Source organism: Colwellia maritima, from assembly GCF_022669015.1.
GTDB lineage: Bacteria > Pseudomonadota > Gammaproteobacteria > Enterobacterales > Alteromonadaceae > Colwellia > Colwellia maritima.
This window is the reverse complement of sequence record NZ_JAKKSL010000001.1, coordinates 1-115343: the sequence shown is the minus strand read 5'-3', so window position 1 is coordinate 115343 and position 115343 is coordinate 1. Positions and strand designations below refer to the sequence as shown.

108 protein-coding genes, 1 tRNA gene, 16 pseudogenes and 2 riboswitches (1 of these 127 running past the window's edge) are annotated in these 115343 nt (G+C 37.4%); of the genes and pseudogenes, 53 read left to right on the top strand and 72 right to left on the bottom strand.

Annotated features, from left to right (window positions below; all coding sequences use genetic code 11):
• On the top strand, positions 1–101 hold the 3' end of the coding sequence (locus L3081_RS00585; protein WP_242282741.1) for a hypothetical protein. Its footprint begins 1177 nt before the window's first position; only the last 101 of its 1278 coding nucleotides appear in the window; its start codon lies off the left edge, out of view; the stop codon is at positions 99–101.
• Between the two features lie 636 nt (positions 102–737).
• On the opposite strand, the pseudogene yihA reads toward L3081_RS00585, so the two are convergent.
• Positions 738–1354 (bottom strand): annotated as a pseudogene (gene yihA / locus L3081_RS00580) (ribosome biogenesis GTP-binding protein YihA/YsxC).
• 237 nt (positions 1355–1591) lie between these two features.
• On the opposite strand from yihA, the gene L3081_RS27800 reads away from it, so the two are divergent.
• The 7 genes from L3081_RS27800 to L3081_RS00550 all read left to right on the top strand — a co-directional run bounded on the left by L3081_RS27800 (position 1592) and on the right by L3081_RS00550 (position 6752).
• Complete coding sequence (locus L3081_RS27800; protein WP_338027048.1) at positions 1592–1780, top strand: c-type cytochrome; 189 nt, start codon at positions 1592–1594, stop codon at positions 1778–1780.
• A 4-nt stretch (positions 1781–1784) separates the two neighbouring features.
• Positions 1785–2015 (top strand): c-type cytochrome, encoded by a 231-nt coding sequence (locus L3081_RS27795; protein ID WP_338027047.1) that lies wholly within the window; start codon positions 1785–1787, stop codon positions 2013–2015.
• A gap of 1 nt (position 2016) precedes the next feature.
• Complete coding sequence (locus tag L3081_RS00570; protein WP_242282740.1) at positions 2017–2199, top strand: c-type cytochrome; 183 nt, start codon at positions 2017–2019, stop codon at positions 2197–2199.
• Positions 2200–2210: 11 nt separating this feature from the next.
• The gene (locus L3081_RS00565) at positions 2211–2543 is read left to right on the top strand and encodes a c-type cytochrome (protein WP_242282739.1); all 333 of its coding nucleotides are present in this window, start codon (positions 2211–2213) and stop codon (positions 2541–2543) included.
• 103 nt (positions 2544–2646) lie between these two features.
• Positions 2647–3273: a paraquat-inducible protein A gene (locus L3081_RS00560; RefSeq protein WP_242282738.1), complete on the top strand. Its 627-nt coding sequence runs from the start codon at positions 2647–2649 to the stop codon at positions 3271–3273.
• A complete protein-coding gene (locus tag L3081_RS00555; RefSeq protein ID WP_242282737.1) occupies positions 3266–3919 on the top strand; it encodes a paraquat-inducible protein A in 654 nt (217 codons plus the stop codon). The genes L3081_RS00560 and L3081_RS00555 overlap by 8 nt, the downstream gene beginning before the upstream one ends.
• Positions 3909–6752: a PqiB family protein gene (locus L3081_RS00550; RefSeq protein WP_242282736.1), complete on the top strand. Its 2844-nt coding sequence runs from the start codon at positions 3909–3911 to the stop codon at positions 6750–6752. Before L3081_RS00555 ends, L3081_RS00550 begins: the two co-directional genes overlap by 11 nt.
• Before the next feature lie 313 nt (positions 6753–7065).
• Here the strand turns inward: L3081_RS00550 and thiE are convergent, their stop codons facing one another.
• The 6 genes and pseudogenes from thiE to thiC form a co-directional block, all read right to left on the bottom strand.
• Positions 7066–8592, bottom strand: a complete 1527-nt coding sequence (gene thiE, locus L3081_RS27790) for a thiamine phosphate synthase (RefSeq protein ID WP_242282735.1) — start codon at positions 8590–8592, stop codon at positions 7066–7068.
• A 68-nt stretch (positions 8593–8660) separates the two neighbouring features.
• Complete coding sequence (locus L3081_RS00540; RefSeq protein WP_242282734.1) at positions 8661–9455, bottom strand: thiazole synthase; 795 nt, start codon at positions 9453–9455, stop codon at positions 8661–8663.
• A 5-nt stretch (positions 9456–9460) separates the two neighbouring features.
• Positions 9461–9673, bottom strand: coding sequence for a sulfur carrier protein ThiS (thiS, locus tag L3081_RS00535; protein ID WP_242282733.1), 213 nt, complete (start codon positions 9671–9673; stop codon positions 9461–9463).
• A complete protein-coding gene (locus tag L3081_RS00530; RefSeq protein ID WP_274620257.1) occupies positions 9657–10562 on the bottom strand; it encodes an FAD-dependent oxidoreductase in 906 nt (301 codons plus the stop codon). The genes thiS and L3081_RS00530 overlap by 17 nt, the downstream gene beginning before the upstream one ends.
• On the bottom strand, positions 10508–10840 hold the full coding sequence (locus L3081_RS26035; protein WP_274620256.1) for an FAD-dependent oxidoreductase: 333 nt from the start codon (positions 10838–10840) through the stop codon (positions 10508–10510). The genes L3081_RS00530 and L3081_RS26035 overlap by 55 nt, the downstream gene beginning before the upstream one ends.
• Positions 10840–12821, bottom strand: a pseudogene (thiC, locus tag L3081_RS00525) (phosphomethylpyrimidine synthase ThiC). The gene L3081_RS26035 and the pseudogene thiC overlap by 1 nt, the downstream one beginning before the upstream one ends.
• An 84-nt stretch (positions 12822–12905) precedes the next feature.
• Positions 12906–13003: riboswitch (TPP riboswitch) on the bottom strand.
• Between the two features lie 191 nt (positions 13004–13194).
• On the opposite strand from thiC, the gene L3081_RS00520 reads away from it, so the two are divergent.
• Positions 13195–13842 carry a lysoplasmalogenase gene (locus L3081_RS00520; protein ID WP_242282732.1) on the top strand — a complete coding sequence of 216 codons (648 nt, stop codon included), beginning with the start codon at positions 13195–13197 and terminating at the stop codon, positions 13840–13842.
• 310 nt (positions 13843–14152) lie between these two features.
• On the opposite strand, the gene L3081_RS00515 is transcribed toward L3081_RS00520, so the two are convergent.
• Complete coding sequence (locus L3081_RS00515) at positions 14153–14572, bottom strand: VOC family protein (protein WP_242282731.1); 420 nt, start codon at positions 14570–14572, stop codon at positions 14153–14155.
• On the bottom strand, positions 14569–14958 hold the full coding sequence (locus tag L3081_RS00510; RefSeq protein ID WP_242282730.1) for a VOC family protein: 390 nt from the start codon (positions 14956–14958) through the stop codon (positions 14569–14571). Before L3081_RS00510 ends, L3081_RS00515 begins: the two co-directional genes overlap by 4 nt.
• 165 nt (positions 14959–15123) lie before the next feature.
• On the opposite strand from L3081_RS00510, the gene L3081_RS00505 reads away from it, so the two are divergent.
• Positions 15124–15741 carry a helix-turn-helix transcriptional regulator gene (locus tag L3081_RS00505; RefSeq protein ID WP_242282729.1) on the top strand — a complete coding sequence of 206 codons (618 nt, stop codon included), beginning with the start codon at positions 15124–15126 and terminating at the stop codon, positions 15739–15741.
• 50 nt (positions 15742–15791) lie between these two features.
• Positions 15792–17372, top strand: a complete 1581-nt coding sequence (locus tag L3081_RS00500; protein WP_242282728.1) for an FG-GAP repeat domain-containing protein — start codon at positions 15792–15794, stop codon at positions 17370–17372.
• A gap of 37 nt (positions 17373–17409) precedes the next feature.
• Here the strand turns inward: L3081_RS00500 and nrdD are convergent.
• The 12 genes and pseudogenes from nrdD to ilvG form a co-directional block, all read right to left on the bottom strand.
• Positions 17410–19217 (bottom strand): annotated as a pseudogene (gene nrdD, locus L3081_RS00495) (anaerobic ribonucleoside-triphosphate reductase).
• Positions 19204–19716 (bottom strand): anaerobic ribonucleoside-triphosphate reductase activating protein, encoded by a 513-nt coding sequence (gene nrdG, locus L3081_RS00490; protein ID WP_242282727.1) that lies wholly within the window; start codon positions 19714–19716, stop codon positions 19204–19206. The pseudogene nrdD and the gene nrdG overlap by 14 nt, the downstream one beginning before the upstream one ends.
• A gap of 284 nt (positions 19717–20000) precedes the next feature.
• Entirely contained in the window at positions 20001–20696 is a 696-nt protein-coding gene (locus L3081_RS00485; RefSeq protein WP_242282726.1) for a hypothetical protein, read from the bottom strand.
• Positions 20697–20827: 131 nt separating this feature from the next.
• Positions 20828–21652 carry a hypothetical protein gene (locus tag L3081_RS00480; RefSeq protein WP_242282725.1) on the bottom strand — a complete coding sequence of 275 codons (825 nt, stop codon included), beginning with the start codon at positions 21650–21652 and terminating at the stop codon, positions 20828–20830.
• Between the two features lie 5 nt (positions 21653–21657).
• Positions 21658–22146, bottom strand: a complete 489-nt coding sequence (locus L3081_RS26030) for a hypothetical protein (protein ID WP_274620255.1) — start codon at positions 22144–22146, stop codon at positions 21658–21660.
• A gap of 2 nt (positions 22147–22148) precedes the next feature.
• Positions 22149–22634 (bottom strand): annotated as a pseudogene (locus tag L3081_RS26025) (hypothetical protein); the annotation flags it as partial.
• Positions 22635–22645: 11 nt separating this feature from the next.
• On the bottom strand, positions 22646–22798 hold the full coding sequence (locus tag L3081_RS00470; RefSeq protein ID WP_242282724.1) for a hypothetical protein: 153 nt from the start codon (positions 22796–22798) through the stop codon (positions 22646–22648).
• Positions 22798–23049, bottom strand: coding sequence for a hypothetical protein (locus L3081_RS00465; protein ID WP_242282723.1), 252 nt, complete (start codon positions 23047–23049; stop codon positions 22798–22800). The genes L3081_RS00470 and L3081_RS00465 overlap by 1 nt, the downstream gene beginning before the upstream one ends.
• A 393-nt stretch (positions 23050–23442) precedes the next feature.
• A pseudogene (gene ilvA / locus L3081_RS00460) lies at positions 23443–24995 on the bottom strand (threonine ammonia-lyase, biosynthetic).
• Positions 24995–26856: pseudogene (gene ilvD, locus L3081_RS00455) on the bottom strand (dihydroxy-acid dehydratase). The pseudogenes ilvA and ilvD overlap by 1 nt, the downstream one beginning before the upstream one ends.
• 268 nt (positions 26857–27124) lie before the next feature.
• Positions 27125–27412 (bottom strand): acetolactate synthase 2 small subunit, encoded by a 288-nt coding sequence (gene ilvM, locus L3081_RS00450; protein WP_242282722.1) that lies wholly within the window; start codon positions 27410–27412, stop codon positions 27125–27127.
• Between the two features lies 1 nt (position 27413).
• A complete protein-coding gene (gene ilvG, locus L3081_RS00445) occupies positions 27414–29075 on the bottom strand; it encodes an acetolactate synthase 2 catalytic subunit (RefSeq protein ID WP_242282721.1) in 1662 nt (553 codons plus the stop codon).
• Between the two features lie 480 nt (positions 29076–29555).
• Between ilvG and L3081_RS00440 the strand changes: the two are divergent.
• Positions 29556–31083, top strand: a pseudogene (locus L3081_RS00440) (YifB family Mg chelatase-like AAA ATPase).
• Positions 31084–31097: 14 nt separating this feature from the next.
• Here L3081_RS00440 and ilvY read toward each other — a convergent pair.
• Entirely contained in the window at positions 31098–31991 is an 894-nt protein-coding gene (gene ilvY, locus L3081_RS00435; protein WP_242282720.1) for an HTH-type transcriptional activator IlvY, read from the bottom strand.
• Between the two features lie 189 nt (positions 31992–32180).
• Between ilvY and ilvC the strand changes: the two genes are divergently transcribed.
• From ilvC to L3081_RS00420, 3 genes are all read left to right on the top strand, one after another.
• Positions 32181–33662, top strand: coding sequence for a ketol-acid reductoisomerase (gene ilvC / locus L3081_RS00430; protein ID WP_242282719.1), 1482 nt, complete (start codon positions 32181–32183; stop codon positions 33660–33662).
• Positions 33663–33766: 104 nt separating this feature from the next.
• Complete coding sequence (gene ppnP, locus L3081_RS00425; protein ID WP_242282718.1) at positions 33767–34084, top strand: pyrimidine/purine nucleoside phosphorylase; 318 nt, start codon at positions 33767–33769, stop codon at positions 34082–34084.
• 142 nt (positions 34085–34226) lie between these two features.
• Positions 34227–34874: a sulfite exporter TauE/SafE family protein gene (locus L3081_RS00420; protein WP_242282717.1), complete on the top strand. Its 648-nt coding sequence runs from the start codon at positions 34227–34229 to the stop codon at positions 34872–34874.
• A 141-nt stretch (positions 34875–35015) separates the two neighbouring features.
• Here L3081_RS00420 and L3081_RS00415 read toward each other — a convergent pair whose 3' ends face one another.
• Complete coding sequence (locus L3081_RS00415) at positions 35016–35417, bottom strand: CBS domain-containing protein (RefSeq protein ID WP_242282716.1); 402 nt, start codon at positions 35415–35417, stop codon at positions 35016–35018.
• Positions 35418–35633: 216 nt separating this feature from the next.
• Positions 35634–36989 (bottom strand): molecular chaperone, encoded by a 1356-nt coding sequence (gene yegD / locus L3081_RS00410; protein ID WP_242282715.1) that lies wholly within the window; start codon positions 36987–36989, stop codon positions 35634–35636.
• A gap of 302 nt (positions 36990–37291) precedes the next feature.
• Between yegD and L3081_RS00405 the strand changes: the two are divergent.
• The 3 genes and pseudogenes from L3081_RS00405 (at position 37292) to L3081_RS27785 (ending at position 40049) form a co-directional block, all read left to right on the top strand.
• Positions 37292–38714, top strand: a pseudogene (locus L3081_RS00405) (sigma-54 interaction domain-containing protein).
• 160 nt (positions 38715–38874) lie between these two features.
• Positions 38875–39861, top strand: coding sequence for a cytochrome c oxidase accessory protein CcoG (ccoG, locus tag L3081_RS00400; RefSeq protein WP_242282714.1), 987 nt, complete (start codon positions 38875–38877; stop codon positions 39859–39861).
• Positions 39862–39881: 20 nt separating this feature from the next.
• Positions 39882–40049, top strand: coding sequence for a FixG Ig-like domain-containing protein (locus L3081_RS27785; RefSeq protein WP_338027226.1), 168 nt, complete (start codon positions 39882–39884; stop codon positions 40047–40049).
• 502 nt (positions 40050–40551) lie between these two features.
• Here the strand turns inward: L3081_RS27785 and L3081_RS00390 are convergent.
• Both L3081_RS00390 and proB read right to left on the bottom strand, forming a co-directional pair.
• Positions 40552–41808, bottom strand: a complete 1257-nt coding sequence (locus L3081_RS00390) for a glutamate-5-semialdehyde dehydrogenase (RefSeq protein ID WP_242282713.1) — start codon at positions 41806–41808, stop codon at positions 40552–40554.
• 1 nt (position 41809) lies between these two features.
• Positions 41810–42972: pseudogene (gene proB, locus L3081_RS00385) on the bottom strand (glutamate 5-kinase).
• Positions 42973–43195: 223 nt separating this feature from the next.
• On the opposite strand from proB, the gene L3081_RS00380 reads away from it, so the two are divergent.
• Both L3081_RS00380 and L3081_RS00375 read left to right on the top strand, forming a co-directional pair.
• A complete protein-coding gene (locus L3081_RS00380) occupies positions 43196–44107 on the top strand; it encodes an acyltransferase (protein WP_242282712.1) in 912 nt (303 codons plus the stop codon).
• 9 nt (positions 44108–44116) lie between these two features.
• Positions 44117–45364 (top strand): mechanosensitive ion channel family protein, encoded by a 1248-nt coding sequence (locus tag L3081_RS00375; protein ID WP_242282711.1) that lies wholly within the window; start codon positions 44117–44119, stop codon positions 45362–45364.
• 28 nt (positions 45365–45392) lie between these two features.
• Here the strand turns inward: L3081_RS00375 and tesB are convergent, their stop codons facing one another.
• A complete protein-coding gene (tesB, locus tag L3081_RS00370) occupies positions 45393–46250 on the bottom strand; it encodes an acyl-CoA thioesterase II (RefSeq protein WP_242282710.1) in 858 nt (285 codons plus the stop codon).
• A 174-nt stretch (positions 46251–46424) separates the two neighbouring features.
• On the opposite strand from tesB, the gene L3081_RS00365 reads away from it, so the two are divergent.
• Positions 46425–46682, top strand: a complete 258-nt coding sequence (locus L3081_RS00365; RefSeq protein ID WP_242282709.1) for a hypothetical protein — start codon at positions 46425–46427, stop codon at positions 46680–46682.
• A 34-nt stretch (positions 46683–46716) separates the two neighbouring features.
• On the opposite strand, the gene L3081_RS00360 is transcribed toward L3081_RS00365, so the two are convergent.
• From L3081_RS00360 to L3081_RS00345, 4 genes and pseudogenes are all read right to left on the bottom strand, one after another.
• Positions 46717–47214, bottom strand: a complete 498-nt coding sequence (locus L3081_RS00360) for a hypothetical protein (RefSeq protein ID WP_242282708.1) — start codon at positions 47212–47214, stop codon at positions 46717–46719.
• Between the two features lie 13 nt (positions 47215–47227).
• On the bottom strand, positions 47228–47443 hold the full coding sequence (locus L3081_RS00355) for a hypothetical protein (protein ID WP_242282707.1): 216 nt from the start codon (positions 47441–47443) through the stop codon (positions 47228–47230).
• Entirely contained in the window at positions 47403–49115 is a 1713-nt protein-coding gene (locus L3081_RS00350; RefSeq protein ID WP_242282706.1) for a tetratricopeptide repeat protein, read from the bottom strand. Before L3081_RS00350 ends, L3081_RS00355 begins: the two co-directional genes overlap by 41 nt.
• 127 nt (positions 49116–49242) lie before the next feature.
• Positions 49243–49325, top strand: a riboswitch (cyclic di-GMP riboswitch).
• A gap of 93 nt (positions 49326–49418) precedes the next feature.
• Positions 49419–51205, bottom strand: a pseudogene (locus L3081_RS00345) (DUF885 domain-containing protein).
• A gap of 193 nt (positions 51206–51398) precedes the next feature.
• Between L3081_RS00345 and L3081_RS00340 the strand changes: the two are divergent.
• On the top strand, positions 51399–52328 hold the full coding sequence (locus L3081_RS00340; protein ID WP_242282705.1) for a GGDEF domain-containing protein: 930 nt from the start codon (positions 51399–51401) through the stop codon (positions 52326–52328).
• A gap of 15 nt (positions 52329–52343) precedes the next feature.
• On the opposite strand, the gene L3081_RS00335 is transcribed toward L3081_RS00340, so the two are convergent.
• Complete coding sequence (locus tag L3081_RS00335; protein ID WP_242282704.1) at positions 52344–52814, bottom strand: 2-thiouracil desulfurase family protein; 471 nt, start codon at positions 52812–52814, stop codon at positions 52344–52346.
• Position 52815: 1 nt separating this feature from the next.
• Positions 52816–53118: a DUF3630 family protein gene (locus tag L3081_RS00330; RefSeq protein ID WP_242282703.1), complete on the bottom strand. Its 303-nt coding sequence runs from the start codon at positions 53116–53118 to the stop codon at positions 52816–52818.
• Between the two features lie 190 nt (positions 53119–53308).
• Here L3081_RS00330 and L3081_RS00325 point away from each other — a divergent pair, with 190 nt between their 5' ends.
• Complete coding sequence (locus tag L3081_RS00325) at positions 53309–53608, top strand: c-type cytochrome (protein ID WP_242282702.1); 300 nt, start codon at positions 53309–53311, stop codon at positions 53606–53608.
• Between the two features lie 96 nt (positions 53609–53704).
• Here L3081_RS00325 and recQ read toward each other — a convergent pair whose 3' ends face one another.
• On the bottom strand, positions 53705–55546 hold the full coding sequence (gene recQ, locus L3081_RS00320; protein ID WP_420839684.1) for a DNA helicase RecQ: 1842 nt from the start codon (positions 55544–55546) through the stop codon (positions 53705–53707).
• Positions 55547–55661: 115 nt separating this feature from the next.
• Here recQ and L3081_RS28825 point away from each other — a divergent pair.
• The 6 genes and pseudogenes from L3081_RS28825 (at position 55662) to L3081_RS00295 (ending at position 60323) form a co-directional block, all read left to right on the top strand.
• Positions 55662–56118 (top strand): annotated as a pseudogene (locus L3081_RS28825) (thioesterase family protein).
• Between the two features lie 123 nt (positions 56119–56241).
• Positions 56242–56805, top strand: a complete 564-nt coding sequence (rarD, locus tag L3081_RS27770; RefSeq protein WP_338027040.1) for an EamA family transporter RarD — start codon at positions 56242–56244, stop codon at positions 56803–56805.
• Complete coding sequence (locus L3081_RS27765) at positions 56763–57161, top strand: EamA family transporter (RefSeq protein WP_338027291.1); 399 nt, start codon at positions 56763–56765, stop codon at positions 57159–57161. Before rarD ends, L3081_RS27765 begins: the two co-directional genes overlap by 43 nt.
• Positions 57162–57370: 209 nt before the next feature.
• Positions 57371–58030 (top strand): single-stranded DNA-binding protein, encoded by a 660-nt coding sequence (locus L3081_RS00305; RefSeq protein WP_242282700.1) that lies wholly within the window; start codon positions 57371–57373, stop codon positions 58028–58030.
• A gap of 123 nt (positions 58031–58153) precedes the next feature.
• A complete protein-coding gene (locus L3081_RS00300) occupies positions 58154–58357 on the top strand; it encodes a hypothetical protein (protein ID WP_242282699.1) in 204 nt (67 codons plus the stop codon).
• Positions 58350–60323 carry an SHOCT domain-containing protein gene (locus tag L3081_RS00295; protein WP_242282698.1) on the top strand — a complete coding sequence of 658 codons (1974 nt, stop codon included), beginning with the start codon at positions 58350–58352 and terminating at the stop codon, positions 60321–60323. Before L3081_RS00300 ends, L3081_RS00295 begins: the two co-directional genes overlap by 8 nt.
• A gap of 104 nt (positions 60324–60427) precedes the next feature.
• On the opposite strand, the gene L3081_RS00290 is transcribed toward L3081_RS00295, so the two are convergent.
• The 3 genes and pseudogenes from L3081_RS00290 to ccoG (L3081_RS00280) all read right to left on the bottom strand — a co-directional run bounded on the left by L3081_RS00290 (position 60428) and on the right by ccoG (L3081_RS00280) (position 63618).
• The gene (locus L3081_RS00290) at positions 60428–61075 is read right to left on the bottom strand and encodes a thiol:disulfide interchange protein DsbA/DsbL (RefSeq protein WP_242282697.1); all 648 of its coding nucleotides are present in this window, start codon (positions 61073–61075) and stop codon (positions 60428–60430) included.
• An 86-nt stretch (positions 61076–61161) separates the two neighbouring features.
• Positions 61162–62133: a serine/threonine protein kinase gene (locus tag L3081_RS00285; RefSeq protein WP_242282696.1), complete on the bottom strand. Its 972-nt coding sequence runs from the start codon at positions 62131–62133 to the stop codon at positions 61162–61164.
• 44 nt (positions 62134–62177) lie between these two features.
• Positions 62178–63618 (bottom strand): annotated as a pseudogene (gene ccoG / locus L3081_RS00280) (cytochrome c oxidase accessory protein CcoG).
• 101 nt (positions 63619–63719) lie between these two features.
• Between ccoG (L3081_RS00280) and L3081_RS00275 the strand changes: the two are divergent.
• The gene (locus L3081_RS00275; RefSeq protein ID WP_242282695.1) at positions 63720–64076 is read left to right on the top strand and encodes a hypothetical protein; all 357 of its coding nucleotides are present in this window, start codon (positions 63720–63722) and stop codon (positions 64074–64076) included.
• 9 nt (positions 64077–64085) lie between these two features.
• On the opposite strand, the gene L3081_RS00270 is transcribed toward L3081_RS00275, so the two are convergent.
• Complete coding sequence (locus L3081_RS00270) at positions 64086–65450, bottom strand: formimidoylglutamate deiminase (RefSeq protein WP_242282694.1); 1365 nt, start codon at positions 65448–65450, stop codon at positions 64086–64088.
• Positions 65451–65629: 179 nt separating this feature from the next.
• Entirely contained in the window at positions 65630–66418 is a 789-nt protein-coding gene (hutG, locus tag L3081_RS00265; protein WP_242282693.1) for an N-formylglutamate deformylase, read from the bottom strand.
• Positions 66419–66747: 329 nt separating this feature from the next.
• Between hutG and L3081_RS00260 the strand changes: the two genes are divergently transcribed.
• The 7 genes from L3081_RS00260 (at position 66748) to hemN (ending at position 72083) form a co-directional block, all read left to right on the top strand.
• Positions 66748–67494 (top strand): glutathione peroxidase, encoded by a 747-nt coding sequence (locus L3081_RS00260; RefSeq protein ID WP_242282692.1) that lies wholly within the window; start codon positions 66748–66750, stop codon positions 67492–67494.
• Between the two features lie 144 nt (positions 67495–67638).
• Complete coding sequence (locus L3081_RS00255; RefSeq protein ID WP_242282691.1) at positions 67639–67860, top strand: VF530 family protein; 222 nt, start codon at positions 67639–67641, stop codon at positions 67858–67860.
• A 199-nt stretch (positions 67861–68059) separates the two neighbouring features.
• Complete coding sequence (gene purU / locus L3081_RS00250) at positions 68060–68830, top strand: formyltetrahydrofolate deformylase (protein WP_242282690.1); 771 nt, start codon at positions 68060–68062, stop codon at positions 68828–68830.
• A 215-nt stretch (positions 68831–69045) separates the two neighbouring features.
• On the top strand, positions 69046–69642 hold the full coding sequence (yihI, locus tag L3081_RS00245) for a Der GTPase-activating protein YihI (protein ID WP_242282689.1): 597 nt from the start codon (positions 69046–69048) through the stop codon (positions 69640–69642).
• Between the two features lie 11 nt (positions 69643–69653).
• Positions 69654–70142 carry a DUF2489 domain-containing protein gene (locus tag L3081_RS00240; protein WP_242282688.1) on the top strand — a complete coding sequence of 163 codons (489 nt, stop codon included), beginning with the start codon at positions 69654–69656 and terminating at the stop codon, positions 70140–70142.
• 42 nt (positions 70143–70184) lie between these two features.
• Positions 70185–70496 (top strand): TraR/DksA family transcriptional regulator, encoded by a 312-nt coding sequence (locus L3081_RS00235; RefSeq protein WP_242282687.1) that lies wholly within the window; start codon positions 70185–70187, stop codon positions 70494–70496.
• 216 nt (positions 70497–70712) lie between these two features.
• Entirely contained in the window at positions 70713–72083 is a 1371-nt protein-coding gene (gene hemN, locus L3081_RS00230) for an oxygen-independent coproporphyrinogen III oxidase (protein ID WP_242282686.1), read from the top strand.
• Between the two features lie 59 nt (positions 72084–72142).
• Here the strand turns inward: hemN and L3081_RS00225 are convergent, their stop codons facing one another.
• A complete protein-coding gene (locus L3081_RS00225; RefSeq protein ID WP_242282685.1) occupies positions 72143–72673 on the bottom strand; it encodes a DUF1285 domain-containing protein in 531 nt (176 codons plus the stop codon).
• A gap of 196 nt (positions 72674–72869) precedes the next feature.
• On the opposite strand from L3081_RS00225, the gene L3081_RS00220 reads away from it, so the two are divergent.
• Both L3081_RS00220 and L3081_RS00215 read left to right on the top strand, forming a co-directional pair.
• Positions 72870–73964, top strand: a complete 1095-nt coding sequence (locus tag L3081_RS00220) for a GGDEF domain-containing protein (protein ID WP_242282684.1) — start codon at positions 72870–72872, stop codon at positions 73962–73964.
• Between the two features lie 177 nt (positions 73965–74141).
• A tRNA-His gene (locus L3081_RS00215) sits at positions 74142–74217 on the top strand.
• A 99-nt stretch (positions 74218–74316) separates the two neighbouring features.
• Here the strand turns inward: L3081_RS00215 and L3081_RS00210 are convergent.
• Entirely contained in the window at positions 74317–75177 is an 861-nt protein-coding gene (locus L3081_RS00210; RefSeq protein ID WP_242282683.1) for an EamA family transporter, read from the bottom strand.
• 164 nt (positions 75178–75341) lie between these two features.
• Positions 75342–77224, bottom strand: a pseudogene (locus L3081_RS00205) (TonB-dependent receptor plug domain-containing protein).
• 344 nt (positions 77225–77568) lie between these two features.
• Between L3081_RS00205 and L3081_RS00200 the strand changes: the two are divergent.
• Positions 77569–78078, top strand: a complete 510-nt coding sequence (locus L3081_RS00200) for a peptide-methionine (S)-S-oxide reductase (RefSeq protein WP_242282682.1) — start codon at positions 77569–77571, stop codon at positions 78076–78078.
• Between the two features lie 80 nt (positions 78079–78158).
• On the opposite strand, the gene L3081_RS28820 is transcribed toward L3081_RS00200, so the two are convergent.
• The 4 genes from L3081_RS28820 to L3081_RS00185 are packed head-to-tail and all read right to left on the bottom strand — an operon-like array spanning position 78159 to position 82306.
• Complete coding sequence (locus L3081_RS28820) at positions 78159–78305, bottom strand: helix-turn-helix domain-containing protein (protein WP_420839683.1); 147 nt, start codon at positions 78303–78305, stop codon at positions 78159–78161.
• Positions 78299–79519 carry an ATP-binding response regulator gene (locus tag L3081_RS00195; RefSeq protein ID WP_242282681.1) on the bottom strand — a complete coding sequence of 407 codons (1221 nt, stop codon included), beginning with the start codon at positions 79517–79519 and terminating at the stop codon, positions 78299–78301. Before L3081_RS00195 ends, L3081_RS28820 begins: the two co-directional genes overlap by 7 nt.
• Complete coding sequence (locus tag L3081_RS00190; protein ID WP_242282680.1) at positions 79503–81422, bottom strand: ligand-binding sensor domain-containing protein; 1920 nt, start codon at positions 81420–81422, stop codon at positions 79503–79505. The genes L3081_RS00195 and L3081_RS00190 overlap by 17 nt, the downstream gene beginning before the upstream one ends.
• Entirely contained in the window at positions 81326–82306 is a 981-nt protein-coding gene (locus tag L3081_RS00185; protein WP_242282679.1) for a ligand-binding sensor domain-containing protein, read from the bottom strand. Before L3081_RS00185 ends, L3081_RS00190 begins: the two co-directional genes overlap by 97 nt.
• Before the next feature lie 409 nt (positions 82307–82715).
• On the opposite strand from L3081_RS00185, the gene L3081_RS00180 reads away from it, so the two are divergent.
• The 3 genes from L3081_RS00180 (at position 82716) to L3081_RS00170 (ending at position 86158) form a co-directional block, all read left to right on the top strand.
• Positions 82716–83570 (top strand): delta-class carbonic anhydrase, encoded by an 855-nt coding sequence (locus L3081_RS00180; protein WP_420839682.1) that lies wholly within the window; start codon positions 82716–82718, stop codon positions 83568–83570.
• Between the two features lie 74 nt (positions 83571–83644).
• Positions 83645–84535 carry a delta-class carbonic anhydrase gene (locus L3081_RS00175; protein ID WP_242282678.1) on the top strand — a complete coding sequence of 297 codons (891 nt, stop codon included), beginning with the start codon at positions 83645–83647 and terminating at the stop codon, positions 84533–84535.
• Between the two features lie 216 nt (positions 84536–84751).
• Positions 84752–86158, top strand: a complete 1407-nt coding sequence (locus L3081_RS00170) for a DUF11 domain-containing protein (RefSeq protein WP_242282677.1) — start codon at positions 84752–84754, stop codon at positions 86156–86158.
• Here L3081_RS00170 and L3081_RS00165 read toward each other — a convergent pair.
• Positions 86145–86324, bottom strand: coding sequence for a hypothetical protein (locus L3081_RS00165; RefSeq protein WP_242282676.1), 180 nt, complete (start codon positions 86322–86324; stop codon positions 86145–86147). The two genes, L3081_RS00170 and L3081_RS00165, sit on opposite strands and share 14 nt — an antisense overlap.
• Here L3081_RS00165 and L3081_RS00160 point away from each other — a divergent pair.
• Genes L3081_RS00160 through L3081_RS00140 form a run of 5 tightly spaced genes read left to right on the top strand, consistent with a single transcriptional unit; the run spans position 86324 to position 93556 of the window.
• Positions 86324–87937 carry a DUF11 domain-containing protein gene (locus L3081_RS00160; RefSeq protein ID WP_242282675.1) on the top strand — a complete coding sequence of 538 codons (1614 nt, stop codon included), beginning with the start codon at positions 86324–86326 and terminating at the stop codon, positions 87935–87937. The two genes, L3081_RS00165 and L3081_RS00160, sit on opposite strands and share 1 nt — an antisense overlap.
• Positions 87892–91389: a beta strand repeat-containing protein gene (locus L3081_RS00155; RefSeq protein WP_242282674.1), complete on the top strand. Its 3498-nt coding sequence runs from the start codon at positions 87892–87894 to the stop codon at positions 91387–91389. The genes L3081_RS00160 and L3081_RS00155 overlap by 46 nt, the downstream gene beginning before the upstream one ends.
• Positions 91376–91915 (top strand): MSCRAMM family protein, encoded by a 540-nt coding sequence (locus tag L3081_RS00150; protein WP_242282673.1) that lies wholly within the window; start codon positions 91376–91378, stop codon positions 91913–91915. Before L3081_RS00155 ends, L3081_RS00150 begins: the two co-directional genes overlap by 14 nt.
• Entirely contained in the window at positions 91912–93135 is a 1224-nt protein-coding gene (locus L3081_RS00145) for a DUF11 domain-containing protein (protein WP_242282672.1), read from the top strand. The genes L3081_RS00150 and L3081_RS00145 overlap by 4 nt, the downstream gene beginning before the upstream one ends.
• The gene (locus L3081_RS00140; RefSeq protein ID WP_242282671.1) at positions 93128–93556 is read left to right on the top strand and encodes a hypothetical protein; all 429 of its coding nucleotides are present in this window, start codon (positions 93128–93130) and stop codon (positions 93554–93556) included. The genes L3081_RS00145 and L3081_RS00140 overlap by 8 nt, the downstream gene beginning before the upstream one ends.
• A gap of 13 nt (positions 93557–93569) precedes the next feature.
• Here the strand turns inward: L3081_RS00140 and L3081_RS00135 are convergent, their stop codons facing one another.
• The 4 genes and pseudogenes from L3081_RS00135 to L3081_RS00120 all read right to left on the bottom strand — a co-directional run bounded on the left by L3081_RS00135 (position 93570) and on the right by L3081_RS00120 (position 97274).
• Positions 93570–93926: a transposase gene (locus tag L3081_RS00135; protein WP_242282670.1), complete on the bottom strand. Its 357-nt coding sequence runs from the start codon at positions 93924–93926 to the stop codon at positions 93570–93572.
• Positions 93883–94994, bottom strand: a pseudogene (locus L3081_RS28815) (Tn3 family transposase). The gene L3081_RS00135 and the pseudogene L3081_RS28815 overlap by 44 nt, the downstream one beginning before the upstream one ends.
• A gap of 830 nt (positions 94995–95824) precedes the next feature.
• Positions 95825–96649: a DUF4158 domain-containing protein gene (locus L3081_RS00125; RefSeq protein WP_242282668.1), complete on the bottom strand. Its 825-nt coding sequence runs from the start codon at positions 96647–96649 to the stop codon at positions 95825–95827.
• A 13-nt stretch (positions 96650–96662) separates the two neighbouring features.
• Positions 96663–97274, bottom strand: coding sequence for a recombinase family protein (locus L3081_RS00120; protein WP_242282667.1), 612 nt, complete (start codon positions 97272–97274; stop codon positions 96663–96665).
• Between the two features lie 233 nt (positions 97275–97507).
• Here L3081_RS00120 and L3081_RS00115 point away from each other — a divergent pair, with 233 nt between their 5' ends.
• The 3 genes from L3081_RS00115 to L3081_RS00105 all read left to right on the top strand — a co-directional run bounded on the left by L3081_RS00115 (position 97508) and on the right by L3081_RS00105 (position 98617).
• The gene (locus L3081_RS00115; protein ID WP_242282666.1) at positions 97508–97852 is read left to right on the top strand and encodes a toxin-antitoxin system TumE family protein; all 345 of its coding nucleotides are present in this window, start codon (positions 97508–97510) and stop codon (positions 97850–97852) included.
• Positions 97849–98205, top strand: a complete 357-nt coding sequence (locus L3081_RS00110) for an HVO_A0114 family putative DNA-binding protein (protein WP_182253893.1) — start codon at positions 97849–97851, stop codon at positions 98203–98205. The genes L3081_RS00115 and L3081_RS00110 overlap by 4 nt, the downstream gene beginning before the upstream one ends.
• A gap of 82 nt (positions 98206–98287) precedes the next feature.
• Positions 98288–98617 carry a hypothetical protein gene (locus L3081_RS00105; protein WP_182253895.1) on the top strand — a complete coding sequence of 110 codons (330 nt, stop codon included), beginning with the start codon at positions 98288–98290 and terminating at the stop codon, positions 98615–98617.
• A gap of 252 nt (positions 98618–98869) precedes the next feature.
• On the opposite strand, the gene L3081_RS00100 is transcribed toward L3081_RS00105, so the two are convergent.
• Complete coding sequence (locus tag L3081_RS00100) at positions 98870–99328, bottom strand: hypothetical protein (protein WP_242282665.1); 459 nt, start codon at positions 99326–99328, stop codon at positions 98870–98872.
• The gene (locus L3081_RS00095; RefSeq protein ID WP_242282664.1) at positions 99291–99503 is read right to left on the bottom strand and encodes a hypothetical protein; all 213 of its coding nucleotides are present in this window, start codon (positions 99501–99503) and stop codon (positions 99291–99293) included. The genes L3081_RS00100 and L3081_RS00095 overlap by 38 nt, the downstream gene beginning before the upstream one ends.
• 534 nt (positions 99504–100037) lie before the next feature.
• On the opposite strand from L3081_RS00095, the gene L3081_RS00090 reads away from it, so the two are divergent.
• Positions 100038–100862, top strand: coding sequence for a TIGR04219 family outer membrane beta-barrel protein (locus L3081_RS00090; protein ID WP_182253899.1), 825 nt, complete (start codon positions 100038–100040; stop codon positions 100860–100862).
• Positions 100863–101035: 173 nt separating this feature from the next.
• Here the strand turns inward: L3081_RS00090 and L3081_RS00085 are convergent, their stop codons facing one another.
• The 19 genes and pseudogenes from L3081_RS00085 to L3081_RS00010 form a co-directional block, all read right to left on the bottom strand.
• Positions 101036–101647, bottom strand: a complete 612-nt coding sequence (locus L3081_RS00085) for a cytochrome c family protein (RefSeq protein ID WP_242282663.1) — start codon at positions 101645–101647, stop codon at positions 101036–101038.
• Between the two features lie 102 nt (positions 101648–101749).
• Positions 101750–102787: an MBL fold metallo-hydrolase gene (locus tag L3081_RS00080; RefSeq protein WP_242282662.1), complete on the bottom strand. Its 1038-nt coding sequence runs from the start codon at positions 102785–102787 to the stop codon at positions 101750–101752.
• A 180-nt stretch (positions 102788–102967) separates the two neighbouring features.
• On the bottom strand, positions 102968–104488 hold the full coding sequence (locus tag L3081_RS00075) for an arylsulfatase (protein WP_420839681.1): 1521 nt from the start codon (positions 104486–104488) through the stop codon (positions 102968–102970).
• Positions 104489–104575: 87 nt separating this feature from the next.
• Complete coding sequence (locus tag L3081_RS00070) at positions 104576–106129, bottom strand: class I adenylate-forming enzyme family protein (RefSeq protein ID WP_242282661.1); 1554 nt, start codon at positions 106127–106129, stop codon at positions 104576–104578.
• A gap of 24 nt (positions 106130–106153) precedes the next feature.
• The gene (locus L3081_RS00065) at positions 106154–107188 is read right to left on the bottom strand and encodes an iron-containing alcohol dehydrogenase (RefSeq protein WP_242282660.1); all 1035 of its coding nucleotides are present in this window, start codon (positions 107186–107188) and stop codon (positions 106154–106156) included.
• A gap of 8 nt (positions 107189–107196) precedes the next feature.
• Positions 107197–107346 (bottom strand): hypothetical protein, encoded by a 150-nt coding sequence (locus L3081_RS00060; RefSeq protein WP_242282659.1) that lies wholly within the window; start codon positions 107344–107346, stop codon positions 107197–107199.
• 23 nt (positions 107347–107369) lie between these two features.
• Positions 107370–107866: pseudogene (locus L3081_RS26020) on the bottom strand (aldehyde dehydrogenase family protein).
• 19 nt (positions 107867–107885) lie between these two features.
• Positions 107886–108119, bottom strand: coding sequence for an aldehyde dehydrogenase family protein (locus tag L3081_RS26015; RefSeq protein WP_338027222.1), 234 nt, complete (start codon positions 108117–108119; stop codon positions 107886–107888).
• Positions 108037–108330 carry an aldehyde dehydrogenase family protein gene (locus tag L3081_RS28810; RefSeq protein ID WP_420839711.1) on the bottom strand — a complete coding sequence of 98 codons (294 nt, stop codon included), beginning with the start codon at positions 108328–108330 and terminating at the stop codon, positions 108037–108039. Before L3081_RS28810 ends, L3081_RS26015 begins: the two co-directional genes overlap by 83 nt.
• 19 nt (positions 108331–108349) lie before the next feature.
• Positions 108350–108784 carry an aldehyde dehydrogenase family protein gene (locus L3081_RS00050; RefSeq protein WP_242282658.1) on the bottom strand — a complete coding sequence of 145 codons (435 nt, stop codon included), beginning with the start codon at positions 108782–108784 and terminating at the stop codon, positions 108350–108352.
• A 159-nt stretch (positions 108785–108943) separates the two neighbouring features.
• Positions 108944–109321, bottom strand: coding sequence for a CoA transferase (locus L3081_RS26010; RefSeq protein ID WP_274620254.1), 378 nt, complete (start codon positions 109319–109321; stop codon positions 108944–108946).
• Positions 109305–110090: a CaiB/BaiF CoA transferase family protein gene (locus L3081_RS26005; protein ID WP_274620253.1), complete on the bottom strand. Its 786-nt coding sequence runs from the start codon at positions 110088–110090 to the stop codon at positions 109305–109307. Before L3081_RS26005 ends, L3081_RS26010 begins: the two co-directional genes overlap by 17 nt.
• Before the next feature lie 69 nt (positions 110091–110159).
• Positions 110160–110845 (bottom strand): annotated as a pseudogene (locus L3081_RS00040) (enoyl-CoA hydratase/isomerase family protein).
• Between the two features lie 103 nt (positions 110846–110948).
• A complete protein-coding gene (locus tag L3081_RS00035; protein WP_242282657.1) occupies positions 110949–111722 on the bottom strand; it encodes an SDR family NAD(P)-dependent oxidoreductase in 774 nt (257 codons plus the stop codon).
• Positions 111723–111785: 63 nt separating this feature from the next.
• On the bottom strand, positions 111786–112289 hold the full coding sequence (locus tag L3081_RS00030; protein ID WP_242282656.1) for an acyl-CoA dehydrogenase family protein: 504 nt from the start codon (positions 112287–112289) through the stop codon (positions 111786–111788).
• Positions 112276–112932: an acyl-CoA dehydrogenase family protein gene (locus L3081_RS00025; RefSeq protein WP_242282655.1), complete on the bottom strand. Its 657-nt coding sequence runs from the start codon at positions 112930–112932 to the stop codon at positions 112276–112278. The genes L3081_RS00030 and L3081_RS00025 overlap by 14 nt, the downstream gene beginning before the upstream one ends.
• 86 nt (positions 112933–113018) lie before the next feature.
• The gene (locus L3081_RS00020) at positions 113019–113426 is read right to left on the bottom strand and encodes a thiolase C-terminal domain-containing protein (RefSeq protein WP_242282654.1); all 408 of its coding nucleotides are present in this window, start codon (positions 113424–113426) and stop codon (positions 113019–113021) included.
• Positions 113420–113644: a hypothetical protein gene (locus L3081_RS00015; protein WP_242282653.1), complete on the bottom strand. Its 225-nt coding sequence runs from the start codon at positions 113642–113644 to the stop codon at positions 113420–113422. The genes L3081_RS00020 and L3081_RS00015 overlap by 7 nt, the downstream gene beginning before the upstream one ends.
• An 87-nt stretch (positions 113645–113731) precedes the next feature.
• Positions 113732–113968 carry a hypothetical protein gene (locus L3081_RS00010; RefSeq protein WP_242282652.1) on the bottom strand — a complete coding sequence of 79 codons (237 nt, stop codon included), beginning with the start codon at positions 113966–113968 and terminating at the stop codon, positions 113732–113734.
• 784 nt (positions 113969–114752) lie between these two features.
• Here L3081_RS00010 and L3081_RS00005 point away from each other — a divergent pair.
• Entirely contained in the window at positions 114753–115172 is a 420-nt protein-coding gene (locus L3081_RS00005) for a TonB-dependent receptor plug domain-containing protein (protein WP_242282651.1), read from the top strand.
• Positions 115173–115343 lie beyond the last annotated feature (171 nt).

Below are 115343 nucleotides of genomic sequence, written 5' to 3'. Positions count from 1 at the left end.
TTACACAGGCTATTGATAGTCTAAAAAATGCGTTCTTTGAAAAATCCATTACTCTAGTGAGCAATATTATTAAAGGGTTAATTGGCTTAGTTTTTAATTGATTTTGATGCATCAAGCTACTTGGCACTACAAATGAGAATCTGGCTCTAAATGAGAATACCGAGAATATTCTCATTTCCGATGAGATTAATCATTAGCGTATGAATTGATCTATATCAAAATAAATAGAGTATTTATACTATTAATGCTTTACATTTATAGAGTTGTTACTCTATAATTGCTTTGTTCCTAACGGACACTTATTGTAATAATTTATTCTAGCTTCCCCATAGCTTACATGCACCAGTAGCCTTGTTACTGGTTTTTTTTGTCTAAAATTTAAGATAATACCCGTTTCATTAATTAAGAGATGAGTTAATAAACCGTAACTAGCTTTGGGGTCAATGATTCTGAGGAGTTATGTATTGTTTGCTGTTAGTTAACCTCAGCTCGCCTTAATAAATGTTCTTCTAGCCGTTATTTTTACTAACTTCGGCGTTAAATTCACTTGCAATAGCACCCTATAGACGCGTAAATTTGCCTTGCTTATTTTGGGGGCTAAAGTAGTAAAATTATCAAGCTAGAAGTGAGCAAAATTTTTAATGTTTAATTTTTCAACAGGTTAACCATGTCTTAAACCAAGCTCAGGTGAGTTGATTAGCAGAAGAGCGAGTAAAGACAGAACATACTCGACTCTGTTATATAATGTCTGTAGAAAACCAATCACAAATAATAGCGTCTGCTTGTTCTGCTCCGGTGCGTTTTAGCGATGAGAAGGCTTGAACTTTAATGTTGCCATTTAAAGGGGCGAGTATTTTTTTTACCTTGAGTACTTCGGTACTACGTTTCCCTTGAGATAATTTATCGCATTTTGTTAGTAAGGCTAGTACTGGTAGTTCGCTGTCAACAGCCCAATGAATCAAATCCATGTCTAAGTCTTTTAGTGGGTGACGAATATCCATTAATACCACCAAACCTTTAAGGCTTTCACGTTTTTCTAAATATTCCCCTAATGCTTTTTGCCATTTCTTTTTCATTTCTAAAGGGACTTTAGCAAAACCATAACCGGGTAAATCAATTAAACGTTTATTTTCAGCAATTTCAAATACGTTAATTAGCTGAGTTCGACCAGGGGTTTTACTAATGCGGGCTAAACTTTTTTGATTAGTTAGCGTATTTAGTGCGCTAGATTTACCGAAGATTAGAGCGACCAAAGAAAAGCAACTTCAATACCAGTATCTTCTGGTAATTTGCGAATATCTGGGGCGCTGATGGTAAATGTGGCTTTGCTTAAGTGTATAGTGGTTGAAGACAAAGGTGTAACTCTTAATAAAAATATACTGTTATTATAACGTTATTCTTGGTTATTTATTATCAAAATAAACAATAAAAATGCAAAATAGTGTGATTTTATCGGGAAAATTTATCAGATAATGTTACACACAGCACAGATTAGTGTAAAATGCCGTCACTTTTAGGGTTAATTTTAAAATTAAGCCGCAGAAAAATATTACATCATAAATCTAGTTAACAATAAGCAGAGAGCAATTCAATGAAAAAAATAATATTTTCACTTTTGTTAGGAGCAAGTATGTTCAATACAGCGCATGCTGTACAGGGCGATGCTGAAGCAGGTAAGGCTAAATCTGCTGTGTGTGGTGCCTGTCATGGTGCTACTGGCGTGAATCCTAACCCACTTTATCCTAATCTTCTTTGGTCAAAAAGACGCGTATATTGCTAAACAGTTGGCTGATTTTAAAGCGGGTGCTCGTACCGATATGATGATGGCACCAATGGCTGCTAACTTATCAGAACAAGATATGGCAGATTTAGCGGCTTATTTTTCTAGTCTACCACGTGGTGGAGAACAAGCGGCGGCCGTTAGTGAAGATTCTGCAACAGCAACAGCAACTGCTGCCCCTGTTGTTAACGCTGAAGTTGTTACTTCAACGTCAGCGAAAGCTATTTACGGGTGATGTGAAAGCGGGTCAAGAAAAATCGGCAATGTGTGTTGCTTGTCATGGAACTGATGGTAATAGCGTAGTGTCTATGTATCCTAAGCTAGCGGGTCAAAGTGCTAATTATCTTGCTAAACAATTAGCTGACTTTAAATCAGGCGCGCGAGTTGATCCTGTTATGGTTGGAATGGTTCCGGATTAAGCGCAACCGATATGAACGATTTAGCCGCATATTTCGCTGTTCAAAAAAGTACTCCGGGTACCAGTGAAACAAGTGAGGTTGGCCATAAAATTTATTTTGGTGGTGATGTTAACAAAGGTATTCCTGCTTGTGTCGCTTGTCATGGCGTGAACGGTAAAGGTATGGCTCAAGTCGGATTTCCTGCTATTGCAGGTCAAAATGCTGATTACTTGAAAAAGCAAATCACAACGTTTAGAGATGGTAGCCGTGCTAACGATAATAATAATATGATGCGTAATATTGCTATAAAACTGTCTGACAGTGATATTGAATCAGTTGTTAAATATATGTCTTCTCTTAAATAGTAAAATATTGAGTGATATAGTAAGAAAGCAGCATTTATTGCTGCTTTTTTGTTTTATATTCTAAAATATAAATGATGGTTTTCTTTAAGGTTGAGTAAATTACTTGAGAAAAAATATTGATACTAAACAATTAATTGCCTGCCATCTCTGTGATGCGTTATATGATAAACCTGAGCTAAAACAGGGGCAAAGTGCTAAGTGCGTACGTTGTGGTAGTACGATGGAAGAGCGCAAAGTTAATTCAATAGAGCGCAGTTACCATTGGTCTCTCGCGGGAATAGTTTTATTATTACCTGCCATTATATTACCTATTATGGGCGTAAGTCTGGCGGGGCAGTACCATAATGCTTCTTTGCTTGATTGTATTATTGCATTGATTGATCGTGGCTTTTATATGATTGCTGTTTTAGTTTTTTTATTTGCTATTGCAGTGCCCATTGTTAGGTTATTTGGTTCTTTTTATATTACTTACAGTTTTAAATTTAATAAATTAAAACCGTCGTTGTTGTATTTTTTTCGTGCTTTTCATCATTTAGATAACTGGGCAATGCTTAATGTTTTTATGTTAGGTATTGTTGTATCTATGTATAAATTACTCGATGATACCGAATTATCTGTGAATATGGGGTTGATGGCATTTATTTTATGGTTGATCAGTTCAACGATGGCAGCGGCTACATTAGATCAAGATTATATTTGGCAAAAGTTAGAGGAAGAGTTTGTTGATTAAAACAGCAAAAGATAGCAATCTTGCACTTTGTCCTAAATGCCATAAACTTAATTTAATTAATGGTACATCAGTTCATGAAAGAATCAGGTGTCTGCGCTGTCATGGGTTGTTTTATCAGCGTAAACCGCATAGTTTACAATATACATTAGCGTGGAATATTGCTGCATTAATAGCTTTTATTCCTGCAAACCTTTACCCTATTATGATTATATATTCTTTGGGTATTGGCGAACCGTCAACCATACTGTCTGGTATTGGTCAGTTTGTGGATCAGGGATTATATCCAATAGCGGCAATCATTTTTACCGCTAGTATCATAGTACCTTTACTTAAAATTATTGGTTTATTTGTACTAGTGTATCGAGCACATACGGGGATCAGATTACGACCAGACAAGCACAGCAAATTTTATCATGTGTTAGAATTTTTGGGTCCTTGGTCTATGCTTGATGTTTTTGTTGTTGCTTTACTGGTAGCGGTGGTTGAACTTGGTTTTGTTACGTCAGTTGCAGCCGGCCCCGCCATTAACTATTTCACCCTCACCGTTATTTTTACCATGATAGCGGCCAATAGCTTTGATGCTAGATTATTGTGGGATAAAAAGTCGAAAGGCTTACGGGAAAATAAGGAAAATAATGACAACTGATAAACCGGTCATTAAATATGACCGACGAAAAGCAACCGCAGAAGTTGTGCCTCGCGAAGGTATCTCAATTATTTGGTTTATCCCTTTTATCGCTTTGATTTTTGGCGGTTGGTTAGGCGTTAAAGCATTATCTGAGCAAGGTGTTTTCATTACAATTGAGTTTGAAAATGGCTCAGGCATTGTCCCTAAAAAAACAGAGGTACGTTATAAGGGACTTGTTACGGGTATGGTGAGTAAAGTGGTTCCCTCAGACGATTTACAATCAGTGATTGCTGAAGTGGAAATGTCTAAATCTTTTGCCGATTATCTCACGCAAGATACGCAATTTTGGTTAGTTAGTGCGGATATCTCCTTACAAGGGGTTTCTGGTTTAGATACCTTATTGTCAGGCAGTTATATCAATATTTTGCCCGACACTGACAAAAAGGCGAAAAGCCAAGATCATTTTGTTGCATTAAATGAAGCGCCTCAGTTAGATATGACCACACCAGGTTTACACCTTACGTTAAAGTCTGCTGTGTTAGGTTCTATTAGTGAAGATTCTCCTATTACATTTAAACAAATACCTATTGGTTATGTTACAGGCTATCATTACGCTGAAGATAGCCAAGATATTAATATCAATATATTTATTGAACAAGATTATGCGCACTTAATAAAAGAGAACTCATTGTTCTGGAATACCAGTGGCGTTCAAGTCACGGCATCAATATCAGCAGGTGTAAAAATAAACTCTGGTTCTTTAGGTTCAATTCTTGGCGGTGGGATTGCGGTTGACACGTTAAGTTACCAAGAAAAACGGCCTTCTGCCAAAAATGGTCAAACATTTCCTTTGCATGCTGATTTTCAGTCTGCTGAAATGGGGCATGAAATTGAACTAACGTTAGATTGGAATTCTGGCGTTAACCATAATGCAGCCATTTTGTTTCAAGGTTTAACTATAGGTGCCATAGAATCTTTTAGCAAAATAGATCCTAAAAGCCGTAAAATCACTGCAAAAGCAAAAGTTAACCCGCGTGTTGTGCCTTACTTAACTGATAAATCTCAATTTTATCTCGTGACACCTCGGGTAGATCTTACGGGAATTTCTGATGCACAAACGTTGATAACAGGTGCTTATATTAGTATTCAGCCGTCTTTGGAAGGGGAGCAAACCAATCAATTTACTGTATTCAATACTAAGCCTCCATACCGTTACACTGAGCCAGGCTTACATTTAATTATTGAGTCGAATGATCGTCATTCACTGCAAGTGGGCAGTAATATATATTTTAAACAATTGGTTATTGGTAGTGTTCAAGCGGTGGATACGGTTGATGCAGAACAACATTTAATACACATTCATATTAAAGAGGAATATCAACATTATATAACCTCAACAAGTCATTTTTATAATAATTCAGGATTTAAAGTTAAAGCAAATCTACTAGGTGTTGATGTTGAGGCGCAATCACTGCAAAGCATACTCACAGGTGGCATATCAGTTGTTAACCTTGAAAAAGCAGAAGTAGGAAATAAAAATAGCGATGATAGAACAGTTGAAAAGTCAGTAGTAAATGGCGATAAATTTAGTTTATTCGCCAATAAAAAATTAGCGCAGCAACGCACTCGCTTTACGCTTACTATTTCTGCTAAAGAAAAAATTAACGAAAATACACGAATATTACATCGTGGTGAAGAAATTGGCTCTATTCATCATATAGAAATTGCAGGCGAGCACAGTAAATTATATTTAGGATTGTTACCTGAATATGAAAGTATTTTAAAGGAAGGAACACAATTTTGGTTGGCAAAACCTAGTTTGAATTTATCAGGTACAACCGATACCGATGCTTTGTTAGGTGGTGCTTACATAACCTTTAATTTAAATGAGAAGAGCACAAAACCCAAAACAGATTTTGTGTTACTAACAGTACCACCGGCTAAATTCTCTAGTGCAGCAGGGTTACAATTAAGCTTGGTTACTGGCAGTGCAAACGTTGCTACACCGGGTAGCAGTATTAGTTATCGTGGAGTTGTTGTAGGGCAGGTTGATAATATAACCTTAGATAAAAAAGCGGATAAAGTGCGCGTTAATATTACTATTGATGAAGAACATGCCTCATTAATACGGCAAGACACACGGTTTTATAATGCCAGTGGCTTAATGCTTAGCGGAGGATTAGGTGACTTTATCGTGAAAACAGAATCAATTGACGCTATTTTGCGTGGTGGTATCAGTTTTTATAATCCAGACACAGACAACAGTAATCAACCCAAAGCTGCAGTAAAAGAACTCGACAGTTTTGAATTGTTTGAACATTTTGAGCAGGCTAAAAATGCAGGCTTGGCCATTAGTATTCATTTTAATGACTTTACTGGTTTAAAAGAAACAACCAAGGTTATTTATCAAGAGCAAGAAATAGGCGCAGTTACGCGTTTAATTTTTAACGAGGATGAGGTTGGGGTAACCGCTTTAGTGTTACTTAATGATAAAGGCGCTAAATTTGCAAAGCAAGGCACGCAATTTTGGGTTGTTCAACCTGAGATAGGTTTAGTCGGCTCTAAAAATGTTGCCTCATTGTTGGAAGGTGCTTTTATTTCCATGTTACCTAGCAACATCGCCAAAAATCAACAAACGGCATTTGAAGCACTTGCTTTGCCACCAACAGTTAAACAACGCCCGTATGGTTTAAATATTAAATTGATAGCTAAGCGTTTAGGCTCGGTACGTATTGGTAACCCTGTGCTTTATCGTCAGGTTAAAGTGGGAGAAGTGATTGGTATCGATTTATCGCCCACTGCAGATACAGTGGACGTTTTTATTAATATTGCCGGCGTTATGCTCCTTTAGTTAATCGTGGCAGCAAGTTCTGGAATACTAGTGGTATTAATATTGAAGCCAGTGTTTTTTCAGGGGTTAATATTGATTCTGAATCAATTGAAACCTTAATTTCTGGTGGTATTGCTTTTGCTAGCCCTGAGTTAGATATTGATGAAGATCTAGCAGATGATCAAGTAGGCGATAGCTTACCAAGTAAACATTTTACTTTGTACCAAGACGTGCAAGAAGAGTGGTTAGAGTGGCAGCCCAAAGTTGCTATTGGCCAATAAAATAAGATAAATTAAATACTTAAGCGCTTAGCTTCACTGTGCACTGGCTTGTTTTAATATGAAGCAAGGGTCAATGTGACGAGTTGTTTCAGGGCTTGTTCCGGTTCTTTGGCCTCAGTTATTGCGGTAACGACGGCAATACTTTCAACGCCTGTGGCGAGCACTTGTGCTGCATTTGTTATGTTAATGCCGCCAATAGCCACAACAGGTATTTGTTTTTTGGATGGTTGGGGTCTTAACGCCAGTAATTGCTGTAAATTATCAATGCCTTGAATTTGTCCTGTCATGTTTTTTGTTTTGGTTGGGAATATTGCACCAATGGCTAAATAGGACGGTTGTAGTTGTTGTGCCAATAAAAATTCATAACAGCCGTGGGTGCTAATGCCTAATCGTAATCCTGCCTGTTGAATTTGCGCTAAGTTTGCATCACTTAAATCTTCTTGGCCAATATGTACCCCGTAAGCACCGTGTTTAATAGCGAGTTGCCAATAATCGTTAATAAATAGTCGTGTTTTATAAGGTTTTGACAAGGCAATAGCCTCACTAATGATCTGCTCTAGTGCTGCCCCTGAAACATTTTTTATACGCAGTTGAATAATTTCAAGCCCTAAGGGTAATAAACGTTTTAACCAGTAAATCGATCCAATAACAGGGTATAAACCTAGTTTTTTCCCATGTAAATTTAGTGAATTAAATGCGGGTAATAACTGATAAGTAACACTTAACTCATCAATCACTTTTGGGAAGTAACTTGCTGTAGACGGCCAAGTTTGTTGGTCAAACGCACCATAATATTGATGACCGTTTTCTGCGCTTAAGTGCTCACTGGCTAACAAGCCTTGATTGATAAAAGCTTTAGTTAAAGTGAAGGCATCACGTATTAAATATCCTTGCGCAAGAAAACTTGCTAAAGCGGTAGCAAAGCTACAGCCACCACCATGATTATAATGAGTGTTAACTCTATTGCTGCTTAAGTGATAACTGATGGCTGTTTTTGTTTTATCTCGCGGGTATTGGCTATCTTGTTTTGCTTTATTTAGTTGATTTAATTGGTGATAACAATAATCACGACAGTTTTGTTGATCATCATTGTGTCCCCCTTTAATAAGCACAGACGTAATAGAGAAATCATGATGAATTTTTTCTGCTAATTGCGCAATGTTGATCACATCACTAATCCCTGTGAGCGCTTTTGCTTCGAGCAAGTTCGGTGTTATAACCTCTATTTGCTGTAATAATGGGGTTAATTGAGTCAAGGTTAAGGTATTGAAACTTCCACCCACACTGGCTTGACCAACGGGATCATAAACGCTGAGTAGGTCAGGTATCTGCTTTTTATAACGTGTTAATAATCGGGTTAACCATTGCACTTGCTCTGTATTAGCAAGTAAACCTATTTTGATGACCGATGGTGGTTTATCATGAATTAGTATGTCAGCTTGCTGTTGTAAAATATCGACCGATATAGGGTAAACTGATGTTAATTGATGGGAGTTTTGTACGGTATTAGCGGTGATTAATGTGCATACTTCAACGCCTAAACCATGAGCTGTTTTTATATCTGCAGCAATACCAAGCACCACCTGAGCAATCGCTGCCCGAAATACTCCAAATGATTGGTTTTTTTTTATTATGTTTGTTTATCATGTTAATTTTGATGCCAAAATGGCGTGTCTAATGTCGGGGTTGATGGATGAGCGGTTTGTCTTTGTTCCATAATTCCCGCAACATAACCTTGTTCACCTGCCTGTAAGGCTTGGTTAAAAGCTTTTGCCATTAATACAGGGTTGTCAGCTAGGGCAACGGCGCTATTAAGTAAAACGCCGTCATAGCCCATTTCCATTGCTAAGCAAGCATCTGATGGCTTACCAATGCCTGCATCTAATATCAGTGTGGCTTGTGGTAAACGCAACCGTATGGTTTCTAAGTTATAGGGGTTCATTAAACCTTTACCTGTGCCAATAGGTGAGGCCCATGGCATGATCACTTGGCAACCTAAATCATAAAGTCGTTGGCATAAAACCAAATCGTCAGTGCAATAGGGCAGTACGTTAAAACCGTCATTAATGAGTTGCTCTGCAGCATTAAGTAACTCAATTGGGTCAGGTTGTAAATTATAATCATCACCGATTACTTCGAGTTTAAGCCAATTAGTTTGGAAAATTTCTCGACTCATTTTCGCCAATGTTATGGCTTCTTTTGCTGTTTTACAGCCGGCGGTGTTCGGTAATAAAAAGCCGTTCACATACTTAACAACGTCTTGCAAGTATTGCCATATTTGTTGACCAGACTGTTCATTTGGGTTTTGCCTTTTCAACGATAAAGTAACAACTTGTGATCCACTGGCAAGTATTGCTTGTTTCATTATTTGTGGCGAAGGATAAAGGGCGCTGCCAATAAGTAAACGGCTGTTAAGTTGTTGTCCGTAAATATTGAGTGACATAGTGCTTATCCGCCTTGGATGGGTTGTAAAACATCGAGACTATCGCCGTTGTTAACGATTGTGGTGTCATAATCTGTTTTACCGACAAAGTCACCGTTAAGCGCTACCGCAAAGGTACTTTGTTGCGATTCTATAAAATGAAGTGTTAAGGCGGCAGTGACCGTAATGCTAACTTCGTGTGGGAGTGAATAGGCTTTACCATTAATGTGAATATTCATAAGGCGGCTCTTCTTTTGTCAATAGGGTTGTGTCAATCTTCGTGGTTAATAAACCAGTATAGGGCAGAATGTCATTTGTACTATTTTTAATATTTTTAATAAGCGCGAGTACTTGTGTTAATACTACAGGGGAGATTAAAAAGCCGTGACGAAATAGGCCATTTACCTGCATTAACGACTTGTGGACACTGATTTTGGGTTGGTTGTCGCTAAATGCGGGTCGACATTGACTAATATGCTGACGAATATTAGCTTCGGCAAAACCAGGGTGAACACTGTAAGCTGCGCCGAGTAACTCCATCGCTGAGCGCACCGTCATGTTGGCTTGGTCATCGCTTTCAATTTCGGTAGCACCTACCACATAAAAGCCTTTGCCTTTGGGGGCAATGTAAAGTTGGTATCTTGGGTGCATTAACCGAATGGGGCGTGAAATATGCACATCAGGTGCGAATAGTTGAAATAATTCGCCACGAACAGAACGCAAATCCATTAAGGGGGCACATTCATGACTTGCTTGTTTTTTTGTTGCGCCTGTGCCGCGGCAATCTATTACTAAATCAAATGATTGAGTTTGCTGTTGAGCATCTTTGGGTTCGTACGTCAGAGTACAGCCTTGTTCATTATTCTGTATTTGGGTGACCAAACATTCACTGAGCCACTTAACACTTTCTGCTTCAAGCTGCTTGCGTAAGGCCACAAGTAAACGGCGGTTACCTATTTGTCCTTCTTGGGGTAAATATAAACCGTGATTAAAACTTCTGCCTAATTCTGGCTCTAACGCAAGTAATTGAGCCCGATTTAGGGTCTGTAAATCTTGCTCAGGGTAATGACTTGTTAAATGACGAACAAAACGTAGGTAATCACCTTTGTCTTGTTCGTGACTGACCATAATGGCACCTGTTTGCTTTGGAAAAAGGTGTGTTCATCTAAACTGGCTAGTAATGTTGGCCACAACAATAATGATTCAAAGCCCATGGCAACAATATTCGCTTCACTATGTAATGACTCACCTAACGGGGTTAATAACCCCGCAGCAGCATAAGCAGCGCTGTTATGTGCTAACTTGTTGTCTCTATCAAATAGCGTTACGTTATATTCTGATTGACGATGTAATGATAGGGCTATTAGTCTTCCTATTAGCCCAAGACCAACAATGGCAATGTTCATTATTGAGTTACATGGTAGATTTCACTACCGGTTGCTTTAAACTCAGCTGACTTTTCTGCCATACCTTTTGCTGCGTCAGCGTCAAGTATTAGCGTTTCATCTAGCAGTTGAATTTCAATTTTTTTGCCTGACTCAAGATCGGCTGCATAATCGCGTACTTCTTGAGAAATTTTCATTGAACAGAATTTAGGACCACACATAGAGCAAAAATGGGCAATTTTTCCTGATTCTTGGGGTAAAGTTTCATCGTGATAGGCTTTTGCTCTTTCAGGATCTAAACCAATATTAAACTGATCATACCAACGGAATTCAAAACGGGCTTTACTCATGGCATTATCACGAATTTGTGCACCAGGGTGTCCTTTGGCTAAATCACCGGCATGAGCAGCAATTTTGTAAGTGATCAAACCTTCTTTCACATCGTCTTTATTGGGGAGGCCTAAGTGCTCTTTGGGGGTTACGTAACACAACATAGCACAACCATACCAACCAATATTAGCGGCTCCAATACCTGAGGTAATATGATCATAACCAGGTGCAATATCTGTAGTTAATGGCCCTAAGGTGTAAAACGGTGCTTCACCACAATGCTCAAGTTGCTCTTCCATATTGGCTTTGATCATGTGCAGTGGCACGTGACCAGGGCCTTCAATAATGGTTTGCACGTCATGCTGCCAAGCGATTTTGGTTAATTCACCTAACGTATGTAATTCAGCAAATTGCGCTTCGTCGTTCGCATCTGCCACAGAGCCTGGACGTAAACCATCACCCAATGAGAACGACACATCGTATTGCTTTAAAATTTCACAAATATCTTCAAAATGTGTGTATAAAAAGTTTTCTTTATGATGCGCTAAACACCACTTAGCCATAATAGAGCCACCGCGAGAAACAATGCCTGTTACGCGTTTTGCCGTCATGGGGACATAACGCAGTAAAACACCGGCATGAATAGTAAAGTAATCTACGCCTTGTTCCGCTTGTTCGATTAACGTATCGCGAAAAATTTCCCATGTTAGGTTTTCAGCAACCCCGTTAACTTTTTCAAGGGCTTGATAAATTGGCACAGTGCCAATTGGTACGGGCGAGTTGCGTAAAATCCATTCACGGGTTTCATGAATGTTACGACCTGTGGATAAATCCATGACTGTATCTGCGCCCCATTTTACTGACCAAACCAGTTTTTCAACTTCTTCCTCAATGGATGACGTCACTGCAGAGTTACCAATATTCGCATTAACTTTAATTAAAAAATTGCGGCCTATGATCATCGGCTCACATTCAGGGTGATTAATATTTACGGGGATAATGGCTCGGCCACGGGCTACTTCATCACGGACAAATTCAGGGGTTATTTGTTCCGGAATACTCGCTCCAAACGACTGACCTTTGTGTTGTTGTAGTAAAATTTCGTCTTTTACTTGTTCCCGTTTTAAGTTTTCACGGATGGCAATATATTCCATTTCTGGCGTGATAATACCTTGGCGCGCGTAATGCATTTGGGTAACATTTTTACCGGGTTTGGCAATGCGCATTTTAGGTAAATGTTCGAACCGAATATGATCAACACCTTCATCAGCAAGACGTTGTTGTGCATATAAAGAACTATTAGATGATAAGAATTCAACATCATTACGGGCATCAATCCACGATTCACGTAAACGAGGAATACCTTGGTGAACATCAATGTCCACATTTTCATCCGTATAAAATCCTGACGTATCGTAAACACATAAAGGTTCGTTTTTTTCGTAGACGGGGTTGTCTTTGTCGCCACCATTCCCAGGTGAAATGAGGGTGTCTGACAGGGTGATTTCGCGCATACCAACGTTAATATTATGCAATTTCCCCTTCACATAGATTTTTTTGAATTAGGAAATGATTGTGCTGATACATTCTCTAAAAAAGCTTGTGCAGCCTCACGCTTTTCACGTCTGGTTAATGTGGTTTTCTCTGGTATAGTTTTTGGTTGTTCGCTCATGGTCGCTACCTATTTTTAATAAATCAAAAAAGAAGCGGAATGACAACAATAAAGGTGTGTAATGAAGAAAGCAGCGTTTGAATTGTGCTGTTTATTCTTGTTTCCTACGCAGATACTAATCTGTTCAGGTATTACGGATCCCGCTTACGCGATCTCAGCCTTTGGCACTCCGACAAGTCTACGTTACTAGTTGTGCTAATAACGCGAGCAAATTCTAACGTGGGCGTTATGTAATAAGCAAGCAAAAACTCAATAATTGTTTTGCCATAAATATTTTTTTATAGTTGCTTAATTGCCAGATATTGATTAAAAATGAAAAGCTTGTCACCATGAGCCCATTCACTAAACCATTATCAAACACAGTTACTATAAAATGAATAAACAATTAACACTTCTTTTTAGTCTGTTGGCAGTTAACTTTGCTTTGTCCACTTTTATTAAGCCTTACCCGTTAAGTTGGGCTGTTAAATTGTTACCCATGTTATTGTTGATCGGTGTCAGTTGGCAGCTGCTTAAAGATAAGACTATAGCGGGGAAGTTCTTTGTTGCAGGTTTGATTTTTTCAGCCTGTGGCGATTTTATTCTTGATTATGATCGTGGTAATTGGTTTATCTTTGGCTTAGGTGCCTTTTTTATTGCCCACTTATGCTACTTAGTCAGTTTAAAACCTTATATAAAAAATTGGCGTCAAGTTAAATGTTATATTGCTCTGGTGTGTTACCTTATTTATGGTGCTCTAATGCTGACAATATTGGCAAATGGCTTAGGGGAGCTATTTATACCAGTAGTTGCGTATATGAGCATATTGCTTTTAATGGCTCTGGCAACAATATTTAGTGAAAAATCGAATGTTTGGTTAGTTGTTGGTGGTATAAGCTTTGTTTTGTCTGATTCATTAATAGGCTTTGATAAATTTTATTTGCCTATAGATAATGTTCATTTTGCTATTATGGTGAGCTATTACTTTGCGCAATTTGCTTTACTGAAAGGATTTAGTCAGTCGTTTAAACGCAACCCTTAAAATACAGATAACAAAAAAGCAGTAGAGCCTGGACCATACTGCTTTTTAAGATTCATGCTTGAGCGAGAAGTTAAGCTTCTGTTTCGTCAACTTTCTTGTCAGTAGACTGTTCTACTGCTTGTTCTTGCTCTTTTTTCTCTTCATGGCCTTCACCGCCACAACCGCCACAACAACCCATAAGGGACTCCTAGTAGAAATAATTAAGTGGCAATGATAGTACCTGAGTAAATTACTCGGGTACTTGATTGGGATCAACAAAGTCGCTCATTAATATGCGAGTGTGGTTTTCAAGGCAACTATTTATTAATCTTCACTCATAGCTATTTCTTTGACTAGGTATATCACTGTGATATTGCACAAATTCAACCTCATAACCATTGGGGTCAATGTAATAAACGTTATCTCGGACAGTTTCTTCAGCACCTTCTTTATCGACAATGAAGCCGGCTTGCGCTAATCGTTCAATTATCCCTTTAAGATCGTTAGTTACAAAGGCAAAATGGGCAAGTCCCACTTGATGACCAGTTAAATCACGGTTTTCACCCACACCATCATCATTAAAAGCAAGGTATTGATAATCATCACCAAAGTGCACCCAATTTCTTGGTTTGCCATACCATTTGCCTTCACCGCCACCACGCACACGCCAGTGAGGAAATGCAGCTTGATAAAAAGATAAGGTCTGTTGAATATCACTTACAACTAAATTTATATGTTCTAAAGTAATCATGTAGATCTCCTATTATGTTTCACTTTCCAAGGGGGATTAAGACGGTTTTCACCTGCCCAATAAAATTTGAGTTGGTTGTTGTCAGGATCAAACAATATCGCTTCACGCCATAGATAACGTTGGTCTGTTGGTAATTGAGCAAAGTTGAATCCTTTCTTTTGTAACTTTTTAATGTATTGGTCTAAAGTTTCAAGCTCAAAGTAGATTACTGCGCCATTGTTGAATTTTTGATCTGTTACACTGAGGGAAAACGTAGCATCACCTTCAGGGCAGCTAAATCTAGTGTAATGGGGAGTATCAACAATTAACTCAAATCCTAAATTGATATAAAAACGAATGCTTTCTTCGATATTTTTTACGGGCAGCGTAATTTGATTTAAATTCATTGAAACTCCAATGCTATTATGTAAATTAAAATGTTTATTAATTATTAAGTAAAGTATTATCTTTACTTAATAAAGTCAAGAATAAAATAAATAAAAAAGTTTACATAATGTGAAAGTAGGTAATAATAGGCTCGTTGTTTTAAACCTATTTATTTCGGGGCTGCGATGAAAACCCATGATAAGATTTTAAATCTATTAAAAATTGAAGGGGCATTAACTGCTAAGACATTAGCCGAAGAACTTGGTCTAACAACCATGGGAATTCGTCAACATGTACTGGCACTAGAAGAGTCAGGTGATGTTACTTATAAAGATGAAAAGGCCGCAAGGGGGAGACCAACACGTTTTTGGTCATTAACTGAAAAAAGTAATGAACATTTTGCCAACCGACATGATGAATTAACGGTACAGCTCATTGATTCAGTTATTGCGGTGTTTGGTGATGACGGTTTAGAAAAACTCATTGCCAATAGAGAAGTGTCGTCTATGCGTGCTTACGGTGTGGCATTAGCTGATCAGTACGGAGTAGAAGAAAAATTAGACAGGTTAGCCAGATTGCGGACTGATGAAGGTTATATGGCAACGGTTACACGTGAAGAAGACTTTTATTGGTTGTTGGAAAACCATTGTCCTATCTGTGCGGCTGCAACTAAATGCAATAATTTTTGTCGAAGTGAATTACAGTTATTTCAACATTTACTGAGTGATGTGGCACACGTGACAAGAGAAGAACATATTATTGAAGGCGCGCGACGTTGTGCGTACAAAGTTGTGCCGTTATAAATTGAGTAACCTGCTGTGGTGGCTTTGGTATATATTAAATAAGGACTGTTATGCATTATAGATTATTGGTAGGTGTGATTTTTTGCTTGGGATGTTTTAACGTTACAAAAGTATGTGCCAATTCCAGTAAGCTAGTTGGCACCAAGGTAGAGTTTGATCATTACACTATTACAGCACCCTTTAAGGTTAGCTCACCAGTTATTGCGGTTGAGTTAGCCACTAATGAACAACCCCCAATGGATGAGCTTGTTCTGATTGGTATAGATAAGGTAAAGCAAACTTGGTTAGCTGTTTATATGTTTGATGTATCGAAAAATGGGTATGTCTTGCTTGATAAAATACAACTTTCTGACGAATATTTCGCCTATGATGTTAGTGACAATAATGAAGGGCTATATTTTTTAGCAAAGGATGAGGTGGTTTCGCTTAGGTATATTGATCCTGTGCATACAGATAAGAGTATCAATGAAAATCACAAGGTGCCTACTGGTTTATATCTACAACATAAACAAGATATTAAGTCGATTTATTTGCTCAATAAATCAAATTTTCTAGCCAATAAAGACTTTATCCAAGATATCAATAAAGATGGTATTGATGACATTATTTTACCTGATTTTGAACAAACTAATTTATGGATTTTTTCAAAAGACAACCAACTACTCACCCCGCAACATCTGAATATTAATGCACAAGTTGCGTTTATTAGAGAGGGAATTAACTTCACACCTCGTGCCATTTTTTTTGCTGACTTTAATCAAGACCAACAACAAGATATTGCTTGGATTTCAAAAGGGAATATCAATTATTTTAGCCAAAATCCGGATGGAACATTTTCGAATAAAGCAGAACATTTACCATTGGCTGATACCATCCATGGTTTAAATTGGTGGCAAATAACAGAATCTGACGGTGAAAGCCCTGATCAAAGCAACTTAACGCACCGTGTTGTGGAGGAAATAAAAGATATTAACGGCGATGGGGTAGCAGATATTATAGTGCGCTTTACCCAAAGTTCAGGCGTGCTTGAACGAGCCAACGATTATGAGTTTTATTTCGGTTATATCAATGAAAATAAAAGATTAACATTTAAAAAAACGCCAAACACAGTGATAAAAGCTGAGGGCACATTAACAGGGCTAAACATTGTTGATGTGAATGATGATAATAAATTTGAAGTGTTGTTGTCTTCGTTTGAACTCAGTGTTAGTAATATTATTGGCACTTTGTTGTCAGGTGGTATAGATCAAAATGTATTGTTATTTGCGCTAAATGATGACGATGAATATGAAACAGATGCGCTGATTAGTAAGGAAGTCGAATTAAGTTTTAGTTTAACGTCAGGACAAAGTGGTGAGCCTATAGTACTGTTAAGTGATGTAAATGGCGATAAAAGGCAAGATTTAATATTATCGTCGGGAGAAGAAAAATTAACTATTTTTTTGGGTAACAATAGTTCTAGGCTTTTTAACCGCAAAGGCAGTAAATATAAAATGCTATTGCCTAAAAATGGCGCGTTATTTGAACAACATGATATTAATCATGATGGTAAAGCAGACTTTATTATGCGTTATGGTCGCTTAGATGAAGAAAGTATGGCTAGCAAAGTAACCATACTCATGGTGCAGTAATTTTTACAGATTTAATATAATCGGTCTAAAGCAGTTGCTAGGCAGCTGTTGTATTTTGTTCATGTTTGGGTGCATTTTTGTGATAGTAACGTAATGCATGTTCTTTCTGGCGGCCTTGGCTAAAAGCGGTTACCCGTTTTAAATAACCGATAACACGTGTGCCATGGTCAATATTATCGCTTCCACAGGCATCACAATGCGTTAAAGTACGCTTATCTATTTTTTCACATGCATTACATATGGTGATCTTTACGTTGGTACAGAAATAATTGCAGCCTGTTACTGCAGCCACATTAAATAATTTTAAATACGCTTCGGTAGATAACGTTTCATCTAAATTCAAATGTAAAGCTGAGCCACCATCTAAATATTGGGTAATTTCCTTACCATGCAGTACAAATTTATCGAGATGATTGGTGTTGTCGTCTTCCACTAAATAAAAGTAAGAATTGTAGCAATCACGATTGACTTGGTAACCATCTTTACTATCCCATTTAGCATTTTTAATGCCCAGATTTTCGGCAGGTACAAATTCGGTGTTAAACATATAACCATAACGTTTTTTGGCATCTTGATTGGCTTTATAAATAACTTTTAGCTGACTGCTAACAAAGTCTTTATAAGCTTGATTATTACTCACCGTGATATTGTTATATTCTGCTGCCTCAGCCATACCATTTATGCCAATGGTTAAAAACTGTTTATCAAGGGTAATAAAACCGGATCGTAAACAGATAAAGCGCCTTGGGCTTTGTAGTCTTCCATCAGTTTACGGTAAGCAACTTGGTATTTTTGAATTTTTTCAATTTCGGTTTGCAGATCACGACCGTCTTGCACAAGCCTGTTCATGTTTAACGTAATAACGTTAATTGAGCCTGTGGCAACACCACCTGCACCTAAGGTATAGGAAAACGTATTGTCGGAAATTTCATTGCGTAACCGGCAGCAAGAGGCAAGAGAATCAGGACTATCTGATAAGTAAATGAAAAAAGAATTCCCTTGTGCTTTTTGTTCAGCTAATTGGCGAGCAAAATCTAAATCTTTACACTGCCCGTTTTCAGTTAACATCGCGGCAGTCACAACGGGGAATGTTAGTACTGATTTTTCGCGTTCCTGATTTAACCAACCAAGAAAGAATTGTTGTAGGCTTTCTACTGTTTGCCAGTTTGGCTTACTGAAGTCGGGAAAAACAAAATCGTCAAACATGGCTGCGAAATAATGTTGATCAAATAATGAAATATTCCAAAAAACACTTTGATAACCACGTGCTGCTGCGGGTTGATTAATAGCATAAACTACATGTTGTAGGTGATTTTCTATGGCTTTAGTATGGGTAGTTAAATAATTATTTCCGTATTCAATACGAGCAAAATAATCAAAATAAGTAAGGAATTCAACGGTAGCCACAGCGCCAAGAAATTGTGCTGAAATAGCAAAAATAAGATTCACAAAAGAGCCACAAAATGACTCTAAATGTTTAGGTGCTTTTGACTCACCGCCTAGTTTTGTTAAACCGTCTAGTAAGAATGGGTACATGCTGACGGAGGTACAGTAGGGTTTTAAACTGGTTTCATCATGTACGTATATTTCATGATTTTCAATTTGTCGTAAGTATTCGTTGGCTAGTTCGTCGTTGAAGGTTTCACGGATTTTATCTTGCACTAAAGCGCGGTTTATTTGCACAAAGCAATCTTTTAATAATTCTGCTTCTAATGTTGCAATATTTTTATGGCTAACATTAGCGTTGGCATCCATTTTTGAACCATCAGCAGCATTTTTTGCTAAAAAATAATGGTAGATGAAATCTTTTTTATTGTTTATTTGTTCTTCATTAAGCCGCAACATTGTTGGTTCCTTCTTTTGTTGAGTGATTGTTTGACTTGTTTAAATGATTCTTTATAAATAAATGATTAAGCGTTTCGCCAGTGTTGACGTTACGAAAAATTTGATTAGTGGTGTTGCTTTCTAAGCCACCAAGTTCGGCTTGCCATGGCCCTGTTTTTAAAAAATTTAAATGTTGATAGATATTAATATCGATATATCTTTCACCTGAATAGAGGCATGTTTTCAACCCCAAATTTTTGGCAATAAGTAGTTTTTCTATTAATGCATGTCGTTGCCATTCACCGCCAAAAAATACCACACAGCTAATTAGGCCTTGGTATTTTTTTAGCCATGTAATAAACGCTTTGTTGGTTAGTGCACTGCCATAATTTTCGTTCCACAATTCTGTGCTGTGACAGCCTTTACAGCCAACTTTGCAGCCAGTAATGCTAAAGCATAAACTGATTTCGTTAGGTACTTCTTGAAAAACAACAGAGGGAGGGAGGCAATTGAACTCCATGTGAAAACCTATATATTGTGTTTGTTTTATTTGTTAGCACAATATATAGTGTTTTAAGGGTGTTCGTAGTTGATCGAGATCAACTTTATTGTTAATGTTTTTCTATATATGTGTTTTGTTTTTTATCTAGCACAATATATAGTGTTTTTATGGTCAGGGGAGTCTAGTATTTCATGTTAGTGGGTATTAATTGCTGATAATGCTGATATCATCAACCGCACTTTGAATCACCACATGAGACACAAGTTAAACAACCGTCAAGTTTGATTACCGCATTGCGTACTTTACACTTTGGGCAGTCCAAACGCATTGGGCATGCCGGCGTCCTCATTATCTACCTGCGTTGAGGTAATAGTCGAGTTATGACTTTGTAAGTATTCAGTCTTTTTTTCTTCAATAATGGCTTTGGCTTCGTTTGATAGTTCAATCGCTTCAACTGTAACACCGCAAGTTTTTTCTACATGATAAGCAATAGTATCAGCAATAGCTGAAACCATTGACTCAATGTACCTTGGATTACCACCCCGAGTATGTTGCCCGAACCAACCTGCATTAGGTGAGGAGACTTCTCGTAGCTCATCAAGTAAAAACATGTATTCACCCCCTTTACGAAATACAGCCGACATCATAAAGGTTAGGGCATGTACCCATTGAACATTTATTTTGTCTTTGGTGTTAATGAATATTTCATAAGGACGAACTTCTTCTAAATCTGTACCTTCATTAAGCACAACGTTAGAAATGCTCACGTAGTAGGCGTGATCATATCCTGCTGATGCTTTAATCTTATAAGTTCTAGAATCGAGTTCTTTAGGGCGGGTGGTTTTTTCAATAACCTCGATAGACTGAGGTGATTCTTCTGGGATTGCTTGCGTGTTATTTTTTTTGTCTAAAGCAAGGTCTTGCTTATTTACTACAGCTACACCGATAATTTTTTTACTGATTTCAATCGGCTTTTGTGTTGAAAATGGTTGTGTCATGAGGTATCTCTGTTAAATAACTGATAGTGAATCCAGTCGAATAAGTTAAGTTTACTAGTAAGCGAAAATATACTGTTGCTTACTTGCTTTTGTATAAATAGGCATCTAGTTAATGTACTAAAAATCAGGTGCTAAAAGCGGCCGTATTGCCCTTCTTTTATTGCCTCAAATAGGTTTGAGGCAATATGCTCTTGCCCCTCATAAATAACAGTTTCATTGCCTTTAACAGTGATTACTTCGCCGCCTTCAACGGTGAACTGATATTCGGTGTTGGCTAGATCGGTTTCATTGACAAGCACCCCTGAAAAATTTTCAGGGTTAAAGCGAAAAGTAGTGCAGCCCTTCAGTCCTTCTGTATAAGCTTCTAGGTAAACATTTTCAAAATTTTCAAAAGGAAAATCTGTTGGAATATTAACTGTTTTAGAGATAGAGCTGTCAATCCATTGCTGAGCTGCGGCTTGTACTGCGACATGTTCTGATGGGGTTACGGTAGAGGTATCAACAAAACTTTCAGGTAATTGAGATAAGTCTAATGACAACACTGAGCCCATTTTGCTCATAGGTAATTCCCAATCAGCGCCATGTGTACTTTTCATCAAACGTTCGTACGCTAAAACTTCGGCAGAACGCACATTCACTTGTTGTTTGGTAGATTTTCCTGGGACAATTACATTACGTTTATAATCATGGGCAAAACTTGGTTCTATGCCATTGCTAGCGTTGTTTCCTAATGATAAGGCAATGGTTCCTGTTGGAGCAATAGAGCTGTGGTGAGTAAATCGCAGCCCTGTTGCAAGAGCCTCTTTTACCCATTTTTCACCTAATTCAACCACAATATTTTTCATATATCGACTGTAGTTAACGTGTAATTCAACCCCTTTAACTTGATCACCCAACTTGTATTTTTCTGCTAACTCTGGACGTTTACGTAATAAAGTACCAGTGATGGTATACATTTCGTTTAAGAAGGGCGCCCCCCTTTTTCTTTTGCTAGTTTTGTTGCTTCGCGCCATCCTTCTAATGCAAGGTGTTTAGTTACTTCTCGGGTAAATTCTACTGAATTGTTTTTACCGTATTTCATACCAAGCATGGTCATGGCTGAGCCTAAACCTAAATACCCCATGCCGTGGCGGCGTTTATTTTCAATTTCAGCGACTTGCTCAGGCAAGGGTAAACCGTTAATTTCTACCACGTTATCTAACATGCGAGTGAAAATACGAACAACTTTTTTAAAACGCTCCCAATCAAAACTTGCTTGTGCGGTAAATGGATTACTGACAAAGGCAGTTAAGTTAATTGACCCCAATAAGCAAGAGCCGTTTGGCGGTAATGGCTGCTCTCCACAGGGATTGGTTGCCCTAATTAGTTCGGCAAACCAATTGTTATTATATTCATTCACTTTATCTATTAAAATAAACCCTGGCTCCGCATAGTCATAAGTTGCATTCATGATCATGTTCCACAAATTTTTTGCGCGGATTGTTTTGTACACTTTACAGGCCGTTTCACCGGATGGTTTACTATGTAACCGTCCATCGTTAACGGCCATTCTCGCCAGATCACGTCATCAGTATTATTATCAGGATCAAAGTTAAGCCCTAACTGACTAATTTCATTTTTATTGGTAGGGAAAACTAATTGCCAATCGGCATCAGCTTTGACGGCTTCCATAAATGGGTCGGTAATTAAAATAGATAAGTTAAATTGGCGTAAACGGCCATCTTCACGTTTCGCTTTGATGAATTCCATGATGTCGGGATGTTGGCAGTCAATTGTGCCCATTTGGGCACCGCGACGACCACCAGAAGAGGAAACAGTTTTACACATGGTGTCAAAGATATCCATGAAGGGTAAGGGGCCTGAAGTGGTTGCACCTGCCCCTGCAACAAAACCGCCGTCTGGGCGAATGGTTGAAAAATCATAACCAATTCCACAACCCGCTTTGAGTGTTAAGCGGCTTTACTGACTGCTTCACCCACGATACCTTGCATTGAATCTTCAATGGTGGCGGAAACGGTACAATTAATGGTTGATGCCGTAGGCTTCTGCTCGTCGGCACCCGCATTGGAAATAATACGTCCTGCGGGCACTGCACCATTCATTAATGCCCATAGAAATTCTTCACGGTATTTCTGTTGTTTCTTTGGGTTGTTTCTACGTTTGCAATTGCTTTTGCAACACGTTCAAATGTATCGATAACGCTATGGTCAACAGGTGTACCAGAGGAGGTTTTTAATTGGTATTTTGAACGCCAAATATCTTGAGATGCAAGTTGTAAATGTTTAGGGTCAAAAACTGCTGATGTTGTGAGAGTGTCTTCCGTCACTTTTTCGTCAATTATCTCATTGTTCATTATTTATCTTCTCATGATTTTTTGCTTTGCTTTGCATAGTGCAGTGAAATGAGTGCTTAAAAACAGACAAACACCCTTTTTTATATTGAATTCAATAGTTGATCGAAATCACATGCTTGTCAATGTAATTCTATATGTTGTATTGTTTATTTGATTTAGCACAATATATAGTGTTTTTGTTTTTTGGTTAGAAGCGTAATAAACGTAAATTTTACTTGTTTTAAGCTCGTTAATATGAGAATAAATTTAATAGAATTGGTGAGCTTGAAGTGAGTGTTTTATGGAGGGAAAAAATGATAAAGGGGATATAAATCCCCTTTGAATAGTCGCTAAGTTGTTTAACTAAAATGCAAAAGCCATCTCTTTAAATAGAGTAAATAAAGATGAGGGTTTTTAGTTCAGAAAAGCCTGATAGGCAAGATTATCTGTTGCTTCTTCGAACTGATAACCTAAGGCATTTAAGTGCTCGAAAAATTCACTTTCTTTATCCTTACTGACTTCAAAACCGAGTACTTGCCCAAATGCTGCGCCATGATTTCGGTAATGGAAGAGTGTGATATTGAAAATTCCACCCATAGCATCAAGGAACTTTTCTAATGCCCCAGGATGCTCAGGAAATTCAAAACTAAATAGACGTTCATTCATATTCTCGGTTTTGTTTTTACCACCGATCATATAGCGAACATGTAATTTGGCTAATTCATTATCGGTGAAGTCATTCACTTGATAGTTAGCTTTCATTAATAGATCGAGTATTTGTTGGCGTTCTTGTGGATTGCCGCCTAAGCGAACACCAACAAAAACGTTCGCACTTGCTTCACCTGTATAGCGGTAATTAAATTCAGTAATCGCTCTATTGCCAATGGTTTGGCAAAAACGTTTAAAGCTGCCTTTCTCTTCAGGGATTGTTACCGCAAGCACTGCTTCTTTTTCTCACCTAATTCACAACGTTCAGAAACATAACGTAAACTATGAAAGTTCATGTTAGCGCCTGATAGTATGGCAACTAAAGACTGATCTGTTTTCTCACTTGTAGCACAATATTTTTGTAATCCCGCTAACGACAATGCACCTGCGGGTTCAGCGATAACACGCGTTTGTTCAAAAATATCTTTAATTGAAGCACAAATTTCATCGGTGCTTACAGTAATTACATCATCACAGTATTGTTTAATTAAATTAAACGTATGCTCACCAATGCGTTTTACTGCAACCCCATCAGCAAACAAGCCTACTTGAGGTAAATCTACAGGTTTACCTGCGGCTAAGGCGGCTTTTAAACACGCAGAATCTTCGGCTTCTACACCAATAATTTTAGTGTTAGGACTTAATTGCTTTAAATAAACAGCGATGCCGGCAAGTAAACCACCGCCACCGACAGGAACAAAAACAACATCAGTTTTAGCATGTTGCTGTAAAAGCTCTTTAGCTACTGTGCCTTGTCCAACAATAACATCTACATCGTCAAAAGGGTGGATCAGCGTTTTATTTTCCGCTTTTGCATATTCAATAGAGGCTTCTTGTGCTTCATTAAAACTATTGCCTACTAAGCGCACTTCACCACCAAAACGTCGAACATTGTCGACTTTGATATCTGGGGTAGTTTTAGGCATAACTATAGTGGCTTTAATGCCTAATTTACTAGCAGCAAGCGCTAAACCCTGAGCATGGTTACCTGCTGAAGCAGCAATAACCCCATGAATACATTCAGCTTCACTTAAATTAGAAAGTTTGTTGTAAGCCCCTCGTAACTTAAAGGAATGCACCGGTTGTTGATCTTCTCGTTTCAAATAAATGTGATTATTCAAACGGGTAGATAATTTTGTTAAGTGAGTCAGCTCTGTTTCAATAGCTATATCATAAACAGGCGCAAGCAGTATGCGTCTTAAATAATCAAGTTGCTCGGCGTGTTGCGCGAGCAATGCTTTGCTTTGCGTATTCGTCATTATTTACCCACAAGTCCGTCGAGTAAATCACGGTTTCTTACAGCACCTTTATCAGCACTAGTTGCTAACATGGCGTAATTTTTTAATGCATAGCTAATTGGACGAATTCTGTCTTTAGGTTTCCATGCCTTGATTCCTTTGGCTTCCATTGCGGCTTTACGCTCGGCCATTATTTCATCGCTTACTTGAAATTCAATTGAACGATTAGGAATATCAATATGGATAATATCGCCTTGCTCAACTAAGGCGATAGCACCACCATCAGCTGCCTCTGGAGAAACATGACCAATAGACAAACCTGATGTACCACCTGAAAAACGACCATCTGTCAGTAAGGCACATTCTTTACCTAATCCCATTGATTTTAAGTAAGTGGTTGGGTAAAGCATTTCTTGCATGCCTGGTCCGCCTTTAGGGCCTTCGTAACGAATAACAACGACTTCACCGGCAACTACTTTACCGTCGAGAATGCCGGCAACAGCATCATCTTGGCTTTCAAAAATATGGGCAGGACCAGTGAAAATAAGGTTGTCGTCACTTACGCCTGCGGTTTTTACTACACAACCGTCAATGGCAATATTGCCAGATAATACCGCTAACCCGCCTTCAGTTGAAAATGCATTATCAATACTACGGATACAACCATTTGTTCTATCATCATCTAATGTATCCCAACGACAATCTTGACTAAAGGCTTTGGTAGTACGAATGCCTGTTTGGGCGACGATAGAATTTTTTAACGTCTTCATCATCAGTTAAAGTGATGTCATATTTAGCAATCACATCAGCCAACGTGGTACCTAAAATGTTAGGTACATCGGTTTTTAGTAAGTTAGCACGAGCTAATTCGCCTAAAATGGCAATGACACCACCCGCACGATGTACATCTTCCATGTGATATTCAGGGGTAGAGGGGGCGACTTTACAGAGTTGCGGCACAAGACGTGATAACTTATCCATATCTTCCATGGTGTAATCTATTTCTGCTTCTTGGGCGATGGCAAGTAGATGCAAAATAGTATTTGTTGAACCGCCCATAGCAATATCTAAGCACATGGCATTGGCAAAAGAATTTTTATTAGCGATATTACGAGGTAAGGCTGAATCATCGTTATCTTGATAATAACGTTTAGTTAGCTCAACGATTTGTTTCCCGGCATTTAAAAATAATTGTTTGCGATCTGCATGAGTCGCTAACATAGAACCATTGCCAGGTAAGGCTAAGCCGAGTGCTTCGGCTAAACAGTTCATTGAGTTGGCGGTAAACATACCTGAACATGAACCACAAGTAGGACAAGCTGAACGCTCTACTTGATCACTTTGATCGTTACTCACTTCAGGATCAGCACCTTGAATCATCGCATCAACTAAATCAAGTTTAATGATTTGGTCAGATAACTTAGTTTTACCCGCTTCCATTGGCCCACCTGACACAAAAATAACAGGAATATTAATGCGCATAGCTGCCATCATCATACCTGGGGTAATTTTGTCACAGTTAGAAATACACACCATGGCATCAGCACAATGAGCATTAACCATATACTCGACTGAATCGGCAATTAAATCACGTGAAGGTAAGCTATAAAGCATACCGCTATGACCCATAGCAATCCCGTCGTCTACGGCAATTGTATTGAATTCTTTGGCAACACCGCCGGCTTCTTCAATAGCGCCGGCAACCAGTTGTCCCATGTCTTTTAAATGTACATGGCCTGGTACAAACTGTGTGAAGGAATTGACCACGGCTATGATAGGCTTACCAAAATCGCCATCAGTCATTCCTGTAGCACGCCATAGAGCGCGAGCGCCCGACCATATTACGGCCTTGGGTTGAAGTTGCTGATCTTAATTTAGGCATGATATTGGGTTCCGTTTGAAAATAAAGTAGTTAATTATATTTTGAAAGTTTATTCGGTGAAAATATTCAGCAAATAGACTTTTAAAATAGTGTTTGGGGTTTTCTAAATTTTTGTACTGCTAATTATTGTAATCGTAATCAGTTGGTGGGTAGATAAAGGAAATATATCCGTTATGGCTACAATGCCAACTGACTACGAAAAGTGTACTTTTACAATGAGCAATCATTATCATTAATAACAGGCTGTTAATGTTTTGAAACTAATGGTTTAAGCACTACACTCTTTTTTACTAGCTAATTGTGACGTTTTATTGTCTACTTTGACACTTTTGATGTCGACTAGTTTATTAATTTGGTCAACTAACAGCGTAATAGGGCGATCACTACTGACTAATAATTCAATAGTAGCAATGTTGTTAGCATTATTAACGCCGGCGGTTATACCATCGATTAAGAAGCCACGATAACGAGTTACTTGTAAAATTCTTTCTAGTACAACCTGTTTATCATCGGTCATGATGATTAATGTATATTTATTCAAAGGCAAGTTATTCATGTTAAGCACTCTCCATCATCTCGTTGTTGGCACTGTTTGGTGGTACTAACGGCCAAACATTATCACAGGCATCAATTTTTACTTGTAATAAGTAAGGACCGTCATGGTCTAACATTTCGTTAATTGCCTCAGTGACTTCACTTTTTTTCGTTATTTGTTTTGCTTTGATATCAAAAGCAGTCGCTAACATACAAAAATCGGGGTTATCAGCTAAATCAGTTTCACTTAATCGACCATCGAAAAACAAGTCTTGCCATTGGCGTACCATGCCAAGTTTTGCGTTATCAATAAGAACAATTTTAACTGGAATTTGATAACGTTTAATTGTCGCTAATTCTTGTACGTTCATCATGATTGAACCATCACCTGATACGGCTATTACCGTGTCATGCGGTCGGCTGATTTGCGCGCCAATTGCTGCAGGTAAACCAAAGCCCATTGTACCCATACTACCGGTTAAAAAATTAGCAGGATCGTCAAATCCCATGTGCTGTGCCGCCCACATTTGATGTTGACCAACATCGGTTGTAACACAAGTGTTTTTCGGCATTAAGTCGCTTACTTCTTTTAATACGGCGGGTGCATAAATTTGCTCACCTGGGTGATCGTATCGCCATTTAAAGTCACTTTTCATTTGTTGAACTTGGGCTTGCCAAGGTTCAATATTGAGTGGCATGGTCAATAATGGCAAGTTTGCTTTTAAATCACCTAGAATAGGGGCGTCAGCTTGTCTACGTTTATTTATTTCAGCGATATCAATATCAAAATGTATTACTTTGGCATCAGGGGCAAATTGGTTCAATTTCCCAGTAACTCTATCGTCAAAACGAGCACCAACCGCAATCAATAAATCACAATCATGAACGGCTAAGTTGGCCGCTTTGGTACCATGCATACCTAACATGCCCAAATAGTTTGTGTTAGTGTTATCTAAAGCACCTAAGCCTTTTAATGTTGATACTGATGGAATGCCAGTAGTTTTTGCAAATGCTCTAACTTCATCAATGGCATTTGCCATGCCAACACCGCCACCAACATAAAGGATAGGTTGCTTGGCGTGAGTTAATAAATCCAGTGCTTTAGTGATGTCGGCAAGTGGCAATTTCACTTTATTTTTAAGTGGTGCCGCTGATTTGAAGTTTTGTACTACCGTGGCCATTTGTACATCTTTTGGAATATCAACAAGTACTGGACCTTGTCTGCCTTCAAGCGCTATTTCGAAGGCTTGGTGTAATACATCTTCTAATTCATCTACGTGATGAACTTGAAAGGAATGTTTGGTGCAAGCAAGCGATAAACCAAAAATATCTGTTTCTTGAAAAGCATCACTGCCCATTGCTGCAGTAGGTACTTGACCTGTAATAGCAACGAGAGGAATAGAGTCAGCAAGCGCATCTGCAAGACCTGTAATCAAGTTAGTGGCACCAGGACCTGACGTTGCCATACAAACACCAATTTTACCTGAGGCTCTTGCATAACCGACTGCTGAAAAAGCGGCACCTTGTTCATGTCGACAAAGAAAATGCTTAACATTGCTGTCATATAAAGCATCGTAAATAGGCATGATGGCGCCACCAGGATATCCAAATATATGGTGAACGCCATGTTGTTCAAGTATGTTAAATAGTAATCCGCCGCCAGTTAACGGTTTGCTGTCAGTCATGATATTTCCAAAAGTTGCTTAGTGTTTTAAATTATGCTCCAAAAAAACAAAACCCTCGGTTCTTTCGAAGCGAGGGTTAGTATTTCTGTGTTGCTTATTTTAGCTGAACGAAACCCCTCGAGATGATTTTACCACCACGACGAGTATGTTAATAATAATTACGTTAATAATTGAGCTAAAATTTTTCATTATGTTTGATTTGCTTTTTTCGTTTTTAATTAGCGAACTAATCTGACTAAAACTGACAATTTATATTTATTTTGTGAATTTTTATGCACAGTTCAATCTCTTATTTAAATTAGTACCATAGCCCTAATGTTTTGAGCAAGCTTTTTTTCCATTTTTTAGCTCTATCTAAATAAGTAAAAGTTATATGAAAAAGGGAATTTAACGTATTGTTATGAAAAATACCGTGAAAGTTAGAATTATAATGAATAGTTTCCTACACTAAGAAAAAGGAATTAACTAAATGGAATTTTTATGTCTCTCGCTTGTGTTTATAGCCGTGCCCGTGTTGGTTTAGAATCCCCTCTTGTGACTGTTGAAGTACATTTGGCTAATGGTTTACCTGCTTTTCATATTGTTGGTTTGCCAGAAGCCTCCGTGAAAGAATCTAAAGATCGTGTTCGTAGTGCTATCATCAATTGTGGTTATGAGTTTCCGGCAAAAAGAATAACCATTAATTTAGCACCGGCGGATTTACCCAAAGAGGGCGGGCGTTTTGACTTACCTATTGCGGTTGGCATTTTGGCTGCTTCTGCACAAATTCCCCAAGTTGATTTAGCCCAATACGAATTTCTTTGGAGAACTCGCGCTTTCAGGTGAACTAAGAGCCATTATTGGTGAAATTCCGATGGCAATGTCTTGTAGTGAGAATAATCGAACCTTAGTGATACCCATGCAAAATAGTGAACAAGCGAGTTGGGTTAAAAAGGCTAAAATTCATGCCATCGATCATTTAAGTCAGCTATATCCTCACTTTTCAAGGCAAACACTATTACCCTTAGTACAAGAAAAAGCGTTAGAAGAATTTAGTGAAATTAATGAATTAGATATTAGCGATGTGATCGGACAACCGTTAGCAAAACGCGCATTAGAAATTGCAGCCAGTGGCAACCACAATTTACTTTTTATTGGCCCACCTGGAACAGGTAAAACCATGTTAGCAAGCAGGTTAGCAGGAATTTTACCGAAAATGACGGAGCAAGAGGCATTAGAAGTTGCGGCTATTCAATCTATAAGTAATCAGAGCATTAGTGCAAAGTCATGGTTAACTCGTCCATTTCGGGCACCACACCACACTGCTTCGTCAGCGGCATTAGTAGGGGGAGGTAGTCAGCCAAAGCCTGGCGAAATTTCGCTAGCACACAATGGTGTGTTGTTTTTAGATGAGTTGCCAGAATTTGAGCGCAAGGTGTTGGATGTATTGCGTGAGCCAATGGAATCAGGTGAAGTTACCATTTCTCGTGCTATGCATAAACAATGTTTCCCTGCTCGATTTCAACTTATAGCGGCGATGAACCCTAGCCCTACAGGATTTTACAATGATAATCGTAGTACGCCTGAGCAGGTATTACGCTATTTGAACCGATTATCGGGTCCCTTTCTAGATAGAATTGATATTCAAGTTGAAGTTGCTCGATTACCTCGCGGCACTTGGGCAGGGGATACGGACATGAACGAAACCAGTGAGGTTGTGCAGCAACGAGTGCAGGCATGTCGGTTGAAACAATTAGCGCGTCAAGGTAAAGCGAATGCGCACATAGGCACCAGTGAATTAAAAAGTTTTTGCCATTTATCGTTTGACGATAATGAGTTTCTTGAATTAGCTGTGGAGAAATTAGGACTTTCGACTAGGGCACATCATAAAATTTTAAAAATTGCTCGAACAATGCCGGCAGATATGAACAATTGTGATGAAATACTTCATGAGCATCTTGTAGAGGCCTTGTCATATCGGGCCATGGATCGATTATTACGTCATTTGACTAGCTCTGTCGCGGTGTAATATTATTGCGAATTTTAGCTTATTGACGAAAAAAAGGCTTTGATGAGCGGTTGTGCGCGAGACTGATTTAAACAGCAAATACCTAAGTCAAAGGGTTCAATTTCTCCGACATCGGCTAAATATTGTACTCTGTCTTTCACTGGACTATTTTCAACAACCACTTGCGGCACAATACCTACACCACAACCGAGCGCAACCATACTCACCAATGCCTCATGCCCCGACACGGTCGCATAAATATTGGCTTTCCCTTGTTGTTTTTTTCGATACCAATACTCAAATCGTTTACGGGCTGCACCGTGTTCAGGCAAAATAATGGGTATTTCCGACCAAGGTATTGTGCTGTATTGTTGCTCATCTATTTTCAATAATTGTAATGCTTTACATTGCATGGTTGGCGCAATAACAGCTAACGGAATCGTAGCAAGATGATGAAAATAGACACTACGAGGTAAATGTTCTGGGTTGGCTGCTATTGCGAAATCGACCGATTTATTTTGTACTAGCTCTAAACCATCTGCAGCATCACCCGTGGTCAACATTATTTCTACTAAGGGATGTTGACTACGAAAGCGTTCCAGTAAAGGAGGAAGGTGACTATAGGCTGCGGTTACAGAACAATAAATATGTAGTTTACCTGTTAACAATTCTGTTTTTTCATCTAACGAATTTTTAAATGATTGCCATTGTTCTAATTGTTGTTCTGCATAATGTTTAAATTTCTTTCCTGCATCAGTTAATGCAACGGTGCGATTGTCTCTATGAAGTAAATCACTGGTTACCTCTTGCTCTAGCCGCTGTATTACACGGCTCAACGTAGAGGGGCTAACATGAAATGCTACCGCTGTTTTACCAAAATGTAGTGTTTGGCTCAAATGCACAAACATAGCTAGTGCTTTTTTATCCATAATTTACTCCGTTAGAATAATTATTTTACTAACATTATATGCATTATTGCATAATGTGAAACGTATAGATGCAAATATATCATTTTGTGCAATGTTTGTTTTGCGTTATGCTCTGTTCAACTTAAAAACTATTAGTTAGCATGCTAACGTTAGTTGACCATTATTTTAGAATACTGAATAGGAACTACCATGAGCAATTATTTTAATACCTTAAGCTTACGTGAAAAGCTTGGCCAATTAGGCAAATGTCGTTTTATGAAGCGTGAAGAGTTCAGCGACGGCTGTAACTTCATTAAAGATTGGAATATTGTTATTGTGGGTTGTGGCGCACAAGGTTTAAACCAAGGTTTGAACATGCGTGATTCTGGTTTAAATATTTCATATGCTTTACGTGAAGCAGCGATTTCTTCAAAACGTCAATCTTGGCAGTGGGCTACTGAAAATGGTTTTACTGTGGGTACTTACGCAGAATTAATTCCACAGGCAGATTTAGTATTGAACTTAACACCTGATAAGCAACATACGTCGGCAGTAACAGCGGTTATGCCACACATGAAGCAAGGTTCAACTCTAGCTTACTCTCACGGTTTCAATATTGTTGAAGAAGGCATGCAAATTCGTTCTGATATTACGGTTGTAATGGTTGCACCTAAATGTCCAGGTACTGAAGTACGTGAAGAATACAAACGTGGCTTTGGTGTACCAACGCTTATCGCTGTTCATCCTGAAAATGATCCACAAGGCAATGGTTTAGCAATTGCTAAAGCTTACGCAAGTGCAACGGGTGGTGACAGAGCGGGTGTTCTTGAGTCGTCATTCATCGCTGAAGTTAAGTCTGACTTAATGGGTGAGCAAACTATTTTATGTGGTATGTTGCAAACAGCAGCGGTATTAGGGCACAAACAATTAGTTGAGCAGGGTGTTGACGCAGCTTACGCTCGTAAATTACTACAATACGGCTTAGAAACGACTACTGAAGGCTTAAAGCACGGTGGTATTACTAACATGATGGATCGTTTATCAAATCCTGCGAAAATCAAAGCATTTGATATGTCTGAAGAATTAAAAGTTATTTTACGTCCGTTATTTGAAAAACACATGGATGACATCATTGAAGGTCGTTTCTCTGAAACTATGATGCAAGATTGGGCAAATGATGATGTTAACTTACTAACATGGCGTGCAGAAACAGCAGAAACGTCATTTGAATTAGCACCCGATTGTGATACTGAAATAACTGAACAGGAATATTACGACAAAGGTATTTTTGTTGTTGCCATGATTAAAGCGGGTGTTGAGTTAGCGTTTGAAGCAATGGTTGCTGCAGGTATTATTGATGAGTCAGCATACTATGAGTCATTACATGAAACGCCATTAATTGCTAACTGTATTGCTCGTAATAAACTATACGAAATGAACGTTGTAATTTCGGATACGGCAGAGTACGGTAATTACTTGTTTACACATGCGGCTGTACCTTTATTATCAGAATTTACTAGCAAATTAACGCTAGAAGAATTAGGTGGCGGTATTACCAACCCATCAAATGGCGTTGATAACGTGCGTTTAATTGAAGTGAATGAAGCTATTCGTAGCCATGGTGTTGAGTTAATTGGTAAAAAACTTCGTGGTTATATGACCGACATGAAAAAAATTGTTGAAGCTAACTAGTTCATACTAGCTTAGAAAAATAAACGTAAAACGGCATTAAATTTTTATAAGTTAGTGCCGTTTTTTATTGTTAAAAATAGTTTGAAAATTGATAGGAAAATAAAATGACTGAATTTACTAATGTAACCATCACCAAAGCAGCTAATGTTTATTTTGATGGAAAAGTAACTAGCCGAAAAATTACCTTTACAGACGGTAGTTTTAAAACATTGGGTATAATGATGCCTGGCGATTATAAATTTGGCACAGCAGAAAAAGAGTTGATGGAAATAACCGGCGGCGACTGTGAAATATTATTACCTGGCAGTAGCGAATGGCAAACAATTCAAGGCGGAGAGTCTTTTTATGTTCCTGCTAATAGCGAATTTGAAATAAAAGCAAAAACCATTGTTGATTATTGTTGTAACTACATCAGCGAATAATGATAGCAGTGAGCAACTAAAACGTGGCTATTATTGATAGTATCGATATATACCAGGCCATTATCCTTATAACTATCGGATTAATGGCGGGTGTTATTAACACACTTGCGGAGGCGGCTCAAATTTATCCTTGCCCGCATTAATGATGTATGAGCTACCTGCGGATGTTGCTAATGCAACCAATAGGGTAAGCGTGTTTATGCAGTCGTTAACAGCTGCTCGTGGTTTTTATCAGCACGACAAACTTGATGCAACGTCAATTAAAGACAGTTTTTTTCCTCTATTCATTGGTGGATTAGTTGGTGCAATAACGGCCTCTTATCTTAAGGTAGAATTACTCAAACCTTTACTGCTTGGCACTATGATCGTGGTGTCTTTATGGGTGATTTTTAAAAGTGACACTAATGCAGCAGATACTGGCAAAAGAAAAAGCTGTTATGATAGCAAGCTTGGGCTTTTAGCAACCTTTGCTGCCGGTTTTTATGGTGGTTTTATACAAGCAGGTGTTGGCTTTGTGTTGATAGCCACTTTTGTTGGTATGTTAAATTACGATTTATTACGTGCTAACGCAATGAAAGTCGTGGCTACAGTAGTGTTTACAAGTATTGCCTTAGTGGTTTTTATTATTAGGGATCAAATTGCCTGGTTGCCTGGAATACTACTCGGCGTTGGCAGTATTGTTGGTGCGCAAATTGCGGTTAAGTTTGCGGTTGAAGTTAAAGCAAGAACCTTGAAAATCATGGTGTTACTAATGACCGTTTTTGCGAGCGGGGCTGCTTTTTTTCAATAGTAATACTGTGCTGAATACAAGGAGGTAGAACGAATATTGATTCTAATAAACAGTCTGCAATGTACATCATTTCGACCTTGCTAATACCCGTTTAGCAACATTCAAATAAGCACAGCATTATTGATAGTGGTAAAACAACTTTTAGCGATGAAATTTGTTTACTGCGGTCAGTAATTGCCGACAGGAAACTTGTCCAACGAGTTCACCATTTTCAACGACAGGTCGGCGACGATGCTTTTTGAGTAACATGTCTTGTGCCACATCAATAATATCATCGTTTGGATGAGCAACAACGAGATTTTCTTTGGTCATATATTCACGTACTGCTCCAACGCCTACATGATTATAGGTTGCTTTAAGTACCGCGGCTAAACAATCCATTTCTGAAAGCACTCCCACGAGGGTTTTATTTTCATTGATGACACAAACCCCTGATACTTTATTGTCTATGATGGCTTTCATTGCATCGAATAGATTAGCATCTTCTCTTACTTTGATTGGACCTGTAATCATATAATCACGCAGGTCAACTGACTGAAGCATAGCAAAATTCCTTAAAACTTAATCAACATTATTATTATGAGAATGACAAACTGTATATTTTATATGAGTCTGGATACTAAACAAAATCAAATAGATGAAAAAAACACCTATAAAACGTACCATTACTACCTATTAAAATCCCTCTGTCTATTTAGTTATAGCACATGTATTTATAGATGAGTTAATTCAATCGATGTTATCAGTATAAATAATGATTTATAAGTATATTTTTTCAGCCCAAATAGCTAAACCTGATGTGACACTACCAAAGTGGTCGCCAACAACAATTGGGACGTCAGGCATCTGTTGTTGTAGAAATTCACTTAACACCGGGGATTTAGCCGTACCACCAGTAACAAAAATAACGTCTGGTTGGCATTGGGCCTGATTTACCGCGGATTGCATTAAATTACCGATGCTTGTAAGTGTTCGCTCATTGGCTGTACGTAATGTATCTTTGGTTACTTCTGCACTGAGTTGTTCGCTAATATTATCTAAGTTAATCATGTGTTTATCTTGTTCTGATAAGGTTATTTTAGCTTGCTCAGCGGCATTGACTAATTGATAACTCAGTTTGTGGTCATGTACTGTTAATAATCGCTCAACCATCTTTGTGTCTTGGGCATCGCGAGATAGTTGTACTAGATCGCGTCTATTCTTGGCACTATAAAAAGCCGTTTGCTCGTTAATATTATTGATAGCTAAGGCTTGGTAAAAACTACTTGTAGGCATAGGTTTGCCTGTTTTCAACATACTATTCATCCCTAAGCTTGGCATAATTCCTTGTAAGGCAAGTTGAATATCAAAATCATTACCTGCAATACGTACTCCACTGTGGGCTAACAAATGTTGCGTGCGGTCTTCACTACGACTTAACTTTGGTCCCATTAATAAGAACGAACAATCACTTGTGCCGCCACCAATATCCACTACTAACACACGGGTTTCTTTCGATAAACTTGCTTCAAACTCAAAACCGGCTGCGACGGGTTCAAACTGAAATTCAACGTCTTTAAAACCAATGCGTTTAGCCGCGTTAGTCAATACTTCTATGGCTTGCCTATTACTCTCTTCACCGTGTAACCCTTGAAAGTTTATTGGTCGACCAATAACGGTTTGTGTTATTTCATAGCCTAGCGTTGTTTCAGTGAGTTTTTTAACATTACTCATCATTGCCGCCACAATATCTTCGAATAATTGAATTTGTAGTGGTGCTAAGCCACTAGCGCCAAGAAAAGATTTAGGCGATTTGATGTAGTAGCCTTCTTCTGGATCTTCCAAATACTTATTCAACGCTGATTTACCAAAGACCAATTCGCTATCAATGCCATCTAAAGTAAGCTCTCGTAGCGCTCTTTGTCCTTTTAATAGTTGTATTTTACGTTCAGTTGCAAAATGGGCTTGCTGCTCACCTTTTAATTGTTGATGTAACCAGTGCGTGATGATGTCGCGATCGGGGGCATACAAGTTTGATGCGATAGTATTGTTGTTTAATAGTGAGACTATTTTAGGTTGACCATTGTTCATCACTGCAACACTACAATTGGATGTACCATAATCAAAACCTATCATCTTTTACCTACTTAATATCGACCAAAAACGGCCGCATAGAATACTTAGTTAACGCCTCAGGTACAAGTACCATATGACAGTAAATACGTATATTTTAACGGTAAACAAAGCAGCAACAAGATGTCGTTTTAGATGAAGTTAAATAAATGGCACTAAAAAGTGGTAATTATCTTTGCATAAAATTGAATACACATGTGAAAGGATATTGTTGTTAATTAGTATAATATTTTCAATTCTATCTAAAATCGATCATAATTCGTTTAAGGAAGGCACGATATTTCGTGTTTACGCAAGAGGTACTTATGTCTCATACAATCGAACAGTTTTTATCTGACCCAGAATTGCTATTAAATGCTGTAGGTGAGGGGGTTTATGGTTTTGATGCACAAGGAAATGCTGTTTTTGTTAACCCGACTGCGGAGCATATGACTGGTCGGCTTGCACAGGAATTACTGGGTAAAAATATTCATCAATATCATCATCATAGTCATGAAAACGGCGATGAATATCCTGTAGAGCAATGTGAAATTTATAACACCATGCGTGATGGTGTAAAGCGACGAGTGACGAATGAAGTATTTTGGCGAAAAGATGGCAGTTTTTTTCCAGTAGAATATACGTCAACACCTGTGTACAAAGAAGGAGAACTAATTGGTGCGGTTGCTGTTTTTCGGGATGTAAGCCAACAAAAGTTGACCGATTTTAATTTACGGGAGGCTTTAAAAAAAGTAAATGAACTAAGCGAAAAACTTCAAGAAGAAAATACTTATTTGCAAGATGAAATAAATAAAAGTCGGACAGGATCAGGATTAGAAGGCATTAGTCCTCTATTCAAAGGATTATTAGATCAAATAAAAATTGTTAGCCAAACAGACAGTACTGTTTTGATTTTAGGTGAAAATGGAACCGGAAAGGAAGTAGTTGCTCGCAATTTGCACCAATTAAGTCATCGATGTAATTCTCCATTAGTTAAAGTTAACTGTTCGGCATTTAGTGCTAATTTATTAGAATCCGAATTGTTTGGTCATGAAAAAGGGGCTTTTACAGGGGCGAATGAAAGGCGTAAAGGGCGTTTTGAGTTAGCAGATAAAGGCACGTTATTTTTAGATGAAATTGGTGAGCTATCAGCAGAAGCTCAAACTAAGTTATTGAGAGTGCTACAAGAGCGTGAATTTGAACGAGTGGGTGGCACTAAAACAATAAAAGTTGATATTAGGGTTATTGCTGCTACCAACAGAAACTTATTATCTATGGTTGAACAAGGTTTATTTCGAATGGATTTATACTATAGGCTAAATGTATTTCCAATAGAAGTGCCTGCATTAAGAGATAGAATTGATGATATTCCATTGCTGTGTAACAGTATTTTACATAAGTTAAATCAGAAGCTTAATAAGAATATAACAGGAATAAACAATCGTAGTTTAATTAAGTTATCTCACTATGATTGGCCAGGAAACATTAGAGAATTACAAAATATTCTTGAGCGTGAAGTTATTTTATCGAATACAAAAATTCTGAATATTAAACAAAGTTTTAATCATCATCCAAAGAATAGCATCTCAACTAAAAGCACTTTAGCTGAGGTTGAAAAAAATTATATTATTGAGGTATTAACTGCTTGTCAGTGGCGTATAGGCGGTAATGCTTGGCGCTGCGAAAATTCTAGGCATGCCTGATAGCACGTTGAGATCAAAAATGAAAAAACTCAATATAGTTCGCTAGTATTGAAAATTGCACGATATATCGCTTATCCGCGATATATCGTGTAACACATCAAGGTGTTGATACATTTAATTCTTTAAAATCAAATCGTTATAGTTTTTCATTGTTGGCCTGTTTTTTGTTATAGCTTGGTAAATTAATTATTAAGCTGTAGCTAGCAATGAACTTTGATCTTCAAGAAGAAAACCTAATTATTAAACCCTATAAATCTAACGAATCAATCTATGTTCGAGAGCAAAAAGGGGTTTATCAAAAAATCCGACGATTACTTAGTTGGATATTAATTTTTATATTTATTTCACTACCGTTTATTCAATATGACGGTCAGCAAGCTATTTTGCTTGATATTGCTAAGCAACAGTTCAGATTTTTTTCTGTAACTTTTTGGCCGCAAGATTTTATTTTGTTAGCCAGTATTTTTATGGTTGGAGCCTTTTCGTTATTTTTTGTGACATCTTGGTTAGGGCGTGTGTGGTGTGGTTTTGTTTGTCCGCAAACTGTATGGACATTAGCTTATGTGTGGGTAGAACATAGAGTGGAAGGGACAAGAAATCAACGAGTTGCACTTGATAAACAGCCAATGACATTTAATAAACTTCAGAAAAAAGGTATAAAACATTTTCTATGGTTATTAATGTCACTTATTAGTGCTAGTACCTTTATTTCTTATTTTGTTCCTGTTACCCAGTTATATAATAATATTGTCCAACTGGATTGTTCTGGTACAGTCACGTTTTGGCTCTGTTTTTTTACGTTATGCACCTATGGTAATGCAGGTTGGTTAAGAGAAAAGGTTTGTACTGACATGTGTCCCTATGCAAGGTTTCAAGCGGCAATGTTTGATAAAAGCACCTTGTTGGTTGCCTATGATAAATCTCGTGGTGAAAAAAGATCACCTCGTAAATTGAAAGATGATCCTAAGGCGTTTGGCTTGGGTGATTGTGTTGATTGTAACCTTTGTGTGGAAGTTTGCCCTACGGGGATTGATATACGTAATGGTTTACAATATGAGTGTATTAATTGCGCTTTGTGTATCGATGCGTGCGATGAAACAATGGAGCGTTTTAATTACTCAAAAGGTTTAATTTCATTTACTAGTGAGCAAGCGTTATCGAATGAAAAATCAAAAGAATCAATTATAAAGTGATTGCCTACGGGCTTTTCACTATGATTATTTTTACATTAACAAGCTATTGGATAAGCACTCGAATTCCATTAGAGGCTTCTATTTTACGAGATAGAAATATGCTTTACCGTACTAATTATTTAGGTATTGTAGAGAATACCTATACGTTGAAAATACTTAATAAAACCCAAAGAAAATTTACATTATGAAATTTCAGTTGCGGGTCTTGAAAACGCTAATTTAACCTTACCTAACCTCAACTCGGGTTAAGAAGTTTTTAACTCATTGAAAACTAGTGTTTAATTTCCCTCTTATCACTATAATGAGATAGTTTTGCTTAATTCAAGGCAAATTTACGCGTCAATAGCTAGTCTATTGCAAGTGAATTTAACGAAGAAGTTAGTAAAAATAGCCATTATAGAAAGATTTATTAAGCCGAGCTGAGGTTACCTAAAAATTTAATGGTGAATGCTTGGTGTCATGAGAGAATTTCCTCTGACTTTGTCTGTTGATAGTGAAAAAATGAATCAAGCAATAATTGATATTAGTTTTACCATTAAATCTATAGAACAACCACAGATTTCACTATATAAAACAATGATTTTCTATACTGGAATTAAATAGTTTTTAATCAGTAATACTAACTCTGGAAAATTTATCCCCAATACAGTTGGGGATAATTATTATGATTGGCGTTTGTAAATCGTTTGATTACTCTCTTATTTGTCCATCACCGTAAACAACAAATTTTTCTGTAGTTAATGATTCAAGACCCATTGGACCATAAGCATGGAGCTTGTCAGTTGATATACCAATTTCAGAGCCAAGTCCTAATTGGTTACCATCAGAAAATCTTGATGAGGCATTAACCATAACAACAGAGGAGTTGATTTGTCGTATAAACTGTTGGGCACGAGAGGTATCTTGCGTAACAATCACTTCGGTATGGTCTGAAGTAAATGCATTAATATGAGCAACGGCATCATCGTAGCTATCGACAACTTTAACGGCAATTTCTTGGGCTAAGTACTCAGCGTGATAATCATCGTCCGTTGCTTGTTCAGCATTGTTAAAATATGGCAGACTTTTTTCACAGGCATGAATTTTAACATTTGCGGCATCCGCTAATGCTTTAGCTGCTAAGGGTAAAAATTCATCTGCAATATCCTTGTGTACTAACAAGGTTTCGAGTGAGTTACAGGCACTGGGTCGGCGGGTTTTGCCGTTAACTAAAATATTGATGGCTTTGTTCAAATCAGCATATTTATCAATAAATAAGTGACAAACGCCTTTAAAGTGCTGAATAACAGGAATACGACTATTTTCACTCACGTAGCGAATTAAGCCTTCTCCGCCACGCGGGATCACTAAATCGATTGTATCACTCTGTTTTAATAACTGTTCAATAACACTGCGGCTAGTATCAGGAATAACACTGACAACATTCTTATCAACGCCATGCTCAGTGAGTACTTGATGTAAACAATTGGCCAAGGCTAAATTAGAATGAATGGCCTCAGAGCCACCGCGAAGAATAACGGCATTACCTGACTTTATACACAATGCGGCAGCTTCAGCAGTCACATTAGGGCGTGCTTCATAAATCATGGCAATAACACCTAAAGGTATGCGCATTTTGCCTACTTGCATGCCATTAGGGCGTAACGATAAGTTAGCAATATCACCAACAGGATCGGTTAAAGCGACTATTTCGCGAATAGCGCTACTTATGTCTTTAATGCCTTGTTCGGTTAATAAAAGCCTATCAAGCATAGCTTCAGCTAAGCCTTTTTCTCTACCGGCTTCGATATCTTTACTGTTTTCTTTAATAATTTGATCACTATTGCTCTCAATGGCATCAGCAATACTATTTAATAACGCATTTTTTTCAATTGTTGTGAGCTGAGCTGCAACCCTACTTGCGACTTTTGCATTTGTTGCCATTTTTGCCATATTAAATTGTTGCATTTTATTCTGTTCCTTTGATTTCAGTTTCTTTCGGCGCGACTTTGGCAGGTTTAACTTCAATATTTTGTTCAATAACAACCATATCATCGCGATGTATGACCTCATCACCGTCATCATGCCCTAGAATGAGCTTAATTTCGTCGCTGTGTTTACCCTTTATACGCTTTAATTCTTTATTACTATATTGGGTAATACCTTTTGCTATAATGGTTTTAGTTTGCTGATCAATTAAGTCAACACAGTCACCCACATCGAATATTCTTGCGACAGACTTAATGCCAATGGGTAATAATGAAGCACCTTTGTTTAAAAGAGCATTTACAGCACCTTTATCTAGAGTTATTCGGCCGTGACTCTTCACCGTATGCTTAAGCCAGTGTTTTTTAGCTTTTATGGTGTTTTGCTCAGCAGAAAAAAGCGTTCCTGGATTCACGCCGCGTATTAATGATTCAAATACTTCACTTTTGGTGCCGTTGAGAATAAAAGTGTTAATACCGTGTTCTGTGGCTTTTTCTGCTGCTTCTATTTTTGTTTTCATTCCGCCGGTAGATAAATGGTTTCGGCTTATGCCGCCATTGCATATATTTCATCGGTAATTTCATCAATTTTAGGAATTAATATCGCATCATCATGAATGTTAGGATCTTTAGTAAATACACCGTCTATATCACTCAAAATGAATAGACAATCAGCTTCACACGCTTGTGCAACTAAGGCTGAAAGGTTGTCATTATCACCTACTTTTAAATCTTCAGTTGTTACCGTATCATTTTCATTAACGATGGGAAGAATGCCATTTTCTAATTGAATTTGGATGGTGTCTTTTATAGATATATAGCGTTCACGGTCTTCAAGATCATCTTGTGTGATTAATATTTGACTGCAAGGAATATCAAAAAATCGTTGCCAGTTTGCCATCATCTTCATCTGACCAACACTTGACATAGCTTTTTTCATTGAGACTGACAATTCTGGACTACCATGACGAATAACACTTCGGCCGGCTGCGACTCCTCCTGAGGAGACTAGAATAACTTCTTTATCTTGTTGATGGCATTTAGTAATAAATTGCGCTATTGCTAAAATATACTTACCGCTACAACCATTTTTGGCAGGTGCGACTAAAGCACTACCCACTTTGATTACAGCTCTATTAAAATTCATTTTTCCTCCTGTTATTATTTGCTAGATTTAGTATGCTAAAAACTGGGTAGTCATTCAACTTATATAGGTAATAATTCACCTTTAAAGCTAGACATTATTGTGCGCCTAAATAGCAATAAAGCATATCTCTTTTGCTATAAATTAATTAAAAATACAAATTGTTGGCAAAGCGTGATTAAATATAGTTAATTTATTTTTGTGTAACTATTTAAACGCTTTTACCATGCTTAATTTTCTACCTGCACCACTTATTGCTATTCTGTCTTTTAGTTTATATGCCATTAATACGGTATTTTGGGTTATACCTATTGTTGTATTTTCGTTGTTTAAGGCTTTAATTCCTTTAAATTTCTCACAAAAAATATTCAGTTATTTGTTGGATCTCATGGCGAGTAACTGGGTGGCAATTAACACGCTTAATCAAAAGCTCTTTACAAGGATGAAGTTTCAAATAACCGGCTTAGAAGCATTAAGTAAAAAAGATTGGTATTTGGTGTTAGCAAATCATCAAAGTTGGGTGGATATTGTTGTGCTGCAAAGGGTGTTACATGGTCAAATACCTTTTTTAAAATTTTTCTTAAAGAAAGAATTAATTTATGTTCCCATTTTAGGATTAGCTTGGTGGGCGTTAGACTTTCCTTTTATGAAACGTTACTCACAAGCTTTTTTGAAAAAAAATCCTCATTTACGGGGAAAAGATTTAGAAACTACCCGTAAAGCATGTGAAAAATTTAAACATAAGCCTGTCAGTATTATGAGCTTTATTGAGGGGACTCGTTATACGCAAGTGAAACATGATAAACAAAACTCACCTTATCATCATTTGTTAAAGCCTAAAGCGGGCGGTGTTGCCTTTGTTCTTGACGCGATGGGCGAATATTTAACGACAATCGTGGATGTGACAATTTATTATCCTGAAGGAATTCCAAATTTTGGTGATTTTCTAAGTGGACGTATTAATACGGTGCATATTGTAATACATACACAAGAAATTAGTTCTGAACTCAGTGGTGATTATGCTAATGATAGGGCACACAAGATAGCTTTTCAAAAATGGCTAATGCAGTTCTGGCATGAAAAAGATATTAGGCTTGAAAAAATGCGTAAAAACACGACAGAAATTGAACATAAATAAGGGATTAATATGAATGAATTGATAACAACTTGGCTATTAGGGCTTGGCGTTAGTGAACTGCACCTTGAAATAAGTGCGATGCTTACAGGGTTATTCATTATTTTATTCGTTGCTACGATTAGCTATTATGTTGCGAAAAATCAACTTCTTAAATTAACGTATAAGATCATTATTAAAACCCAAAATACGTGGGACGATACCTTAATTGAGCATAGTGTTTTAACGCGATTAACATTGTTATTACCTTTTATTTTTATTCTACTGATGACACCACTTATTTTTACTGGTGAGTCGCTTGTTGCGAGTTTATTGGTATTGTTTGCAAAGATCTTTTTAACCTTTCAAGTTGCTCATAGCATTAGCGCAATACTGAATGTAAGTAAAAGCTTATATAGAGAAACAGCGAAGCAAAAATATTTGCCGCTAAACGCTATTATTCAAGTGATTAAATTAGTTGTTTATCTTGTTGCAATAATAATTATTATTGCCCTTATTCTAAATCGTTCACCCATTTATTTACTTAGTGGTTTAGGTGCTTTAACTGCTGTGCTTATTTTGGTTTTTCAAGATACCATTAAAGGCTTGGTTGCGAGTATTCAAATTTCAGCGAATAAAATGGTTGTAGCGGGGGACTGGATAGAATTACCAAAATATGGTGCCGACGGGGATGTGATTGAAATTGGTTTAAATACGGTTAAAGTACAGAATTTTGATAAAACTATTACGACAGTACCAACCTATGCATTAATCAGTGATTCCTTTAAAAATTGGCGAAATATGTATCATACCGGTGCCAGACGTATTAAGCGTAGTTTGCTCATAGATATTGGTAGTATTGACTTTTATTCATTAGAAAAAATTGATTTTTTAGCCAGTACTAGTCTATTAAAAACCTACTTAACTGAAAAAAAACATAAGCTTGAAGTTGAAAATAAGTCGCTAAGTCAAGAGGGCGATTTGAATGTTATTGATACTCGGCAGTTAACGAATATAGGAACATTTCGAGCTTATATAGAAATGTATTTAAATGAAAATGTAAATATTCGTAATGACTTAACATTGATGGTTAGACAGTTACCCGCAACCCCAAATGGTTTACCTTTAGAGTTATATTGCTTTGCCAACACAACCGATTGGATTAAATATGAAGCAATTCAAGCGGATGTTTTTGACCACTTATTAGCAATTGCTCCACATTTTGATTTACGTGTTTTTCAACATCCTACAGGATTCGATTGGAAACACGGCGATGAATAATAAAAAGTGAATACTCCGTAATAGCCGGTTATCGTTGTCTGATAACCCCTTCCTGCATGGTTGAAGCAACTAATTCACCTTCGCGATTAAAAATTTGTCCGCGTACTAACCCTCGTCCATTGCCGGCAGATGGGCTGTCAATACAATATAGCAACCAATCATCAAACCGAAATGGACGGTGAAACCACATGGCGTGATCAACGGTCGCTATTTGAAAATTGGGCAACCAATGGGCGGCGCCGTGAGGTAACAACGAAGCCGGTAAAAAATGAAAATCAGATGCATAGGCAAGCATACAACTATGATTACGCAAGTCATCTGGTAAGCTTCCGTTAGTTTTAAACCAAATTTGGTATGTAGAATCCGTTTTTTCTGGTTTTAGCCAATTATATTGTTGGATTGGACGGATTTCGATCGGTTTTTCAGCCAGAAATTTCTCACGCATTCCTCTGGGGAGTGCATTTTGGTTTTTGATAATAAAATCACTATAAGAAGGGATGCCTTCAGGACCAGGGACTGTGGGCATGCTATCTTGGTGATTAAAGCCTTCTTCAGGTTTTTGGAAAGAAGCTGTCATATAAAAAATGGCTTTACCATTTTGTATTGCTTGCACTCTTCGTGTACTGAAACTTGCACCGTTTCGGATATCTTCTACTTCGTAAACAACCGGTTTGGAGGCATCACCCGCTCTTAAAAAATAAGAATGAAGAGAGTGCACGAATCGATCTGCGCTAATGGTTTCTTGTGCCGCAGATAATGCCTGCCCCATGACTTGACCACCAAAAAGAGCTTTAAAGCCTAAATCTTGGCTTTGCCCCCGGTAAATTCCCTGTTCTATCGCCTCTAATTTCAGTAAAGAAAGTAGCTCATCTAAAATAACGCTCATTTTAATACCCAATATATTTTTACTATTTAGGTTATAATAACAGGATTAATGACTTATAAGTGTTGATGTATAAAAGAAATTAGGATATTTTATCTTCATATTTGTTTGATTTTGTAGATATAACACACTTACCAATATTAATGTTGGTGTTGATGGTTAAATTTTGAGATTCATATGCAAGCTAGCATTCAAAGAGAAGCATTACTAGAAAGGCGAGAGCAACATAGTGACGACACTAGTACTTTGTGGACTCAACTATCATTAGCTCAAAAATTTGCTGCAAGCAGCTTAGCGCAGTTTGGTTATGATCTTGTTTATATTCGCCAGAGTCATCTAGGCAATTTAGCAATACTGGAATGTAACGGTAATGCTGCCACTATTACAATAGAAGGTGAGATAGATACATCGCCAAATATCTGTATTAGAAGTTAATCCACTAATCTACTTTACTACCGATCTTAATGCTTTAAGCATTGTTACTCTTTTCTTCGTATTTCACTAATAATGCCTCTACTAACGAAATAAAACCAATAAAATTATTTGTATTCCATAACCTCAGTATTTGGGGATCATTTTTTATTACGGAATCAATAAAGTTTTGATAAACGTCATTCCCTTTTGATGAAAAGCATTTTTTTGTTGATGAGTGAAGCACTTCCTTCTTTTTAAGGCATGCCTTAAAAATGAAAGAGTAATTATTAAAAAAGGGTTTACTAAGCGTTAATACGCCGGCCGTGTTTTGACATTGAGTATTATCAAGTAGACGTTGTAGCCTGTTTTTAACCGATTCTTCGGTATTACCTGCAACGATAGCGATAGACTTAGACAAGATATCATTATCTTTTTGCGCTTTTGCCATCTCGCGATTTATTATAGTTAAAGTGCGCTGTAATTTCTCTGTTTTAAAGAAAAGATAAATACAGATCACAACAAATAAAGCAGTAATTATTAACACAGCTATCATAGTGCACCTTGTTTTAGGCTATTTTTATTGAGTCACTTAATTGTGATAGATAAATGTATGGGTCGATATCTTGAAAGTTAGGACTTTCAATAGCATAAGCAATAATGACCGAAAATTCGCCTAAATTTGCAAAAAATCTTAGCTTTATATCTAATACTAATTTTTCTATAACTTGGGATACTTCCTTTTTATCTTTGGTGAGGAAAAATAAGTAAATATTCTCCTTCATTGACTAAGCCAAGACTTTCAAATTCATTAATATGTTTATTGATTACACTGGCTATTTCACGAGTAACCTCATTGACTATTTTTTTATTAAATTGAAAGGTTAACTCTTGCCAATTACTAATTGAAATATAGCTTAACGTTAGAGGGTATGAATACTTTCTAGCCATATTAAAGTTTTGTTCATACAGTTCTTTCGTTTGAACTGGAGTGGCGATTACATCGCTAGGCTTTTCTATGGCGTCATGTGCTTTTTGGAATTTTTTGGCTCGATCTTTCAACCATAAGAATATGACTGAACAAAGTAATAAAAATGCTAGGGTTGATAGAATAAAAATAAGGTTTTTTTGTTGGTCATTTTTTGCTGAATAAGTGGCGGCTGAGGCGCTTTGTTCTGCTATTTTTACCGCTAAATCACGTGTTTTTGCACTGGCTAAAATGTTTGCTGATTTTGCTGATTTAATGGTATGTTTTGTTGTTTGGGAAGTATTCGATTTAAATGCTTTCTTCGATTTAAGTAAAGACGTACTATACTTTTTCTGCCAAAAGTATGCTTCATTAATTTGATTTTTATCTATGAAATACTCCGCAAGCAATTGATATAGAATAATATAGTCATCCGATAGCTCATTGGTAAGATTACTGGTTAGGTCTTCTGCTTCTTGCAGTAAGCTGAATTCGGTATGCTTATCATTTGTTAAATTGCTAATTAACGCTAACGACACGATGGTTTCTAAATAAGGTGCACTTAGGTTGTTGTAATAGAATAATCTTTTTGCTTGTTCAAGTTCAGCTTTTGCATTAGTAAGTTGTTTTTGTTTAATTAATGTCAAACCTAACCCTTGGCTAGCGTAAGCCATATGTATTTTGGATGATTTATTTTTAGCATATCTTTTGGACTCCCAAAAGGCGTTATAAGCATCGTTAAATCGATTTAAACGATAATAAGTATTGGCTAAGTGATAATAGGTTTGTTCAACATTGTCTAATTTTTTTAATCTAAAACGTAATTGTAAAATTTTTAGATTCATCGTCAGGGCTGTTTGGTAATCAGTTAAGTGATAGTAAGTATTGGCTAAAATGGTTAATAAAGCGATGTGCTCTGCAAATAAAGGGTTTTCTTTGATAATAGATTCCACTTTTTGCAAATCATTTAGCGCATTTTCATACTGATTTAACATGGCATATGCCACACTTCGATAGCTTAAAGCAAAAAGCAAATACCTTATGTTCTCTTTATCTTGAGGCATTTCTATAGCTTGTTGAGCAGTCGATAACAATTGCTTATAGCGTTTTTTAGCTGAAAGAATACTGGCTAGTTTTATTTGTAAACACCATTTTACTTGTTTTTGTCCAGGCCTAGCAGCTAAACCATCTTGAACAAACTGATAAGCTGTTTCTAATTCGCCTTTGTTACTGGTTACATGAGAAAGCAGTAAGTAGGTTTTTGCAATGATTTCGTTTGGATATTCTTCTCGTTGAATGATAATTTTATTGCTTAACGTTAACACCTCATCATAATTGAGTTTTTCATCATCTTTTGTGAATAAAAGTTCGACTTGATCTATAAGTCGATCTTTTTGCGAAAGTGTTCGTTCAGTAGAGATCACACTGAAACTCATAGTTAATAGAGCATAGATCAATATGATCTTAGAAAAATTAGATATTTTTTTCATTATTTACCTGAGTAAAAACACAATGTTAGAAGAGTAACCGCGGTTATTTTAACTTGAATAGCATTAGGATGTTAGTTATTTGTTTACAAATAGAAATGAGAGGCTATAATGAATTTGAGCTTCTAAAGCTCGACAAGGGCAAATCTAGTGAAAACTAGAGACGCAAAGTAACCGGTCTAACGGGAAACCTATGACAGCGGTACTGCCAAATTTAGATGTAGTGGGGGCTCTTCTATTTTAAACAGTCTACTGTCTTCCTCGGCTTATTTTGCGTGGCTTCCTTGCCTACCTTTTATCCTTATTTTACTTCTTATTCTCTTGTACGTTTTCAACTTTTTCTGTTATATATTGATTAATTATTGTTTCTAACATACTTAACGGCATAGAACCATTTTTTAATACTTGGTCATGAAAATCACGTAAATCAAAACTTTCTCCTAAAGCATCTTCTGCTTTTTTACGTAAACGCTTAATTGTCAACTCACCAATTTTGTACGATAACGCTTGTCCAGGCCATGAAATATATCGATCAATTTCTGTTTGTACGTTATGTAGTGATAATGCTGTGTTATTGGCTAGATAATCCATGGCCTGTTGTCTTGACCACCCTTGTGCATGCATACCTGTATCGACAACAAGGCGACAAGCTCGCCACATTTCATAGGTTAATCGCCCAAAATCCTGATAGGCATTTTCATATATTCCGCTTCAATCCCTAAATATTCAGAATATAGTCCCCAACCCTCACCAAAAGCTGAAATATAAACACGGTTTCGAAATTTTGGAACATTCTTCATTTCATTCGCAATAGAACCTTGTAAATGATGACCAGGCACTGCTTCATGTAAGGTGAGAGCAGGAAGGACATATAAAGGTCGTCTATCTAATCGATAAGTATTAACCCAATAATTACCCGCTTGGTCATCGCGAGCAGGTCCAGAATAACGTCCTGTTGTATATTTAGGCGCTATATTATCGGGGACTTTAATGACACCATATGGGGTTCTTGGTAATGTTTTGAAGAGAGAAGGGAGTTTAGCATCCATTTTTTTTGCAATATATGATGCCTCTTTGAGTAAACCAACAGGCGTTGTTGCATAAAATTGTTTATCATTTCGTAAAAAATCAATAAAGGCTGAAAAGTCTCCCTCAAACGAGACGGACTTTATTATCTCATCCATTTCAGCACGGATACGTTTAACTTCCGCTAAGCCTATTTGATGTATCTGCGCAGCGGTAATATTAATTGTGGTGTAATGCTCAACACGGTTTTGGTAATAATTTTTGCCATTAGGCAAGGAGGTAGCGGCAATATTATCTCGTGCATTTGGTATATAACGATTCACCATAAAATCATAATATTTTTGATAAGCAGGTATTACTTGTTCGGCTATAATATTTTGGGCTTCTGCCTGAATTTTTCTCTGAATTTCTATCGGGATATAGTCAGAAATTTCTTTGAAAGGAGTATAATAAACACTATCCGTTACCTCTTTTTCGATAAAGGCAATAATGGATTGTTCATACCCGTTTAATACTACTTTAGGTTGAGTAATACCTTCTTCTATTCCTAAATTCATCCAAGATATTTGTTGATCAAAGTATAGTGGAATGGCGCGCAATTTTGATATGTAGTCTTGATAATCTTGTAAACTTTTTAAATTAATTTGTCGGCTAATATTAGCAATCCAAACATGAAAACCGGATTCAGCCGTTAAGGGCATGTAGTGTTCTTTATTTTGATAATTATCTAATTGGTTTTTCAGCGTATAAGTTAATACTGCATGATTAATCTTGTTGTCTACACTTAGCTTTTCAACATTAATTTTAGTTAAAGCTTTATAGATATTTCTTCGTTTTGAATTTTGTTTTGCCAGAAATTCGGAAGACAAATTAGGTAGTTTGGCATTATTTCCTCCCGCTTTAGGGTCGTTAAATGGACTGCTGTTTTGATAAAAAATTTGATATATATTAATTAGTTGTTGTAGCTGTTGATCAACAGTTGTGATAACTTCTTTGGGCTGTGAATGATTTGTGTTGCTACAGCTTAATAAGAAAAATACATAAAAAAAGGGTAAAAAGTGTTTCATTGAAATTTACTCATGTGAATACGACTCCCATACTTTAGCAGCATTCATGATAAATTTTACAATGAATTTAGTAGATATTTAGATTCAAATACTAGAGAATCAGTATAGTAGGTGCCATAGAGCGCTAGAGTGATAAAACCATAGAGGCCAAAAGGTGAAGTATCACGACACAATAACGCAAGCAAATAAAACAATGAAATTGGCAGTTGCCCAGTTGCACCAATGGAGCTTGCCTGTAAATCCCATAAATTATGCGGTTAGTTATGAATATTGTAAAAATTCTAAACCGCTATTAACTGCTAATATTAAGCATTTACTCCTGTCAGGAAAGCCTTTAGACAGCTTTTTTATGGAACAATTATATAAAGATTTCTTACTAAAACAAAGTAAGTTTAGAACAGAAATCATTTCCGACCTGTCATCATTATTCATTGAAGTTCAAAATAATTGTCAGCAATCCAAATCAGATACGCAAGACTTTATTGAGCAAATTGATAATAGCATTCCTTCGTTAATGTCGAGTAATCAAAATGAAATGAAGCAAGCGATATCTCAGCTTCATAAAGCCTCAATTACTTTTAAAAAGCAACAACAAGCGCTAGTTGAACAAATCGAGGGTGTAAAAATACATGCGCAAAACTTATCTAATGAGTTGGAGGAGGCACGTAAGGAAATATGTTTAGATCCTATTACAGGTTTACATAACCGACAATCGATGTCTAAACATGTAGATACTTGGCTTAGTGATGATGCAGATAGAAGTATTGCTGCTATTGTGATCAGTGTTGATCATTTTAATTCATTCAGTGAACGTTTTGGTGCATTAATTGGTGATGTTATTTTGTCAAAAATTGCTAAAAAAGTGACTAGCTATGTTGAGGGCAGTGGTTTACCTGTTCGTTCGGCAAGTGATGAATTTATTATTTTACTTCCGGATGTTGATGGCGGCATTGCAAATGAGATTGCACAAAAAATTAAACAAGGCGTTGAAAAACTCCGTTTTGTGAGTGTGCAGTCAGGGGTTAGGTTACCCAAAGTGAGTATTTCATGTGGTATTAGTGAAATGCAAAATAAAGAAACGTTAAATCAACTTATTACTCGAAGTCGAAAGAATATCTTTTAGGGGATAGCCGTTAGGTTAATTTTTATCTAATAATTTTGCTAACTCGTCTAAATTATTTTCAGAAAAAACTCGAATACCTGCTTGAGTGAGCAGTACACTTGTGACCCCTTGACCAGGTATTTTTGTATTTGAAAAAGAGCCATCATAAATAAGTGTGCTACCACAAGAAGGACTTGATTCTTTGAGCACTGCAAATCGAATACTGTGTTGCTGACATAGTAGTAATGCTTTGTTTGCACCCTCATTAAAAGCCTTACTTACATTACTACCTGATATTGTGATGATTTGGCCACTATTCGGTTGTTGTTCTGCAGGCTCCCTAGGTACAGACAAACCACCCGCTACCTCTGGGCAAATAGGAATGATCCGGTTTTCTTGTTGCCATATTTTTAGTAATGGAGAGCGTAAAGCAAGTATTTCACTATTGTAGCGAACATTGTCGCCTAAAAAGCATCGACTCAGAAGTATTTTGTCAAATATAGCCATATTAATTTTGTGCCAGAAGATCGAATAAAGACTGAATTTTTGAAGAGGTTATTTCATCATGTGTATTAAACCAACAGGATTGACTGTAATAGTCAAAATGTAAGTTAAACTCAGTATCTAACCATGTAAAACGACAGCTTTCTCTGTCTGCGCCCTGAATTATTTCTATTACCTGATGATCTTTAATTTTATTCAAAATCTGTTGACGTAGCGTATTAATGTCTTCTTGAAACCACAGCTGATCAAAAATTATGGAAATTTTTTTGTCAATAAAATTTATTGACTCCATGTTGATACGTGTCATTAATTTCCCAGTGAATTTGGATAAAAAAGGTGTTTTTTTAATCCATTTGAAATTATCATAGCATTGATAATACAACAGTTAAGAATGTCTGTTAATCAAAAGGTAAATTAAAAAAGTAACGACAGCTTGGTTTATTTTACCTATAATCTGAACAGAAATTATAATTACACAATAAAGAGAGACTATTATTATGAAAAAACTTACTCTTGCGCTTTCTGCAACCGTAATGATGGCATCACCTGTATTTGCCGGCGATGCTGCTGCAGGTAAAGGTAAATCAATGATGTGTAGCGCATGTCATGGTGTTGCGGGTATTTCAGCTGTACCAATTTATCCTAACCTTGCCGGCCAAAAAGAAGCTTATCTTACAAAGCAACTTAAAGATTTTAAAGCAGGCAAACGTAATGATCCTACCATGAAAGGTATGGTTGCTTCGTTAAGTGAGACTGATATGGCTGATTTAGCTGCTTATTATGCAAGCTTAAAATAATAAGTAATTACTTATTATTTGAAAAATTAATTTGTAGAAAATAAAAAAGCACAGTTGTAGTGCTTTTTTTGATCTTGGCGTATGGTGCCATATATATTATTGACTGTGTTCTTTAATGACATCCATAAAGGCTTTACCGTAACGAGCTAGTTTTACATCGCCTATACCGCTGACAGCCAACATTTGCATTGAGTTAATGGGCTGTATTTGGGCTAATTCTGATAATGTAGCATCGTTAAAAACAATAAATGGAGCAATATCTTCACTGTCTGCAATACGCTTTCTCAGTTCACGTAATTTCATAAATAAGGCACGATCATAGGATTTATCTTGCTTATTATTTTGCCAATAACTTGCTTTTTGAAGACGCGGACTTGCTAACATGAGAGGCTCAGTGGCTTTAAGTACCGTTCTGGATGCTTCAGTTAAAACAAGGGTCGATTGTTGTTCAATATCTTGTTGTAAGTAACCTAGATGGATGAGTTGCCCAATAATAGCAAACCAATAGCCAGGTGATTTTGTACTACCAATACCAAAAGTCGATACGGTATTGTGTTCTTGATTTATTACTTTGGCGGTAGATTCTCCACGTAAAACATCAACGACATGGTTGATATCCCCTTGTTGTTTGATACGAAATACACAAGATAATACTTTTTGAGCGGCTTCTGTTGCGTCAAACTGGCTAGGTGGATCTAAGCAAATATCACAATTACCACAGCCTTGTTGCGTATATTCAGCAAAATAATTCAATACGACTTGCCTACGACAAGTTTGTGCATCAATAAAAGCACTCATGGCGGCGAAACGATGCATTTCAACATTTACTCGTTGTGGGTTATCTCCTTCGCTAATGCGTTTTTTAATGCGACTAATATCCTTATCGGCAACTAAAAATAACGCTTCTGCAGCTAAACCATCACGACCTGCTCGACCTACTTCTTGGTAATAAGATTCTAAAGTACGCGGTGGCTCAAAATGAATAACGTAACGTACATTGGGTTTGTTTATTCCTAACCCAAACGCAACCGTGGCAATGACAATTTGAATGTTATCTTTGGTGAAACCTTCTTGCACAAGCGCGCGGATATCACTTTCTAAGCCTGCATGGTATGCAGCGCAATTAATGCCACATGCTGCTAGATATTTTGTCAATTTTTCTACTTGCCATCGACTATTACAATAAATAATACCTGAATCATCACCCTGTTTTCGCACATAACCCAGTACTTGTTTTTCTCCGTCATATTTAGGGGCGAGGGTAAAACGGATATTTGGTCTGTCGAAACTGTCTAGGTGAATATAAGGATTATTCAACGCTAATTGCGTGAGAATATCTTTACGTGTTGTCACGTCTGCAGTGGCTGTTAATGCCATAACCGGTACATTTGGAAAATAGTTTTTCAACGTATGTAGCTGTGTGTATGCCGGGCGGAAGTCATGTCCCCACTGAGATATACAGTGTGCTTCATCTATGGCAAATAAACTCAAAGGTAAATCATTTAATCCTTGTAGAAAATATCGATTTGTTAAACGTTCAGGCGCAACATAAAGTAATTTAATTGCTCCCTGTGATAATTTTGAAAAAATATCATTAATAGCTTGCTGATCTAATGATGAATTAATAAAAGCCGCAGGGATACCTTGATGTGTTAGGTTATCTACCTGATCTTTCATTAAAGCGATTAACGGTGAAACTACAATGGTGATGCCGGGCAATAAAATTGCAGGTAATTGATAACAGAGAGATTTACCACCACCCGTAGGCATGAGTACTAAAGAGTCTCGGCCTTGCAAAAGGTTATTGATGATTTCCATTTGGCCTGATCGAAAACTATCGTAACCAAAGTAATGCTTTAAAGTGCTATGCAATAATGCTTGTTGGGCAGCGGTTATCGAAGGAGATTGTGTATCAATATTCAACAGATATTCTTTCATCGGCTTTGGTAGCCTTTATTTTACCTGAGAGATGTAACCGTGACATCATTATTTTCCAATTTTATATAAATGATGCTACTCTATTTTTACACTAGTCCGACCAGGGTACATTTAAATGAATCGTGAAGAAATTTATCAACAACTCGCAAATTTTTGGAATAGTAATATGCCGTTTAATCAGTTACTCGGCCTTAAAATTACACGGTTTAGCGCACAAACATCAGAGGTGCGTTTTTTTTGGAATGATAAACTCATCGGTAATCCTACACAAAAAATTCTTCATGGCGGGGTAACTGCGTCTGCACTTGATTTAGCTCGGAGGTGCTGTAGCTGCTGCTAATATTATTGAGCAACTTCCCGAGATTTCATCTGCCACCATTGAACAAAGCTTACGAAAAATTGGCACGATAGATTTACGCACAGACTTTTTACGTCCTGGCCGAGGTGAGGAGTTCATTGTAACAGCGCATATTATTCGCAGCGGTAGTAAAGTAGCGGTAGCACGTATGGAAATGCATAACGAACTAGGTGAACACATTGCTTTTGGTACAGGAACCTACATGGTAGGTTAACTTTATATTTTCTTAATAACTCGAAAGTTATTTATTACTAATTGATTTAGTACGCATCTTTAATGGCATTATGTTGTGTTACTATAGAGCCTTGAACCGCTCTCATCATCCAAAAATAATTTTATGTCATTCCTGAAACAACAACTCTCTGCACACAGTGGTATTTTTAATGCGCTAGGCGCTTATGTTATGTGGGGTATTGCGCCACTCTATTTTAAATTATTAATTGATATTGGGTCTGGCGAAATTTTAATGCATCGAATTATTTGGTCGAGCATATTTTTGTTGTTATTAGTTTTGGTGTCTAAAAAATGGCATGTCTTTGTTCAATTGTGTCAACAGCCTAAGGTTCTTATTAAACTCACCTTATCGGCAGCCGTATTGGCTGTAAATTGGTTAATTTTTATTTGGGCTATCAATAATAATCATTTGCTCGACGCAAGTTTAGGCTATTTTATTAATCCTTTATTTAATGTTGCGCTTGGTATGTTGTTTTTTAGTGAACGTTTACGAAGAAATCAAAAAATTGCTGTGCTATTAGCCGCTTTAGGTGTTTGTTTACAACTTTTTACTGTGGGCTCTTTACCCATTGTTTCTTTAGGGTTAGCCAGTTCTTTTGCTATTTATGGTGTGTTAAGAAAAAAATGCACGTTGATTCTTTTGTTGGTTTACTTATTGAGTCTTTAATTATGTTGCCAGTAGCCATTGTTTATTGGCTATATTTTCTTGACAGTCCTTCGGCTAATTTAACTTTAAATAATCAAACGCTTAATATTACATTAGTGATGGCGGGTGTCGTTACTACCGCACCCTTATTGTGTTTTACTGCTGCGGCCAAACGTTTAACGTTATCAAGTTTAGGTTTTTTTCAATACATAGGGCCAAGCATAATGTTTTTACTGGCAACCTTGTATTATCAAGAAACGATGCAACTTGCTGAGTTTATGACCTTTATTTTTATTTGGTTGGCATTACTGCTATATAGTTTTGACGCTTATAACACCATGAAAAAAAACAAAGTGACTCAAGCATTGATAACATAGCTTAGCAGACTTTATAGTTTGTATTTGTACTTACCGGCGAGTTAGCTTTGGTACCGGCTATAGTTTACTTAATGAATGAATTTGTTATTATTTTGATAACTTATCGACACCTTCAATTAATTTATATATGTTGTTGTAAAACGCATAAGATGCAAAGACACTCTATCGTCAATAGTTTTGCATAGAACGGCCACGAGGGCTATTTTACAATGTATAAAATAAACTCACCTGTACAGAATCACCATTTATGTGCAGTTACTTTATTAGGAAATTTAGTTGCTAAACCGGATATTCGTTATCGAGCTAATCCTGTTTCTGCTATAACGGAGCTTACTATTGCAACGAGTTCAAAGTGGTTAGATAAAAAAACGAATACTTATAAAGAATGGACAAGTTATCATCATGTGAAAGTTGAAGGTCCTTTAGTTGAACAGGCGCTTTTAACCGCTGAAAAAGGTGATATCATTTTAGTGCAGGGCTATTTAAGTAACATCAAAGAAAAAAGTCACTTATCAATTGTTCATGCAACCTTTATTAAAAAGTTTAATAAAGGTTATACTCAAACCGTTAATCAAATTATGTGTAGTGGTCAATTGACGTCATTAGCGCAGGTAGTGACGACACCCAACAATAAAACCTTAGCGCAAATGAATATAACGATAAATCACCAAGATTATTCGATTGATAAACAATGTTGGCAAAATCATAGTGTAGATCGTGAATTGCATGTATGGGGAAAGCAGGCATTGTATTTGGTCGAAAAAGCGCAAATAGGTGATAATGTGATGATTGAAGGTAAATTGAGTTATTTAGCGACCGCTGATAAAACACAGTTTATTGAAGCAAAAATAGTTCATCGATTGACTTAAAAGGATAAGTATACTTTTTCTGGTGTTTCTTGGCTGTAAAGCGCGAGTGATCGAGTAAATAAAATATACCCGTAAATATTTGTTCATAAAATATGTTAAGTTATTAAAAATAAAGTGAATACTATGAGTAATAGCCGAAATATGAATAGTCAAAGGAATGCCTTCAACTTAACGACCCTTATGATGCGAATTATTGTGTTTTTGGGTTTTATTAGTTTATTTTCTTTCGTTACTGTAGCAGAAGAAAGTCATGATCAATTTGATGAATTAGCAGCAATCAATCAACCGCAAGCCAGGTTACAGCAACTGGCAGCAGTTAGTGCTTAACCCTAGCAATAATCAACAACATTTTATCATTAATAAAACAGGACAAATGTTTCTGGTTGATGAGATGAAAAATTTTTCGCTAGTTTTAGACATAAATGTTAACCGGCCAGTAGCGCAATCGCCTCTCAAATTAACGGCTATTACATTGCACCCTAATTTTTCACTACGAGATCAACCTGGGTATGGTACTTTTTATACCGCCCACCTTGAGGCGTTAGATAAGCAAAGTAAAACTAAACGCATACAAGAGAACAATGATGCCTTGATGCTCAAGTTTGATGCAGTGATTACAGAGTGGCAATTTAACTCAATTAATTATCAAAAAGTTAATGTAAAAACCAAACGTGAAGTAATACGTATAGCTGTTCCTAGTAATAATATGACAATTGAACAAATGTCATTTAACCCTTATACAAAATCATGGAATGAGGGGTTTGGTTTACTTTATGTTGCTTTGAACGGAGAGGTAGATCGGCAAGAGCCGCTTTATTCAGGGGTTATTTTACGTATTAATCCCACTAAGTTTGGCTTACGAAGTTTTACTGTGCCTAACAGCAACCCTTATTTAAAAGATATTGATATTAGAGATGAGATATACCTACTTGGTGCACAAAAAATAAAGCAGTTTGTTTGGCCTAGCAAAAGCAGCAATAACCTTTTATTATCGCATCAATACCTGAATAAATCGCTGTTATCATGGGTAAATATGAAAAGCGACTGGCGTAAATCACCACCTAAGAATGTTGTTTATCAGGCGGATGTACCTATCGAAGATACTTTATTGTATCGCGGGCGTTATTTACCACACTTACGGAATAAATTACTTATCTTAACCAAAGTAAATCAAGCGTGGCTTGTTGAGTCTTTGCATATAAAACCTTCCGTTAGTTCTGTTACTTCCATTGAAAATAAGCCAGATCCAGAATGGCAATTTGGGCCTCAGCAATTAGCTAATGAGAGCAATGTGTCCTTTAGTCAGGATTTTAATGGTGAAGTGTTAGTTTTAGACAAAACAGTCGGTAAAATTTTTCAACTGCCGCAAGCAAGTGTCACAATGAAAAAAGCAATAAAGGCGAGTGTTGCTCCGGCAGAAAAGCCAACAAGTGGCGTTTATGTATTATTTTTGGTTTTGATTGCCCTCGGTTTTTTTATATATTTTATAAAAAGGAATAAAACGTCTGCAAAGGCTATTGTTCGAACTCAATTTGCGCAATTAGAGCTAAGTGAATCACAACATCAAATAGGTTTATATCATCGACATAAAAATAGCCCAGATATCATTATTGATATTGTTGATATTGCAACCTGTGAGGTGATGCTCAATGAGGTATCTGTTTGTGTTATTAATCAGAACGCAGGGCATGGTTTTGATAACGATAAAGATCAAGATTTACGGAGTATTTTTATTAAAGAAAAAGTAGATAAAATGGTTGATGGGAAAATTCGCCAAATTTCGCTGTCGTTTACTGATGTACGAAATAAAACCTATGATATTTGTCTATATATGCGTAAAGGTAGTGCTCGCGTTACTAAAAAAACTTATTCTGTCGTTATCGAAGATGCAATTGATTGGTGTTGGTTAATTGCATCAAAGATTAATCCAAATGAGACAGCAAAGCGAAAAGAAAAGCCCGTTATCTATTCTAAGCAATCGTTAGAAGCCACTAAACCAGTGGGCGAAACAACGTCATTACATGAACAAGCTGAGATGAATCGTAACGCTGCGGGTGTAACATTAAAATCAAATCAAGGACCTAATATAACGTCAGCAGTAACCCCACCAAAAGCAACAGTTGCTGAAGCAAGTAATGAGGCGATTGTTTCTACTAAACAACAGAGCTCAATCGACACGGAATTGGTAAATGCACTTGAAAAACTTGTTGATTTGAAACAGCAGGGGTTTTTAACGCAAGAAGAGTTTACTAAGGCAAAAGAGAATTTGCTGAGCAGCTTGTTTGATAAGTAAGTTCAGTAGGTGATGCTTGTAGATATTAATAAACATAATGGTTGAAAATGCCGTGTTATGCATGTTTCACCCATTATGCTTTTTGCCTGTGACTAACTTTACCTTTATTTAAGTGTTACTAGGTAATCTATTAAGTCTTTATAATCTTGTTCAAAGTTAGCTTTATCTAAGGCTTGTGTATTAATTCGGTACTTATTATTCACAATAATAGTAGGAACCGCTTTTAACGCACCACTTTTAGACATAGTATCTTGGTGTTTTTTCATGGATTTAGCTTTAGCGTTAACGCTGAAGCTTTTCATCAATTTATCAAATTTATCACCGTCAGCGCCGTTTAGCACAAAGATATTTCGAATATCTTTTTCAGAGGTAATTACCGCACGTTGTATTTGAAGGTAGTTAAATATTGCACCAACAAGTTTTGTCTCCATATCTAGCTGTTGAGCGACAACAACGGCTTTACTCAGCATACCTTGGACTTCTGGTGAGGCAGCACGTAGGAAATCAACATGGTTCCGCTCAAATTTAACACCATCAGGTAAATCTTTTTTGATCGTTTCCATAAAGGGTTCAAATCGCAAACAGTGAGGGCAGTAAAAAGAAAAATATTCGCGTACTTCAGCACTTTTTGATGCTATTTCACTTACTTGAGTATATTGATCTCCTTCCGTGTATTTTTCAGCACATGCAGTGATTGAAAAGGCTAAAAGTGGCATTAATAACACCATAAATAAACGATGTATTTTTTTCATTTTATTATCCTAATTTTTTATGTCGAACCTTGGTACCATCAACAGAAAGTACAGGCCAATTGGTATTCGTTTTTACCATGCGTTAACTAACAGGGTAATAAACTTAATGGTGGTTGCTGCAATGCAGACATTTGTTCTTTAAGCATAAGAATTTGCTGTTCCCAATATTTTTCCGTATTAAACCAAGGAAAGTTTCGCGGAAAAGCAGGATCTTGCCGTTTACATAACCATGCCATATAATTCACTACACGCATAGTTCTTAGTGATTCTATCAAACTAAGTTGCGAATGTTCAAATGAAAAGAACTCTTCATAACCCATTAATAGGGTGTCAATTTGTAACAATTGTTGTTGTCTGTCACCAGAAAGCATCATCCATAAGTCCTGGATAGTCAAGCCAGTACGACAATCGTCTAAATCGACAAAATGAGGGCCTTCATCTCGCCAAAGAATATTGCCTGCATGGCAATCACCATGTAAGCGTATTTCATGCTTTACTTTGTATTGTTTTGCGGCAACGTCAATGACTTGTTCTAAAATAGTGAAGAATGGTTTAACTAAACTTTTAGGGACAAAATTGCTTTGTTCAATGATTTTGCTTGCTTGGTAAAGCATTTCCTCAACGGTAAAGCTAGGTCTGTGTACAAAAGATTTTTGTGAGGCGACCGCATGAATACGGCCAACAAAACGTCCCATCCACTCAAGTTGGTCTAAATTATCAACTTCAAATATACGCCCCCCACGACAGGGGAATACGGCAAAATGGTACCCTTGATGTTCAAATAAGCTTATGCCATTGCGTTTTAATGGGGCAACAATAGGTAATTCTTGTTCATCAAGTTCAAAAGAAAAATCATGTTCTTCTTGAATTTGAGCCAATTGCCGCTGAGGTCGATAAAACTTAGTGACATATTTCGTTAAGTTTTCGTCATGAAATTGATACACACGATTTTCATAACTGTTCAGCGCTAATAAACCACTGTCTACGTTAAAGCCCACACTTTCTAATCCATCAATGATGGTATCAGGAGAAAGCGATTTAAAATCAAATTGTGCCATTAATGCTCATTTATTTAGTGGTTGTTGTCTTTTTAAAAAGGCGATTAGCGTTTATTAAAAAAGCGACTTTCATGTTCGATCTTCACATCACTTTCAGGTGATATTTGCTCAACAGTAAAGGCGATATCTGTCATATAACCTTTTAAGTCATACGGATCAACAGAAATACTGATAGGTAAAGTATATACGGCTGCAGCTTTTACCATGATTTCTTGTTTACCATGCCATTTTGTATTTTCAATACCTTTGACACTAAGCTTATAAGTATTGTCTGTTTGTGACATATTTAGAATTTTTAAGGTATAAACATTTTCTATGTCACCATTAAAGTTCTCTTTAGCAAGCTCTGTTCGGTCTCGAATAATCTCTAACGACAAGGGCACGCGATTAGCTATTTCTAATACTAACATTGTCGTCATGATAAGTAACACTACGGCATAACCAATCAATTTAGAACGAATCAAGTGTACTTTTTTGCCTTGAAGTTCATGCTCTGTAGTGTAACGAATTAAGCCTTGGTCGTATTGCATACGCGTCATTACATCTGAACAGGCATCTACACAGGCACCACAGTTGATACACTCATACTGAAGGCCATCACGGATATCTATCCCTGTAGGACATACTTCTACACATAAATTACAATCAATACAATCTCCTAGTCCTAATGCTTTTGGATCTTGTTTTCTTCCTCGTGGACCGCGATTTTCCCCTCTATTTTTATCGTAGGAAACGGTTAAGGTATCTTTGTCGAACATGGCTGATTGAAAACGAGCATAAGGACACATGTGCAAACAAACCATTTCACGCATCCAACCGGCATTTCCATAGGTGGCAAAAGTAAAAAAAGCTAAAATAATAGCCATAGTTATTGTTGTGTTTAACGTGATAACGTTAATGAACAATTCGTTCATGGGGGAGAAATAACCGGCAAAAGTCATCGCTGTAAACAAAGAAAAGAGAAGCCAACAAATGTGTTTCAGGACTTTTTTCTTAAGTTTAGTCAACGTCATTTTTTGTTGATCAAGTTTTTTTCGGCCGGTTAGCGCTACCCTCTATTTTCTCTTCAAACCATATGAAAATAAATGTCCATACGGTTTGTGGGCATGTGTAGCCGCACCATACTCGGCCTAGAAATGTGGTCACAAAAAAGAGTAGAAAGGCGCCAAAAATAAAAATCCAGGCTAATAAGGTTAAATCTTGCGGCCAAAGAGTTAGGCCCCATATAGTAAAACGTTGTTCACTTATATCAAACAGAATGGCCTGATGACCGTTATATTGTAACCAAGGTAATATGGCGAATAAGGCAAAGAACATAAAGTTCATTTTTCGCCTTAGTTTTTGAAAAAAACCGCCAATTTTCCGAACGTAAATATCATCTCCTGGCTTATAACGGGTTTTAGTGTTTTTTGCGGGGTGAATGTTTACGTTTTTTACAGGTATTTGAGCCGAACTCGGTGATGATGGTTTTTCGTCAGTACTCACTGTTAATCCTTAGAAGAGGTTAATTAGTCTAAAAATAATTATTATGTTATTGTCACCTTCAAGAATAACATAAATTAGAGCATACTAATATACGGAGTGTTATGAAAAATATATTGATCTTGATCGTAGGAATTGCGGTTTTTTTACATTTTTTCCCTCAACCTGAGGTAACTAAGTTTTATAATGACATAAGAGCGTCAATGGATGAGAGTTTTTCTGATTTTAGTGACACTTCAGTGCGTTTAAACCCAGATAAAATTTTAATTGACTTAAAACCTGATTTAAAACATTTTTCACCTGCAGAGGTTGATTCATTAAAAGAGATCACATCGTCTCGAAAACATATCAATGAATTTTATCAATCGTTTTGCAGAGATAATAAACGCAGTACGACTTTTCATCCTAACAACCAAGCTAAAATTTGTCGAACAATCAGTAATTACTCAAGTATGCTTTAGGTTTATGCATTACGTAGATAATCGTGCTAGTAATTTTGCAAAGTTGTTAGCACTGTTTACTTCATTAGCGTGAGTATAATTTTGTACGGCCCATTGGCCATTAACCATAACATCCTTTATCATGTTTTTTTGGTCGGCAAAAATAACACTATCAAGTAAATGCTTGTTGTTGGCGAATAAAGAAGTTTGTTGTGTGTCAAGTATTAGTAAGTCAGCTTGCTTGCCTTCCGATATAACACCAGTATTTGAATTAGTGCTTTGTGCTCCACCTAATGCCGCTTTATGCCATAAATTTTGACCCACAGAAGCTATTCCTGCTGAAGATAGTATTACTCTTTTTTGTGTTATTAAGCGTTGTGCGTATTCTAGCCAACGTAACTCTTCCACAGGATTTACAGAAATATGGCTATCAGAGCCAATAGCAAAAGTACCATTTAACGCTAAAAATTCACGAGTGGGGAAAATACCATCACCTAAATTTGCTTCAGTTGTAGGGCATATTCCTGCAATTGCGTTACTGGCAACTATTCCTTTTTGTTCCTGTGCGTTAATGTGAGTGGCATGAATTAAACACCAATGTTCATCTAGATCAAAATTATCTAATAACCATTGCACAGGGCGCTTGGAGTAATGTGTTATGCAATCATCGACCTCTTGCTGTTGTTCAGCAATATGGATATGAATAGGGGCGTTATTATCTAACGAACGAACATGATGCACAACTTCAACGATGGACTCTTTATCAACAGCACGTAATGAATGAGGGGCTATACCAAGGTTAGTATTTGGGTATTGTTTAGTTAATTCAAAACAGTCACTGACTAATTGATTAAATTGTGCGGTAGTGTTTATAAAACGTTTTTGACCGTCATTTGATGTTTGCTGACCAAAACCGGCGTATTGGTACAAAACGGGCAATATGGTTAGTCCTATACCTGAATTTTTTGCGGCATCAAAAATGGCTTGTGCCATGGCTGATAATTTATGTTCGGGATTATTTCTTTTTGTATTGTCAGTGCAGTTTTCTGGGTATGTTTTACCATTGATATCATGATGTAAGTAATGAAACTCAGCAACACGTGTATAACCTGATTTTAGCATTTCTATATAAAGATGTTGTGCAATTGTTTTTACGTCATTATGAGTAATTTGAGCAAGAAATTTGTACATTGTTTTACGCCAAGTCCAAAAGCTATCTTTAGCGTTACTGCCGTGTTCGCTAAACCCTGCAAATGCTCTTTGGAAAGCATGGGAATGACAATTAATCATACCCGGAATAACCGTTCCTTCGAATAACGTGGCATTGCTCTTTTTGCCGCGCTTATCTCGGTAATAATCCCGTTTTGAATAGTCAGTGTTTTGTTTGTTGCCCAACCATTGTTCAATAAAATATTTTCAGCGTAGTAGTATTTTGTCATGTCTTGCTCTTTCATTACTTTACTCATTTCTTAATCACTAATTAATCATTAGTTAATCAATTAAACACCATGTTTTTAGCGGGTAAGCGTTGGTTATAAACGACGCAGTTTACTCGTTTGATATGCCATTTATATTCAGTTTTGATTACTGTAGTTAACTAAGCATTTAACTACCATTTTTAGGTGTTTTTTGACTTGTTCTGCTTTGATCTCATCATAGTGACTATTGGTTTCATTCAGATAAGTATCTTGTGATAATTCTAGTTGAATAGCATGAATACCATTTTTAGGATCACCATAGGCGCGTGTAATATAGCCGCCTTTGAACCGCTCATTATAAACGCAGCTAAATGGCTCGAAATTTAAATTTTTGATACTTTCAACCATGGCTTCATCACAACTTAATCCATCTGCAGTGCCGAAATTGAAATCAGGTAATTTACCTTCAAAAAAACGCGGTACGTTTGACAAAATAGAATGAGCATCAAGTAAAATTACTTTACCGTATTTTTGTTTTAATGCCATTAATGTATTTTTTAACGCACTATGATAAGGGTACCAATACTGTTCAATTCTATCGGTTATTTCTCTTGCCGTAGGGGTATTGTTGTTTAGATAAAGCGGTAATGAATTAAACGAAGTGGTTGGACATAACTCTGTATTATTTTGACCGACATAGAGAGCTTCACCGCTTGGGTCCCTGTTTAAGTCAATAACATACCGACTATATTTTGGGGAGATCGTATAAATGCCCATTGTTTTTGCAAAGTCATATAGTTTATCAATATACCAATCTGTATCAGCAACCTTTAAGGCGTTATTCGTCATGGTTTTTGCAATGTGCTTAGGTATATTTTCGCCGTTATGAGGCATACTAATTAGCATCCCTGTATTGCCTGGTGATAGAGAGTAGGTAGTATTCATTATGCACTCTTTTGGGTTGTTATTAATTGACCCTATATCAATTAATATTGTCTTTGTTTTGACTTTATGCTTTAGTTGTATATACAAGTTGAGATTTAATTTATCACGTTGCATTGGTGATAAGCAAATATTTTGACTACATTAGTTTCTTATTAATACAGAGATCTTGAAGTGATACTGCGGTGTATCGTTTTTTTAGATTGATATCATCTATTTTAATCACTTTAATTGTGTGTACATTTGCTTGATAATGGCTTCATCAAGTTTAATTACTTACTTCACCTCAATGTAGTTAAATTCAATATAGTTAAATTAACTAAGGAAATATTATGTCTACTCAAAATGTAAATTTCGAAAATAAAGAAGGGCAGAAAGTACCATCGGTAACCTTCCCAATGCGTGTTAATGACGATTGGGTTAAGCGCGATACTCAAGAAATTTTTGCAGGAAAAACGGTCGTTGTCTTTTCATTACCCGGTGCATTTACTCCTACATGTTCTTCAAGTCACTTACCTCGTTATAATGAATTAGCAAGTAAATTTGCTGAAAATGGTGTGGATGAAATTATTTGTGTTTCAGTGAATGACACTTTTGTTATGAATGCTTGGGCTGCCGATCAAGATGCAGAAAATATAAGTTTTATTCCTGATGGTAATGGTGATTTCACCGATGGAATGGGTTTGTTAGTGGCAAAAAATGAGATTGGTTTTGGTAAACGTAGCCGGCGCTATTCAATGTTAGTTAAAGATGGTGTGATTGAAAAAATGTTTATTGAACCAGATTTACCAGGTGACCCTTTTGAAGTGTCTGATGCTGATACAATGCTTGCTTATATTAACCCAGAAGCAGTTCAAACAACGAAAGTAAGCTTATTTACAAAACCAGGTTGTCCGCATTGTGCTCGAGCGAAAGACTTGCTTATCAAACAAGGTTTAGCCTATGAAGAGCTAACATTAGGTGATGAAATCAGTATTTCAGCAATGCGCGCAATCACTAATGCTGACACGGTCCCGCAGATATTTATTGATGGAAAACATATCGGTGGAGCTGACGAGCTAGCGAAATACTTCGCATAATATTTAACTAATATCCTATTTGCTTAAGTCATAGGCACTTATCTTCTTATTTTGCAGATAATGTGCCTTTTTTTTGTATGGCTTTGCATAGTTTTGCTATAATAAAAGTCCTTTAAGTCAGTCAGTTTTGAGTAAGCGTATTCCATGAACAATCAACCTTATAATCCATTACATGGTGTTACGTTAAAAACTATTGTTACTGAACTTGAAGCATATTTTGGTTTTGAAGCATTAGGCAAAGAAATTAATATAAATTGTTTTACGAAAGACCCCAGTATTAAATCAAGTCTAAAATTTTTGCGTAAAACACCTTGGGCAAGAGAGAAGGTAGAAGCACTTTATATTAAAAATAAACATCATTTGTGATGGATTAACTGAGAAAATATAAAGATATAGCCAAAAATGCTATGAAAACACTGGAAAAGATAGACAAAATAACCAATGATACTGCTTCTTTTTCATTACTAATAAAATATCATGACCACACCTAACCACTATATTCTTACTTGGCAATGTCCGGATAATACTGGCGTTTTAGCAAAAGTTTCACAAAGTTTATTCGAACATGGCGCATTTATTACTGAAACATCGCAATATAGTGACCCTTATACCGAAACTTTTTTCACGCATTGCTTTTGATGATCGCAATTTAACCGTTTCTGCAAATGAATTTAAAGAAGCACTAGATAAGTTAGCGAAACCATTGCACATGGAGTATAAACTTCGTAATAAAACTGATGTGCCTAATGTAGTTATTGCTGTTTCTAAAGATGATCATTGTTTGGTGTCGTTATTAACAAAATGGAAATCAGGCGTCTTACCGATCAATATCGTTGCTGTACTTTCTAATCATAAAGATTGCGAGTCACTAACTGATTGGCATGGCGTACCTTTTCATCACTTACCCCTCACGAAAGACACTAAAGCTGAACAAGAAGCACAAATACTCGACTTGCTAAAAACATGTAATGCTGACTTATTAGTGCTTGCGCGTTATATGCAAATATTATCTGACGATCTATGCCAAAAATTAGGCGGCCGTGCTATAAATATTCATCATTCATTTCTGCCTAGTTTTAAAGGCGCACGACCTTATCACCAAGCGCACGCACGAGGTGTAAAAGTTATTGGTGCAACGGCGCATTATGTAACGGCTAATTTAGATGAAGGTCCAATCATCGCACAAGAAGTGAAACCCATTAACCATACTTTTACTATTGAACAAATGGTTCACATGGGGCACGATTTAGAGGCGACTGCATTGAGCCATGCCGTACGAATTCATGCAGAACAACGTGTTTGTATAAATGGAGATAAAACGGTAATACTCGCTTAATGATATAAAAAGTCTAGTTTTGAGAGTAGGCAAGCACTACATCGTGCTGTGTAGTGACATGCAAAAATTAGACTATAATTTTTTTTGTTACCGATGACTAAACTCTATTTCTTTGTTATAGACAATTAATCACGCGTTACTCAAAACTAGCAATTACTTTTTAACCGTTAATGGCGTAAAATAGCGCAATTAATCGTTAAAAAAGTAATAAGCTCATGTCACGTACAAAAAAATCTAGAAAACCTGGTGGTGCTCCAACAGCGAAACCTAAGCTAAGTAAAGTTGAATTAGCAAGCGTTGAAAAAAGAGTGCGTAAAAAAACGGGTAAAAAGCCAGGCAATCGTCAGCAAGAAGCACAGATAGATAACCAGTCAGATCATAATACGAATCAAAATAAGGATCCTCGTATTGGCAGTAAAAAACCGATTGATTTAGGCGGTGCGGTTAAAATCGTTCAAAAGCCTATATCTAATAAAGCTAAAAAAGCGCCAAAAGATCCTATTGCTGCTATTCGTACCGTAAATAAAGACGAAGTCGAGCTTAGTTTGGCTCAACAACTTGAAGCAATTGAAACAGACGAACGCTTACAAGTTATTTTAAGCAAACAAGAAGAAGAGATTACGTTAACGGCTGAAGAAGTAGATTACTTCAATAATTTGATGGATCGACATCAATCAATCAGTGCACAGTTAGATGATGATGACGAAGAAATACCCGCTACTAAAGCAAAGTCTGAAGATGATTTGTGGGACAAATTAGATAACTCCTCCTTGTCTGATTCTTTATATGGTAATGACAACGAACGCGATTAAGGGTTATCAATATGAACGACTATTGGCTGATCGCGCTAGTTTTAGCCGTTATTATTATTGCCAGTTTAGCTTTTTACGCGGGTAAGTTGTTAAGGCAAGTTAGCGCCCAAAAACTGGCTCAACAACAAGCTGAATTAGCGCATCAAAAAGGCTTGGCTAAGCATGATCTAAAGGTGTTTAGTAGTGTAAAAATTATTGTTAGAGCCATGAAAGAAGAGCAATGCGATTATAGCGAGGGATGTTGGCGTTTGGCTGTTTTGCTTGATTCTTTAAAATTGAGTAGTGAGTTAGCCCAACAATTTCCTGCTATATTTGCGCTTTATAATGAAATTAAACACCTTTCGATTCTTGAAAGCCGTAAACAGTTAGCAAAAAAGCAGCGAATGAAAGAAGATTATCAGCGTATGACTGTTGAAGCTAAATTGCGTAATGAAATAGTGATAGAACTTGATCTACTTCAACAGTATTTCACCGAAAGAATGAGTATACTGAAGGAATAAGTTATAACGACATTCAGTCGTTATTTATTCGAGGTACTCATTATGACAGAACAATTAAAAGCGAAATTTATCCAACGTATTGTTGAATTACAAGAACGTATTGGCGCTATCCATCGTGACTTTTCTGATGGTAGAGATGCCGATTGGTCTGAACAAGGCGGCGAGCGCGAAAATGAAGAAGTTCTGAATGCGCTTGAGTCTGAAGCTAAAATTGAAATACAGCATTTATCAAATGCCATTACGCGAATAGAAAATGGAAGTTATGGCATTTGTGAAGCCTGCGGCGAAAAAATTACCCAACAACGTTTAGCTGTACAGCCTGCGGCAGAAAAATGCATTCAATGCGCTGAATAAACCAGGTAAGGAATATGAATTATTTAAGCTATTTTAAGTATGTTTATACAATATTTTAAATAGCTTACTTTCCTTACGTGACACTTGACATACCCCCTTACAAACAATATATCTACACCTCACAAATAGCTTGTGTTTGATCAATACATAAGATGGTAACTGATGTATAATTAGTGTTATTAACCTCTCAAGCTCTGATAAATTATCGGTAACATCATGAAAGTAAGTCAATTTTTCGATCCACAATTACTTAGTAAATATAATACAAGCGGCCCAAGATATACTTCATATCCAACGGCATTAGAATTTCATGATGACTTTAAACATGATGATTTTATTCATGCAGTGGAATCTTCACCTAATCGTGAATTGTCTTTATATGTTCATATTCCTTTTTGTCATACCCTTTGTTATTACTGTGGTTGTAACAAAGTCATTACGCGTCATCGTGACAAAGCGGATATTTACCTTGACTACTTAGCGCAAGAAATTGCTTTGCAAGCGCCACTCTTTACTGAATATAAAGTTAAACAATTGCACTGGGGCGGTGGTACACCAAGCTTTTTAACTCACAAGCAAATAACCACGTTAGTGGAGCTATTAAAAGAAAAATTTGATTTTTCAGATGAGTTAGAAATGAGTATTGAAATTGATCCGCGTGAAATTGAAATGGATCTGGCAGAGCATTTATTTTCCTTAGGTTTTAATCGTTTAAGTTTAGGCGTGCAAGACTTAGATTTAAAAGTGCAAGAAGCAATCAACCGTGTGCAATCAACCGAATTTATTGGTGATTTTATTGGTCATGCTAAATCGGTAGGTTTCCAGTCTATTAATATTGATTTAATTTATGGCTTGCCGCATCAAACACTCGAAAACTTCAAGAAAACGTTAGATAAAGCGCATGAATGGGATGTTGATCGTATATCACTCTTTAGTTATGCCCATATACCAAGTCGTTTTTCTTCTCAACGTAAATTACGTGATGAATGGTTACCTGACGTAAAACTAAAATTTGCGCTAATGAAGTTATCAATAGAAACATTGTGTGACTATGGTTACGATTTTATTGGTATGGATCATTTTGCTAAACCAAATGATGAACTTTCTATTGCACAGAAAAATGGTACTTTACATCGCAATTTCCAAGGTTATACCACTAAAGGTGGTTGTGATTTACTTGGGCTTGGTGTGTCTTCAATTAGTAGTATTGGCCGTTCATTTGCGCAAAACATCAAAGATTTACAAAGTTACTATAAAGCGATTGAAAATCAACAGCACGCGCTTGAGCGTGGCGTGAGTTTAACTGATGATGATATATTACGTGGCGAAGTTATTCGTGAACTTATGTGTAATCTTTATGTAAACAAAGAAAAAATAAACGAAAAATATGGTATCAGTTTTGATGAATACTTTGCTCAAGATTTACCGTTGTTAAATACCTTTATTGAAGATAATTTAGTTGAAAATTCACCAACGTTTATTCAAATTGATCCAAAAGCACGATTACTTGTACGTAACATTTGTATGAGTTTTGATGCTTATATGAAAAAACATGTCAATCAGCAGCGTTTTTCACGCGTTATTTAAATCAATTCTAATTGAAAAATGACAGTAGTTATAAGCATACTTAATTAGCTACTGTCATGTTAAATCTCACCTAAGCTTACGTTATAATTATCACTGGTAAATACCAATTCAGTCCCTTTGTTTGTTTTGACTTCTTTGGCTAAATCAACCCATTGGTAAAACACGTTTCGATGGACTTTTGCTAACAAATTACGACGAACGTTAACATATAGCTCCCCCTTATCATTTTTTGTTATGGGATGCTGAGCGTTTAAAATAAATTCGTCACCCACATTATTCTTCACCATCATTATGGTTTTATCATCATCTTGCCAATACCATTGTGTTAAAACAAACGGTGCGTCTTCAACGGTAATTTTAATTTTTTCAACCGGTGTGACTAAAAAATATTCATCTTGTTCTTTTTTGAGTACCGAAGATAATAGTTTAACGAGGGCAGGGCGTTTGAAAATAGTACCTGCATAAAACCAGTCTCCATTGGCTTTTATTTGAAGATCGATTTCGCCACAATAATCAGGATTCCATAATTCTACTGGAGGAATTTTATTACCGTGAGTTTTTATTTGAGTTGATATTTTATCTAAAGACATCGCATAACCTATCGAGAGTAAAGATATTTGCTGAAAGAAATGCATCTAAGTAATGTGGTATATTGTCCCTATACTACCTAAACCAAACTTGGCTGTACATGATAGAGCATATTTTAGGTAAGATAACTATAATAAGAATAATTAGGACAATTGACTGTCTTAAAAGAGAATATGAGAAATATATGAGGGGAATACATTGACGCACCCAAAACTGATCGAAGTTTTAATTCAGCAAACACCTCGTGCTATGGCTGCTCTGCTTATTGTTTCTGTCGCTTATTGTTGGATATTTATTAACTTTATCCCGCATACCCTACTGATTTTATGGCTTTTGTTACAAGTTATATTAGTGATATGTCGCTTTTATAATATAAAAATGTTTAAGCAATATTTAATAGAGCAAGCACAAGGGAGAATACAAAAACAAAAAACACTTTTTATTATTTTAAATCTGTTCCAAGCATTTATGTGGACAACGTCTTCTGTGCTAGTGTTGATGTATGCTCCACAGCCATTTGAATTAGTCAGTTTAGTGATAATTATCGGAATCATAACTGCAGCTGTATTGAGTATGTCGACGTTTTATACGGCGTATCTGGTGTTTTTCTTTGCAATGCTGATACCCCAAATAATTATCCTACTTTATTATGGTGAGCCCCAACATTATAGTTTAGCAGCGTTAACGTTTGTTTATATTTTGGCGATTATTCAGCTTTCAAAATCCGTTTATAATGGACACTTACTAAATATTAAAACCAATGCTAAGTTGGAAAAGAGTGTAGAAGAGCTACACAAGCTATCCATGATTGATATGATGACAAACATATATAATAGGCGTTATTTTTTTAAAGTGTCTCAAGACTTAATTTCTATCGCGCTAAGAGAAAAGAGTAAACTCTCATTATTGATGATTGATATAGATTATTTCAAAAATATTAATGATACTTACGGGCATGATGCAGGTGATTATATTTTAATCAATGTCGTCAAAGAAATAAAAAAGGTAACCCGCAAAAGTGATATATTTGCGCGCATGGGCGGTGAAGAGTTTTCCATACTGTTAGGTAATACCTCAATTACAGGTGCTGCAGTTATTGCTGAAAAAATGCGTTCAGTAATAGAAAACACGGCATTTAATTACAATAATACCGTGATAAAACTAACAATATCGATTGGTATTTCTGAACTAAATGATCAACACAATTCCATTGAAGAGTTATATAAACAAGCAGACAAGCAACTCTATTTAGCAAAAAATAATGGTAGAAATCGCGTTGTTCCGTCAGTATAGCGAGTGCGCTATTTTTCGTTGATAGATGGAATATTCTTAAAATCTTTAGAAAAAACGATACATCATTGAAGCAGCGAATTAGTAATACTAAAAAGCCCAGATTTATCTTGTCAATCAATACCTAAATGCAATATACTCTCCGCGCCTTATCACTAGGCGCTTCAAGTAAACTCAGTGGTGGCTATAGCTCAGTTGGTAGAGCCCCGGATTGTGATTCCGGTTGTCGAGGGTTCAAGTCCCTTTAGCCACCCCATTTTACCTCTATAAATAACAACTCTTCAATCAATCTTATGCGTTACATTAGCGCATCTTAGACTCATATTTGTAACTATAAACTATAGCAAAGCTTGTTTTATTTCCGTTTTGCAATCAATAAAGCTATTACAATCAAAAGAGAGCCTATACCAAGTCTTATCAGTTCTTCTGTAGAGCCGCCTTTTACTTCTCCAAAAATAAATAATGAGGCGAACATGGCTAATGGCACTACGGCATTGTTAAATGCGGCTAATACGCCCACATTCGTTTGAGTTCCGCCTTTATTCCAAAAGAAAAAACCAAGTCCCGAGGCAATAAAGCCCATGTATACTAAAACCAACCATTGTGTGGGGGTTGCATCAAAAGGAATGGGTGACTGCTGAGAAATCAATAACGTGGCAATGGTAGTGAAAACTGCAGCGCCTAGGTATAAAAAGCCAAATATTGAGCCGTCGCGAATCTGTGGTCTAGCTTGTTTCCAATCACGATAATAAACTTGCCCAAAAGCAAAAGCGACATTGGCTATTTGCATCAAGCCAAATCCAAGCCAAATTTCGCTTGATTCAATCTTGCCCATTTTTATAACAGCAGCGCCAAAGATAGAAAGCATGGTGGCCACAATATACCAAGGGCTAAAAGAGCGTTGTCTAAGATCGTTAATAATAACGATATATAATGGCGTCAATATGCTAAATAAAGCGACTAGGTGTGATGGTAGATAACGAAAAGCGGATAGGTAACAGGTGTACATAACACCGTACTGAAAAGCGCCCAGTAGTACAAGTTGTCTTTTTTCTTGCCAATTAGTATTACGTAGTTTTAAAAAAGGTAAAAATACAATAAAAGCCAGTAATAACCGAGTATCAGCAATTTGAAGTGGGTCGATGCCTTTAAGTGTATTACCAATAAGCCCGAAGGAAAATGCCCAAATGAGTGTGGTGATCACTAGATAAATCATTAAAATCTCTATGTATTAGTGCAGTAAATGAAGCAGCTATATTCAATCAGTTATATTCAAATAGCTATTTTGACAGGCTATTGTTAACGATTTAACCCCAAAAAGCAAACAGCCAGTATCTTTGGGACGGTGATAATACTCTTACCTATGTATAGTTTAGCGCGTTACCGGCTGTATGTAGCGCTCAGTGTGTATTGGTCGCCACGTCCTGGTGTACCAGGTATCTCTTCGAACGCTTCATCCCACAGATTATCTACAGCAAAGATAATAGCTAAACCGTTAATTTGCTCTGGAGAAACTTTTAAAGTTAAGTGGGTGAATAAAGCATCGTCATCACCGTTGCGCAGAGCATTGTCTTCTTGCTTACGCCACTCGTTATCAATACGCACTTCAATAATATCAATTGGACGCCAAATAACACCTAAGGTTACGCGATGATCAGGGTAATTTAAGGCATAAAAACTCGCATCTATATTTGCAGCTCCATAATCTTCAGATTTATTAAGAAAGGTGTAACTGGTGATGATATCTATCGTTTCAAAACGTTTTATTGCTAAGAACTCTATTCCTACCGTATCGATATTAACCGCATTTGCTGAGCGTGCAGAAGTTGAATTAAAACTATAAGTCCAATCTGTTAAATCATCGTCTTGTCGGTAAAAAATAGCAGAATCAAGGCTCCAAGTTTCATGGTCTAACGCAAAACCTAATTCTAAGTTTTTAGCGGTTTCTCGACCTAAATCATAATTACTACGGAACAAACCGCCGCTATCGCTACCACCTATCGCGGTGTAACCTGCTACTTGGCTCGCTTCCGCATACGAAAGATAGATAGTTTGCGAGCTGCCATCAGCCTTTATCGTATTCCACGTAATATCACCAAGGAGTGAAACGTCAGATTCATCTCGATTAGTGTCGTCAAAAGCAGCACCAAGACGAAAAGTTAACCGCTGATCATCTTGAAGTTCTATTCGGTATTCCGGTAACACGCTGATCTTATGGTAATCACGTGAAGTAAAGTTATTTTCTAGCGTAGTTGATTCAATATTGTCGGTTATAAACTGTGTTGAGTAGTTTAGTGCGAATGAATCGCTTTGTGCATGACGGCCAGATAAGGCTATTGATTTCACTTCAGTTTCGTGAAAAGCTTCAAATGCACTCGGGTTTTCTCGAGAGTATATATAATGGTCTTCGTTACGACGATAATAAGTCGATAGTTCAACGCTACTATCTTGTGCGTAGTATTGTTTATGATTAAGGATCAATAGTTTTGTTTTAATGTCTTCTGTTTCATTAACATTAAATGGCGTGTACATATTTGGCCGACAAAAAACTTTTGTTGTGTACCAAAAAACAAATCGGTTTGTGATGACTCACCAGTTAACTGAATTCGGCCAGAAACACGTTCAAAATCATGGTCACCATTCTCTATGGTGCCATCACTTTCTGAGCGAGAATATTCTCCTTCAAACCCAAGGCTCCAATTTTTAGTCTCTCCTACGGGTACACTAACAGCGCTATGAATACGTTGTAGATTAAAGTTGTTAGTACCTGCACCCAGTGAAGCACTGCCTGAGGTTTTAATCGCTTTCCAACTACGCGATACGGTACCTACCGAACTGTTAACACCCGGCAATGCGTTATCTACACCGGTAAGTATGTCAGCATTAGTTAACATTTCTTGGGCGATAGGTATTTCTGCTACGTAATGCCCTGTTTGCGGATCCAATAAAGCGGCGCTGCCTACGGTAAAGCCGGTATTTTCAAAAATACCACCGCGAATAGTCACATCTGCTTGCGCTTCAGCCATGTTTCGCGACTGTAAATCTACACGTGGATCATATTCTAAATTTGAAACCGATGAACCAAAGGTTCCCACAGGCTCTGTATTAGCCGTTGTTGAGCCTTTAATTGTTATTTTCTCGATATCAGTGTTGGCTTTAAGCGCTACTTCAGCGTTTTCTTCAGTACTCTCATTTGCTGCTGATGACAAAGTCGATAAGCTTAATAATAGGGCGGGTAGGGTGATTTTTACCACAGAATTCATGTTAAGTTTCTCATTGATATTGTTTTATTTATCGTTAAGCGATATTGAATATACCTTCATTATTGGACTATAAATCACACCAAAAAATAGCGAGCTTAGCGTCTTAAAATTTAACGCTAAATCGAACTTTACACTTGGCGTGAGTGAATAAAATATAGTTAGATAAGACGGAGGTTAGTTAAAATGTAATAATCGCTATGTATGAATATATTGTATCTTAGCGAATAAAATATTTCACATGGAAACTGAGCATAACAAGTAAAGGTTAACAAATGGGTGAATAATACACAGAAATAGAATAACTAATTCCTTTAACTTCAATTGAGCCTTTATAAAGAGTAAACATGAACACACTACAAGATCATAAGCATGCTAACAACAAGCATGAAATCATTTACTTTGCCGGTGGTTGCCTTTGGGGCGTTCAGGAGTATATGAAGCATTTACCCGGTGTTGTTACCACTGAAGCAGGGCGAGCCAACGGCATAACGGATACTACCAGTAGTGATTATGATGGTTATGCTGAGTGTGTAAAAGTTACATTTAAACCCAATGCGGTTAATATTACAGATCTCTTTGGTTACTTTTTTGAAATTATTGACCCCTATAGTATCAATCAGCAGGGTGCAGATGTCGGTAAAAAATATCGAACAGGCATATACAGTAATAACCTTATTCACCTGAAAAGCGCTGCAGAGTATATTAAAAGCCGTGACGATGCACAGAAGGTAGTGGTTGAAATACTACCGTTGACCAACTATGTGAAAAGCGATGAAGAGCACCAAGAAAGGCTCACGCGCTTTCCTAATGATTATTGTCATATTCCAAAGAAAATATTACATAAGTATAAGTAAGGTTAATTAATACTTAATATCGACGTTGGATCAACCGTTTGTATTCTTTTTGCATAAAAGTATTTTTCATTCAAAGAATTCTAATTATTATCCGTAATAAAAAATGCTTTTTGAGCTTGTTTAGGCGTCATTTGAAACTGATCTTTAAAACATTTTGAAAAATGGGGCAAGGTGGTAAAACCACAATGTATTGATATATTTGAAATACTATTGTCAGATTTTAACATTTCATAAGCACACTGTAATCGGTATTCGCGGATAATATCGTTGGTTTTTTTGACAAGTAAAGCTCTGATTTTCGTCTTAACGTTCTTTCATCCATAGCCAATAGTTCAGATAGTTTTTTTACATTAAATTCGGGATCTGGAAAATGTATTTTTAAAAGGTCTTGGGTACGTTGAATGAATTTATTACGAGTATCATCTTCTGATAGCTCTATTTGTAAATGGTTAGCGGCGGATGCGGTGATACTCTTTCTTGTTTCACTGGATGAATCTAATAAATTAGCTATTTTCAGTTTTAATATTTCACCGCTAAAAGGTTTACTTAAATAGTCTGTTGCTCCCGCCTGTAACCCCTGTTTTTGGCTTAACATATCACTTTTAGCTGTGAGTAATATAATTGGGACTTTGTTATAAGACTGATCACTTTGTCTGATATATTGACATAACTCAAATCCATTCATTTGCGGCATCATAACATCAGATAAAATTAAATCTGGTTGAAAGTCATCAATATGCTCAGTGGCTTCTTTGCCATTGTATACGTTCAACACATCATAATCTGATGCTAATAGCTGAGTAAGAAATTGGTTTATTTCTAAATTGTCTTCAACAATAAGCAGTCTTTTATTACTCAGATTTGGAGCCTTTTGTCTTCGTAATTTCGCTGAGATTTTATTTTCAACTAATGTTTGGTCAATGTTAAAAATGATATCAACTGGCAGTGAAATAATAAACTGAACCAAATTGGGTCGGCTATTATCCAAGGTTAATGTGCCTTGATAAGATTCAACGAGCTCTCTGCTCGATGAAAGTCCTATGCCTTGACCTTCAGTTTTATGGTGATGCTCTAGACGATAGAATTTTTCAAAAATAGTTTCTTGGTGTTTTATAGGAATATTCGTTCCTATATTAATCACTTTAATAACACAGAAGGGATTTTCTACCGTACAGGTGATTTTAATTTCACTTGAACTGTCTGCATATTTGATTGCATTAGAAACAAGGTTATTAAGGATAGTTTCTAATACCTGGATCTCGATAACCAGTTTTGCATTTGTTTTAGCATCAAGTGTTAAAGTGAGTGCTTTTGTCGAGGCAAGAGCAGAAAAGTTATTAATTACTTGTGTACAGATATGAGTTAGCGCAACAATTGATTTTTTCTCAGTCGCTTGTTCATTATTGGCAAGCGATAATAACTGCTCAATCAGGTGAAACAACCGGCCGGCCGTTATGCTTGATATTATTAATTTTTTTGTTGTTTTCGATGCTTAACTCGCTAATTGATACGGTTTCTAACGCGTTAAAAATCAGTGTTAATGGCGTTTTCAGTTCATGTGATATATTTTCAATTAAATGTTGTTTTTCTTTAGTACGTGCTTCAACTTTACTTTCTAATTGCGCATTTAACTGTCGTTCAAAAATCAATTTATGACGTTGAGATCGAATATAAACAAAAACAACACTGAGTAAAATCAAACTATATAGGGCATATGCCCACCATGTTTTCCATGGCGGCGGTAATATTATTATTTGCAGCGAAGTTCCTTCTTCATTCCAATAACCGTCTGAATTACTTGCTTTTACGCTAAAAGTATAATCACCATAAGGTAAATTAGTATAAGTTGCTCTACGGTTCTTATAATCAGTATTTACCCATTCTTTGTCCCAACCTATTAACTTATAAGCAAATTTATTCTTTTTAGTGTTTCTAAAGTGTAATGCTGAGAATTCAAACGTAAGTATATTATCTTTGTGGGTCAATACTATCGATTTAGTCTCATGTATCGTTTTATCTAAACTAAAACCCGTATATTTTTCGGTTAGTTGGTTATCTATTGCCGGTTTTGTTGTTTGCTCATTTGTTAATTGGGGAAAAGTTGAAGTAATAGACACAGGCTTATTCAATAATAACATATTGGATATGACGACTTTGGGCGGTTTTATATCGTCCTTGCTATTTTCAGGAAAAAATCGATTGAAGCCATTTGTTCCGCCAAAAAATAATTCACCGCTTTTACTTTTAAAAGAGGCTCCAATGTTAAACTCGTTACTTTGTAGACCATCACTTACATTATAACTCTTAAATGTTTCAGCTTTAGGATCCATACGTGACAGCCCCTGATTAGTGCTTATCCATATATATCCTAGGTTATCTTCCTCAGTGCTGTAAATAACATTATCAGGTAAACCCTGTACTTTAGTATAGGTCCTAAATTTTTTTAATCTTGTATCAAACAGGTTTAAGCCATTATATGTGCCAACCCATATATTACCGCGGCTATCTTCTGTAATGCTTAAAACAGTATCATTACTTAAACTATCTGCGTCATTAGCTTTATGGCGGAAATGGGTAAATTGTTCTGTTTTTGTATTAAAATGATTGAGCCCACCTGTGGTTCCAAACCAAAGATTCCCTTGGGTGTCTTCTATCATGCTCAGAACAGAGTTATTACTTAAACTATTTGTGTTATCGTCCTGATGACTGTAGTGGGTAAACTGTTTGTTTGTTGTATTAAAATGATTGATACCACCAGTGGTTCCAAACCAAAGATTCCCCTGGGTGTCTTCTATCATGCTCATAACCTTGTCACTACTGAGACTATTTAAGTTATTGCTCTGATGTCGGTAATGGGTGAACTGTTTGCTTTTGGTATTAAAATGATTAACGCCTTTATTTGTTCCAATCCAAATATTGCCGTGGCTATCTTCTATTACACAGGAGACAATGTCACTACTTAAACTATTTAAATCATCCTTTTGATGACGGTAATGAGTAAATTGCTTATTTTTGGAATCAAAATGATCGAGTCCGCCGGCCTGTATTCCGACCCAAAGGTCACTTTGGTTATCTTCTACAATGCTAAAAACATTGTTCTGGCTTAAACTATTTCTGTTATTGGTTTGATTTCGGTAATGAGTAAAGGATTCATCCTTTATATTAAAATGATTGAGCCCACCACCGACGGTCCCAACCCAAATATTATTCTGATTATCTTCTACAATTCTAAAAACATTGTTATTGCTTAAGCTAGTTGGATTATTGCTCTGATACAGATACTGAGTAAATTGTTCGTTTTCTGTATTAAAATAATTAAGCCCTCCGCCACCTGTGCCGGCCAAATATTGCCTTGGCTGTCTTCAATAACACTATAAACTAAGTCATGACTTAAGCTATTTGGTTCATTTTGTTGATGGCGATAATGGGTAAACTGTGCACTTTTTGTATTAAAATGATTAAGTCCACCTCGCGTTCCAATCCAAAGGTTATTTTTAGCATCCTCTATAATACTAAAAACATTGTTGTGACTTAAACTGTTTGAATCATTGGGTTTATGAAAGTAGGGAGTAAACTGTGCATTTTTTATATTAAAATAATTAAGGCCATTGGCTGTTCCAATCCAAAGATTATCGCGGTTATCTATCACAATACTCAAAACATTATCATGACTCAAACTGGTTGGGTCATTTTCTTGATGACGATAATGGGTAAACTGTTTGTTTTTAGTATTAAAATAATTAAGACCACCGCCTACGGTGCCAATCCAAAGATTGTCATGGCTATCCTTGGCTATGCTGTAAATAAAGTCATGACTTAAGCTGTTAATATCATTTTCTTGATGGCGGTAATGAGTAAATTGTTCAGTTTTAGTATTAAAATAATTCAGTCCACCCCTACGCGTTCCAATCCAAAGGTTGCCTTGGCTATCTTCTACAATTTTTGTAATGTAATTGTGGGAAAGTGAATTACTATCACTTATATCGTGTTTGAAAACCTTAAGGCTATAGCCATCATATCTAGCTAAACCCATTTCTGTACCAAGCCACATAAAACCGATGCTATCTTGAAATATAGCAATCACACTATTTTGCGGTAAGCCATCTTCAATTGTAAGGTGCTGAAAGCGAATAGATGTTTCTTTTGAAAATGAGGTTGAAGAATATAGTAGGGTTAATAATAAGGCTATTATAGAGATGAAACACGGAATTAATATTTTCTTAAACAAGGAAAAAACCTAAAAAATAAAAGTTCGTTCAGTTTACTTTAATTCATGAAGAATAAAAATAGAACATCAGTTAAAAGCTTCCTTTGCCCCATTTATTTGAATTACCAACTCATTGAGCTACGCCCCCTAAATGTCCCTTATATTTGCCAAAGTGAACAATAGCTATTTTCAATGTGTTCATAAAACCACCTTTAAACGTATTAAAAATAAGCTGAATATGGCTTACACACATAGTTTTATGTCATTTAGACCGTTTTTGATAAATAAACACCCGAATTAGATAAGCGTTCAAGATGTTTTTTTCTTTAAGATACACAGCTGAATTGCCATTACGTTGGGCATATATGATGCCACAAGTGCTTTAGTAAAAAGTTTGTGGAATTAACCATAAAAATATGGAATTAAACTAATGAAAAAAAACCTTTTAACATTAACGTTACTAACAATGACTGCATCATTTTCATTAATGGCTACAGCATCAGATGACGCTGTTTCAGATGGTGTTATCGCAGATCAAAGAACAGCACTAGAAACTAATACCGATGGAAAAGGCTTTGGCCCACAATCTCCACGAGATATTGATCTTATTGAAGGCGAAAACACGATAGCTTTTGATACAGCCCCATTAGCAGCAGAAATGAATCTTTGTAATATACATTTCCACGAAAACGCTGAACACAAAGGTGGTGAGTTCACCGAATATGCGGGTAATGGTGACGGTCACGGTTACCACAGTGGCTACAAATATACGGGCGTGCTATCTGAAGCTGAACTTACTGAAACTGCCGAAGATGTTTGCCCTAGTTCTCATGGTTCTTTAGAGCCGGGTGCAACAATAGAAGTTCACTATGTACATTCTACTGCGCAAGTAAATCCAGGCCCTACTTTAGGTGCATGTTTAAGTGAATCGATCGGAAATCCACAATTGAGAGTGGAAAGTCAAGTTTTTGTACTTGTGAATGACGAGAATGCACTAGATTTCATGAGTTTAACTGCACACGATAATGCGACTGGAAAAAATCAAGCATTAAATATTCCTACAAATACAGGTACTTCAATTCAATATAATGGTTCAACAACAGGCCCAGGATACAACGAAGAAGGTTCTCCTTTTCAAGTAAGTTGGGGTGTAAGACCTAAGGTTGCCAAAGTTAATATTCAAACTGTTGGTGATTGGTGCAAAGGAAATGTTTTTGAAGAAGATCATGCACATGGCGTAAGAAACCTTGTTCAAAACGCTAAATTACTTTCCACCATTAAATAACTATTTCTAATAGTTTATAGACTGTATTTAAAGCAAATTAACTATTTTATTGTAAAAAATTAGGAGTAGGATTTATGAAAACAAAATCAACTATCGCACTTATCATGTTAAGCGTGCTTGGACTAAGTGCTTGTGGTTCAGATAATGACACCGTTTCAGAAGTTCCTGTAGATGGTCATGATACTGCCGTTTCAGATGAAATTATTTTAGCTCAAAGAACTGCGCTCGAAACTAATACTGATGGAAAAGGCTTTGGCCCCCAATCACCTCGAGATATAGACGATCTTTATGGAAAAAGTCCTATTGCATTTACTGCGAAACTTCCGGCAGAAGAAATGAACCTTTGTAATATTCATTTTCATAAAAATGCAGAGCATAAAGGCGGAGAATTTACTGAATATGCAGGAAATGGTGACGGACATGGCTATGGCAGTGGCTATAAGTATTCAGGTGCCGCACTATCTGAAGCTGAACTTACAGCAACAGCAGAAGAAATAGGCGCAAGTGAACACGGTAGTTTACACCCAGGTGATACAATTGAAGTGCATTATGTCTATTCAACGGCACAAGTCGAACCGGGCCCAACGTTAGGCGCATGTTTAAATGATTCAATCACAAATCCACAATTACGAGTAGAAGCACAAGTTTATGTGCTTGTGAATGACGAAGATGCGTTTGATTTTACTGACTTAACAGCCTACAACAATGCCACAGGCAAATACCAAGCATTGAATATCCCGGCTGATACAGGTACACCAATTACCTATACAGGTTCAACAACAGGACCAAGCTACAACGAGGACGGCTCACCTTTTCAAGTGAGTTGGAGTGTAAGACCGCCGGTTGCAAAAGTTCATATTGAAAGTGTTGGTACCTGGCTAGAGGGTAATGTCTTTGATGAAGATCATGCGCATGCAGTAAGAAACCTCGTTCAAAACGCTAAATTACTCTCTCAAATTAATTAACTACTTCCATCTGATTATAAGTTGCATTCAAAGCACTCCTGAGTAGGAGTGTTTTGTTATGTACTAATCAGTATTTAAAAATTTGTACATTTCATCTTAAGTCATAATTTTTTGTATTTTACAACAGTCACTTATAAGTGTTTTTTTCTAATCAGAAGCATTGTGACTAGAAGTGTAAAAAATAACTATATATTTTACTAACACATTTGGTGAACCATGATCAAAAAACTCTTATCATTGTCAGCGTTAATACTGATTTCATTTTCGGTCAGTGCAGCCGATGTGCTAATTTCACAAATCATCGACGATCCTACCTCTGCGCCTCGGGGTGGGAATATCACGTATACTCTATCGTTAGGAAATAATGATTCTAGTGCCGCCGATAATGTCGTCTTAACGGTTAACTTGGCAGAACACACAAGTTTTCAAGGTGTCGATGTAGATGATCTAGATGATGGTACTTGTACGCATGACGGCGGTTCACCTGGTAGTTTAACCTGTAATTTTGGCAATTTTCCTGGTTCAGCAGCCACCGATGTTAATCTAGTAGTTAAAACGAGTGCTACCACAGGTATTACGACTAAGATAACAGCCGAGATAACTACAACGTCAAATGATGTTAACACCGACAATAATAGTGCTGAGGAGTCAACAACCATTGATAATGGTGCTGACTTAAATATTGTTCAAACTGACAGCAAAGACCCTGTTATTCTTGGTGGTTCATATAGCTACGCGATTAACGTCAATAATATTGGTCCTGATGCTTCAAATAACATCACGGTAACGGATACCTTACCTACAAACGTTAGCTATGTTTCTCTTGGTGGAACTGGGCGGAGTTGTGGTAACTCAGGACAAACCGTTACCTGTACCCGAGCCAGTATCGCTAATGGTGCAAATGCGCCAACAATCACACTTAATGCTAAAGTTACTGGTGCAATAACCGGCAATGTCACCAATACAGCGATAGTGAGTGCCGACACAAAAGATCCCGAAACAAACAATAATACTTCAACTGAAGACACATTAATTACTCAAGGTACTGATTTAAGCATCACTAAAACCGTCGCTAGCCCAGTTGTTGGCGGCGCTACAACCGACTTTACCCTAAGCCCAAGAAACCTTGGCCCTTTTACTGCTGATAATGTGGTTGTTACAGATGTCTTACCTGTTAACTTTAATTACCAAGGTTACACTGGTCTTGTTTGGACTTGTGGTGCAGCAGGCGTAACAGTGACTTGTACTCGTGCTTCATACAGTGTGGGGGCAACTGACAATATTGTAATTACAACAGACGTACCTGCTATGGGCACAGGTATAGATAATAATGCCTATATTACTAGCGACACAAGCGATCCTATTTCTGGTAATGACCATGCCATAGTTAATTTTGATATTGTGCCTGATGGTGCAGATTTAGAAATTTCAAAAACTAAAGGCCCTAACCCAGTGGCAAGAGGCTCTAATATGACGAGTGTCATAAGAGTTAAAAATAATGGACCCCAAGACACCAACGGTATGGTCACAGTAGTTGACACCCTGAACGCAGATGAAACCTATCAGTCGTTTACTGGGACTAATTGGAATTGTACGCACCCTGGAGGAGTCAAGGCGGAATAGTAACTTGTGAATATAAGTCAGGTGTTACACCTATCGTTTTAGCCAATGGCAATTCTAGTAGTGAGTTAAGAATTGTGACTAGGGCTGATGCCGAAAGCGTATCTATTGCCAATAAAGCTTGTGTGGCAGATGAAGATTTTGGCGGTAATACAGGGCGACCAGACAATGTTCTTTGGTAATCACTGTACTGGCTTCATAGGAGTTAAAAGTACAGCAGCCATAGCTGATTTAGCTATAGCGAAAACTGTTTCTACCCCTAATGGCAATGATGTATTAGAGGTCACTGAAGATACTATCGAGTACACATTAACCGTAACAAATACTGGCAAGGATATTGTTGATACAGGCACTGATAACGGTGTAGTTATTCAAGACACCATCCCAGGGTTTGTTACTGGTGAAACAACTATAAACGCATCAGTTACTGGAGGATCACAACAAAATTTCACCTGTGATATATCTAATGCAACGGTACAATGTGTATTGAACGATGGTCAAACTTTTGGTGGCACTACTGGTACCGGTGCTGATACGGTTATAATTACCATTACCACTACCCGTGGTTTGTATGATGGTACTTTTACTAATACCGCCAACGTATATTCTGAAATTTTAGGTGAAAGTGTCACAACAAATAATACTGACGATGTTGCTATAACAATAGATCCTATTGCCGATGTTGAAATGACAACCTTATCAATTTCTCCTGACAGTACTGAAGCAGGTACAGAAACAACCTATGTTTTAACCTTTAAAAATAATGGCCCTTCCGGCGCCGATGGTGTTGAAGTAACACATACATTTATACCACCCGATAACACCAGAACATATGAATTAATATCTTCAGACCCTTCTACAGGCAGCTGTTTGGCACTAGTAGGTGATACCATAACCTGTAATATTGGCATTTTGACAAGAAATCAAACCGAAACAATCACCTTGAAAGTGCGTCCAGGTTGGGATGGTGCAAATACCGGGTGGACATTAGGGAACGCATCAGCAATTTCTACCACAACAGATGAAAGCGATAGTCCAGTTTTTGCGAACAACAGCAAATCAGAACCCCTTAACGTCGTACAAGCTAAGCTCAATTTATTCATAAATATTAACGATCTTTCAGATCCTGTGGGTGGACTCCAACTCCGGCAGGGGTTTCCAGGAAGTTTAGACAATATTATTGTTTATAAAATTGATATTAAAAATCAAGGACCATCGCTAGCTACTGGGGTTACATTAACAGACGTGATGACACCTAAAACAGGGAAACAAGTCACTTTTTTATGTGACGCCGCTGTCAGCACAAGCTGTACTGCAGCAACATCGCTTTGTGATAACAGGGGAATTTCTGTAATAGGTAATACAAGCATTACGACTGAGTGTTCACTACCTAATATTGAAGCGAACGCTACAGCTACCCGTTATTTATATTTTAGCTCAGATACTAAACCTGACTCGACTGGTGATACACATCAAAATGTTGCAACAATTAAGTCTAATGAAGATGAAACAACACTAGATGATAATGAGGTTAGTGATGGAACATCGCTTCGTGCACTGGTTGATTTAGCGGTAACCAAAGATCCTTCTCAAGCATCCGTGTCAATTAACGAACCTTTTGATTGGGATATTGTTGTTACCAATAACGGCCCAGGGGACAGTGCGAACTCTAAATTAGCCGATAACTTACCCGCAGGAATGGAGCTAACTAGCGCTCCTACGACAAGCCAAGGAGCTTGTACTGGTACTTTCTTGGCGATAATAGTTTCACTTGTGAATTAGATACCATATTAAATGGTGCTAACGTTATAGTAACCGTTCCGGTAAAAGTAACTGTGATGCCCGGAGGTGGTAGTACATCAAACACAGCAACAGTTAGCTCCTTTGGTGTTGATTCAGATGATAGTAATGACAATGATACAGGCACGGTAACAGTAACTGACTCGTCTATTGCGGGTACTGTTTATAACGATCAAAATGATGATGGTTCAATTGATGCTTCTGAGCACGGCATAGGCGGCGTTACCATGACATTAACAGGCATAGATAATTGGGGTAATACGATTAATAAAACTGTTGTAACGGATGCTAATGGTGATTATTTATTTGACGATTTACCTACCAGTGATGCTAATGGTTACACCGTGACAGAAACTCATCCTGCAAATTTTGATGATGGTTTAGAAAGCCTTAATGGCACTATCGACAATGGCAGCCGAATGAGCGATGTTATTACCGCAATTGCATTACCTACCAACACAGACATCATCAATTATGACTTTGGTGAGCTTGGCAAAGCCAGTTTACAAGGTAGTGTTTGGTATGACGCGAATAACGATGGCATTAAAGATGTTGCTGAAACAACCGCTATTGCCAATACGCTGATTACACTCACAGGCACAGAAACGGTTAGTGGTAAGGCAGTTAATTTTACTAACACCACCGATGTAAATGGTGAGTATCAGTTTACCAATCTAACCGGCGGCACTTATATTATTACCGAAACGCAACCAACAACATGGGGCGATGGTAAAGAACAGTTAGGCGATAAAGGTGGGAATAAAACGACTAATGATACTTTTTCAGCAATAACATTAACGGCTAATCAGTCTGGTACGGGTTACAACTTTGGTGAGCAAGGTGGCAGCATATCAGGCTATGTTTATCGCGATCCTAACGATAATGGCATATTCGACAACGATGAAGCCCCTATTAGTAATGTACAAATTACTATAACAGGTATTGATGACCATGGTTTTAGCATCAACCAAAGCACTACAACCGATGTCGATGGCTATTATCAACTTTTAGGTTTGCCTGCATCAAACGCAGGCGGATATACCCTAACAGAAACACAACCTAGCTTAATCTTCGATGGTAAAGATACCGTCGGTACAATAGCCGCAGCATCAGCAGGTACGTTAGCTAACGATGTTATTTCAGCCATTGCTTTACCTGTGAATGGTGTGGGGATTGATTATAATTTCGGTGAAGGTGGCGACATCGCTTCAAGTATTTCAGGGACTGTTTTTATTGATCTGAATGATGACGGTATAAAGGATGCCGATGAAGCAATCATTGAAAATGTAACAATCACCCTGACGGGCACTAATAGCTTAGGTGTGAGCATTAATAAAACACAAACAACCAATGTTGTGGGTCAATACAGTTTTAATAACTTAGCACCAAGCAATGCCAACGGTTATACCATTACGCAAACTCAACCCACTAATTTTGAAGATGGTCTAGATAGTAAGCAAGGACAAGTATTGGTCAATAGCCGTACTAGTGATGTTATTAGTAAGGTCAATTTAGGAATTGATGAACACTTACCCAATAATAATTTTGCCGAGTTATACCCAAATAAAATTTCAGGTACTGTTTTTATTGATGCCAACGATGATGGTATTCAAACTATTGATGAACTAGGTATTGAAGGTGTATCTATAACACTAACAGGCACTGACAACTTAAATAGAGTGATTAGTAAAACCTTGTTAACGGATGCGAATGGCGATTATACCTTTACCAATTTACCTGAAAACACAGTGACTGGTTACACTATTACCGAAAGTCACCCGAGCAAATTTGAAGATGGTTTGGACAGTAAGCTAGAACAGGTAATTATTGATAGCCGTACAAGTGACGTTATTGACTTGCTTACGTTAAAAAGCAACGAGCATTTAACCGAAAATAATTTTGCCGAACTCTATTCAGGTAAAATTTCAGGTACCGTCTTTATTGATGGAAATAATGATGGCTCGCAAGCCACTGGTGAGCTTGGCATTGAAAATGTTAGTTTAACGCTAACAGGTACAGACTACTTAAACAGAGCCGTTAGTGAAACACAAACCACCAACGCTAGCGGTGAATATACCTTTATACATTTACCTGCAAGTGATGCGAATGGCTACACTATTACCGAAGCGCAACCGAGTAACTTTGTTGATGGCTTAGATAGTAAGCTTGGACAAGTCATTGTTAATAGCCGAACCACCGATGTAGTTGAAATGCTCGTCTTAGCAGATCATCAGCATTTAACCGATAATGATTTTGCTGAATTAGAGCTCGGTAAAATATCAGGCACCGTTTATATAGATGCCAATGATGACGGTATCAAAGATAGCGAAGAGTTGAGGATTGAAGGTGTTACGGTAACATTGACAGGTGTAGATTTCACCGGCACGAGTATTAACGTTGTATTAACCACAGATGAGCAAGGTGATTATTCTTTCGATAATCTATTACCGAGCAACGAAAATGGTTATCAGGTAACCGAAAGTCAACCCGAAGGGCTATTAGATGGCCTAGAAAGCATCGCTAATGTTGTTATTGCTAACAGCCGCTTTAACGACTCAATAACCTCTATTGTACTCGCTGCTAACCAAGAGCTTGATAACTATAACTTTGGTGAGCTAGATACCGCTTCTCTTTCAGGCACCGTATGGGTAGATGAAAATGACAATGGCATCATCGATGATAACGAAGCTATGCGAATTGCTAATGTCACTGTTACCTTATCAGGTATTGAATCTCATGTAGCTGCCGGTGAAACACCACAAGCGGTTACGGCAACTACGGTCACCGACGAAAATGGCGACTATAGCTTTACCATGCTCAGTGCAGGTGAATACACGATTACTCAACAGCATCCTAGTGCCTGGATGGATGGTAAAGATCACTTAGGTACATTGTCTGGTGAGTTAGGCAATGATCTGATTGAAACCATTGTGCTTAATCTTGGACAAAACGGCATAGATTATAACTTTGGTGAGCGCGGTAGTGATTTACAAGGCGTCGTTTTTAACGACTTAAATAATAATGCACTAGATGAAGCGAATGAAGCGGGTATACCTGAAGTAGAAATGACACTAACGGGTACTGATAGTAATGGTCAACCCGTTAGTCGAGTGACACATACGCTTGTGGATGGTCAATATATTTTTGAACACTTACCTTTACCTAATGCTGAAGGTTATCAAGTACATGAAACCCAACCTGAACAAGTGGATGACGGTAAAGATTCATTAGGTAGCCACGGCGGCACCCTTGAAAATGACCTTATCAGTGAGATCATCTTTACCACTCACTTTACGCATGCGACAGAATATAATTTCGGAGAGTTAATTAGAGATCCTGCACGTATTAGCGGCATGGTTTGGCTTGATAGTAACCATAACCGCAGTGAAGATGATGGTAATGGCCTTGAAGGTACGGACAGTGCAGCTAATTGATAGCCGTGACAATGAAAAAGACAATCTTAATGTTATCCCTATTGCTACAGTTATTACGGGTAAAGATGGCACGTATTTATTTGATGGCTTACCACCGGGTGAATATGAAGTAAGGTTTATTCATCCTCAAGGTGGCGTTATTTACGGTTACCCTGTATCTGACGAACCGGGTGTTGATTTAGCCGCAGGTACAATTCGTAAGTTAATACTTGAGGGCGGCGAACATATTGATGAGCAGAATCTACCAATAGATCCATCAGGTGTTGTCTACGACAGTGAAACTCGCGAAACCGTTGCAGGTGCGACAGTTACCCTTGTAGCTCCTCCTGGGTTTGACGCTGATCGTGATTTAATTGGCGGTCAAGACAATATGTCGCAAATTACGGGTGAAGATGGTTTATACCAATTTTTATTCTTCACTTCAGCGCCTAGCGGCGTATATAGCTTAACCATTGTTGAGCCTATGGGATATTTAGCGGGCACTTCTACTCTAATTCCGCCTGTACTAATACGCCAAATATTTTGAGTAGTCCTAGTCCTGCTCTTGTTCAACTAAATGATACTCCGCCAGATCTTGGCGCTGTAATTCATGATGTTAATAACTGTGGCACAAGCTCTGGTGACTTTAAGCAAGGCGAAAATAGCACACAGTATTATTTAAGCTTTACTATTAATCCGCAGTTGCCATCAGCAAATGTGCTTAATAATCACATTCCTGTTGATCCGATGAATGGTGAGATGTTGGGTGTCGTTAAAACTACACCAACGTCAAATGCAAGTCGCGGTGATTTAGTGCCTTACACTATTATGGTAACCAATAACCTTGAACGTCAGTTGAATAATATCGCAGTAGTGGATCAACTACCGCCAGGTTTCAAATACGTACAAGGCTCGGCAAAAATTGATGGCATAACACTTGAGCCTGACGTTAATAATCGTCAATTAATTTGGAACAACATTGACTTTGATGCATTAGCACAACACAACTTTACCTTAATGACTGTCATTGGCGCCGGTGTTGGCGAAGGTGAATATGTTAACCAAGCATGGGCGCAGGCAGGAGAGCTACCACAAATAATTACTAATGTTGCTAATGCAACGGTTCGTATAGTGCCTGACCCTCTTTTTGATTGTTCAGATATTATCGGTAAGGTATTTAACGATAAAAATATCAATGGCTATCAAGACAAAGATGAAATGGGCCTACCGACCGTAAGAATTGCAACCGCACAAGGCTTACTCGTTACTACCGACAAAGATGGTCGATATCATATCGCTTGTGCCGAAGTGCCTAATGAAATGCGAGGTTCTAACTTTATCTTAAAAGTTGATGAACGTACGTTACCTTCAGGTTTTAGAATTAGCACTGAAAACCCAAGAGTTGTTCGTCTTACTCGCGGTAAATTAGTTAAAGCGAACTTTGGCGCAACCATACATCGTGTGGTACGTATTCAACTTAATGCGATGGCATTTGATGGCGATACATTGCTAACAGATCACCAAGAAGCATTAAACAAAACCATACAAGCACTACAATTAAAACCTTCAATTTTACGTTTGGCTTACCAACAAGGTGATGAAACAAACGAAACCGTTTCAGAGCGTCTTGAACAGCTTACTGAAAAAATTGAACAGCAATGGCAAGATTGTGATTGCCAATATGAACTAATTATTGAGCAAGAAATAACCCTAGAAGGTGATGATTTAGAGTTATTAGAACAAACAGGGAGTGCTAATCATGAATAACTTCAATGCAACAAAAAATAGTACTTTCAATAAAAGCATTATTGCCACAGCGATAACATTGGTCTTTGCTTATACGCCTAGTGTTTATGCGAAGCAGGAAAATAATAGCCAAAAGTGCCTTGATGAAAATGCTTGTAGCGCTAGAGATATTGACGGAAAAATTTCAGACGATGGTAGTTTTTTCAGTAGCAAAGTTTTAGAAGATACAGAAAAATTATTAGCAAATAATAACTGGACCTTTCACGGCTTAGCTCCCGTAGCTGTTAATCACGCAGCAGTGCCGTTAATGGAACATAAATCATTAAAAATTGATAATATTCCTAACTTAACTTTTGCCTCAGGCAAGCACGTTATTACAGGGCATGCTAAAGAGAATTTAGATAAGGGGGTAATTCCACATAGCACTGGTTTGTATTCATGAAAGTCTACAGCCCTTAATTTAAAGGGCTTTCAGTCGTTTTTGTGTTTATACTGTTTTCAACTGCAAATTTAGTAACATCTTGAATATCAATAACATTATCTGTATGCCTAAATTCAAAATTTCCGAGTAAGTTAATGTGCTGCCAAGCTACAGGTGAAAAACGCTTAATTTGACTACATAACACTTCATCATTAGCAGCTTCAGCCTTTGCTAATAACTCGGAAAGTATCGATGTGTTGTAGTAAATAATACAGCAAGCTAATATTTTGTTGCATTGATTGCTTATCTCATACGCCTTGTCAGTTTTACCTAATAGTTTTTTGCCGCTAATTTGAAGAATTCCAAGCTCGTAATTGATGAAATGCCTCACCTCTGTTTAATGCTCTACTTACTCGTCTTCTCAAATCGATATCATTAATGTAGTTAAGCATATATATGCTCATAGTCATTTTATCAAACTCGATAAGTGCCTTTAACGTAGGGTTTTTCTTTGAATATGATGATAATTTTCTGATGATGGTACTTTGGTGGTTTCTTTTAGCGCTAATGAGGCAAGGATTCGTAATATGTTGTCCCATTCATCAATAATAAGTTGTTTATTAACCTGGCTCGATGGTTTAATCAACAATTCTGAGTATTCACTTGGTTTATTGAATGCAACTAAATTTTTCTCAGCTTTCATATTTAATTGAGTAAATCTTGGCATGAAGTCATAGCCAAATAAATTCATCAAAGCAAAATTAACGCGATTGATCGAATGCATGTCTCCAGAAACTGACGTGATATTAAGATCGCTAGTATTATTATATACGATATCTAATACATAGTGACTCTCGTGTTCATTAGCACCAATTATCTTGGTATTAACAGGCAAATGATTAGCAATTAAACTATAAGATACAACACCTTTACCATAGCCAAAATATTTTGTTGAGTATCTTGACTGTACTGTTTGATATCTTGTTTCGAGCTTTTGTCCATCTAAACTGGCATGAATGCCATAATCAGACAAATTATAATTATTGAATATCGGAAGTTGGGCTGTTTTATTAATGATTTGATCACTGGCATCAATCATAGAATCAATTCGGATAAATTTACCCGCAATATTTTTTAAGTTTTCCAAGCTTACATCTGATGATTCAGCGATACGCTTGTTCCCTATTGATGTGCCTTGTGCAACAAAATATGCTTTCAGGTAATCAGGTTGGGCTTTTGATTTAGATCCTTTATTGAGTATGTGGGTGAAACTATCAAAAAAACCTGTATGTTTAGCTGTGTAATCGATAACTTTTGAGATACTTTTCGTTTCAATATCCTGGTAAAAAGGATTGTTAGCTTTATCTTCTGCCCTTTTGTACGGCAGTGTCCAGGATAGGTTGTTTTCATTGATTTTTATTTCTTTATTTTCTTTTGACTTTATACGTGCATTAACCATCTTATATAGAGATTCTAATTCAATCTCTTTCTCCTGGAGTAATTCCACAATTGATTTGAGATTAAGGCAGTCAGAAAGCTCATTTAATATTTTAGCTTTATCCTTATTCCATCTTTCAAGGGAAATCAAATCATCCTCCAAATGACGATAATTGACACTGTCTGAAATAAAAGTGCTTCCTGATTTAATTGTTTGTGCAAGAGAGCGGTATAACATGACTTCATATCGCTTGATATTAACAAACTTTACATCGTGGTCATCATCTTTAGATCCCTGCGTGAATTTTACTGAGCCTTTATAGGTAATATACTTTAGTTGCGCGGTAGAAATGAAGTCGGTAGGTACTTCTGAAGCTAACCTATCATCCATTTTATCTTTGGATAACATTAATTTCTTAATAAAATTAATGGCATTGTTAAGGTGATGATTATTACCACAGCTAAAATCAATCGCCATAAAGGTACTACGCAAATTGGTTTTTATTGCATTATGCTCTTTGCTGTAATATTCCCACTCATATTTTTTGTTATTAACTTCAGGCTCAGCCAATTTATTAGTGAATTCATCAAAGTTGTCTTTTTTGATGATCGCATAACATTTTGGCCGAATTTGATCTTGGTGTATATTTTGATTATTAACAACTTTGAGCATTTGACTTGCTAATTTTCGATCTTCACCTACACCCAATTTTGCCTCAAGTATTTTTTCTCCTGCATCAACTTCGGCATGCTTTTCGTAGCCTTGAATTTTATGTACCAAATACGTTGTTAAATGATCATTCAATTTGATGAATCGCTGCCAAACAAAACACATCATACATAATCGGGACTTCATGAGTTCGAATCGTTTGAGTTGATAGACATCATAAAAATCACATATGTCGGCATAATACTGGATATTTTGTCGGGATATTGCCGGCAAATAATAGATTTTGACTGTTGAAAAATCTCAACTATTTTTTGCTGCTTTTTGAGTTCTTTACGCATTTCATTTGTGGCAAAACTCTTAGGATCTTGTTTTAAGAGCGTCAAACCAGTGATTGTTTGTTCATCTGCCAACAGTCCATCTAATGTATCCCGAGATGTTTTATCTAGTAAAGTGCCAAGTTTTTTCGCTAAACGTTTTTCTTCACGCTGTATAGCCAATGATACCAGGTCTTGTAAAGTCGAATATTTAGGTCGTACAATTTGATGCTTTTCGAAAAAATTTAATAATTCATCAAATATAAAGCGTGGGGATATATCTCTTTTTGATAAGCGTTTAGCTTGTCGGCTCACCTCTATGCCAAATGATGCCTCGTAACGCTTATAACTGTAGATACTTAAAATCGCTTTTTGGGCTGCGTAATGCTTACCTTTGGATGTTAGCTTTTTTGGAAAGTGAGTGTGTGGGAAATAACGATTAATGATAAACCAGGTATCATCTCGAACATCTGAAAATGCAAAGTTATAAAATTGTCGGGATGCTCGAAAATATCCTGATTGGAGAATATAGTTAATTTTATTATAAATACTCTTCTGTTGCTCAAGATAAACTTCATCTTCTACTGTGATCTCAAAGAGCAGCTCTCTATCTTCCGCATCTATTTTGGGAATTTCGTAAAGTTCATCAATTTCTTCACTCGTTAAAATGTTAAGGCTGTTGTTGATGGCCAAAGTACATACTCCTTTATTTATTCATTAAATGCTCACCTTCAGCTTTTAATGTTCCGTCACCGTTAACATATTTATATAAGGTAGTTGTGGTCATGCCTAGGCGTTTGGCAATATCCAATGAGACTGCATTTTTATCTGACATTGCAGTCATTGCCATCTTTAATGTAGATTTATCCATTTTTGGCGGACGTCCTCCCTTACGACCTCTCGCACGAGCCGCAGCTAAACCTGCATTTGTACGTTCACGTATTAATTCGCGTTCATATTCTGCTAATGCAGCGAAAATACCAAAAATTAGTCGTCCATTGGCCGTTGTAGTGTCAATTTCTGCACCAGTTCCCGTAAGCACTTTAAAATTTATTTTTTTGCTTTCCAAGTCATCAACTAAAGAGACAAGATCTTTCATATCTCTCCCTAATCGATCCGGCTTCCAGACAATAAGAGTGTTGCCTGGTTGCAGTGCTTTAAGACAAGCTTCTAATCCAGGGCGTGAATCCTTGCGACTGGATGCATGATCGTGATAAATCCTATTATTATCTACTCCTGCTTGAATAAGTGCATCTATCTGTAAATCCGGCACTTGAGAGCCGTCTGATTTTGAAACGCGAGCATAACCGATAAACATAAGACAAACTTGAGCCAATAAAGATAAAATTCATACTACAATCTTGCATAGTTTAAAACAATGGGTTTATTGGTTGTTTTTCGGCATATTATCGTCAAAATATAATGAACCAAGAAAACGACCGTTTTAATTACTGTAATAGAGATGACAAATTGCTATTAGCCTGATAAGCTTATTATCATCAGGTGATAATAGAAAGCAGAGAAAAAATAACATATGGAAAAAGATCCTGGGTGGATGTATTGTTGGAGCTTCATGGCACAGAATATACCGAAGATAATAGCTATTGGTACAAAATAGAAGCGTGGGAGGTTGAGCCTAGTAAGGAAATTCCTCACGGGATCCGCTATAACCTGACGCTACACAATAATCATAATAAGCGGATTATGGGGTTCGATAACGCGCATGCTGTAAAATCAAGAAAGAAAGGTAGATTTAAGGGGCGGATTATCGCATACGATCACCTACATAAATCAGCGGTCGACAAAGGTACGCCTTATATATTTTCCAGTGCACAACAATTGTTAAATGATTTTTTCACCGAGGTTAACCGAATTTTAAGCGAGGTTGCACAATGAGTAAGTTAAAAATTGGCATTATGCCCAGAGATGAATTTCAACGCAGGATTCTTGATATTGCGGCAGGAAAAATCACACCCAAGCGTGAGGATCCAAAAATATGGTTTAGCTCTATGAAATCACTTGGAGAAGTATTAAGTGATAACAATATCCGATTATTAAAACTAATCAACGAGCATCACCCAGAAACTCTTGGTGAACTTGCTCGCTTAAGTGGGCGACACACCAGTAACTTGAGCCGTACACTTAAAACCATGGAAAAGTACGGTATTGTTGAGTTGAAAAAGCACGCCCAAAAAGTGCAAGTAATTACTAAAGCGACAGAATTCGATATCCAATATGCTATAGGGTAATGCATTTAATTGAAGTTTTGTTTTAATACCAAAATTTTTTTTATGATAATGAAAACCAATACTTTTTTAAGTGGTGAGAATAATGGCAATTACTGAAGAACAATACGGTGAGATTACAGACGAATTGGATTCGCATGAATTTTTTAACTTAGGTGATTTAGCCGGTGCAGCCAGTAATTCAAATTTACTCGCAGAGCTTGACGGTCTACATGCTCTTTCAAAGCGAGCACTCGATTATAGTTATAATAAAGAAACGCATGGATCATTGGAAAAATTTCTCGAAGAAGTTGAAGAGATGGTCGGTGGTGTTACTGGCGCAATAGAAGCACTTGAAAAAATCGAGAGCGTATTATCAAAAGTAGAAGAAGTATTGAGCAATAAACTCTATGCTGAAGAATTCGAGGGTGACTAATTTTAAATAGCGTTGCCTATAAAATGCTCACTGTGTATTTTTCGAACTGACATAGTATAAAAAATAAATAACTTTTAGTGGGTGCGGAAAGACAGCTGTATGGTTATCTTCATCACATAAAAAATTCACACACGTTATGATAATACGAAGTATCTTGCACACTTATTTGTCTGTTTATTAGAATCGGTATAATAAAAAACCTCTCAATTATATAGGTTGTTTAACCTTAGTTGAGAGGCTCTGACTTATCAATTAACAGTAGGTGTCTTTGTTAATTGCTTGTCCACCAATATCTACAGTAAATAGTGTTAATCGAGAGTTTTTAGTTCTACACTCATCTCTATCATAGTATGAAGGGCAATCAGCATTAACTGCGGGGTTATTCACTCGTGATCGTAACTCCAAATCTATTGTATTTAAGAATTGATTATTTACTCCATTATAAACGCCACCTCCATTCACCGGAATGCCAGATCCTCTAGGATAGCCACCGTCTCGCTTTTTAGGGTAAATAAATTGGTTCTGCGGTTGTGCACCAAAGAAACCCATCATTACTTCATAGTCAGCAACTAATACGGCTTCTTGAAATGTATAATTGTAAGTTACTGAAGTTATTTTCGCTGTATACGGAGCACCCTGATAAGTAATACAATTACTAAAGGGTAGTCTAGGCTTAGGGCCGGCTAGTGGTCCAATTAGGGTAATATCCATCTGTAAATGGCATTACTACATCGTATGTAACCATGCCACCAGGTCCATAATCACTAGGCGCAAAATTTCCATCCTCCTTCACAAGGTTTAAAGTGCAAATACCTGTTGCGGCTAAAGTAGACGTAGAAACAAACGCCGTGAAGATTAATGGAATCAATGTATATATCTTTTTCATTATTAATAATCCTTTGTTAATATTAAAAATAACAAGGATACAAAAATTCTAAATAGGGTTATTTAGAATAAGTTAATTACAACAATGACTAGATAATGATTAATTACGCTCAATGTAATAACTGAATGATCCCTGCAAAACAAATAAAAAACATAGGATAAATTTATTGTCAACAATAAATAATTCTTTTTTTATTGAATACTTACGATATATTCATTATAAATTGAACTTATAGAACAATATGATGCGAAAGGTAGTAATGGCACTATTTAAACAGGATATAACCAAGTCGGCTTATGGCGAGGAAAAAGTAAGTGGCAGAGCTAGACGATGATTACCACTTAACCCTGTTAAAATGCGCTAGCCGTACGAGGTAAATGCTTAATTGTTAGATTTATCTTAACTTGAATCGATGTATGAGTTACGATTGATTATTGTGTTAATAGCGCTTTTTACGGCCTCTTGTGGTTATAAAGGTGATAGTGAGTATTTAAAAATGGAACATGGTCATTCGTAAATAAGGATATTAATTAGATGAAAAAAACAGCTTTTTCAGCAACGCTTGTTGCACTTTTTACAGCTAACGTACAAGCAGATACAGTTGGTCTATACCTTGGCAGCCAAATTTGGCAGAGTGAAGCAAGTGGTATTTTTGGTGAAGAAAACAGACTAATTGATTTTAATTTAAAAAAAGAGCAACAAATTAACTACTTTGTTGCCGTTGAACATCCTTTTCCTTTGCTCCCTAATGTACGCATTTCAAGTACAACGCTTGATACCACAGGTAAAGCTACCTTAACGCAAGCATTTAGCTTCGGCAGTGAAACCTTTCCTATTGATGACGATGTTAATGTCAGTTTTAACGTCAGTTATATCGACTACACCTTATATTATGAATTATTTGATAATGGTTTATTTTCATTTGATTTGGGTTTAACCGCTAGAGACTTTAGTGGTGCCGTTACTGTTACAGGGCCAAAAATTATTGATGATGATGATGATTGTCCTCAAACATCGCAAGGTAATCCTTGTACATCAACACCAACATCAAGTTCTGTTACTCCTACAGGTAAAATAAAAACCGACGAAATTGAGCCTATGTTGTATGTTGCTACCAACATTATCTTGCCGTTAACTAACTTAAGTGTATTTGCTCAAGGTGATTTTTCATTAATAAATGACCATACACTTTTTGACTATCATGTTGGTTTAAGTTACGACCTCGTTAAGAGTAGGGTGGGACATTTTAATCTGACCTTAGGATATCGTGCCGTGAAAATGGAATTTGAAAATTTAGACAATTTATATACAGATCTTGAATTTAAAGGTGCTTTTGTTGGCGTGATTGCACACTTTTAAAGCTGATCAAATAATCTACTAGGAAGTTTTGAATTTAGGTATGTAATTAATATTATTATTGTTCAATGAGTTAAGTGGGTTTTAGTTAAAGAAATTATGAGCACGAAAGCGCTGTAGGCATTGTAACTTAGGGGGTGTAGGGTTTCTTGAATACAAACCAGTGCTATGTGGAATTAACCCCTATTCGATTTAAGATCAAAATTCTTTTTGACATTAGTAGAATGACAATAGGCACACATATAATTCCAATTCTGTCCAGTATTGGTCCAAAAAAATTCCTGATGCTTTTGGGTGAACTGTGGATATAGGTGAAACCATCGTTGGCCGCCATCAGCCTTAGCACGAGAATCCCAAGCAAAAGGAATAAGCTGAACACGTCCGTCATCAAATTCAACCATGTATTGCTGTAATGGCCGGTAGCCAAAAGTATATTTTATTTGGTAGTCGTGAAACTGACCGTCCGGCCCTTCAATATTGACCCAATATTGTTCGTCTTTTTTGAAGAAACTATTTTGTTTGCTGTTGAATTCTAGTTCAGCATTGTTAAAATCAGCTAGTACTGCGTCTGGTTTTGCGTGCCGCATCGCCATATCATGATGCGAGCCTTGCCAAGCTTGGAATTGTTTTTCATGGCAGCTTTGACATTGCTCAGAGCCAAGGTAGTTATTTAAACTGCTCATTGACGTTGCATTCGTTGCTGAGATACATACAAGCATGCAAATAATATGAACAGTCCAGAATCCCAAGGTTCGGTATTTTATTGTATTAAATGGTAATTCAATCAAATGTGTACCTTGATTCTAATTGTGAACCCTTTAGTAAAGTATAAACCCAAATCGACAAAACTATTTTTCGCTCAATTAGGAATGAATAAAATAAATTTATTATCAGCATTGAATATTATTTTTTTGGTAAAAATGAATATTATTTGTTCCCTGAATCACTTCTACTTTACCTTGAGCACATAAATAATTAAGACTTGCCAAAGCTTCTCCATAAGCAAACATCAAATTGCTGTCATTTAACTTACCTTTAAAGAGTATAGGTAAAACGTCTGTAACGGTTCTTGGTTGTTGACAAAAATCATATAAGTTATTGATGTTTTTTTCCATCTCTTCAATCAACTTATTCAAGCGAACATTTCCACCGTTAAAAGGGAGTCCATGAGAAGGCAGCACTAAGGTTTTGTTATTAATTGTTTTATTAAGATAATGACAGGAAGATAAAAAATCAGCCATTGGATTGACATCTGGCCTTGTTGGCCAAACGCTTACATTTGATGAGATAGTGGGAAGTAATTGATCGCCGGAAATAAATAGGTTTAATTTTTCACAGAATAAACAGATATGCTCTGGAGAATGACCGGTACCTACATGCACTTGCCACAAATATTTTCCCAATGTAACGCAGTCTTCATGCTTCAATTGCTGATAAATACTTGGTACTGGGTAAATAAGGTCGCTGAAAATTTTAATATGCTTTAAATAACGTTGAGCTTCTTTATCACCTGCGCCGCCGAGTTGATAAAATTGCTCTATTTGGCTAAACGGTGCTTGTACCTTTTTGGCAAATAATTGATGATAAAATTCAAATTCACCTTTTGACATCAGTAATTGCGCGCTTTGCTGCTTAGATATCCGACCGACAAGACCGATATGATCGGGGTGAGCATGGGTGCAAATAACCCGACCAATAGGTTTGTTCTTTAGTTGGCTCGAAATTATTTCCAACCAACTGTTTTTTGATGATGGAGTGTTTGGTCCTGTATCAATTAATGTCCAATCGCTATCTTCTTCGATAAGCCATAAATTGATGTGATCTAAACTGAAGGGCATTGCCAGACGCAGCCAATAAATACGAGGTGATATTTCCTGTATCACATTGAATTCAGGCTGTTTAGAAAAAGGGTAAGTGATATCTGTCATCTTATGATCCTGCCATAAAGGGCTTTGTTATTCGTTTCAATATAAATGCTATACCGTCGCGTTTAGCGTTGGCGCATTGGACTGCGCCCACTATTGATTTAGAATACTCAATAGTAGGTTTATTTTGTAATTTTACATTTTAGTCATATTGACGAGGTTTTAATTTCATTACCTTTTCAGTTATAGCCTCAACATTAAAACTGGTGGATCTTGTCGGGGAGGGTACTTAATAAACGTTTTTAAGAATTGCTGAGAGACCAATATTGATTGATACAGATAAGGTAAACGCTCAAACATCCATCGACTATAGGCACCTGCTTCAAGTTGTGCACGTTCGAAAGGATCTTGACGCAAATTAAAAATAAGTGGTAATCGGAGTTGAGTATATGGTTTATGCCATACGTCGACGCCAGTGGCTTCTTGTATTGAGTACATGACTTTCCAATCACCCATGCGTATCGCTGAATATTCTCCGTCATCAGTAAAGTAGAAAAAGTTCTCTCTAGGTGAGGTAACTGATTTTCCAGACAGGTATTCAGTTAAGTCAAAACCATCTAAATGAACATTAAATTTGGTACCGTTAATCTGATGGCCATCTAGCAACTTATTTTTAATGTTAGGCTCGCCGGCAGCAGCAAGCAATGTAGGAAGCCAATCGTTGTGAGCGGCTAATTCATTAAATATAGAGCCTGGCTTAACCGTACTAGGCCAACGAACCATTGAAGGAACTCGAAAGCCTCCTTCCCATGTGGTGTTTTTCTCACCACGAAAGGGGATCATACCACCGTCAGGCCAAGTAAACATTTCTGCGCCATTATCAGTTGAGTATAAAACAATGGTATTACCGGCTATTTTTTTCTCATCTAAGAAGTCAAGTAATTGACCAACGTGACCATCGTGCTCTAACAAACCATCGCCATATAGCCCACCTCGTTTTGATAACCCCTGACTTTCTTCTTTCAAGTGAGTCCAAACATGCATACGGGTTGCCGTCCACCAGACAAAAAAGGGTTTGTCTTGTTTAACGGCTTTGTCCATAAACTTAATCGCAGCTGCCGTTATTTCGTCGTCAACTGTTTCCATACGTTTTTTAGTTAGAGGGCCTGTATCTTCAATTTTTCCATCGGCATATGAATGGATAACACCTCGGGGGCCAAATAACTTCTTAACTTGTGGGTTTTTGGGATAATCAGCAAGTTCTGGTTCTTCCTCTGCATTTAAATGATAAAGATTACCGAAAAATTCGTCGAAGCCATGCTCTGTTGGCAAAAACTCATCTTTATCGCCTAAATGATTTTTACCAAATTGACCCGTCATATAGCCCAGTGGTTTAAGGAGCTCGGCAATGGTAGGATCCTCTTTTCGAAGACCTTTATCTACACCTGGTAAGCCAACTTTGGTCAAGCCTGTACGCACGGGATGTTGACCGGTAATAAAAGCTGAGCGCCCAACAGTACATGAATTTTCACCATAATAGTCGGTGAACATGCCGCCTTCTTTTGCTATTCGGTCAATGTTAGGTGTTTTATAACCCATCATGCCGTGACTATAGGCACTGACATTAGACATGCCGATATCATCACCCCATAGTACCAATATATTTGGTTTGTCGGCGCCATAAACAGATGAGGTTATAAGGAAGGTAAGTATTATTGCTGTTGATAAGCAGCATTTAAATACGCTTTTAGGTAAAATGTCCATAGCGTCTCCATATTTAGGGTAAAAAGCTCAGCAAATTAATTGTACTGAGCTACAGGCATATTAAATTATGCGTTTATTTTAATTGGATTAAACCTGACGATCCTGATCCTTCCAAAATGTTTCACGCACTTCTCTTTTAAGCACTTTTCCAACGGGAGATAAGGGTATTTTATCCCAGAATATCACTTCTTTAGGTGCTTTTATGCTCCCTAAAGTTTCTTTACATAGCACTCTTATTTTTTCCGGTTCAATGGTTTTGCCAGGTTTTAATTCAATGACTGCAGTAATTTGCTCACCCCATTTTTCATGTGGAGTACCAATTACCGTTGACACCATCACTTCGTCAATACCATTGATTAAATTTTCAATTTCGACCGGATAAACATTAAAACCACCTGATATAATCATGTCTTTTAGTCTATCAACGATAGTGATAAAACCACGTTCGTCTTTAATTCCAACGTCAGTAGTATGGTGCCGACCAAATTTAGAAACTTCTGCAGTAGCTTCTGGGTTATTGTAATAGCAGTTCATTACTGAACCACAGCGAACAACAATTTCACCTTTTTCACCAGAAGGTAAAATATTTCCTTGTGGATCCATTATCTCTATATGGGCATGCTTAGTTGCACGGCCTGCTGAACGCAATACATCCATGTTTAAACTGCCGTCTTCGTTAATGTAGTCTTTTGGACTTTTAACAATAACAGGGAAAAGATTTTCTGTTTGGCCATATACTTCGTACATTACAGGCCCAAACACTGCTGTTGCTTCTGAATAACGCTCAGGTGAGACAGGGGATGCGCCTATGACTATTGCCTTTAAAGAAGAAGTATCAATGTCTTTAATACGAGGGTGAGCTAACAGCCCATAAAGTGCCGGCGGCGGTAAAAATATGGATTGTATTTTATGAATATCAATCGCTTCTATTACACTGTCTGGAATAAAGCCTGGTAACATGCGTAAACAACCGCCGGCTGCAATACAGCCCAAACCAAACATGCCTGCCGCGTGTGTCATGGGAGCAACAACTAAGTTTGTGTCATTTTCATCAACGGGTAACGACAGCATAATGTTTGATATGAAACATTCAAAGTTTTTATGGTTATGTACAACCCCTTTAGAAGGGCCGGTAGTTCCACCTGTAGCCATAACAATAGCCATCGCCATAGGGTCAACTTTTTCTGAAACGTACTCATCTGCAGCATCTACAACTAAGTCGTCCATAAAAGCTGATTCTTCAGTGCTCCTATCAAGGCATATAAAGTGTTTGATTGTCGGGCATTGTTGACGAACTTTAGCCACATTTTCATCTAAGCTGCTATCAAATATTAAGCAGTCAATTTCAAAAAAATTAAATAGTTCGATGTTGGTTTCTATGGCATTACCGGCGTTTACTGGAAACCAAACTAAGTCAGCCCTGTTTGTGCCTAATACTGATAAAAAAGCTTTTGCTTTATTAGGGCTATACACTGCAACTTTTTGCCCAAATAGTAAACCACATTTTGTTCGTAGTGTGTTTGCAATTTTATGGACATAAGGCTTAGCCTCTTTATAGGTATAGCTGTCGTTGTCATCAATTAAGACAAGGTTATTAGGACAACGTGATGCTGCAGCATCAAAATAGTCTGAAAATCTCATGGTAATTACTCCTCCACTTCTAGTTTATAGGGCTTTTCGTAGGATCATTTCTATTACAGGCTCAGGTACTGGATATAAAATATAGAGTACGTCGTGTTTTACACTGGCAATAGCTTCCTTTAGATTAATTTCGGTTACACCAAATCGTTTTAAAGAGCCATCGAAGTCACAGGCTCGTTGAATCCCTCTTATATGGGCTACTACTTTAGCGAGTGTTTGCTCTGCATTTAGTCCTTTGCTATCAAGTGACAGAGCATCTGCCATTCGCTGTGCATTAGGTAGGTAAAAATCCGCCGGCGTTTCAATTACAACGGGTAGCATTATTCCGTTAGCATCACCGTGTGGTATATGAAAAGTGGCACCTAAGGCATGAGAAAAGTTGTGTACAGGAAATGCGGAGAAAGCGTTAACCACTGCGTTACAAGCCATAGTACTTGCTTGTAGTAACTTTGACCGACAATCGACATTTGTTGGTTCTTTTGCCACCTTGGGCATATTTTCATTTATGACTTTTGCTGCTGTTATGGCATGAGCATCTGAAAATAGGTTCGCTTTTGGTGATGCAATGCTTTCTATTGCATGAGTTAAAGCATCAAACGCAGTGGCAACGGTAATTGACTTAGGTAAGCCAAGGGTCAACTTAGCATCTAGTACTGCCATGTCAGCATCTAAATAGGGGGCTAGTACTAATGACTTTATATTAAGTACTTGGTTGTGGATTACCGCTCCGTTTGTTACTTCAGCACCTGTACCTGCAGTGGTTGGGATGGCAATGTGCGGGATCATGCTCGGCTTTGCCTCTGGCCAAGTTTCCAATTTTAGGCCTAATTTTAAAATATCACAAATGTCAGTTAAGTGATGGTGTAAGCAATATTTTAACCCTTTAGCAGCATCTAAAACACTACCCCCACCTAATGCTAAAATACTATCGGCGGCTACAGAGCGAGCATAGGCAACTAAGTCGTTGATTGATTCTGAGCCGGCGTCGGGAGTGACTTTGGCATATACTCCCACTAATTGCATATCTGGCCCATTATTTAAAGTAAAGACGTCTTTCACTCGATTAACTAATCCACTTTTTCCAAGCCTTCATCGCTAACAAGTAATACTCTTTTTCCGCCTAACCCGCGAAATAGACTTGGCACTTTGATGATACTGTCTGCACCGCTATGAACAACGGTACGCATGTTATAAGTAAAATATCCTGAAGTTGACATGATGAGTCTCTCTTATTTTATGATTACTGTTGCGGTGAAGTATGTAGTAAAGACCACATCATTTTATTACGTGGATCACGTTCAAGTGATACGCCAATCGTCTTGGTTTGCATAAAAGCTTGTAAGCCGGCGATACCAAATTCACGACCTATACCACTATTCTTGTAACCACCAAAAGGTGCATCTGAGCGCAGCATGTGCCAGTCGTTTATCCAGATTGATCCTGCTTGTAATTGCTTGGCAATTTTTTGAGCATGAACTAAATCATCACTCCATACTCCTGCCGATAAGCCATATGAGGTTTCATTGGCAATTTCAATCGCCTGTTGTTCATCACTAAATTTAATTACACTAAGCACTGGGCCAAATATTTCTTGCTGAGCAATGTCCATATCATTTTTAACATCTGTGATTATGGTTGGTTGAACATAATACCCCCCTCAAATCCCTTGGGCTTAATCGGCTCACCACCACAAACAAAAGTTAAACCTTGTTGCTTGGCTCCGTCAATATACCCCATGATGCGGTCGTATTGATTTTTATTGGCAATCGGGCCATAAGATGTTCTTTGGATCTAACGGGTTACCTACCACTAAGGTGTCACATACTGCTGCAAGTTTTTCCATTAATTGATCATGAATGGCTTCGTGAACTAAAATGCGTGTACCAGATTCACACGCTTGGCCTGAATTAAATAAGCCGCCAAAGGTTATACCATATGCTGCAAGGTCGAGATCTGCATCTTTCATAACTATTCTTTGGGCCTTTGCCACCCAACTCCAAACCCACAAGTTTGCAACTTTCAGTAGCCATTTTTTGAATATGTTTGCCAACACAGGTAGAGCCAGTAAAAGATACTTTTCCAACGTCTGGGTGAGTAGTAAGCGCTTCACCTACACTAGCACCGTCACCATTTACTACATTTAGAACACCTTTAGGTAAAACGTCTGACAGTAGTTGCACCAAATGAGTTGTGCTTGCTATTTGTGTATATTCAGAAGGTTTAATTACAACGGTGTTTCCTGCGGCAAGGGCCGGGTATTATTTTTGCTACAGCAATAAAAATAGGAAAGTTCCAAGGCGTAATTAATGCACAGACACCGATGGGTTCTTGCCAAACTTGTGCGTGACCCGCTTCAGGTAGAGGCTTAGTGGGTAAATCAACTATATTATTAGTCGTTTTTATTAAATCAGCATAGTAGCCGATTAAATCGATTACAATAGGGATGTCCATACCGGCTGCACGGCGGATGGTACCGCCAGAATCTCGTGATTCGATAAACATTAACTCTTCAGCATGAGCCCCAATCACCTGACCACATTTGAATAACAAGTCTCCACGGTCATTGTTACTCATTTCACGCCATGAAGGTTGATTAAATGCCCGCTTTGCTGCAGCTACTGCAGCATCGACATCACCCTTGTCCCCCATAGACATGGTTGCATAAACTTCACCATTTCTTTGGGTTGATTACGTCAATTGATTCAGGCGTATGCCCTAAATAATCTTGCCCATCGATAAAATGGCCATAATGGAGTTCTTGTTGTAAAGACATAGCTTCCACCTCTGTTTTAGTAATTAATATTTGTATGTAATTTAAACAACCGCCATAGCCTTAAGTTTAGCGTATTGTTCATCAGATAAGTTCAACTGAGCTAAAATCTGCTCTGTATGTTCACCAAATTTTGGTATTTTCCCTACTTGTGATGGCGTCTTATTCAATTTCGGTCTTGGTGCAGGTTGAATTAAATCATTCTCGACGACAAAATTATGTCGAGCCACATTATGTGGATGTTCAACCGCTTCTTTGAGCGACATTACTGGGGCATAACATGCATCAGTACCTTCAAAAATATTATTCCAATGCACTTGTGGTTGAGATTTAAAGTATTTCGTTAATTTGGTTATTGCTAAAGGCCATAATGATTTATCGTATTGCATTGAAAAATTAAGATCGTCAGCAAATCCGGCCAAGCGTAATAAATTCTTTGTAAAAATTAGGCTCTAGAGCCTGAACCGTTATATATTTATCATCAGCACATTGGTAGGTATTAGCCCAAGGAGAGGCACCAGTTAAAAAATCACCGCCACGTTGTTCTCCGACTAAGCCATTGGCATACAAACTGGTTAGTAAAGTCTGCATGTACACATTGCCATCGCAAATTGCAGCGTCTATCACTTGTCCTTCACCGGTGCTAAGTACATGAATATAGGCAGCTAGCATGCCCATGACTAAATGCAACGAACCGCCGCCAACATCACCAATAATAGTGGCAGGAGGGAATGGTTTATCGTTAGCAAAACCGCTGTAAGCTAATACACCAGAAATGGAGGCATAATTTATGTCGTGGCCTGCGGCTTGAGCTAAGGGGCCATGCTGTCCCCAACCAGTCATTCGACCATAGATCATTTTTTTATTACGTGCTAAACACACTTCTGGTCCCAAACCTAAGCGCTCTATTACGCCAGGACGAAAACCTTCAATAAACATATCGGCTTGTTCAACGAGTGATAACACTAGTTGGATTGCTTCTGGTTGTTTTAAATCAAGAGCAATTGATTGTTTTCCTCGTTTAAAAAACTCTGTTTTGTTTGAGTTAAAAAGGCCGGCAGCATTTGGGTTATCGGTTTTACGTTCAATTAAAATCACTTCAGCACCCAAGTCTGCTAGCATCATGCTAGCGATAGGTCCTGGACCTATGCCGGCTATTTCTATTACTTTAATACCTTGCAATGCACTCATAATCTTTAACCTATTATTTTTTTAAAAGTCCGAAATTTACTTTTTTTAAATTCAGCTTAAACATTGCTACTAATTACCAATAAATACAGGTTTGCGTTTTTCTGAAAATGCCGCTAACCCTTCTTGAATGTCAGCAGATAAGAAATGTTCACGTAATTCGAGGAGTTCAGAATCTAGCGCTGATTGTCGAGTTTGATCCTGCGCTTGATTCGCTATTTTTTTCATACGTTGCAGCACTAATGGGCTTTTTTCTGCTAGGTCGTCACAAAGTTCTTGAACACGAGAGTACAGTTGCTCATGCTCTACAATTTCGTTAACCAGTCCGTATTGCTTCATTTCGCTTGCCGGTAATGATTTGCCTGTAAATAATAAATATTTAGCGACGTTGACAGGTACTAATTTAGGCAATATTGCCGCGCCACCGGCACCGGGGAATACACCAAAATTTGAGTGGGCGTCACCCAATGTTGCCTTGTTTGATGCAATGACAATGTCACAACACATAGTAAGTTCTAAACCGCCACCATGGTCATGCCGTTTATTGCGGCTATTACGGGTTTCGAGCAGTTGCGTAGGGCCCCAAAACTAGTACGGCATTGCATTAAAAAATCTTTTTCACCTGGCTCTGCTTTTTCAAGTACTTGCTTTAAATCAGCTCCTGCACAAAAAGCAGGGCAGTCGGTGGCGGCGAGTACTACAACGCGAATGTTATCGTCTTGTTCAAAATCGGTTAAAGCGATTGCTAAATCGTCCAAAATAGTGCGTGTGAGTGAGTTAAACGCCTTTGGTCGATTAAGTATTAACCAAACCTGATTGACCTCTTGTTTCTACTAATAATTCTGACATGTTATTCTCCTCTTAGCGTGCCTGCATGACTGTTGCAGCATCAAGACGTAAACAACGACCATTTACATAGGCATTTTCCGCAAGATAAGCACATGTGTGGGCAAATTCTGCCATGTCACCCATACGTTGTGGGGCTTGGCACATAGCAGTGAGTGCGACTTGTACTTTCTCGTCTAGTGATTTAATCATAGGTGTGCCAAATAGGCCTGGAGCGATAGAATTGACGCGAATACCATACTTACCTAATTCACGAGCAGCGGGTATATTCATGCCATTTACTCCTGCTTTAGAACTAGAATAAGCTGATTGGCCAATTTGACCTTCAAAGGCAGCACCAGAAGAAATGTTGATAACAACACCTCGCTCACCTTTTTCATCGGGTTCGTTTTTCGCCATTTGCTCGGCACATTTTGCCATGACATTAAATACGCCATTAAGGTTTACGTTAAGTACCATGGCGTATTTTTTAAGGCTGCTTGCTTTGCCTTCCTTATCCAAAATTTTACATGGCAATGGCACACCTGCGGCGTTAATGTTTACATGGATAGCATCAAATTTAGCCACGATATCGGCAACGGCTGCATCGATACTTTTTTCGGTGACATCGGTTTGACAAAATATTGCATTATTTTCACCGAGCAATGTTATAACTTCGGCACCGGCTTCAGCGTTTAAATCTAATAAAGCTACTTTCGCACCTTTTTCAGTCACCATATATTCTGCCGTTGCACGGCCTAAACCAGATGCACCACCTGTGATCACGACAACTTTATTTTGTAAATTCATTTATATATTCTCTTCGATATTTGTTAAAGTAAAGAGTAAAACTCTAGCCTTTTTTAATGTTAATCAATTATCTAAAGGCTTGAACCCTGTCAGCATACGTGCAATCAGTAGCTTCTGAATTTCAGTCGTGCCATCAGGAATAGGGCCAATAATGGCTTCACGAGCTAAACGTTCCACAACAAACTCTTTAGTAACACCGTTACCGCCATGTATTTGCACCGCTTGACGTGTGGTGTTAACACCAATTTCCGTGCCGTACCATTTGGCCATTGAACACTCTACGTCACAACGAATACCTTTATCGATCATATCGCCGGCACGCAATGTTAATAGCCTTGCTGCATCGATTTGGGTTGCCATAGTGGCAATTTTTTCAGCAATTAATTGATGTCCGGCTATTTGTTTACCGTGTTGAGTACGCTCTTGTGAATATTTAATTGACTCTTCTAATGCTCGACGACCCAATGAGTAACCCCACGCTGCCATATGACAACGAGCGCGTTCAAAAGTTACCAGTGTGTTTTTTAAACCATCGCCAATACTTCCCACGGTGTTAGCGATAGGCACACGCATCTGCCAGAAAAATTTGCGAAGTAGACTGGCTGTTGAGCGCCATTTTAGGAATGCCACGTACCTCCATTCCCGGTGTTCCTGCAGGGATCGCTATATGGGTCAATTCCCCTTCACCTGTTTTACAGGTACAAACGAATAGATCCATGTGTTCACCATTGGAAATCCAGGTTTTCTCACCATTAAGTACCCAATCATTGCCGTCTCGTACCGCACGTGTTTTCACAGCTGCAACGTCGGAGCCAACATCTGGCTCAGATATACCAACGGCGATAAATTTTTCGCCACTCAATAATCCAGGAACATATTCATCACGAATATGTTCGGGAGCGTTATTAATCAACAAATCGGCACCGACTACATTAATGAGGGGCGGCATAGCCAAATCTAAGGAAACGACAGCAACTTCTTCCCATAACAATAAATGTGTTACCCAATCCATGCCTAGGCCGCCAAACTCTTCAGGGTGTGGCGCACAAACCAAACCGAATTCGGCTAAACTTTGGTGCCGGCCTTGCAGCTGTTCTTTGCTGAAATGACCTTCACCATGTGCTTCAAGCTGTGGCTTGATTTCTTTGTTAAGAAATTTACGCAGGCCTTCGGTAGCCATTTTTTGTTCTTCTGTCATTAAAAAGCTCACTGTCTTCTCCTCAATTTTATTTTTTATTTAGTTCCGTACTTATTTTGCGAGTATATTGACTGCTACGGCACCTTCTTCTATACCAACTAGACCACCACTGTTTTCATGAACAGCGTGTCTTGCTCCTTCAACTTGACGGACACAACTTCACCGCGTAATTGAGTGACCAACTCGTGAAGTTGACCTAAACCGGTAGCACCTAACGGATGTCCCTTAGATTCAAGACCACCAGACGTGTTGATTGGTATACGTCCACCAATGCTAAAGTCACCTCGCTCAGCTGCCGGACCTGCTTCACCGAAAGGCACTAGTCCAAGATTTTCTGCATGCAGTATTTCACCCATAGCTGTTGCATCGTGTACTTCCGAGACATCCATATCTTGAGGACCAACACCTGCTTGCTCATAGGCTTCCATTGCACATAAATGAGCGCAATGTAACTCAGGATTTGAATAAGAGCGATCAGTTGCACTTCGAGTAACTGTCGCTAACACTTTGATGGCGCGATTTTTGTCAGAGCCAATGCGTTTAGCCCATCTTCGTTACAAACGATTACTGCAGCTGCACCATCAGAAATTGGCGCACACATGGGTAATGTCAGTGGGTAAGTAATAGGTGGCGCATTCAATACTTCTTCAATCGAATAGGCTTGTTGAAATTGAGACAGAGGATTGTGCGTAGAATGTTGGTGGTTTTTTGCTGAAACAGCCATTTGGCGTTAGTGGTACCATACTTATGCATATGAGCACGAGCAAATGCGGCATATACAGACATAAATACGCTATAAGGACGGTCAGACTCATGACCTTCTGGCACAACAAAATCTTTTGCAGGAGCCTAACAACCTTGCTAAATTTGCATCAGGTTCAGATAAATCCCAAGCGCCGTCAAAAACAGAAAACATTCTTGCTTTATCAGTAATGTTCATTTTCGCGCCAATGGCTAATGCCACATCACAGCTTCCCGCTTTTAACATTTGAACAGCGAGAAAACCAGAAGAGCCGCCGGTACAGCCATTCTCAACATTAAAATACACATGAATGCCTTGTATACCAATTTTGCTTAGATAGACTTGACCAGGATAAAGGTTTGTCCTTGAAGATGACCTTGAGTGGTTCCTGAATAAAAAGCGGTACCGATATCTGATTTTTCTACAACCCAAGATCTTTATCGCTGCGTCTATGCTTCATCACATAGACTTTCCATCACTGCGTTCGATGACGACCAAATGGTCATTCCGACACCGACTATATATATATTTGACATTCCAAGTGACCCTTAATTTTGACTTGCTAAAAGGCTAGCATCTCAATTTAAATAATCTCATGGGGTAATGTGTCAATGGATTCGATAGTTTGGCTTAAAATTACAACTATAAAGTGTCAATTTTACGGTCTGAAGTTTATAAACTAATGAACTGAGCATATTTAAATAATCACTCGTTGTTTTTAAATTAGGAGTGCTTATTGGTTATCACAGTTCTATTTTGTGATTTTTTGAGATAAATAAAAGAAGTACAAGATGATTGCTGCTAATTTAAGAAATTTCTTGAAGTCAATAATTTTAATTTTTCTTATAGTAACACAAACCGTGAACACTCGAAACTGCTCGTGCTATTAGACTATTTAGCTTTAGATCAGTTGATGTCTTTGTGAAAAAACCATTCAAATCCTACATGTAAAATTAGGCCTTTAAAGTCCACATCGTGGCCTATAAAACACAAGTGTATTTCTTAGTCTCTGTTAAGTTGTAAAGACAAGAATAATAAATTGTAACTAATATTTAGTGCAATATAACGAATTTAAGGCAGGTAATACATTATGAATATTAAGCATTTTCCAAAAACACCAATCGCCAAGGTATTGTGTATAGTGTTAAGCTCGGCTTCATTTGCAAGTTTTGCTCAAGAAGAAGTTAAAGCAAAGGATGTTAAGGCAAAAGGTTCTGCACTTGAAGTTATTGAAGTCACAGCACGTAAGCGTATTGAATCTGTCCAGACAGTGCCAAGTAGCATAAATGCTGTTACCGGTGAGAACATTCAAGCTATGGGGGTGCACACTGTTGAAGACTTATCTAAATACGTACCTGGTTTGGAACAGCCGCAACTGGCTAACCACAGTCGACTCTCACTGCGTGGTGTATCGTCAGGCGATAACCAGTCATTTGAGCAATCTGTTGGTACTTATGTCGATGGTGTGTATCGTGGCCGAATGAACCCGACAGCGTTCAGGTATCTTTGATATGCAACGTGTTGGTGTACTAAAGGACCGCAGGTAACGTTATATGGTAACAGTTCGGTTGGTGGCGCAATCGGTATGATTACTAATCGACCTGATGTTGGTGATGATTTAAATGGTGAGTTTACGGTTAAATATGAGTCTGAATATGAAGAAGCTCAGATCTTGGGTGGT

Coding starts and splice junctions, on each gene's coding strand:
- L3081_RS27800 (WP_338027048.1), top strand. CDS start 1,592: ATGAAAAAAATAATATTTTCACTTTTGTTAGGAGCAAGTATGTTCAAT.
- L3081_RS00565 (WP_242282739.1), top strand. CDS start 2,211: ATGAACGATTTAGCCGCATATTTCGCTGTTCAAAAAAGTACTCCGGGT.
- L3081_RS00550 (WP_242282736.1), top strand. CDS start 3,909: ATGACAACTGATAAACCGGTCATTAAATATGACCGACGAAAAGCAACC.
- L3081_RS00540 (WP_242282734.1), bottom strand. CDS start 9,455: ATGTCACTCAATATTTACGGACAACAACTTAACAGCCGTTTACTTATT.
- thiS (WP_242282733.1), bottom strand. CDS start 9,673: ATGAATATTCACATTAATGGTAAAGCCTATTCACTCCCACACGAAGTT.
- L3081_RS00530 (WP_274620257.1), bottom strand. CDS start 10,562: ATGGTCAGTCACGAACAAGACAAAGGTGATTACCTACGTTTTGTTCGT.
- L3081_RS26035 (WP_274620256.1), bottom strand. CDS start 10,840: ATGAACATTGCCATTGTTGGTCTTGGGCTAATAGGAAGACTAATAGCC.
- L3081_RS00520 (WP_242282732.1), top strand. CDS start 13,195: ATGAATAAACAATTAACACTTCTTTTTAGTCTGTTGGCAGTTAACTTT.
- L3081_RS00515 (WP_242282731.1), bottom strand. CDS start 14,572: ATGATTACTTTAGAACATATAAATTTAGTTGTAAGTGATATTCAACAG.
- L3081_RS00510 (WP_242282730.1), bottom strand. CDS start 14,958: ATGAATTTAAATCAAATTACGCTGCCCGTAAAAAATATCGAAGAAAGC.
- L3081_RS00505 (WP_242282729.1), top strand. CDS start 15,124: ATGAAAACCCATGATAAGATTTTAAATCTATTAAAAATTGAAGGGGCA.
- L3081_RS00500 (WP_242282728.1), top strand. CDS start 15,792: ATGCATTATAGATTATTGGTAGGTGTGATTTTTTGCTTGGGATGTTTT.
- nrdG (WP_242282727.1), bottom strand. CDS start 19,716: ATGGAGTTCAATTGCCTCCCTCCCTCTGTTGTTTTTCAAGAAGTACCT.
- L3081_RS00485 (WP_242282726.1), bottom strand. CDS start 20,696: ATGACACAACCATTTTCAACACAAAAGCCGATTGAAATCAGTAAAAAA.
- L3081_RS00480 (WP_242282725.1), bottom strand. CDS start 21,652: ATGTATACCATCACTGGTACTTTATTACGTAAACGTCCAGAGTTAGCA.
- L3081_RS26030 (WP_274620255.1), bottom strand. CDS start 22,146: ATGAATGCAACTTATGACTATGCGGAGCCAGGGTTTATTTTAATAGAT.
- L3081_RS00470 (WP_242282724.1), bottom strand. CDS start 22,798: ATGAATGGTGCAGTGCCCGCAGGACGTATTATTTCCAATGCGGGTGCC.
- L3081_RS00465 (WP_242282723.1), bottom strand. CDS start 23,049: ATGAACAATGAGATAATTGACGAAAAAGTGACGGAAGACACTCTCACA.
- ilvM (WP_242282722.1), bottom strand. CDS start 27,412: ATGAATAACTTGCCTTTGAATAAATATACATTAATCATCATGACCGAT.
- ilvG (WP_242282721.1), bottom strand. CDS start 29,075: ATGACTGACAGCAAACCGTTAACTGGCGGCGGATTACTATTTAACATA.
- ilvY (WP_242282720.1), bottom strand. CDS start 31,991: ATGGATAAAAAAGCACTAGCTATGTTTGTGCATTTGAGCCAAACACTA.
- ilvC (WP_242282719.1), top strand. CDS start 32,181: ATGAGCAATTATTTTAATACCTTAAGCTTACGTGAAAAGCTTGGCCAA.
- ppnP (WP_242282718.1), top strand. CDS start 33,767: ATGACTGAATTTACTAATGTAACCATCACCAAAGCAGCTAATGTTTAT.
- L3081_RS00420 (WP_242282717.1), top strand. CDS start 34,227: ATGATGTATGAGCTACCTGCGGATGTTGCTAATGCAACCAATAGGGTA.
- L3081_RS00415 (WP_242282716.1), bottom strand. CDS start 35,417: ATGCTTCAGTCAGTTGACCTGCGTGATTATATGATTACAGGTCCAATC.
- yegD (WP_242282715.1), bottom strand. CDS start 36,989: ATGATAGGTTTTGATTATGGTACATCCAATTGTAGTGTTGCAGTGATG.
- ccoG (WP_242282714.1), top strand. CDS start 38,875: ATGAACTTTGATCTTCAAGAAGAAAACCTAATTATTAAACCCTATAAA.
- L3081_RS27785 (WP_338027226.1), top strand. CDS start 39,882: ATGATTATTTTTACATTAACAAGCTATTGGATAAGCACTCGAATTCCA.
- L3081_RS00390 (WP_242282713.1), bottom strand. CDS start 41,808: ATGCAACAATTTAATATGGCAAAAATGGCAACAAATGCAAAAGTCGCA.
- L3081_RS00380 (WP_242282712.1), top strand. CDS start 43,196: ATGCTTAATTTTCTACCTGCACCACTTATTGCTATTCTGTCTTTTAGT.
- L3081_RS00375 (WP_242282711.1), top strand. CDS start 44,117: ATGAATGAATTGATAACAACTTGGCTATTAGGGCTTGGCGTTAGTGAA.
- tesB (WP_242282710.1), bottom strand. CDS start 46,250: ATGAGCGTTATTTTAGATGAGCTACTTTCTTTACTGAAATTAGAGGCG.
- L3081_RS00365 (WP_242282709.1), top strand. CDS start 46,425: ATGCAAGCTAGCATTCAAAGAGAAGCATTACTAGAAAGGCGAGAGCAA.
- L3081_RS00360 (WP_242282708.1), bottom strand. CDS start 47,214: ATGATAGCTGTGTTAATAATTACTGCTTTATTTGTTGTGATCTGTATT.
- L3081_RS00355 (WP_242282707.1), bottom strand. CDS start 47,443: ATGAAGGAGAATATTTACTTATTTTTCCTCACCAAAGATAAAAAGGAA.
- L3081_RS00350 (WP_242282706.1), bottom strand. CDS start 49,115: ATGAAAAAAATATCTAATTTTTCTAAGATCATATTGATCTATGCTCTA.
- L3081_RS00340 (WP_242282705.1), top strand. CDS start 51,399: ATGAAATTGGCAGTTGCCCAGTTGCACCAATGGAGCTTGCCTGTAAAT.
- L3081_RS00335 (WP_242282704.1), bottom strand. CDS start 52,814: ATGGCTATATTTGACAAAATACTTCTGAGTCGATGCTTTTTAGGCGAC.
- L3081_RS00330 (WP_242282703.1), bottom strand. CDS start 53,118: ATGACACGTATCAACATGGAGTCAATAAATTTTATTGACAAAAAAATT.
- L3081_RS00325 (WP_242282702.1), top strand. CDS start 53,309: ATGAAAAAACTTACTCTTGCGCTTTCTGCAACCGTAATGATGGCATCA.
- recQ (WP_420839684.1), bottom strand. CDS start 55,546: ATGAAAGAATATCTGTTGAATATTGATACACAATCTCCTTCGATAACC.
- rarD (WP_338027040.1), top strand. CDS start 56,242: ATGTCATTCCTGAAACAACAACTCTCTGCACACAGTGGTATTTTTAAT.
- L3081_RS27765 (WP_338027291.1), top strand. CDS start 56,763: ATGCACGTTGATTCTTTTGTTGGTTTACTTATTGAGTCTTTAATTATG.
- L3081_RS00305 (WP_242282700.1), top strand. CDS start 57,371: ATGTATAAAATAAACTCACCTGTACAGAATCACCATTTATGTGCAGTT.
- L3081_RS00300 (WP_242282699.1), top strand. CDS start 58,154: ATGAGTAATAGCCGAAATATGAATAGTCAAAGGAATGCCTTCAACTTA.
- L3081_RS00290 (WP_242282697.1), bottom strand. CDS start 61,075: ATGAAAAAAATACATCGTTTATTTATGGTGTTATTAATGCCACTTTTA.
- L3081_RS00285 (WP_242282696.1), bottom strand. CDS start 62,133: ATGGCACAATTTGATTTTAAATCGCTTTCTCCTGATACCATCATTGAT.
- L3081_RS00275 (WP_242282695.1), top strand. CDS start 63,720: ATGAAAAATATATTGATCTTGATCGTAGGAATTGCGGTTTTTTTACAT.
- hutG (WP_242282693.1), bottom strand. CDS start 66,418: ATGAATACTACCTACTCTCTATCACCAGGCAATACAGGGATGCTAATT.
- L3081_RS00260 (WP_242282692.1), top strand. CDS start 66,748: ATGTCTACTCAAAATGTAAATTTCGAAAATAAAGAAGGGCAGAAAGTA.
- L3081_RS00255 (WP_242282691.1), top strand. CDS start 67,639: ATGAACAATCAACCTTATAATCCATTACATGGTGTTACGTTAAAAACT.
- purU (WP_242282690.1), top strand. CDS start 68,060: ATGGCGCATTTATTACTGAAACATCGCAATATAGTGACCCTTATACCG.
- yihI (WP_242282689.1), top strand. CDS start 69,046: ATGTCACGTACAAAAAAATCTAGAAAACCTGGTGGTGCTCCAACAGCG.
- L3081_RS00240 (WP_242282688.1), top strand. CDS start 69,654: ATGAACGACTATTGGCTGATCGCGCTAGTTTTAGCCGTTATTATTATT.
- L3081_RS00235 (WP_242282687.1), top strand. CDS start 70,185: ATGACAGAACAATTAAAAGCGAAATTTATCCAACGTATTGTTGAATTA.
- hemN (WP_242282686.1), top strand. CDS start 70,713: ATGAAAGTAAGTCAATTTTTCGATCCACAATTACTTAGTAAATATAAT.
- L3081_RS00225 (WP_242282685.1), bottom strand. CDS start 72,673: ATGTCTTTAGATAAAATATCAACTCAAATAAAAACTCACGGTAATAAA.
- L3081_RS00210 (WP_242282683.1), bottom strand. CDS start 75,177: ATGATTTATCTAGTGATCACCACACTCATTTGGGCATTTTCCTTCGGG.
- L3081_RS00200 (WP_242282682.1), top strand. CDS start 77,569: ATGAACACACTACAAGATCATAAGCATGCTAACAACAAGCATGAAATC.
- L3081_RS28820 (WP_420839683.1), bottom strand. CDS start 78,305: ATGTTAAAATCTGACAATAGTATTTCAAATATATCAATACATTGTGGT.
- L3081_RS00180 (WP_420839682.1), top strand. CDS start 82,716: ATGAAAAAAAACCTTTTAACATTAACGTTACTAACAATGACTGCATCA.
- L3081_RS00175 (WP_242282678.1), top strand. CDS start 83,645: ATGAAAACAAAATCAACTATCGCACTTATCATGTTAAGCGTGCTTGGA.
- L3081_RS00170 (WP_242282677.1), top strand. CDS start 84,752: ATGATCAAAAAACTCTTATCATTGTCAGCGTTAATACTGATTTCATTT.
- L3081_RS00160 (WP_242282675.1), top strand. CDS start 86,324: ATGTTCTTTGGTAATCACTGTACTGGCTTCATAGGAGTTAAAAGTACA.
- L3081_RS00140 (WP_242282671.1), top strand. CDS start 93,128: ATGAATAACTTCAATGCAACAAAAAATAGTACTTTCAATAAAAGCATT.
- L3081_RS00120 (WP_242282667.1), bottom strand. CDS start 97,274: ATGTTTATCGGTTATGCTCGCGTTTCAAAATCAGACGGCTCTCAAGTG.
- L3081_RS00110 (WP_182253893.1), top strand. CDS start 97,849: ATGAGTAAGTTAAAAATTGGCATTATGCCCAGAGATGAATTTCAACGC.
- L3081_RS00105 (WP_182253895.1), top strand. CDS start 98,288: ATGGCAATTACTGAAGAACAATACGGTGAGATTACAGACGAATTGGAT.
- L3081_RS00100 (WP_242282665.1), bottom strand. CDS start 99,328: ATGGATATTACCCTAATTGGACCACTAGCCGGCCCTAAGCCTAGACTA.
- L3081_RS00095 (WP_242282664.1), bottom strand. CDS start 99,503: ATGAAAAAGATATATACATTGATTCCATTAATCTTCACGGCGTTTGTT.
- L3081_RS00090 (WP_182253899.1), top strand. CDS start 100,038: ATGAAAAAAACAGCTTTTTCAGCAACGCTTGTTGCACTTTTTACAGCT.
- L3081_RS00080 (WP_242282662.1), bottom strand. CDS start 102,787: ATGACAGATATCACTTACCCTTTTTCTAAACAGCCTGAATTCAATGTG.
- L3081_RS00075 (WP_420839681.1), bottom strand. CDS start 104,488: ATGGACATTTTACCTAAAAGCGTATTTAAATGCTGCTTATCAACAGCA.
- L3081_RS00070 (WP_242282661.1), bottom strand. CDS start 106,129: ATGAGATTTTCAGACTATTTTGATGCTGCAGCATCACGTTGTCCTAAT.
- L3081_RS00060 (WP_242282659.1), bottom strand. CDS start 107,346: ATGTCAACTTCAGGATATTTTACTTATAACATGCGTACCGTTGTTCAT.
- L3081_RS00050 (WP_242282658.1), bottom strand. CDS start 108,784: ATGTCTATGGGGGACAAGGGTGATGTCGATGCTGCAGTAGCTGCAGCA.
- L3081_RS26005 (WP_274620253.1), bottom strand. CDS start 110,090: ATGAGTGCATTGCAAGGTATTAAAGTAATAGAAATAGCCGGCATAGGT.
- L3081_RS00035 (WP_242282657.1), bottom strand. CDS start 111,722: ATGAATTTACAAAATAAAGTTGTCGTGATCACAGGTGGTGCATCTGGT.
- L3081_RS00015 (WP_242282653.1), bottom strand. CDS start 113,644: ATGGCTGTTTCAGCAAAAAACCACCAACATTCTACGCACAATCCTCTG.
- L3081_RS00005 (WP_242282651.1), top strand. CDS start 114,753: ATGAATATTAAGCATTTTCCAAAAACACCAATCGCCAAGGTATTGTGT.